This is a genomic window from Streptomyces sp. NPDC048590, from assembly GCF_043199535.1.
Taxonomy (GTDB): Bacteria; Actinomycetota; Actinomycetes; order Streptomycetales; family Streptomycetaceae; genus Streptomyces.
On sequence record NZ_JBICWC010000001.1, the window covers coordinates 799172 to 910764 of the forward strand.

A 111593-nucleotide genomic window follows, 5' to 3' on the forward strand; every position below is an offset into this window, starting at 1 on the left:
CCTCGCCGTGGTGCTGCTCGTCGGCTTCGTCGCGGCCGAACGCCGGGCCGCGGAACCGGTGCTGCCGCTGAAGCTGTTCCGGATGCGGACGTTCGCCCTCGTCGCGGTCATCAGCTTCGTCATCGGCTTCGCCATGTTCGGCGCCATGACCTACCTGCCGACCTTCCTGCAGGTGGTGCACGGCATCACCCCGACGATGTCCGGTGTGCACATGCTGCCGATGGTCTTCGGCCTGCTGATCACCTCGACGGTCTCCGGGCAGATCGTCAGCAGGACCGGCCGCTGGAAGGTGTTCCCGATCGCGGGCACCGCCGTCACCGTGATCGGCCTGCTGCTGCTCCACACGCTCTCCGAGAACAGCTCCACCTGGACGATGAGCCTCTGCTTCTTCGTGTTCGGCGCGGGCCTCGGCCTGGTGATGCAGGTGCTCGTACTGATCGTGCAGAACTCCGTCGGCTACGAGGACCTGGGCGTCGCCACCTCCGGCGCCACCTTCTTCCGGTCCATCGGGGCGTCGTTCGGCGTGGCCGTCTTCGGCACGATCTTCACCAACCGGCTGACCGGGAAGCTCGAGGAGGCGCTCAGCGGCCGGGCGCTCCCGCCCGGTGTGGACGCCGCCGCGCTGGCCGCCGACCCGCGGGCCATCAGCCGCCTCCCGGCGGACCTGCGCCCCTCGGTGCTGAGCGCGTACTCCACCTCGATCACCGACGTCTTCCTCTACGCCGCACCCGTCGTGGTCCTCGCCTTCGTCCTGGCCTGGTTCCTGAAGGAGGAGCCGCTGCGCGGCTCGGTGACCGCGCCCGACACCAGCGAGACCCTCGCCTCCAACCCGGTCCAGCGCTCCTCGTACGACGAATGCGCCCGCGCCCTGTCCGTGCTCGCCACCCGCGAGGGGCGCCGGGAGATCTACGAGAAGATCACCGCGAAGGCCGGGTACGACCTGCAACCCGCTGCCAGCTGGCTGCTGCTGCGCATCAAGCGGCACGGCACCGTCGAGCCCGGCAGACTGGCCGAGATCGCCCCCGTGCCGCTGAGGGTGATCACCTCGGCCGCCCGGCAGGTGGAGGAGCGCGGTCTCGCACGGCGGGAGGGCATGCAACTGGTGCTCACCGAACCCGGCGCGGAGGCGGTCGTACGGCTCTCCGCGGCCCGCGAGGAATCCCTCGCCGAACTCCTCGGCGACTGGTGGGGGCCGGACAGGCCCACCGACCTGGTCAGGCTGGTCACCGAGCTGTCCGCCGAGGTCAGCGGGTCGAGCAAGGAGCGGCCGCACATGCCCGAACCCCGCCGGGACCACTCTGCGGGCTGACCCCGCGGGCCCCGGCCCGTGCCACGTGTGCCGCGCTCACAGCTCCTTGGCGAACCAGTGCTCCGCGTACGGCCCCCGGTTGAACGCCGGGACCTCCCGGTAGCCGTGCTTCGCGTACAGCCCGCGCGCCTCCACGAGATCGGCGCGGGTGTCGAGCCGGATCCGCCGCACCCCGTAGGCGCGCGCCGCGTTCTCGACGCCGGCGAGCAGCAGCCCCCCGCCGCCCGAGGAGCGGAACTCGGGGCGGACGTAGACCCGGGTCAGCTCCGCCGTCGCCCCGTCCACCAGCCGCAGGCCCGCGCAGCTCGCCGGCCGGCCCCCGTAACGGCCCACGAGGAACTCACCCGTCGGCGAGGCCAGCCTTTCCGCGCCGTCGTCCCGGAGGCCCTCGTCGATCTCGGCTGCGGTCGCCGGCCGGCCCCAGTAGCGGCTCGCCACCTCGTCGTAGTAGTCACGCCGCAGCAGCGCGGCGACGCGCCCTTCGACGGGTTCGGGGGCCACGGTCCAGGTCATCGGGCCATTCTGGCTGTCGTACGGACGGATGACGAACCGATATGCGAGGGCGTGGGCGATGCGGGACACGGCACGGGCGGAAGCGGTCCGGAGGCTCGGGGAGCGGTGGGTACGGGAGATGGAACGGCCGGGCGCCGGGGGCGGCTTCGTGTGCTCGCCCGCCGGGCTCTGGCTGGCCATGACCGCGGTCGCCGCCGGGGCGCGTGCGGAGACGGCGCGGGAGCTGCGTTCCCTCCTCGGCACGGCCGGGCCGGAGGCCGCCGCCGCGGTGGGGGAGGCGGCGCGGGAGTGGGGGCGCACCGGAGCCCTGACCCTGGCGACCCGGGTGTGGAACACGGTGCCGCTCCTGCCGGAGTACGAGAGTTCACTGCCGGACGTCCCCTTCGGAACGCCCCGCGCGGCCGAGATCGACGCCTGGGTCCGCGAACTGACCCAGGGCCTTATCGCGCGGCTTCCGCTCCCCCTCGACGACGGCACCCCGCTGGCCCTGGTGCACGTGCTGGCCTTGAAGGCCCTCTGGGAGCGGGCGTTCGACCCGGCCCTCACCCGCGACCTCCCCTTCACCGACGCGGCGGGCACGGTACGGCCGGTGGCGACCATGCACGCGCCCGTCCCCCCGCGTGACGTCTGGACGGTGCCCGGGGCACACGTCGTCGAACTGCGCTGCCGCTCCGAGCCCGACGGCGCCCCGCCGGCACGGATCAGATTCGTCCTGGGGGAGCCGGGCCGGGCAGTGGGAGAGGTGCTGCCCCTGGCCTGGGCGCCGGAGGAGTCACGGTCCCCGCTCGGGTCCGGCCCGGTGACCTTGGCGCTGCCGCGCTTCACCCTGCGGACGCACGTACGGGTCGAGGAGCAGCTGCCGTCGCTCGGAGTGCGGCGGGTCACCGACCCTCGGGAGGCGGACCTCTCCGGCCTCTCGCCGGTGCGCCTCCACCTCTCCGCCGTGGTCCAGGAGGCGGTGGTGAGGATCGCCGAGGAGGGCGTGGAGGCTGCGGCCGTCACGGTCGTGGCGACACGCTCCGGTGCCGCGAGACCACGGGACGCCCGGCACATCGCCTTCGACCGGCCCTTCGGGGTCGTCGTCCTGGACGGGGCGTCGGACGTCCCCCTCGTCGCCGGCTGGCAGGCGGCCACGCCCCGGTACGAGGTCTGACGCAGGAGCAGACGGAGGCCCCTCGGTGGTGTTCGGGCATTCTTTCGGCAAATCGGTGGCGACAGTCAGGCTAAGAGGGGGTTGATGGTGTCTGTCTCATGGGGCAATGCGAGGCTTCATCCGCACAAACCCGGGCCGAGGGGACAGTGCGACGGAAACAGGAGGGTCGGCGCAGCGTGACAGATGTGGAGCGCAGTGTGCGGGGCGAAGCGGCGGCGGACCCGGGGGCGAGGGCCGCTGCGGCCAGAGCCGTCCTCTGGCTGCTCGTCGCCGTCCTGGCCGTACGGCAGGTGGCGGTGGTGCTGCGCACCCCGCCCGGTGAACGCCTCACCGACCTGGAGACCTGGACCGGGGCGACCGGGGTCCTGCACATCGCGGGATCGCTCTACGAACCGGGCCGCTTCACCGGCACGCCGTTCGCCGGGCTGGTGCTGAGACCGCTGACGGTCTCCGCGGAACAGGCCCTGGGCGTCGTGTGGACCTTCGGATCGCTGCTCCTCGTCGTCGCACTCGGGTTCGTCGCCGTCCGTGCCCTGCCCGCGCCCGTCGGCCGGCGCACCGCGTTCCTCGCCGCCCCCGTCGCGGTCACCCTGCTCATGGTGTCGCTGCCCGTCCGCAACACCCTGTTCCTGGGGCAGACCAGCATCCTCCCGGTGCTGCTGGTCCTGGTCGCCTGCTTCGCCGTACGGGGCGAGCGGCTGCCGGGGGTCCTCATCGGCGTCGCGGCGGCGCTCCAGCCCGCGGTGCTGCTCTTCGCCGTCCTCCTCGGGCTCACCGGCAGGCGCCGGGCCGCGGTGAGCGGGGGAGTCACCTTCGTCGCCTGCACCGGCCTGGCCTGGGCGGCGATGCCCGCCGACTCCTGGGCGTACTGGGTGCACCACCTGGCGGGCGCCGGGCTGGGGGAGAGCCCGGACAGCGCGGCCAACCAGTCGCTGCACGGGGCACTGCTTCGCTTCGGTCTCCAAGGGCCGTCGGAGATCGCGCTGTTCGTGGCCCTGGCCGCCGCCGTGATCTTCCTCGGGCTGCGCCGCGCGGTCCGCTACGCGAGGGACGGGCAGCTGCTCCTGGCCGTCGCGGTCACCGGGTGCGTCGCCGTCGCCGTCTCGCCCACCGCCTGGCAGCACCAGTTGCTCTGGGTGCTGCTCGCCGTCGTCGGGCGCGTCGGGACACGTGCCGCGGACCGGCTGGTGTGGCCGGCGGTCGTGGTGCTGGTGCTCACCCTGCCGGGGAAGTGGCTGCTGCCCAACGTCGGTGTGGTCCTGCCAGTGCGGGACAACGCCCTGCTCGTCACGGCGCTCGCCGCGGCCTGCGCGGTGCCGTTCCTGTCGCGTACCTCGCCCCACTGGGCGCGGCCCGTTCCCACGGAGTACGCGCGGCCGGTCCCGGCGCGTTTCGCCCGGGTGCCGCTGCTGCCGTTCTGGCGCCGGGTGCTCAGCCGCCCCAACCTGCTGCTGGAACTCCTGCTCATCCGGGTCGTCTACTCCGCCTACGCGCAGGTCCGGCTGGCGGCGACCGCGGGACGGGGGACCGCCGAGGCGCACGGCCGGCAGATCCACGCCGCCGAGCAGTGGCTGCACATCGACATCGAGCACTGGGCCAACCACGCGGTCGTGAAGATCCCCTGGCTGCGGGACTACTTCGACTACTACTACTCCACGTTCCACTTCATCGTGCCGCTCGCCATCCTCGGCGTGCTGTACGTGCGGCGGCCCTCCGACTACCGCTGGGCCCGCAGCACCATCGGCTTCGCCACCGTCCTCGCGCTGCTCGGCTTCTGGCTCTACCCGCTGGCGCCGCCCCGCCTGATGCCGGGGCTCGGCTTCATCGACACCGTCCACGGGGCGCAGGACCTCGACAGCCCCGACTTCGGGGCGCTGACGGCGGTCACCAACCAGTACGCGGCGATGCCCTCGCTGCACTTCGGCTGGTCGCTGTGGTGCGGCGTGGTGATCCTGCTGCTCGCGCCGAAGGCGTGGATGAAGGTCCTGGGGCTGCTGCACCCCCTGTTCACCGTCTCGGCGATCGTCGCCACCGGTAACCACTGGGTGCTGGACGCGGTCGGCGGCGCGACCGTCGTGGCCGCGGGCTTCGGGCTGACGTACGTTCTCGCGGGGCCCCGCCGGCTTCGGCCGCCCGCGCCCGCCGTGGATGCCGGACAGCCGCGGCGGGAGGTTGGGGACGAGTCCGTACCTGAACGGGCGGGGGAGCAAGACCTGATCAGCAAGGCCTGACCGGGGGCCGTCACGGGACGGTCCCCGGCGGACGCTTCGATGGTGCGGGGCGGCTCCCGGGAGCCGCCCCGCACCATCGCCTTCAGGCCTTGACCGACACGGCTGCATCCGCCGCCGGAGCGGTGTCGCGCTCACCGAGCCGCTCCGTGGGGACGTGCGCGGTCTCGCGGGCGGACAGCGCCGCGACGACCGGCGGCAGGCAGAGCGCGGCGGCGAAGACCGCGACGCCGGCCCAGTTGTCGCCGTCAGGTCCGGCGATCTGCGAGGCGAAGGCCACGGCGAACCCGGCGATGGCGAAGCCGGTCTGGGTGCCGATCGCCATGCCCGAGAGCCGGACCCGGGTGGGGAACATCTCGGCGTAGAAGGAGGGCCAGATGCCGTTGGCCGCGCTGTAGACGACCCCGAAGACCAGCACGCCCAGGATCAGCACCAGGGGGTAGCTGCCGGTGGAGATCGACCACAGGTACAGGGGCATCACCACCGCGCTGCCGGCGGCCCCGACGAGGAAGACCGGCCGCCGTCCGATCCGGTCGGAGAGCCTGGCCCAGAGCGGGATGGTGAACAGGGCGACGACGTTCGCCAGCGCGCCGACCCACAGCATCCCCGTACGGCTCAGGCCGACCGCGTCGCTGGTGGCGTAGGAGAGGGCCCAGACCGTGAAGACGGTGCTGACCGTAGCGATCACGGCGGCTGCGACGACACGCAGGACGTCGGCCCAGTGGTCGCGCAGCAGCACGGCCAGCGGCATCTTCGCGACGCCCTCGGTCGCCGCCTGCTTGGTGAAGACCGGGGTCTCCTCCAGGGTCCGGCGGATGACGTAGCCGGTGACCGCGACGGCCACGCTCAGCCAGAACGGGATGCGCCAGCCCCAGGACAGCAACTGCTCCTCGGGCAGGGCGGCGACGGGGATGAAGGCCAGGGTCGCGATGAGCTGGCCGGCCTGGGTCCCGTTGATGGTGAAGCTGGTGAAGTAGCCGCGCCGGTGCTGTGGCGCGTGTTCCAGGCTCATGGAGTTGGCGCTGGCCTGCTCACCGGCCGCCGAGATGCCCTGCAGGATCCGCAGGAGGACCAGAAGGACGGGGGCTGCGGAGCCGATCTGCTCGCGGGTGGGCAGACAGCCGATGAGGAACGTCGACAGGCCCATCAGCATCAGCGTGAAGACCATGATTTTCTTGCGCCCGAGGCGGTCGCCCACATGCCCGAGGACGAGCGCGCCGACCGGGCGGGCCGCGTAGGCGACACCGAAGGTGGCCAGCGACAGCAGAGTGGCGTTGGCCGGATCGGACTCGTCGAAGAAGACCTCGGGGAAGATCAGCGCGGCGGCGCTGCCGTAGATGAAGAAGTCGTAGTACTCCAGGGCGCTGCCGATCCAGGCGGCGAGCGCCGCCTTGCGGGGCTGCGCCTCGGGTGGGGACGGGGGACCGGCGGCGGGGTCGTGAGCGGTCACGTCGGGCTCCTTCGGGGACGATCCGTGCGGGAAGAGGCGAGCGGACCCGGCTAACTAACGCACTAGGTAGTTAATTGCGGATGGCTACGGATGTTGCGAGGAGTTGATGCCGGTGTCAAGAGTTCGCGCGAAATCCGGCTCGCCGCGTTCCGCGGGGTACGCCCCGTACTGTCAGGGGCACCTTGCGCGGCGGAAGGGGGCTACAGCGCCCGGTCGGCCGTCAGGTACGCGATGATCATGTCGCCCAGCATCGTCCGGTAGTGCTCGCGGCGGTCCGCGTCCACCAGGTCCCGCTCGAACAGCGCCCCGAAGGTGTGCCTGTTGGCGATCCGGAAGAAGCAGAACGAACTGATCATCGCGTGCAGATCCACCGCGTCGACGTCCGCGGTGAACAGCCCGGAAGCGCGCCCGGTCTCCAGGATGCGCCGCAGCACCTCGATCGCGGGGGAGCCGATACGGCTCAACTCCGGTGAGGAAGCGATGTGTTCGGCCTCGTGGATGTTCTCGATGCTGACCAGGCGGATGAAGTCGGGGTGCGCCTCGTGGTGGTCGAACGTCACCTCCGCCAGTCGGCGGACCGCCGCCACCGGGTCGAGGTGCTCGACGTCCAGGAGCTGTTCGGCCTCCCGGATCCGGCTGTACGCCCGCTCCAGGACCGTGGTGAAGAGCTGCTCCTTGCCGCCGAAGTAGTAGTAGATCATCCGCTTCGTGGTGCGGGTGCGGGCGGCGATCTCGTCGACCCGGGCGCCCGTGTAGCCCAGCCGTGCGAACTCCTGGGTCGCCACCGTGAGGATCTCGTCCCGGGTGCGCGCCGCGTCACGGGTCCGCGGGGCCGGCCGGGCGGTTCCTTCGGTGCTGGTCATCCCGATCCTTCGCGCGCAGACGGTGGGTGCTCGCGATTCTAGATCGCCCCTTCCCTCCGGCCGATCCGGGCCGGGGGGCTTCCCAGGGCGGCGGAGTTCGGATATGACTAACTAACCAGTCCGTACATTAATCGCCTCCACGGGAAGTGAACGATGCCGAACCCCCAGGTCCCGCCCACCGGCGTCCCCGTGCCCGGCCCCGTCCTCGTGCTGAACGGGCCCAATCTCAACCTGCTGGGACTGCGTGAGCCGGAGGTGTACGGCACGGACACCCTCGCCGGCATCGAACTCCTCTGCAGGAGAACCGCAGCGGCGCACGGGCTGTACGCCGACTGTCGGCAGAGCAATCACGAGGGCGTACTCATCGACGCGGTGCACGAGGCGCGCACCGGACACCGGGGCATCGTGATCAACCCGGCCGGATACAGCCACACCTCGGTGGCCCTGCGTGACGCGCTCGCCGCGGTGGAGCTGCCCGTCGTGGAGGTCCACCTCTCGAACATCCACCGGCGGGAGGAGTTCCGCCACCACAGCTTCGTGTCCGCGGTCGCCGACACCGTCATCTGCGGGGCGGGCACCCATGGATACGCCCTGGCGCTCACCCACCTCGCCCGGATCCTGGAGGAGAACCGTTGAGTTCCCACTCGTACCTCGTCGGACTCGTCGGCTCCGGCATCGGCCCCTCGCTCAGCCCCGCGCTCCACGAACGGGAGGCGGACCGCCAGGGGCTGCGCTACCTCTACCGCCTCATCGACATCGCCGCGCTCGGCACCCCTCCGGAGCGGGCCGGTGAACTCGTCCGCCACGCACGGGACATGGGCTACGACGGGCTCAACGTCACGCACCCCTGTAAGCAGCAGGTCCTCGCCCACCTCGACGCGCTCTCGCCCCAGGCCGAGGCGCTCGGCGCGGTCAACACCGTGGTGTTCGAGGGCAACCGGGCGGTCGGCCACAACACCGACGCGACCGGCTTCGCCGCCTCCTTCGCCCGCGGCCTGCCCGACGCGCCGCTCGAACGCGTGGTGCAGCTCGGCGCGGGCGGCGCGGGGGCCGCCGTCGCCCACGCCCTCCTCGCCCTCGGCGCGGAACGGCTCACCGTGCTGGACGCCCTGCCGGAACGGGCGGCCGCCCTCGCCGCCTCCCTGAACCACCACTTCGGCCCCGGCCGGGCCGAGGCGGCGGACCTCCTGCAGATCGCCTCCCTGACGGACGGAGCCGACGGACTCGTCAACGCCACACCCATCGGCATGGCCGCCCACCCCGGGCTGCCGCTCCCCGTCGAGCTGCTGCACCCGGGACTCTGGGTCGCCGAGGTCGTCTACCGGCCGCTGGAGACCGCCCTCGTCCGGGCCGCCAGGGACCTCGGATGCCCCACCCTCGACGGCGGGGGCATGGCCGTCTACCAGGCGGCGGACTCCTTCCGCCTCTTCACCGGCCGGGAACCCGACACCGCCCGGATGCTCGCCGACATCGCCGAACTCACGTCCGCGCACTGAAGCCCGCAGGAGGACCGACATGCGCACGTCCATCGCCACCGTCTCGCTCAGCGGCACCCTCACGGAGAAGCTCACCGCGGCGGCACGCGCCGGTTTCGACGGGGTCGAGATCTTCGAGAACGACCTCATCGGCAGCCCCCTCGGCCCGGAGGAGATCCGGGACCTGGCCGCCGACCTCGGTCTCACCATCGACCTCTACCAGCCGATGCGCGACATCGAGGCCGTCCCCGAGGACGAGTTCGCCCGGAACCTGCGGCGCGCCGAGCACAAGTTCCGCCTGATGCGCCGGCTCGGGACGGAAACCCTCCTGGTCTGCTCCAGCGTGTCGCCGTACGCCGCCGACGACGACGCCCTCGCCGCACGGCAGTTGCGCCGACTCGCTGAGCTCGCGCAGGAGCACGGCATCCGCGTCGCCTACGAGGCGCTCGCCTGGGGGCGGCACGTCAGCACCTACGAACACGCCTGGCGCATCGTCGAGAGCGCGGACCACCCGGCGCTCGGAATCTGCCTGGACAGCTTCCACATCCTCGCCCGGGGGTCCGAGGTCACCGGCATCGAGGCGATCCCCGGCGAGAAGATCTTCTTCGTGCAGCTCGCCGACGCGCCCCTGATGTCCCTGGACGTCCTCCAGTGGAGCCGCCACCACCGCTGTTTCCCCGGCCAGGGCGACCTCGACGTCACCGGGCTGGTGCGCGCCGCGGCACGCGCCGGATACGGAGGTCCCCTCTCGCTGGAGGTGTTCAACGACGTCTTCCGGCAGGCGGACGCGGGGCGCACCGCCGTCGACGCCCTCCGCTCGCTCACCCTGCTCCAGGAGGCGGCCGGACTGACCGCGCCCCCGGCGCCGGTGGTCCCCACCGGGTTCGCCTTCGTCGAGATCGCCACGGCCGACACCACACGCCTCGCCCCCCTGCTGACCGCGCTCGGCTTCGCCCGTACCGCCAGGCACACCGGGAAGCCGGTGGACCTCTGGGAGCAGGGAGAGGCCCGAATCCTGCTCAACACCGACACCGCCCGTCACCGCGCCGACCCCGCGCTGACGGCGGTCGGCCTGGAGAGCCCGGACCCGGCGGGGGCCTCCGGGCGGGCCGAGTCGCTGCTCGCCCCCGTCCTGCCCCGGCGCCGCGCGCCGCGGGACGCCGCGCTGGACGCGGTGGCCGCGCCGGACGGCACCGAGTTCTTCTTCTGTGCCACCGACCCGGCCGGATCCACCGGCTGGACCGGCGACTTCGCGCCGGCCCCGCACACCCCGCACCCCATCGGGATCACCCGCGTCGACCATGTCGCGCTGACCCAGCCCTGGCACCACTTCGACGAGGCGGCCCTCTTCCACCACGGCGTGCTCGGGCTGCGCCCGCACGCCGGTGTCGACCTCGCCGACCCGTACGGACTGCTCCGCAGTCGCGCGGTGAGCAACGAGGACGGCACCGTGCGGATCGCGCTCGGTATCGGTGCCTCGCCCACCCAGGACCGGGGCAGGGAGGGGCGGCCCCAGCACGTCGCCCTGCTCACCGACGACCTCGTGGCCACCGTCCGCCGGGCCCTCGCCGCCGGCGCGAGGCTGCTGCCGGTCCCCGCCAACTACTACGACGACCTGGCGGCACACCACGAATTCGCCCCGGGCGAGCTGGAGACCTACCGGGAGCTGGGCATCCTCCACGACCGCGACGAGAAGGGGGAGTTCCGGCACTGCTACACGATGACCACCGGCCGTGTCTTCTTCGAACTCGTCGAGCGCACGGGCGGATACGACGGATACGGGGCACGCAACGCCCCGGTCAGGCTCGCCGCGCAGCACGCCACGGCGGACCGGCCGCCGGGCGCTCAGTCCTGACGGACCTCGAAGCCGGCCCGCGCGTCGAAGGCGGCGCGACGGGTCGCCCGGCGCAGGGCCCGCAGCAGAGTCGGCCCGACGGCCAGGGTCAGCACCACGGTGAGGACGGCGCGGCCGAGGTCCCAGCCGAGCGAGGTGGCGGTGCAGTACGCGAGGAAGCGGACCAGGTTCTCGTGGAGCGGGGCGCCCGCCACGAAGGAGATGCCCGAGCCGAGCCCCGGCACGATCGTCCATCCGTACAGGTTCATCACCGTGCCGTACGCGAAGGCCGCCACGAAGCCGTACGCCGCGAGCATCAGCAGCTCGCCCCGGCCGCGCACCCGGTCGGGGCCCGGCAGCAGGCCCGCGCCCATGGTGAACCAGCCCATCGACAGCATCTGGAAGGGCATCCACGGCCCCACCCCACCGGTGAGCAGCGCCGAGGCGAACATCGTCACGGAACCGAGCACGAAGCCGAAGCCGGGACCGAGCACCCGGCCGCTGAGCACCATCAGGAAGAACATCGGCTCCAGGCCGGCCGTCCCCGCGCCCAGCGGGCGCAGCGCGGCGCCCACCGCGGCGAGCACCCCCAGCATCGCGACCGCCTTCGCGTCCAGGCCGGAGTCGGCGATCGTCGCCACGACCACCCCGACGAGCAGCACGAGCAGCAGGGCGAAGAGCCACGGAGCGTCCTGCGCGTGAGCGAGACCGGAGCCCGCGCCGGCCAGCAGAGGCCAGCCGAACGCGACCACCCCCACGGCGCTGACCAGGACGAGCGCGGCCACGGCGCGCGGGCCGAGCCGCACCGGACGCGCGGAGCCGGTGCTCATGCGCCTGCCTCCAGGGCGGTGGCCACCTGGGACACGGTCAGCCAGTCCAGGGGCGCGAGGACCTTCGAGGTCTGCGGGGCGAACGCGGGGGACGAGACGACGACCTGCCGGGTCGGCCCGTCCGCGACGACCTCGCCGTCGGCGAGGATCACCACCCGGTCCGCCAGCTCGGCCGCCAGCTCCACGTCGTGGGTGGCGAGCACGATGGCGTGCCCGTCCTGTGCCAGCCGGCGCAGGACACCGACCAGCCGGCCCTTCGCCGCGTAGTCGAGTCCACGGGTCGGCTCGTCCAGGAGGAGGAGCGGGGGCCGGGCCGTGAGCACCAGGGCCAGGGCCAGGGCGAGCCGCTGACCCTCGGAGAGATCACGGGGGTGCGCCTCGTCCGCCACGCCGGGCAGCAGCTGGGAGACCAGCGCCCGGCAACTGCCCGCGGGCGCTCCCGCGTCGGCGTCTGCCGCCGCGCACTCCGCCGCGACGGTGTCCGCGTACAGCAGGTCGCGCGGCTCCTGGGGGACCAGCCCGACCCGGCGCACCATGTCGCGCGGGGCGGTCCTGGACGGCTCCAGACCGCCGACGGACACGGAACCCGTGGCCGGCACGGTCATCCCGACCAGGGTGTTCAGCAGGGTCGACTTGCCCGCGCCGTTACGGCCCATCAGCGCGACGGTCTCGCCCGGCTCGACGGCGAAGGACACCCCGCGCAGCGCCTCGACCCGTCCGTGCCGCACCCCGAGCCCTTCGGTCCGTACGGGCACGCCCGCCTCGACCGGCGCCTCGGGCACGGGCTTCCGGCCCAGCAGCCTGCCGAGGAGACCGGGACGCGGAGCGGCGTGGACGGGCAGCGGGACGACCTCGCCGCCCGCCGGTATCCCGCGCGGCGGTGGTTCCACACCGGTCAGCCGCTCCCGGAGGTCCACCGCCCGGCGCCGGGCGTCACGGACCGACAGCGGCAGCGGGTCCCAGCCCACCAGGCTGCCCAGGGCCACCACCGGCGGACGTACGGGGGAGAGCGCCATGACCTCGGCGGGCGGGCCCATCACGGGAGCCTCGCCCGCTCCGGGCAGCAGGAGCACCTGATCGGCGTACTGCACGACGCGTTCCAGCCGGTGCTCGGCCATCAGCACCGTCGTCCCCAGATCGTGCACCAGCCGCTGGAGCACCGCGAGGACGTCCTCGGCCGCCGCGGGGTCCAGGGCGGACGTCGGCTCGTCAAGGACCAGCACCCGCGGGTGCGGGGTGAGGACGGAACCGATCGCGACCCGCTGCCGCTGCCCCCCGGAGAGCGTGGTGATCGGCCGGTCCCGCAGATCGGCCAGCCCCAGCAGGTCCAGGGTCTCCTCGACCCGGCGGCGCATGACGTCGGGCGCGAGGCCCAGCGACTCCATGCCGTACGCCAGCTCGTCCTCGACGGTGTCCGTCACGAAGTGGGCCAGCGGGTCCTGGCCCACCGTGCCGACCAGGTCGGCCAGCTCACGGGGCTTGTGGGTGCGGGTGTCCCGGCCGCCGACGGTGACCCGGCCGGTCAGCACGCCCCCGGTGAAGTGCGGCACCAGACCGGACACGGTTCCCAGCAGGGTCGACTTGCCGACACCGGACGGTCCGACGACCAGCACGAGTTCACCCTCGGGAACCGTCAGGTCGACCCCTGACAGGGTGGGGCGCGAGGCGCCGTCGTACCGCACCGAGACCTGCTCGAACCGGATCATGAGCGCTCCTTGAAGTCCGAGGGGGAAGGGGGCAGCGGTGCCACCACGGCGGGCAGCAGCCCGATCAGGACGGCGACGGCGGGCCACAGCGGGAGGACCGGTGCGGTGAGCGGTACGACTCCCGGGTGCAGGGCGTCCGGGGCGACGGCGCCCGCCCGGATCATCGCCAGCGCGACCGCGGCGCCCGAGGCCGCGACGAGCCAGGCACGTACGCCCCAGCGGTCGGGCCGGTAGCGGGTGCGGACGGAACGGCGGCCGCCGAGGCGCAGCCCGGCCAGCGCCGCCACCACCCCGGCCAGCAGCAACGGCAGGCCGTGGACCGCGCCTTCGGCGGCCAGCAGGCCGTACGTCCCCGCGCACACGCCCAGCAGACCGCCGAGCGTCAGGACATGGGTGGTACGGCGGACCGCCGTCGGCACCCGCGCGGTGCGGCCGTACCCCCGCGCGTCCATCGACGCGGCCACCGCCACCGAACGCTCCAGAGCGCCCTCGAGCACGGGCAGCCCGATCCGCAGGACCGCCCCGACGCCGCCGGTCGACCGGCCCCGCAGCCGGCGCGCCGTCCGCAGCCGGGCCACATCGGCGACCATGTTCGGCGCGAACGTCATCGCGACGACCACGGCGACCCCCACCTCGTACAGCGCGCCCGGCAGTGACTTCAGCAGCCGCGCCGGGCTGGCCAGCGAGTTCGCCGCTCCGACACAGATCAGCAGCGCCGCCAGCTTCGCGCCCTCGTACAGCGCGAAGACCAGCTGCTCCGCGGTGACCCGGCCACCGATCCTGACGCCCTGCGCCCACCCCGGCAGCGGCACCTCGGGCAGTGTGAACAGGACGTCCGAGCCGGGCACGGAGGAGCCGAGTACGGCGGAGAACACCAGGCGCACGGCGACGACGAACAGCCCGAGCTTGATGAACGCGCCGTACGAGCGCGCCCAGGGGGCGTCCGTGCGGCGCGCGGCCACCACATAACCGGCGACCCCCACCAGCAGCCCCAGCAGCAGCGGGTTGGTCGTACGGGACGCGGCGGTCGCCAGCCCGAGCGCCCACAGCCACCAGGCACCCGCCGGGATCGCGTTCGCCCGGGTGGCCCCGGGCGCGTGCAGGGCAGGGCGGAGCCGGGCCGTGCCGGTGGAGCCGGTCATCGCCGGCGGCGTGCCCGCAGCACGGCGGCGGCACCCAGTACGAGCACCGCTCCGACACCGGTGAGCACACCGGCGGACGGACCGCCGCCGGAGCCGCCCTCGTCGGCGCGGGCCGCGTCGCCGGAGGCCCCGGTGGAGGGCTTCGCCGATTCCGCCCCCTCCGGGGAGCCGGCGTCGGTCCGCTCGCCGCAGCCGGACCGCGGGTAGCCCGAGATCGCACAGAGCATGGCGGCGCTGTCGTACCGCAGCGGCTTCGCCACCGAGGCGAGCGCCTCGGCAGTCGACGCGTCGGGTGCCACCCGGGCGCAGGCGCTGCGCGGTGCGGGCGGCCGCTCGCCGTCCGGGGCGTCAGCCGCCGTACCCGGGTCGATGACGAGCGCGATCCGCTTGCTGCCGTCCTCGGCCGGGGTACCCGCGCAGACCGCGTCGAAGTCCGGCGCGCGGCGCGGCCGCGCCGCGTCCTGGGAGTCCTCGCTCACCGAGAAGCGGAACCCCTGGACCGTGCCGTCGCCGGGCCGGACCACGGCCGGACCCTGGGTGGCGTACGTCCAGCCCTTGCCGCCGTCGCCCTCCCAGAACGACCAGTAGCGGTAGCCGGTCGCCTGCGCCGCGCCCGTGCCGGCGAAGACGAGGACGGCGCCGGCCAGGAACAGCAGCACCGCCGAGGACAGCGGGCGCCTCACGGCTGCTGGTTCTTCCGGCGTCCGCTGAGCAGGAAACCGATGCCCGCGCCGAAGGCGAGACCGACACCGACGATCCACCAGACGCCGAGGCTCTCGTCGTCCTCCTCGCCGTCCTCCTCCGGCTCCGCGGGAGCCGTCGCGGTCGGCGAGGGAACCGCGGTGGCCGCCGGGGCCGGTCCCGTCGCGTTGAGCTGGCGGACCAGGTCGACACCGCCGAAGTCACGGGCGTCGGCGCCGGTGGCGTGGGCCGCGAGCACCAGCTGGGCGGTGGCGGCGGGGCCGCCCTCCTTCGCCCAGCCCTGCGCGTGCTTCTCCAGGTAGGCGACCGCGCCGGCGGCCTTGTCCTTGTGCCCGGAGGCCGCCAGCGCCACGACGGCGTCCGCCGTGTTCCCGAAGTCGGGCTGCGGCTCGGAGTCCTCGGCGCCCGGCATCGGCGGGAGGTCCAGGTGCCCGGAGCCGGACAGTCTCTTCGCGAGGTAGGAGGCGCCGTTCTGCGCGGTCTGCTCGAAGGTCAGGCCGGTGCCCTTGTGGCAGACCGGGTCCTTCACCGCGTTGGAGGTGCCCGCGGCCATGCCCTTGCCCATCGAGCCGAGCGTCGCGGCGGCCGTGGCGTCGTCGTTCGCGGTGAGCTTGCCGTCCTTGTCGGGCTGGTAGGCGAACGCCCCGCCGTCCTCGCCGCCGCAGGGCAGGGCGAAGGACCGCAGCGCGGTGTACGGGGTCTTCCCGCCGGCCTTGGTGATGGCGGCGACCGGCACGTTCGCCCTGGCGAGCGCCCCGGTCACGACGGCGGTGGAGTTGGCGTCGCTCGGGCTGCCCGGGTTGTAGCCCCAGCCGCCGTCGTCGTTCTGCACGGACTTGAGCCAGCTGACCCCGTTGTCCACGACCTCGCGGTGCACACCGAGCTCGGCCAGGGCCTGCACCGCGGCGGCCGTGGCGTTGGTGTCCGCGACCGTCTTGTCGTCGCACGGCACGGAAGCGTCGCGGTAGGCGGCGAAGGCCCCGCTGTCGCACTGCTGGCCGACGAGCCAGTCCACCGACTTGGTGGCGGGAGTGACCAGTTCGATCTTCTGCGCGAGGAAGGCCAGCGACTGGCGCCAGACCCCGTCGTACGTCGGGTCCTTCGTGCCGTACAGCCCGTCCGGCAGGTCCGGGGTGGAAGGGGAAGGACTCGGCGCGGCGACCGCCACCGGGGCGGCCGCTCCACAGAGCACGGCGGTGATCGCGAGCGCGGCCGCGCGGCGGCGTACGGACATGAAGGGCTGGGCCTCTCGAATGGGGTTTCCCCTGCTCGATCCGGGCCGAGCGCTCGGGGAAGGGTCGGCGCCGGGTTCGCACCGGCTTCCCCCTGTACGGGCATGATGACGACCGCCTACTCTACCGGGGCGCTCGCGGCCCCCTCGGGGCGGACGCCCGCGGCTGCCGGTCGAGAGGCCTTCCCAGCAGGTCAGGGCCCGTGCGAGACTCCGGCGGGGTACACGGGCGCGGTCCATGGGGAAGAACGACCTGGGTGGGAATCAGCAGTGCGCAGACGTAGGACGGCGGCCGTCGCCGTGATGGCGGCCGGATTCATGACCCTGACGGCGGGCTGCGGCCTGTTGGCCGAGGAGGAGATCCTTCCGAAGCCCACCCGCGAGCCCCTCCCCCCGCTCACGGCGAGCGCCGTCTCCGACGAGATAACCGGCCTCGCCCGCGCCGGGGGCCTCCCGGACGGCGACACCTCCACGGCCGGACTGCCCGAGGGCGCCTGGCGGGCCTGCATGGCGCCGTGGACGGGCCGGGCGCCGGCGGCGGACGCCGCGGGCGCCTTCGAGGCGACGGTGATGAGGCTCCGGCAGCACGACTGGGAGATCGTCTCCAGCCACTCCGGGCACGACGTCACCTACCGCACCCTCGCCAAACGGGGCTGGAAGCTCTACGCCCGCAGCTACGCGGCCGCGGCCGCCCCCGGCCCCGGGGCGAAGGTCTCGCTCACCGCGGTCGAGGACGACTGCGAACCGCCGGCGAAGGTCCGGGCCGGTTACGAGGACCCGGCCTGACACCCCGAGTCGGCGATCACGAAGTGGCCCGTCGGTGACTCCCTGAGAGTGTGGGTGACGAACACGTTGTACAGCCCCATGTCCTGGTTCGAGCCGTTCGCGTAGGCGTGACCGCCCGAGGTGTGCGCCCGGCCGGCCGTCACGTGCGCGTAGTTCGTCGCCGTGAAGCACCGCGCCGGAGCCGTACCGCCCGAGGTGGTCGCCGTCACCGCCGCCGAGACGGCACCGGCCGTGCCGTCCGGGCCGGCGGCGGCCACCGTCCAGCGGTAGGAGGTGCCGGCGGTGAGGCCGCTGTCCGTGAAGGAGGTGGCGGTAGTCGTCGCCACCTTCACTCCGTCCCGGTACACCGTGTAGGAGGCTGCGCCGCCGACCGCGTTCCACGCCAGCGAGGCACCGGTGTCCGTGACGCCGGTGACCTTCAGCCCGGCGGGAGCGGGCAGCCCGTCCCCGCCGCCGGGGGTGTCCCCGTCGAGGCCCCAGAACAACCCCGTGTGGTACGTCGAGCAGATGGTGTCGAGGAAGTACGCGGCGGTCGCCCCGCACTGACCGGCGCCCGATCCCGGGTCCACCGGCAGGCCGTGTCCCATGCCGGCCACCGAGTACGTCTCCACGGCGGGCTGCCCCGACGCGTCCTCGTAGACGCTCCTCGTGGTGCTGCCCGGCAGCGTCTCGGTGCGGGAGGGCGTCTGCCCGATGCCCCACACATCGGTCCACTGGTCGCGCAGCGCCGTCGCGTTGGCCGGGTAGACCGTGTAGTCCGAGGTGCCCTGCCAGATCGCGACCCGCGGCCAGGGACCGGTCCAGCCCGGGTAGGAGGCGCGGACCTTGTCGCCCCACTGGGACGGGCTGAGCTTCTGCGGGCCCGTCTGGCAGCCGGAGGCCGCCGCCTGGCTGGTGGCGCACTGCGCGGGCAGCCCGGAGGCCACCGAACCGCCCGCGAAGACGTCCGGGTACGCGGCCAGCAGGTCCGCGGTCATCCCGCCGCCCGCCGAGAGCCCGGTGACGTACACCCGGCGGGCGTCGGAGCCGTACGTCTGCTTCGCGTACTCGACCATCTGCACCACGGAGGCCGCCTCGCCCCTGCCCCTGGTGCTGTCGGCCGGGTCGAACCAGCCGAAGCAGGACAGGGCGTTGTTGGCCGAGGTGGTCTGCGGGAAGACCACGTCGAAGCCCCACAGGTCGGCGTAACGCGCCCAGCCCGAGTTCGCGTAGTAGGCGTTCGCCGACTGGGTACACCCGTGCAGGGCGACGACCAGCGGGGCGCCCGCCGGCACGCCGTCCGGGGTGTAGGCGAACATCTGCAGATTGCCGGGGTTGGAGCCGAAGCCGGTGACCTGCTGGAGCCCGGCCGCCGCGGGAGCGGCGGAGACCGGGTGCGCGCCGAGCAGCGGCAGCAGGGCGATTGCGGTGAGCGAGGCGACGCCGCGGAGCAGACGTCGCAGGTTCGGTGGGCGCACGGTGGGGCCTCCTCGTCGGACGTGCGGGTGGTGCTGCCGGAACCTACGAGGCGGGGGCGCGGCCGCCCATGTGGCAGGCGGACACCCGCCGTCCCACGCTGTGTGCGGCGCTCCCGTTGCGCCTGCTCCCGGCCCGTACGGACCGCCCTGCGGCCCTCGGCGCGCACCATGTGGGCCGCAACCATGCCTCCGCACCCGGGTGTGTGCACCGGCGCCGTGTGACACGGGCCGCGACGTCCTTACGGTGACGCCCATGCAGACTTCCCGGACCTCCCCGTACGCCCCCCTCGCTCCCTCGGCCCTGGCCGGCCGCACCGCCCTGGTCACCGGGGCGGCCGGCGGCATCGGACTGGCCTGCGCCGAGGCGCTCGCCGCCGCGGGGGCCCATGTCCACGTCGTCGACAAGGAGGGTGCCGCCTCCAGGAGCCTGGCCGACCGGATCGGGGGGACGGCCTGGGTGGCCGACCTCTCCGTCGCCGAGGCCGTCGACGGGCTGCCGGCCGACGCGGACATCGTCGTCAACAACGCGGGGCTCCAGCACGTGGCCCCCGTCCACGAGTTCCCGCCGGACCGCTTCACCCTGATCCACCGGGTCATGGTGGAAGCTCCGTTCCGCATCTTGCGCCGCACACTCCCCGGCATGTACGAACGCGGCTGGGGCCGCGTCGTGAACATCTCGTCCGTGCACGGGCTGCGCGCCAGCCCCTACAAGTCGGCCTACGTCTCGGCCAAGCACGCACTGGAGGGGCTCAGCAAGGTGGTGGCGATCGAAGCGGCACCGCACGGGGTGACGAGCAACTGCGTCAGCCCCGGCTATGTGCGCACCCCCCTGGTCGAGCACCAGATCGCCGACCAGGCCCGCAGCCACGGCATCTCCGAGCAGGATGTGGTCGGCCGGGTGCTGCTGGAACGCAGCGCCGTCAAGTCGCTGATCGAACCCTCGGACGTGGCGGGCGCCGTGCTCTGGCTCTGCGGCCCCGGCACGGCCCACGTGACCGGGAGCTCCCTCACGATGGACGGCGGCTGGACCGCCAACTGACGCGCGTACGCACCACGTCCGAAGACCCGAGGACGACATCCGGAAGCCGGGAGAACGAGAGCAGATGCCTGAACCGTCCGTCGCCGCAGGCCTCATGGGGCGCCTCCTCGACCTGCTGGCCGAGGGCGCCCCGGCGGAGGACCTGGGCGCCGTCATCTCGGAGGCGAGGACCACCGGTGTGACTCCGGCCGAACTGGCCGAGGTGGAGCGGGCGGCCGCCACCGCCCTGCGGATCAGGGGCGCCCTGCGCCAGCACCGGCGCAGGGAGCTCCAGCTCACCGCCCTCTTCGACACTGCGGGCGACCTGGCGGCCTCCCACGACCTGGACGACGTGCTGAAGGCGATCGTGCGGCGCGCGAGGATGCTGCTCGGCACCGACACCGCCTACCTCACCCTCCCCGACGAGGAGGCGGGGGACACCTACATGAGGGTGACCGACGGTTCGGTGTCTGTCCTGTTCCAGGGGCTCAGGCTCGAACTCGGCGAAGGGCTCGGCGGCCTGGTCGCCCAGACGGCGAGCCCCTACGCCACCCCCGACTACCGGACCGACGACCGGTTCCGCCATACCCGCAACATCAACGCGGGTGTGCTGGACGAAGGGCTCGTCGCGATCCTGGGGGTCCCCCTGCTCCTCGGCTCCAGCCGCGGCGGCACCGGCAAGGTCATCGGAGTCCTCTTCGCCGCCGACCGGGCCGCCCGGGTCTTCAGCCCCGACGAGGTGGCCCTGCTCTGCTCCCTCGCCGCGCACGCGGCGATCGCCATCGACACCGCGCGCGCCCTCGACGACACTCGGACCGCCCTCGCGGGGCTCGCCGCGGCCAACGCGGAACTGGCCGAGGCCAACGCGGCCGTACGCGCCCACTCGGAGGCCATGCGGCGTGCCGAGGAGGCCCACGACCGGCTCACCGACCTGGTGCTGCGCGGCGGCGACGTCAAGGACGTCGCCGTCTCCGTCGCCGGGCTCCTCGACAGCCCTCTGACCATCCACGACCCGGGCGGGCGTCCGCTGGCGGCCGTACGGCCCGACGGCGCCGCCCTGGCCGCCGACAGCATGGACGCCGGATGGCTCGCCGCGACCGCCGAGGAGTCGCGCCACGGGGCGCGCGCCGTGCACCGCGACGGCCGGTGGATCTGCGCCGTACTGGCCGGGCGGGAGCTCCTCGCCGGCCTGGTGCTGCACCGCCGTGACCGGCTGGACGACTCCGACCGCCGGCTCTTCGAACGCGCCGCCGTCGTCACCGGACTTCTCCTGCTGCTGCGCCGTACCGTCGCCGAGACCGAGAACCGCATACGCGGCGAGCTGATCAGCGACCTGCTCGGTGATCCCGGGCGGGACCCGGCCGGGCTGGCCGAGCGCGGACGGCGCCTGGGCATCGACCTGGACCGTCCGCACCTGCTGCTGGTGGCCGAGGCGGAGGCCCGGGAGAGACTCGGCGGCGCGGCGATGCGCTACCTCTTCGGCGGCGACATCCACGGGGTGAGCGCCGAACACGCGGGCACCGTGGTGCTGCTGGTGGCCTGCGACGGCGAGGCGGTGTCCGCCGGAGCCGCCGCACGGGCCGCGGCCGCGCAGCTCGGCCATCTCGTCCAGGCGCCCGTCACCGTGGCCGGTACGGGACCGGCGGCCGGTCCCCGGGAGCTCGCGGCCGCGCACGCGGAGGCCGCGAGGTGCCTGCGGGCGATGCGGGTGCTGGGGCGCACCGGGGAGGGGGCCGGGATCGACGAACTCGGCTTCCTGGGCGTCGTGCTCGGCAACGCCAAGGACGTGGACGGCTTCGTCGAGGCGGTGCTGGGACCCCTGCTGCGCTACGACGAGCGGCGCGGCACCCATCTCGTACGGACCCTGCGGGCCTACTTCGGCGCCGGCGGCAGCCTGATCCGCGCCAAGGACGAACTCCACGTGCACGTCAACACGGTGGTGCAGCGCCTCGACCGCATCTCGGCGCTGCTGGGCCGCGACTGGAACGAGCCCGATCGCGCCCTGGAGCTGCAACTCGCCCTGAGACTGCACCTCCTGTCGGACGGCCGGGGCGTCTGAGCCCCGGTCCGTCCGGTGGTCTCAGCGCACCGCCTCCAGGATCGCCCGGGCCACCCGGTCGGCACCCTTGTCGCCCGTCAGCACCGTGTAGTGGTTGACGCCCTCGACGCGTACCGCCCGCACAGCCGTGTCCGGCTGCCCGGCGGCAGCGAGCCGTGACTCGTCGTACAGCCCCTGCTCCTCGTCCATCAGCCCGCGCTCCGCCCACAACAGCGTCGCACCGGAGGGGAGTTCACCGGCGGCGGCGAGCACCTCGGCCCGGAACAGGTCCACCCCGTCGGTGCGGATCGCCTCCAGCCGGCAGCCGGAGCGCAGCGCCGGCTCCTCGCCCGTCAGGTCCCGCTGGATGTACGCGTCGACCTCCGGTGTCCAGGCGTCGCCCGCGAACGCGGGATGGGCCCGCCAGAAGGACCGGTACGCCTCCCGGTCGGGGAAGGTCATCGAGAGCCGCTCCATGGCCGGCCCGATCACGGCCGTCAGCAGCTCGTCCGCCGAGAGGCCGGTGGGCGCGGGGAAGCCGAAACCGCCGTCGACGAGCACCGGTCCGCCGAAGAGGCCAGGGTTCCGCACCGAGGTGAGCGCCGCCACGAAGGCCCCCATCGAATGGCCCGCCAGCACCACCCGGTCTCCGCCGAGCGCCTCGGCGAGGGCGGCGACGTCGTCGGCGTGCGCGCCGATGCCGTACGGGCCGGGCAGCCCCGCGCTCGCCGCCCGGCCGCGCAGGTCGGGGGCGACGAGCGTCACCCGGCCGTCGAGCGCGCGGGCCACCGGGCCCCAGGACAGCGCGTTGGCGGTGATGCCGTGCAGCGCCACGGCCACCGGCGCGTCGGACCGGCCCGACGGCCAGCGCAGCGCGGCCAGTTCGCCGCCGGTGACCGGGACGCTCATCTCCTCGTACGGGATCATCGCTTCTCCTTCACGGTCCCGCGCAGGCGGGACGGCAGCCGGGCCAGTCCTCCGGGCAGCAGGTGTACCACGGCGACGAACAGCACCCCGAGCAGGAACAGCGGCTGGGACAGCGGCACCCGCAGCACGGCCGGCAGGTCCGCGACAGCGCCCGACCCGGCCAGGTCACCGAGGCGGTGGTCCGCCCAGGTGTAGAGGATTCCGCCGACCATCGGGCCCCAGCGGGTGCCCGACCCGCCGAGGACCACCATCACCAGCAGCGAGAGGGTGAAGTCCGAGGTGGTCGTCTGCGGTGTGGAGCCCCCGGTCAGCAGCAGATGGACGAGCCCGCCGAGCGCCGCGAGGGCGCCCGCCAGTACGAAGGCCGTCAGTTTGAAGCCGTACGGCTTCAGGCCCAGCACCTCCACCCGGCGTTCGTTCTCCTTGATGCCCTCCCAGACCCGGCCGGTGGGTGAGCCCACCGCCCGGTGGACGACCGCGAGGGTGAGCACGAGGTAGGCGAGGGCGAGCCAGTACAGGTTCGCGGTGTGGTCGATGCCGACCAGCCACGACGGCAGCACGTCCGCCGGGGCCGCCCGTCCCTCCTCGCCGCCGGTGACGCCACCGGGGTTGCGGGAGACCAGGATCGAGCCGGCCTGGGCGAAGGCGAGCGTGACCATCGAGAAGCCGATCCCGGTGACCCGCAGGCTCACCGAGCCCAGCACCAGGGCGAGCAGGGTGCCCGAGCACACCCCGAGGAGTGCGGACACGGCGAACGGCAGGCCCGCCTCCAGCAGGAACAGGTTGGTGGCGTAGCTGCCCGCCGCGAAGTACAGCGCGTGCCCGAAGGAGAGCAGGCCCGTGCGGCCCAGCAGCAGGTCGTAACCGGTCGCGAGGGCGCCGAACAGCAGGCAGGTGGCGATGAGTTGCAGACTCCCGGGGCTGCCGACCGGGCCGTCGAGCAGCCCTGGCAGGGGCAGTGCGCTCCAGGGCGCGACGACCAGGAGCGCCAGGACGGCGGCCGGCCACCAGCGCAGCGGACGCGTCGCGCGGCGACGTTTCCCGGCCGTGACGGCGGTGGGTGCGGGTGTGGTGGCGGTGCTCACGCGAGCCTCCCGGTCAGTCCGCGCGGCCGGACGAGCAGCAGCGCGGCGAGCAGTACGACGACGGCCAGGTCGCCGAGGCCCGCTGCGGTGTAGTAGTTGGCGAACTGCTGGACCAGGCCGATCACCACGGCCGCCACCGCGGCGCCGGTCACCGACCCCATGCCGCCGGTGACCACGACGACGAAGGCGAAGATCAGCAGCGAGGTGCCCTGCCGGGGGTCGACCGAGCCGAAGTACAGCCCGCCGAGCGCCCCGCCCAGCGCCGCCGCGCAGCCGCCGATCGCGAAGACCAGGGTGAACGCCCTGCGGACGTCGATGCCCAGGGCCGTGACCATGGCCCGGTCCTCGACCCCGGCGCGTACGACCAGGCCGTGCCTGGTCCGGCCGAGGAAGACCCGCAGCGCGACGAGCACGCCGGCCGCCGCGGCGACGAGCACCAGCCGGTTGACCGGGACGTCCGCGCCCAGCAGCGAGAAGGTGCCGGACAGCGCCTCGGGGCCCGGGAACGTCCGGGCGTCCGAACCCCAGACGCCCGACAGCAGGGCGGGCACGGCGAGACCCACCCCGACGGTGGCCAGGACCTGTTCGCGCGGCCGGGTGTACAGCGGCCGTACGACGACGAGTTCGAGCACCACGGCGGCGAGCGTGCCCGCCGCCGTCCCGAACAGCACGGCCAGGACGAAGCCCCAGCCGCCGGGGCCGGCGCCGGGCAGATGGCCGGAGGCCGCCCACCAGGTGCCGTAGGCGCCGACGGAGAGCAGCGCCCCGTGCGCGAAGTTGAGCACGTCCATCAGGCCGAAGATCAGTGAGAGGCCCGACGCGACGAGGAAGTAGAGGGCTCCCAGACCGAGTCCGGTCATGGTGAGCAGCACGACGGTGGACATCAGGAATCCGCCTCCGCGGGGTGAGGGGCGAGCGGGCCGTGGCCCACGCCGAGCAGCCTGCGGGTGGCCTCCGGGTCGCCGAGCAGCCCGGCGGCCTCGCCCTGGTGGGCCGTGCGGCCGTCGGCGAGTACGACGCAGTGCTCGGCGAGACGGCGGACGACGGCGAGGTTCTGCTCGACGAGCAGTACGGGCACCGCCTCGGCGGCGCGTTCCAGCACCTCGGCCACCTCGGTGACGACCTTGGGGGCCAGCCCCTTGGTGGGCTCGTCGGCGATGATCAGCCGGTTGCCGTTCAGCAGGGTCCGGCCGATGGCCACCATCTGCTGCTGGCCACCGGACAGGGTCCCCGCCAACTGCTGCTCCCGGCGCTTCAGTTCGGGGAAGAGTTCGTGGACCAGGGCGTAGGCGGGCCCGTCCGGGGAGCGGCGTTCGGCCAGGCGCAGGTTCTCCGCCACGGTCAGACCGACGAAGATCCCCCGGTCCTCGGGGGCGTAGCCGATGCCCCGGCGCACCAGGGTGTGCGTGGGCAGGCCGACGGTCTCCTCCCCGTCCAGGAGCACGCTTCCCGAGCGGGGGACGAGGCCGAGGACGCCGCGTACGGTCGTCGTCTTGCCCGCCCCGTTACGGCCGAGCAGCGCGGTCACGCCGTGGCGTGCCACCTCCAGGTCCACGCCGTGGAGGATGTGCCGTCCGCCGATCAGGACCCGCAGGTCCCGTACGACGAGCAGCGCGGGCGCCGTCACAGCCCCTCCCCGAGGTAGGCCCGCTGGACGACCGGGTCGGCCGTCACGGCTTCGGGGGTGTCCAGGGCCAGGAGACGGCCGTGGTGCATCACGGCCAGCCGGTCGGCGAGACCGAGCAGGACGTCCATGTGGTGCTCGACCATGAGTACGGTGCGGCCCTCCTCGCGGTGCAGGGTGCGGATCAGCTCGGTGAGCGCCGGGACCTCCTCGGCGCTGACCCCCGCCATCGGCTCGTCGAGCAGCATCAGCCGGGGCTCGCCCACCAGCAGCACCGCCAGTTCCAGCTTGCGTTTCTCGCCGTGCGAGAGCTCGCCCGCCGTGGCGCCCGCGCGGTGGCCGAGACCGGTGCGCTCCAGTACTCCGCCGACCTCACGGGCGTACGTGCCGGCGCGGCGCCACAGCCGGTGCGAGCCGCCGTGCACGGCCTGCGCGGCCAGCCGGACATGCTCGGCCACGCTCATCCCCGGCCAGAGGCTGGAGGTCTGGAACGTCCTGCCGATCCCGCGCCGGGCACGGGTGTGCACGGGGAGGTCCGTCAGATCCGCACCGTCCAGCGCGAGCGTGCCCGCGGTCGGGCGGACGATGCCGCTGATCAGGTTGAAGAGGGAGGTCTTGCCCGCGCCGTTGGGCCCGATGAAGGCGAGGAACTCGCCCTCACCGACGGTCAGCCCGACGTCCTCGACGATGGTGGCCCCGCCGACCCGCCAGCCCAGCCCGTCCAGGGCGAGCACCGGCGTCCCGGGCCGCGCGGTGGCGGTGTCCCGCGTCGTCACCGGTCAGCCCGCCGAGGGCTTCGCGGGCGGAGCCACCGCGTCACCCGGCTGCGTGCTCACCAGCTCGGGCTTCGCCGCGGCTCCCGTGCCGTTCAGCTTCGCGGTGAACATGGGCTGCACCAGGGCGTGGTCCCCGGCGCGGATCTGCTGCCTGCCCTTGACCCCGTCGAAGCTCCAGCCTTCCAGGGCCTCGACCATCGCCGCGGTGTCGGTGGCACTTCCCTCCTCGACCGCCCGCACGATCATCTGCGCCGCGGTGAACCCGTCGGTGCTGAACAGGTCGGGGGTGCCGCCCTCCTTCTCCACCCCGGCGAGCATCGCCTTCTCCACGGCGTTGCCGCCGCCCGCACCCGGGAAGTAGTGCGCGAGGAAGGACACCTTCGACCCGGCCGCTCCGAACACCGGGTACGAGGCCGTACCGGCGAGCCCGGTCACCACCTTCCCGGCGCTCAGCACACCCTGCTGGTCCAGCGCCGTCCACAGGGCGGGGGCGGTCGCCCCGGCCCACGCGACGAAGACCAGATCGGGGGAGCCCGCCTTGACCTGCCTGGCGAACGGAGTCAGGTCGGTGGCGCTCGGCGGCGCCAGGACGGACCCGACCTCGGCCCCCTTCGCGCCGAGCACCGCCTTGACGGCGGCGACGTTGGCCTGGCCGAAGGTGGAGTCCTGCGCGAGGACGGTGACCTTCTTGCCCTTCGGGTCGCCGAGCATGGTGCCGGCGGTGAGGATGTCCTGGTAGGACTGGCGCCCGGACCGGAAGGTGTACTCGTTGACCCCGGTCACCGCGTCCGTGGCGGCCGGGCCGTTCACGTAGAGCACCTTGTTCTGCGCGGCCAGCGGCGCCATCTGGAGAGCGACCCCGGAGTCGGTGGTGCCGGCCAGCACCTTGTACCCCTTGCCGATCAGGTTCTTCGCGGCGGAGACCGCCTTGCCGGGGTCGCCCGCGTCGTCCTGCTCGGTGACCTCGATCCGGTGGCCGCCCGCCTTGCCGGTGCCCTTCGTGGCGTGGTCCAGCCCCGCCATGAACCCGTCGCGGTACTGCTTGCCGTAGGCGGCGAGCAGACCGGTACGGGAGTAGACCAGCCCCACCTTCACCGTCTCGTCCCCGCCGGATCCCTCCGAGTCGCCGCCCGCCTGCCCGGCGGCGGTGCATCCGGCCAGCAGGAGGCCGGCCGCGCCGAGCGTGAGGGCGGTCAGGGATGTTCTGCGGACGGTGCCTACGGATCTGCGACGCATGGTGACCGGCTCCTCGGCGAGGTTCGGGTGATGTGGGCCGAACCGTACGAAGAGCGTGGCGCGCTCGACATGGTGCAGGACCCCTCACCTGGCCGGGTGCCCGTGTGGGCACGGCACATGGGCAGAGGTGTCAGCGCGGCGCGGCCGGAAGGGTGATCAGCCCGCACACCGTCTCGATGTCCCGCTCGACCTGGGCGATCGACTCGCGCCCGGAGAGCCAGGTGATGAGCGCCGAGTGCCAGGTGTGCTCGATGACCCGGACCACGGACAGCTGCTCCTGGGTGGGCTCCTCGACCCCCATCGCGTCCAGCACGATCGCCGTGGTCAGCCGGGAGACGGCGTCCACCTCGGGGCTCACCCCGCGGTCGGCGAAGGTCAGCGCCCGCACCATGGCGTCGGCCAGCAACGGTTCGCGCTGGAGGACGCCGAACGCGCACATCAGCGTCCCGGCGACCCGCTGGGCGGCGTCGTCCCCGGCGGGCGGCCGCCTGCGGAGGGCACCGCGCAGACGCTGGAGCTGGTCCTCCATGACAGCGACCAGCAGATGCACCTTGGAGGGGAAGTAGCGGTAGAGCGTGCCCAGGGCGACCCCGGCGGCGTCCGCCACCTCGCGCATCTGCACGGCCTCGAAGCCGCCCCGCCCGGCGAGCTGCGCGCCGGCCCGCAGGATGCCCCGGCGCCGGGCCTCCTGGCGTTCCGTCAGGGGCGATGCCGCCGGCCTGGCTTCCGCTGTCATCTGTCCCCGTCCACGAAGGGAGAACCGGTTCCCGGTACGGCAGGGCACCCGCGGCCGGGCACGCACCGCATGCCAGGGTGTCAGCCGTGGCGCGAATCACCTGATCCGGCCGTCACACCGACGCTACCTGCCGGTAGATTCGGTGCCTGTTGAACCGATGAGTCTGAAACTTGTTCTAGATTAGCGCGACCGGTTACGCTCCGGCACAACCGCAGTGAGAAGGGGGCCGAGTGTGACCGCTGAGGCCATAGAGACGGGCCCCTTCGCGGGCGGCGGCGCGGCGGGCACCGAGGGTGACCGCCCCTTGCGCATCGCACTCCTGACGTACAAGGGCAACCCCTTCTGCGGCGGCCAGGGCGTCTACGTCCGCCACCTGGGGCGGGAGCTCGCCCGGCTGGGGCACAGCGTCGAGGTGATCGGCGCGCAGCCCTACCCGGTGCTCGACGAGGGCGTACCGCTCACCGAGCTGCCGAGCCTCGACCTGTACCGCCAGCCCGACCCGTTCCGCACCCCGGGACGCGGCGAGTACCGGGACTGGATCGACCTGGCCGAGGTCGCCACCATGTGGACGGGCGGCTTCCCCGAGCCCCTCACCTTCAGCCTGCGGGCGCGGCGTCATCTCCTCGCCAGGCGTGGCGACTTCGACGTCGTGCACGACAACCAGACGCTCGGCTACGGCCTGCTGGGGGACCTCGGCGCCCCGTTGGTCACCACGATCCACCACCCCATCACCGTCGACCGCCGGCTCGACCTGGACGCCGCCGACTCCAGGCGGAGGCGCCTGGCCGTGCGCCGGTGGTACGGCTTCACCCGCATGCAGAAGCGGGTCGCCCGCCGCCTGCCGTCGGTCCTCACCGTCTCCGGCTCCTCGCAGCAGGAGATCGTCGAGCACCTCGGGGTCCGCCGCGACCGCGTCCAGGTCGTGCACATCGGGGCCGACACCGACCTCTGGTCGCCCGACCCCTCCGTCGCCGAGGTCCCCGGCCGGATCGTCACCACGTCCAGCGCCGACGTCCCCCTCAAGGGCCTGGTCCATCTCGTCGAGGCGCTCGCCAAGCTCCGCACCGAGAACCCGGCCGCGCACCTCGTGGTCGTGGGGAAGCGGGCCGAGGACGGGCCCGTCGCGCAGGCCATCGAGCGCTACGGCCTCCAGGACGCCGTCGAGTTCGTGAAGGGCATCAGCGACGCCGAACTCGTCGACCTGGTGCGCGGTGCCCAGGTCTCCTGCGTGCCCTCGCTGTACGAGGGCTTCTCGCTGCCCGCCGCCGAGGCCATGGCCACCGGGACCCCGCTGGTGGCCACCACCGGCGGTGCGATCCCCGAGGTCGCGGGCCCCGACGGGGAGACCTGCCTGGCCGTGCCGCCCGGCGACGCGGGGGCGCTGGCGGCCGCGCTCGCGCGGCTGCTCGGCGACCCTGAACTCCGGTCGCGTCTGGGCGATGCCGGACGCGCCCGGGTGCTGGCCAACTTCACCTGGGCCAGGGCGGCCCTCGGCACCGTCGAGCTGTACCGTCAGTCGATCGCCGCCCGGGGAGCCCGCAGGTGAGCGCCCCCACGGCTCCCGGAACCCGTACCTCCGACCTCGAAGGCAGGCCCTCGTGCTGACCGTCGACTTCACCCGCTTCCCGCTCGCCGCAGGCGACCGAGTGCTCGATCTGGGCTGCGGCGCCGGCCGGCACGCCTTCGAGTGCTACCGGCGCGGTGCCCAGGTGGTGGCCCTCGACCAGAACGGCGAGGAGATCCGCGAGGTCGCGAAGTGGTTCGCCGCGATGAAGGAGGCCGGCGAGGCCCCCGCGGGGGCGACCGCCACCGCGATGGAGGGCGACGCGCTCAACCTGCCCTTCCCCGACGCCTCCTTCGACGTCGTCATCATCTCCGAGGTGATGGAGCACATCCCCGACGACAAGGGCGTGCTCGCCGAGATGGTCCGGGTGCTGAAGCCCGGCGGCAGGATCGCGATCACCGTCCCCCGCTACGGCCCCGAGAAGGTGTGCTGGGCGCTCTCCGACGCGTACCACGAGGTCGAGGGCGGCCACATCCGCATCTACAAGGCGGACGAACTCCTCGGCAGGATCCGGGAGGCGGGACTCAAGCCCTACGGCACCCACCACGCGCACGCGCTCCACAGCCCGTACTGGTGGCTCAAGTGCGCCTTCGGGGTGGACAACGACAAGGCGCTCCCGGTGCGCGCCTACCACAAGCTGCTGGTCTGGGACATCATGAAGAAGCCGATGGCCACCCGCGTCGCCGAGCAGCTCCTCAACCCCGTGGTGGGCAAGAGCTTCGTGGCCTACGCGACCAAGCCGCACCTGCCGAAGGCCGAGGCGTGAGCACGCCCGAGCAGACCGAACACCTGGTCCTGCCGGGTGTCCTGACGGCGGATCAGGCGACGGAGACGGTGCGCGCGCTGCTCGCCGTCCAGCGCGAGGACGGTGCGCTGCCCTGGTTCCGGGGCCATCACCTCGATCCGTGGGACCACACCGAGGCCGCCATGGCACTGGACGCGGCCGGTGAACACGACGCGGCCGCCCGCGCCTACGAGTGGCTGGCCCGCAACCAGAACGACGACGGCTCCTGGTACGCCGCCTACCACGACGGCGACCCGGAGCGGCCGACCGACCGGGGGCTGGAGACCAACTTCTGCGCCTACGTGGCCGTCGGCGTCTGGCACCACTACCTCGCCACCGGGGACGACGCCTTCGCCGACCGGATGTGGCCCACGGTCCACGCCGCTGTCGAGTTCGTCCTGCGGTTGCAGCAGCCCGGCGGCGAGATCGGCTGGAAGCGCGAGCCCGACGGGACCCCCGTCACCGACGCGCTGCTCACCGGCTCCTCCTCCGTCCACCAGGCGCTGCGCTGCGCCCTGGCACTCGCCGAGCAGCGCGAGGAGCCGCAGCCGGACTGGGAGCTGGCGGCGGGCGCGCTCAGGCACGCGATCCGCTGCCACCCCGAACGCTTCCTGGACAAGAACCGCTACTCGATGGACTGGTACTACCCGGTCCTCGGCGGGGCCGTCACCGGAACCGACGCTGCCCGGCGCATCGAGGAGCGGTGGGACGACTTCGTCGTGCCCGGCCTCGGCGTGCGCTGCGTGCTGCCCAACCCCTGGGTCACCGGCGGCGAGAGCTGCGAACTCGCCCTGGCGCTCTGGGCGACGGGGGAGTCGGACCGGGCCCTGGAGATCCTCCAGTCCGTCCAGCACCTGCGTGCCGAGGGCGGCCTGTACTGGACGGGGTACGTCTTCGAGGGCGAGCGGGCCATATGGCCGGAGGAACTCACCACCTGGACCGCCGGCTCACTGCTGCTCGCGGTGGCCGCGCTCGGAGGGGACGAGGCGACCACCGCGGTCTTCGGCGGCGAGCGGCTGCCGTCGGGGCTGGAACCGGACTGCTGCGCGAGGTGACCGTGTCCCCCGCCCGGTGACGGGCGGGCGGGCGAGGCCGGCCTCAGCTGCGGACACGACCCGCGATCGCGTGCCCGACGAACAGGTAGACGGCCGCGGCGAGACCGTAGCCGGCGACGACGCGCGCCCATGCCTCGTCGAAGGTGAACAGGTCGTAGGACCAGCCCGCCAGCCAGTTGGCCGAGTCGTGGACGAAGTCGACCAGCTCGTTGCCGCGGTTGGCGTCGAGCAGGTACATCAGTATCCACAGGATGAGGATGAAGGCCATGATGTCCGCGATCACGGCGATCGCGCGAGCGGCCGTACTGCTTCCTGAGCCTCGTCTGTATGCCATGCACTCCGGATTGCCGCTGCGCCCTGGCTGAAACCCGTACGGCGGGCGCCCGGTGGCGGCCCGTGTCCACGCGGGTGAGCCTGACGGGGAGTGCCGGTTCCCGGCGTTCCCCGTACAGCCCCTGGACAGGGAGGCCGGCCGTGCCCCGTTCCGTACCGTCGCGCAGGCTCGTCGTGGCGCTCCTGCTGTGCTGCGCCCTCCTGGCGGGGACCACCGCCTGCGGCGGGGACGACGGCGGGACCACCGTCACCGGCAGCTCGGCGAGCCCCAGCCCCACGACGTCCGCACAGAAGCAGAAGTGGGCCAAGACCCGTTTCGTGGCCAACGCGGGCCTGGCCGCGGGCGCGGCGTACCAGTGGATCGTGAAGCCCTACCGGGCGGGCAGATTCAAGAAGGGGGCGGACGGGCGGACGCTCGCGGTGATCAAGGCGTCGGCCGCGGGGGCCTTCACCTACAACCGGCTCAAGGCCGCCGCCGAGAACGCCAAGGGCGACCCGCTCCTCGCCAAGGCCGTCGCACCGCTGACCGCCGGGATCGAGTCCCTCAAGGGCGTGGCCGCCAAGCTCGGCAAGGGCGAGGCCGGCGCCGGGGACGTGGGGGTCTTCGAGAACGTCATCGACAGCGTCAAGGACGCGGGGAAGAGCGCGGGCGCCGAGGTGAAGAACAAGGTCCCGTCCGCCTCCCAACTGGGCGGATAATCCGCTGAAGAGATCGTCGTACGCCGCATAGGCTGCCGGAATGACGCTTCTTGCGCACGAGCGCTACTGCGACGAGATCCTTGCCCAGACCGCTCTGCTGGGAGCCCTTCTCGACGGCGCGGACCTCACCCGCCGCGTCCCCACCTGCCCCGACTGGACCCTGCGCGACCTCGTCGTCCACGTCGGCGGCGCGCACCGCTGGGTCGGTGAGATCGTCCGCCGGCGTGCCGCCGAGGACATCCCCGAGGAGCGGGTGCCGGGCAGCGGGGGCCCGGAGGGGGAGGGCGCGGAAGCCCTGCGCGCATGGCTGTCCGACGGCGCCTTCGCGACCGTGGAAGCCCTGCGTGAAGCCGGCCCGGACACCGAGGTGTGGACCTGGGCCTGGGAACGCCGGACGGCCTTCTGGGCCCGGCGGATGGCCCACGAGACCGCAGTCCACCGCGCGGACGCCGCCCTCGCCACGGACACGCCCTTCGAGGTGGCGCCCGACCTCGCCGCCGACACGATCGATGAATGGCTCCAGATCGTCGCCTTCGCCCAGGCCGGCGGTGACCCCGAGGCCGCCGAACTCCGTGGAGGAGGGCGGTCCCTGCACCTGCACGCCACGGATGTGCCCGGGGCGGAGTGGCTGATCGAGTTCGGCGAGGAGGCGTTCACCTGGCGCGCGGCCCACGCGAAGGCGACCGTCGCGCTGCGCGGACCGCTGACGGAGCTGATGCTGGCGTTCAACCGGCGGCAGAAGCCGGACGAGGGAGGACTGGAGGTCCTGGGCGACCGGGCGCTGCTGGACTTCTGGCTGGACCGGTCCTCCTTCGGCTGAGCGCGGCACCCCGCCTCCCCTGACGAACGACAGCGGCCCCCGCCCGTCCGGGCGGGGGCCGCTCGTCGTGCGGGGAACTCAGCCGCGCTGGATGCCCGTGGTGTCCTGGAGGACGCCGCGACGGCCGTCCTGCGTCTGGGCGATGAGGCCCGTACCGCGCTGCTCGACCGCGAGGTACCAGGTACCGGGCGCGAGTTCGGCGATCGGGTTCGGGGCGCCGTCCTCGCCGTAGAGCGGGCGTGCGACCGGCACCGCGAACCAGAACGGGGTGAAGTCACCGGCCGGGGCGCCGCCGCCCTGCGGTGCCTGCGGCGCCGCCTGCTGGTGGTCCGGCTGGCCGGGCTGGGCGCCGTAGGGCTGGGGCTGGCCGTACTGCTGCTGGCCGCCGGGGTAGCCGTAACCCTGGCCGGGCTGCTGGCCGAAGGCCGGCTGCGGGGTCTGCGCCGGACGCGGGGCGCCCATCAGCGGAGCCTTGAGCGCGGGGACCATCGGGGTCGCCACGGCGCCACCGGCGAGTACGAGGGTGGCGAGCAGACCGAGGATCAGGCCGGCGCCCGCGTCACCCGCGTCGATGATCGTCCAGAACATCGACCACAGGGCGTACACCGTCAACGCGGCGCCGAACTGGCCGAGTTCGAAGCCCACGACCTTCCGGCCCGGCATCGCGCGGCTGACGATCAGCAGTGCGGCGCCGATGATCCCGGCCAGGTAGATCCCCATCAGGGTGGAGAGCGAGTCCCAGGCATTCGCGCTGTCGTAGCCCGAGCAGTCCACGCCCGAGGGGCAGTCGTAGCCGGAGAGGTCGAGGAAAGAGGCGATGAACAGCACGACCGCTGCTCCGATCACCACGCCGTCGCCTCGAGTGAGGGAGCGGATATTCACGTGAAGGTCCTTAGTCGGTCGTCTCGTCGGGGCGGTCGTCGATGCCGCCCAAGGGCTGTCCCGCGGTGTCGCGGGTACGGCGCGAAGCTCGGGGCGGCTCCCCATCGTACGGATGAATCTATCGTCTGCCGGGGCGGGTTGTGATGCTGCCCGCACACCGGACCGGCTATCCCCCCAAGGTCGACACTTTCACCGCAGAACTACCTCTTCAGATAGCTGGTGATGCCCTCGGCGATGCCGAGAGCCGCCTTCTGGCGCCAGCCCTCGCGGGTGAGCAGGGCGGCGTCCTCCGGATCACGCATATTGCCGCATTCGATGAACACTTTGGGCACGGTCGACAGATTCAGGCCGCCGAGATCGTTCCGGGTGTCGAGCCCGGAACCGCCTCCGATGTAATTGGAGGGGGTGCTTCCGGTAATGCGTGCGAAATTCCCCGCAATCCGTTCTCCCAGTTCACGCGAAGGGGCCACGATCTTCTCGGTGCCCGCCTCGCCGCCCTTCACCACTGCGGGAAGAATCACGTGGAATCCACGGTTCCCGGTAGCGGAACCGTCCGCGTGGACCGAGACGACCGCGTCGGCCTTCGCCTTGTTGCCGATCCGCGCCCGCTCGTCGACGCACGGCCCGAAGGGGCGGTCGCCGTCCTGGGTGAGGACCACCTTCGCGCCCTCGGCCTCCAGCAGGGCGCGCAGACGGCGGGAGACGTCGAGTGTGAACCGGGCCTCCGCGTAACCCGAGTTCGTGGCCGTACCGGTGGTGTCGCACTCCTTGTGCCCGGTGCCGATGTCCACCTGGGCGCCGATCTCACGCGGGTGGTCGCGGTTGCCGGGGTTGTGCCCGGGGTCGATCACCACGGTCCGCCCGCCCAGCGGGGCCGTGGGCGCCGGCCTCGCGGCCGTGGACCCTGCGGGCGGGCGGCTCGTGGGGGACGCCGGGGACGAGGCCGGCGCCTGGCCGCCGCCCCCGCATCCGGCCGCGGTCAGGCAGAGGCCGGTCAGTGCCGCCGAGGCGAGGACGGGCCGGCGGCGGGAGCGGGGCGTGGGGGGAGTGAAGTCGTGGGGAGGCACGTCGTGATGCTATCCGTGGCCCTCAGATCCCCGTCCCCGTACGCTGCAGCACACGCAGCGAGTCCGTGGCCGAGATCTCGGTGAACGCCCCTGAGGCCAGGGCCCGTTGGTGGACGCGGTACGGCGCCTGCCCTCCGTCGGCCGGGTCCGGGAAGACGTCGTGGATGACGAGCAGGCCGCCGTCGGCGACCTTGGGCGCCCACCCCTCGTAGTCACCGTTCGCATGCTCGTCGGTGTGGCCGCCGTCGATGAACACGAGGCCGAGCCGCCCGCTCCACACTGCCGCGACCTGGGGGGATCGCCCGACGAGTGCCACCACGTGGTCCTCCAGGCCCGCCCGGTGCAGGGTGCGCCGGAACGTCGGGAGCGTGTCCATCAGACCGATCTCCGGGTCCACGACCGAGGGGTCGTGGTACTCCCAGCCCGGCTGCTGCTCCTCGCTGCCACGGTGGTGGTCGACGGTGAGGGCTGTCACCCCCGCGTCGCGGGCGGCGGCGGCCAGCAGGATCGTGGACCGCCCGCAGTAGGTGCCGACCTCCAGGAGGGGCAGGCCCAGCGCTGCGGCCTCGGTCGCGGCGGCGTGGAGCGCGAGCCCCTCGTGGAGCGGCATGAAGCCCTTGGCCGCCTGGAACGCGGCAAGAATCTCCGGCTTGGGCTCGGCGGCCACGGGTTCCTCCTGGTGGGACGTGGGATCGGACGGCGTCCCATCGTGCCGTACGCCCCCGCCGCGCGGAGCGGCGGGGGCGTACGGGTGGGGTGGGCCCGGGTCGGGGCGAGGCCCCTGACAGGGCTGCCGGGGTCAGGTCAGCAGCTCTGCCAGAGTCGGGTCATGACCCGGACGCCGAACCGCAGGCCCTCCAGCGGGACGCGTTCGTCCACGCCGTGGAAGAGCCGGCCGTAGTCCAGGTCGTGCGGGAGCTTCAGCCCCTTGAAGCCGAAGCAGCGGATGCCGAGGTGGGTGAAGGCCTTGGCGTCGGTGCCGCCCGGGTTGCAGTACGGGACGGGGTGGCCGTCCGGGTCCTCGGCGCGGACCGCGTCGCACATCGCGTCGACCAGCGGGCCGTCGAACGACGTCTCCATCGCGATGTCGTGGTTGACCCACTCGCGGCTGACGGACGGCAGCAGCAGCCGGTCGATCGTGTCGATCAGCTCCTGCTCGTGGCCCGGGAGGAACCGGCCGTCCACCCGCGCCGTGGCCTTCCCCGGGATCACGTTGGTCTGGTAGCCCGCGGAGAACATCGTGGGGTTGGCCGAGTTGCGCAGCACCACCTGCATGAAGTCGGCGACCGGGCCCAGCCGGGACAGGGTGCCCTCGATGTCGTCCTCGTCGAACTCGACGCCGTACAGGCGGGCGGCCTCCTGGAGGAGGGCACGTACCGGTTCGATCAGCCGGACGGGGAAGGTCTCGCGGCCGATGCGGGTGAGGGACTCGGCGAGGTCGGTGACCGCGTTCTCGTCGTTGGGCGAGGAGCCGTGCCCCGCCCGGCCGGTCGCCGTGAGCTCCATCCACGCCATGCCGCGCTGGGCGTTCTCGATCGGGTAGAGCCGGCGGGTGTCGTCGATCGCGAAGGAGAAGCCCCCGCCCTCGCCGATCGCCTCGGTGACCCCGGAGAACAGCTCCGGGCGGTGCTCCACCAGCCAGTGGGCGCCGAACTTCCCGCCCGCCTCCTCGTCGGCGAGGAAGGCGAGGACCAGGTCGCGGGAGGGCCGTGTGCCGGTGCGGGCGAAGTGCCGGGCGGTGGCCAGCATGACCGCCACAGTGTCCTTCATGTCGATCGCGCCGCGCCCCCAGAGGTAGCCGTCGCGGATCTCGCCGGAGAAGGGCGGAACCTGCCACTCCGAGGCGTCGGCCGGCACCACGTCGAGGTGTCCGTGGACCAGCAGGGCACCCCTGGAGGGGTCCGTGCCCTCCATCCGCGCGATGACGCTGGCGCGGCCGGGGGCCGACTCGACCAGCTCGGAGGCGATGCCGACCTCGGCGAGGCGGGCCACCACCCAGTCGGCGGCCGCGCGCTCGTCACTGGTGGGGTTGGAGGTGTCGAAGCGGATCAGGTCGGCGCAGAGGCTCACGACCTCTTCCTGCGCCTGCTCGGAGGCGGGGACGAAGTTCATGCTGCTGCCTTCACGGTGACGGGGGCGGTCGGGGGGGTCTCCTCGTCGGCCAGGGCGGAGGTGCCGTACGGCCGGACCCAGCCCAGCTTGCCGATCACGCAGTAGAGGACGAAGGCGGTGAGGAGCGAGTTCAGGGCCGGGATGCCGCCGTCGACGAACTTGCCGACGCAGAAGGCCGCCGCCCAGATCAGCAGGGACATCGGCACCCAGGTGGGGGAGGACGCCGGGAGCGTCTGCGCCTCACGGGTCTCGTCCAGGGGCTTGCGCATCCGCTTCACGACCCAGTACTCGGCGACGACGATGCCGCCGATCGGCGGGATCATCACGCCGAGGAAGGAGAGGAACTCCGTGAAGTGGGTCATGATGCCGACCGCGGAGAGCAGGGTGCCCGCGACACCGAGGGCGACGGTGACGACGCCGCGGTGCAGCCGCTTGCCGAAGACGACCTGGAAGAAGTTGACGACGCCGAGCGAGGAGCCGTAGAGGTTCCAGTCGTTGATCTTGGCGGTGGACATCAGGACCACGATCACGCCGAAGGCGCCCGAGGTGGAGAGCACGATGTGCGAGACCTCGCTGGACTTCACCAGGTGGCCCAGCAGCACGCCGGTCAGGCCCACGATGTACTCGGAGAGGATCATCGAGGAGGCGCTCTGCAGGAAGACGTGCGAGCCCTTCCTGTTGTAGCGGGTCATCTCCGGGGAGACGATGGCGCCCGTCATGTAGCCGCCCGCGATGGCGGTGGCGGCGACGGCCAGCGGGATGGTCTCACCGGGCGGCGGCGAGCTGATCAGGTCGCTGACGGAGTGGTCGTTCAGCGTGGTGACCACGGACCAGGCCACCATGGCGAAGAACAGCGGGGCGACGATCTTCGCGAAGAACGCCATGTACTTGAAGCCGAAGATCACCAGGGTGGTGATGGCGGCACCCGCGAGGACGCACCAAAGCCAGGACGGGCCGCCGACGAGGGCGGACACGCTGTCACCGAAGATGGAGTTCTGGACACCGAACCAGCCGACGAGGCTGACGGCGATGACGAAGCTGACCAGCGCGGAACCGTTGCGGCCGAAGCCCGCCCAGCGGGTCAGCATCGGGGTGGCGAGTCCTTCGCGCATCCCGGCCAGGCCGATCGCGAAGATCACGATCTCCAGGATCACCGCGCCGAGCGTGAAGGCGAGGAAGGCGTCCCCGAAGGTCATGCCGACGCCGATGGTGGCGCCCAGGGTGAACTGGGATATCGACCCGGACTGGGCCAGCCACTGCAGGAGCATCGACCAGAAGCCGAAGCGCTTGTCACGGGGCACCCGCGACAGCGCGTAGTCGTCGCTGCCGATGCTCTTGGCCTCGGGGGCGGCCGTGACGGCGGCCCGGTTGTCGGAAGCCATCAGGACTCCAAGGGGGTGCGGCCGAAGGTCTGCAGGTGAGCCAGCGACCCGTAGCGGTTGACGAGGTTGTCGAACTCCACCGCGTCGTGGAAGTCCAGGGTTCCGGCGCCGAAGGCCTTGGCGACCTCGACGGCGTACCGGGCGGCGGACGCGATGTCGCTCTCGTGACTCGCGCCCGTCTGGCAGCCCGGCACCGCGGCGGCCGAGGTGACCGCGAGACCGACGACCGGGGCGGCGGTCGCGGTGGAGGGCTGAAGGATCGAATTGATGTGGTGTGCCCCATTACCGTACGGGGTGATGTCCTGTGTGGTCACGGGGTACGTGACCAACGGCTCACCGGTCACGACGGCCAGGAGCTCGCCGAGCTGCTCGGAGACCCGGAGCACCCAGCCCTCCTTGACGGTGGGCGACAGGGCCAGGCCCTTGTGGTTGATGATCCGGTTGCCCTTGGTGGTGTCGATGGAGAGCACGGCCTCCATCTCGCCGGTGACCTCGTGCCGGTTCATCGTGGCGATGTCCACCGGGGACCCCATGAACGGGACCGGGTCGTGCGGCTCGGTCGGCGCGCTCGGGCAGATGTGCGTGGCGATGATCACGTCGCCCGGCAGCGCGTCCCCACGGCGGCGCATGTCCAGCAGCTTGGCGGCGGTGGCGATCGCGGCGGCCGCGCCGTCCGCGTCGGAGACCAGGCCCGTCACCTCGGGCCGGGCGCCGACACCGCCGAGGCGGCCGACCACTCCGAGCGTCCTCGCGCTTCCGCCCGAGGTGCGCCCCCGGGATCCGGGGATGCGGACGAGTACGAAGTCAGTGGACCCCTGCTCGCCGGTGACGGTCGTGACCTCGGCGGACGAGCCCTCGGCCCCGGCCACGGAGTCGAGGTATCCGGCCACGGCCTTGCCGGAGACCTGCGGGTCGTCGAGGAGCTCGACGACGTCCAGTACGAACTTGAGCATGGAGGGGGCCTTTCTCGGAGCGGGACACCCGCCCGGCGCTTCTTCGGAGAAGCGCGGGGCGGGGTGCTGGAGCAAGATTCGGGATCGGCTACCGTGGAGCGCAATAGTTTCCCGTTATCTGCAATTCAGGTCTGAATGGTGAGATGCCGATGACCGATCTCGTCCCGGACCGGCGCACCCCCGCCGGTGCCCTGCAAACCGTCGACCGGGCGCTCCTGGTCCTGCTCGCCTTCGAGCGCACCCGCCCCGACTGGGGCGTCACCGAGGTCGCCGCGGAGTTCGGCTGGGACACCTCGGTCGCCCAGCGACTGCTGGCCACCCTCGCGGGGCGCGGTTTCCTCGTCTCCGACCCCGTCACCCGCCGCTACCGCATCGGCCCGGCCGTGCTGCGCCTGGGCAGGCTCTGGGAGCGCTCCGGGTCGCTCGAGCTGCTCGCCGCGCCGGTGCTCGAGGAGCTGCGGCGTGCCACTGGCGACACCGTCCTCTTCTCCCTGCCCGACAGCTTCCACATGAGGTGCGTGGCCGCCGAGGAGGGCGAGACGGGGCCGCTGCGCTACTACCCGCTGGTCGGTGAGCTCTATCCCGCGCACGCCGGGGCGACCAGCAAGTCCTTCTACGCGTACCTGCCGGACGACCAGCGGCACCGGCTCTTCAGGGGCCGGCCCATGGCGCGCTTCACCGACCGCACCGTCACAGACCCGGACCTGCTGGAGCAGGAGTTCCTCAAGATCCGCGCCCAGGGCTACGCCATGACCGTCGGCGAGTACGACGCCGGGGTCGCCACCGTCGCCGTACCGGTGTTCCTGGGGCGCGAGCCCTACGGAAGCCTCAGCCTCGGCGGCGGCGAGGAGCGCTTCGCGGGCGCGCCCGAGGACCGGCTCGACGCACTTCGCCACGCCGCGCACCTGCTGGAGCAGCGGCTCACCCACCCGCCGCAGCGGCCGAAGAGCCGCGCGGGACGCCCGCGCTCCACCTGAGAAGCTGTTGTCCTACCCCGGCCGGGGGCCGAGAGGGCTGATGCCTCCGCCTCCGGCGTTGACGTCAGTGCCGACGCTCCGCGTCGACGCCCTCCTCCGCCTTGGATCCGAAGGCACCAGCCCTCTCGGCCTGATCCCTACCGGAGTAAGACAACAGCTTCTGAGACCCCCGCCCGTACCGGCGAGCGCACGCGAGGCCGGTCCCACCCGCACGAGGATCCCAAGATGAATCTGCTGCTTCTCTCCAACTCCACCCAGTACGGCCGCGGTTACCTGGAACACGCCCTGGAGACCGTGACCGCGTTCCTCCCGCCCCGGGCCCGGCTCGCCTTCGTGCCGTACGCGCTCGCCGACCACGACACGTACACCGCCCGGGTGCGTACCGCCCTGGAACCGTCCGGGATCACCGTGCGCGGCGTCCACGAGGACACCGACCCCCGCGCCGGACTCGCCTCCGCCGACGCCGTGTTCATCGGCGGGGGCAACTCCTTCCGGCTGCTGGACGCCCTGTACCGCACCGGACTGCGCGAGGCGGTACGGGACGCGGCGCGCGGCGGACTGCCGTACATGGGCGCCAGCGCCGGCACCAACATGGCGGCGCCGACGCTGCGCACCTCCAACGACATGCCCATCGTCCAGCCGCCGTCCTTCGACGCCCTGGGCCTGGTCCCCTTCCAGATCAACCCGCACTACCTGGACCCGGACCCGGCCAGCACCCACAAGGGCGAGACCCGCGAGGAGCGGCTCACCGAGTTCCTCGAGGAGAACGACGTCCCCGTGCTCGGGCTGCGCGAAGGCACCTGGCTCCGCGTGCAGGGCGACGCCGCCACCGTCGAAGGCGCCCACCCCGCCCGCCTGTTCACCCGGGGTGCCCCGCCGCAGGAACTCGCGGCGGGCTCCGACGTCTCCCGGCTGCTCGCTACGGAGCCGAGGTTCGACGCTCCGGCACGCTGACCGAGGCGCCCGCTTCCGCCTCCGCCGCGTCCCGCGCGTCACCGGCGCTGCTCGCCAGCAGCACCGGTCGCGCGGGCCGCTGGGCCGGGAGGAACGCGGCCAGCACCAGGCCGATCAGCACCGCCCCGGTGGCGATCATGAAGGAGGTGCGGAACCCCTCCATGCTGGGCACGTCCACCGCGCCCATGGGCACCGAGGTGTTCGCCAGCACCATGCCGATCACCGCGCTCGACAGCGAGGTGCCGATCGACCGCATCAGCGTGTTCAGCCCGTTGGCCGCTCCCGTCTCCGAGGCGTCGACCGCACCGATGATCAGCGCGGGCAGCGAGGAGTACGCCAGCCCGATCCCGGCACCCAGCACCACGGCGATCACCACGGTCTGCCAGGGGGCGCTCATCAGCCCGAGGCCGGCCCCGTAGCCGACGGCGATGACCAGCATGCCCAGCATGAGGGAGACCTTGGGGCCGCGGCGGGCCGAGATCCGGGCGTACAGCGGGGCCACGAACATCATGGTCAGTCCCAGCGGAGCCACACAGAGCCCGGCGACCACCATCGACTGCCCGAGACCGTAGCCCGTCGCGGCGGGGAGCTGGAGCAGCTGGGGCAGGACGAGGGAGACGGCGTAGAACGCGACGCCCACCATGATGGAGACGAGGTTGGTGAGCAGCACCTCACGCCGGGCGCTGGTCCGCAGGTCGACCAGGGGCGCGGGGGAGCGCAGCTCGAACAGCCCCCACAGGACCAGGATCACCAGGGACGCGGCGATCAGACCGAGGGTCAGCGGGGAACCCCATCCCCAGTCCGAGCCCTTGGTGACCGGAAGCAGCAGGCAGACCAGGCCGAGGGAGAGCCCGAGCGCCCCCGCGAGGTCGAAGCGTCCCGGAGCCCGCAGCGCGGGCTCGGGCACCACGAGGACCGTCAGGGCCATGGCCAGCACCCCCAGGCCGGCCGAGGCGAGGAAGAGCGCGTGCCAGTCGGCGTGCTGGGCGACGAGCGCGGCGGCGGGCAGCGCGAGCCCGCCGCCCACGCCTATGGAGGAGCTCATCAGGGCCATCGCCGAGCCGAGCTTCTCCGGCGGCAGCACATCGCGCATGATGCCGATCCCCAGCGGGATGGCACCCATGGCGAAGCCCTGCAGCGCCCGGCCGACGATCATGACGACCAGGGTGTCGGTGGAGGCGCAGATCAGTGAACCGGCCACCATCACGGCGAGGCTGGCCAGCAGCATCCGCCGCTTCCCGTAGAGGTCGCCGAGCCGCCCCATGATCGGGGTGGCGACGGCACCGGCCAGCAGGGTCGCCGTCATGACCCAGGTGGCGTTCGCCGGATCGGTGCCCAGCAGCGACGGCAGGTCCTTGATGACGGGGACGAGAAGGGTCTGCATCACCGCGACGGTGATCCCGGCGAACGCGAGCACCGGGACGACACCGCCGCCCCTGCCCCGGGGCGGACCGGGGATCTCGTCCGCTCGCTGTCGGTTCGTCGTCCGTCGCATACGTGTGGCCTCCGGGCAGGGGAAGTTCGGGAGAGGTACGGGGGTGGAACGTGCGGCAGCGCCGCCCGAGGGCAGCGCCGACCACCAAGTGTGTGCATGCTGAACGCTTCCGTACGCCCGAGATATTCCGGTGAACGCGGCGTAACAACGGGAAAGTCGGTACGGGTCCTACGGTCCGGGTCCTACGTCGAGAGGCCGAGACAGGACGCGACCTGAGGGGGAGGGGAAACGGATGTACGGGGCACGCGTGGCCTGCGAGCATGACCCCCATGGCTGACGACTCCCTCCCCGCACGCCCGCCCGCCCGGCCGAGGACCCGCACCTGGGCCGTGGTCGCCGCGGCGTGCGCGGGACAGTTCCTGGTCGTCCTCGACGTGTCCGTCGTCAACGTCGCCCTGCCGTCGATGCGGACCGACCTCGGCCTGAGCGCCTCCGGGCTCCAGTGGGTCGTCAACGCCTACGCGATCGCCTTCGCCGGCTTCATGCTCCTCGGCGGGCGGGCCGCGGACATCTACGGGCGCAAGCTGATGTTCCTGACCGGGATCGGGCTCTTCACCGCGGCCTCGCTGGCCGGAGGGTTCGCCCAGGAGGGATGGCAGCTCCTCGCCGCCCGCGCCGGACAGGGGCTCGGTGCCGCCGTGCTCTCCCCGGCGACGCTCACCATCCTCACCGCGGCCGTACCCGAGGGCCCCGCGCGGACCAGGGCCATCGGCACCTGGATGGCGGTCGGCGCGGGCGGTGGAGCGGCCGGAGGCCTGATCGGCGGGGTGCTCACCGACGTCCTCTCCTGGCGGTCGGTGCTGCTCATCAACGTGCCCGTCGGAGTGCTCGTCATCGCCGGTGCGGCGGCATGGCTGGCCGGGGGCCGGGCCGGCGACCGGCGCCGGGTGGACCTGCTGGGGGCGGTGCTCGTCACGGCGGGCCTGGCGACGACCGCGTACGGCATCGTCCAGACCGAGGCCGCGGGCTGGGGCGCCGCCGGCACGCTGGTGCCCCTGCTGGGCGGCCCCGCACTGCTCGGCGTCTTCGTCCTCGTCGAGACGCGGGTGGCCGCCCCGCTCATGCCGCCGCGGGTGCTCGCGGCACGCGCCGTCCTGGCCGCGAACGTGGCCATGCTGCTGCTGGGCTCCGCGACGTTCGGCATGTGGTACTTCATGACCGTCTACGCCCAGAACGTACTGGGGTACTCGCCGCTGGAGGCGGGCTTCGCACTCGTACCGACCTCGGCCGCCGTGTTCGCCGGCGCGAAGGCTGCGCCCGCGATCATGGCCCGCACCGGGGCCAAGCCGCTGGCCGTGGCGGGCGCCCTCGTCGCGGCCGCCGGTTTCGGATGGCAGTCCACGATGGGCGTGGACGGCTCCTACCTCACCTCGGTCTGCCTCCCCGGCATCCTGATGATGGCGGGCTCCGGACTGGCCTCGACCCCGCTGGCCACGCTCGCCACCTCGGGGGCGGCCCCCGGTGACGCCGGACTCGTCTCCGGGCTCGTCAACACCTCCCGCACGATGGGCGGTGCGATGGGCCTCGCCGTGCTGTCCACGGTCGCGGCGGCCCGCACCGCCGGCTCGTCGGAGGCGGTGGAGATCACCGCCGGGTACGCCCTGGCCTTCCGGACCTCCGCCCTCGTCCTGGTGGCGGGGGCGCTGATGATGCTCCTGTGGCTGCCGGGCCGGACCGACGGGACGTCACGGCTCCTGGGCGCGAGGGCCGGCGGCGTGCCGGGGCGGCCGGGGCGCGAGTCCCCGTCCGCGGTCCCGCGCTCCCCGAAGGCCTGAGGGCCCTGGCCGACGGTCCGTCAGAGCCAGCCCTGTGAACGGGCCGCCCGCATCGCTTCCATGCGGTTGCGGGTGCCCGTCTTGCCGATGGCCGACGACAGGTAGTTGCGCACCGTCGACTCCGACAGGCTCAGCTTCACGGCGATGTCGGCGACCGTCGCCCCGTCCGCCGACGCGTTGAGCGCGTCGCGTTCCCTGGGGGTCAGCGGGCACGGGCCCGCGCCCAGAGCGGCGGCGGCCAGCGCCGGGTCGATCACCGTCTCACCGCCCAGCGCCCGCCTGATCGCCTTGGCGAGTTCCCCGACCGGACCGTCCTTCACCAGGAAGCCCGCCGCCCCGGCCTCCATCGCGCGCCTGAGATAGCCCGGCCTGCCGAACGTCGTCAGGATCAGCACCCGGCACTCCGGCGCCTCCGTACGCAGGTCGGCTGCGGCGTCCAGCCCGCTGCGCCCCGGGAGCTCGATGTCCAGCAGCGCCACGTCCGGGCGGCAGTGGAGCGCCGCGTCCACGATGGCGTCACCGGTCTCCACCTGGGCGACCACGTCGAAGTCCGGCTCCATCCCCAGCAGCAGCGCGAGCGCGCTGCGCATCATGCCCTGGTCCTCGGCGAGGAGGATCCGCACCGATCCGGTGGGCCGGTGGTCCCGCGGCATCTCGTTCACGGCCACAGCGTAGGCTGCGCGGCGCCCGGGAGAGCCCTGCGGCGCCGGGGTGTTCCCCACGGGCGCGGCCGGTTCCCTGGCGGATCGTCAGCGGCGTTCCCGCTCCGGGGGATCGAGTGGATCGGCTGCCGACGGCTCCGCGGCGGGGCACTCCGTGGTGCCGTCGGGAGCGGTCACCGGGAGCTCGGCCGTCACCACGAAGCCGCCGTCCGGCCCCGCGCCCGACTCCAGCGAGCCGCCCGCGGCGGCCAGCCGCTCGCTCAGCCCTCTCAGCCCCGTACCGCCGCCCGCCCCGTCCGCGGGACCGGTGCCGTCGTCCGCCACGGTCAGCCGGACCCGGCCCCGCGCACGGTCCAGGGTGAACACACAGCGGGTCGCGCCGCTGTGGCGTACGGCGTTGGTGACCGCTTCCCGGGCCACCCAGCCCAGCAGCGCGTCGGCCCGCGGGTCGGGCGGCGGGCCCGAGCGGTGGACGACCTTCTCGATCCCCGCAGCGGCCAGCACCGTTCCGGCACGGTCCAGTTCGGTGGCCAGACCGCCCTCCCGGTAGCCGGTAACCGCTTCCCTGACCTCCCTGAGCGCCTGCCGGCCCACCGACTCGATGTCGTGGATCTGGGCGATCGCGGCGTCGACGTCGTGCGGGGCGAGCCTGCGCGCCGCCTCCGACTTGACGACGACGACCGACAGGGTGTGGCCCAGCAGATCGTGCAGATCGCGCGAGAACCGCAGCCGTTCCTGCTCGACCGCGGCGCGGGCGAGCTCCCGCCGGGTCTCCCGCAGCTCCATCACCGTCTCGGAGAGGGTGAGGATCGCCGCGGTCACCGCCCCGGAGATGACGGTCCCGTAGCCGATCGTCCACGGCTGCGAGACGTGGTCACCCTGCCACAGGGCCACCGCGCAGGCCCCCGCTCCGAGTGTCAGGAGGCTGACGCCGAGCAGCCGGCCCCGCAGGATCGTGCCGACGGCCAGCGAGTACAGGGGGAAGAAGAGCAGCCAGTTTCCCCCGTAGCCGACCGCCAGCCCGACGGTGACGGCTCCCATCAGGGCGAGCAGCACGTACGACGTGGTGCTCTCCCGCCGTCTCCGGTCGAAGCCCCGGAAAACCACCGAGATGTAGAGGGAGTTGAAGGCCAGCAGCCCCAGCCCGCCCACCCAGGGGTTGGAGGTCTCGCCCTGCCAGAGGTTGGAGAACGAGCCGAGCCCCATCAGCAGCGTGGGCAGCAGCACGTACGGACCGGGCGGGCCGGGCCTCCTGTCGGCCCCTTCCCTCGCACGCCGCAGCATCTTCCTCATACGCCGCTCCTCACACGGACCGCCCGCATCCTCACTCCTCACTCAGACGCTCCTGGCCGAACGACGGTAGGAGATCACGGAGTACCCGCCGAACAGCACCAGCCAGACACCCAGGACGGCGATGTATCCGGCGGCCGGGAAGTGACCGGCGACCACCGACCGGCCGAGCCCGGAGAACCCGTACGCGGGAGACAGCTCACCGGCGGCGCGCAGCCATCCCGGGAACAGTTCGATCGGGAACCAGAGACCCCCGATCACCGCGAAGCCGGTCAGGCAGGCCACGTTGACCACTCCCGTGCCCTGCGGGGTCAGCCGGTAGCCGTTGCCGATGCCCAGCAGGGTGAAGGGCAGCGAGCCCGCCCACAGCAGCAGCACCAGCGCCGCCCACTGCCAGACGTCCAGCCGCACCCCGTTGACCAGCGCCCCGGCCAGCAGTACCGCCGCGACCGCCGGCAGGACCGTCACGGAACCGCTCACCGCACGGCCCGCCACCGCCCGCCCGGGGGACAGCGGTGTGATCCTCAACTGCCGCAGCCAGCCGAGGGACTTGTCCGAGGCGATGCCCGTCCCGATCGCCATGGAGGAGCCCAGCGCACCGTAGGCCGCCATGCCGACCATCGAGGCCGCCGCCCAGTCGTGCTCGTCGCCCCCGCCCAGATTGGTGAAGAGCAGATACATCATCACCGGCATGCCCGCCCCGAAGATCAGGTACGAGGGGTCACGCAGGGTACGGCGGATCTCCAGAAGGATGTAGGGGAACATCACACGGTCTCCTGTCCGGTGCGGGTCACGGTGGGCGCGGCGGCGTCCGGCGTGGTGTCCGGAGGCGCGGTCAGCGAGAGAAACGCGTCCTCAAGGGTGGCCCTGCCGACCCCCAGGTTCCGGACGGCCCCCAGGGCGGCCAGCGCGACGACCGTCGCGTCCGGGTCGTCGGAGCGCAGGTGCGCGCGCCCGCCCCGCATCTCCACACGGACGACACCGGGGAGAGAACCCAGCTCGGCCGCGGACCGCCCCGCGTGGTCCAGGGACACCAGGCCACCGCTCACCGACCGTCCGATGGCCTCGGAGCTGCCGTCGGCGACGATCCGGCCCCGGTCGAGGACGACGATCCGGTCGGCGTACCGGTCCGCCTCCTCCAGCTGGTGGGTGGAGAACAGAACGGTGCCGCCGCGCTCCGCGAACCTCCCGACGGAGTCCCAGAGCGCCCGCCGCGCCTCCACGTCCAGCGCGGACGTCGGCTCGTCCAGCACGATGAGTTCGGGGTCGCCCGCGAGCGCGACGGCGAAGCGGACGCGCTGCGTCTGACCTCCCGACAGCTTGTCGATGCGCCGGTCCGCGTACGCGGTCACCCCGGCCAGCGCGAGCGTCTCCTGCACGGGCAGCGGGCGCGGGTGAAGGGCCGCCACGAACCGGACCAGCTCACGTGCCGTCACCCGGGGGATGGGCCGCCCGTCCTGGAGCATCGCCCCGGCCAGCCCGGCCCGGACCGCCCGCTCCGGGTCCTGCCCCAGCAGCCGTACCGTGCCGGAGTCCGGGGTGTCGAGCCCCAGCAGCAGGCTGATGGTGGTGGACTTGCCCGCGCCGTTGCGCCCCAGGAGGGCGACCGTCTCACCGCGTTCCACCACGAGGTCGATTCCGTCGACCGCGCGTACGGTCTTCCCTGCTCTTCCGTAGCCCTTGTGCACCCCGGTGAACACCACCGCGGGTCCGATGCCTCTGATCTGTGCGGTCCCCGTCATGAAAACGACGCTACGGAACCTGAGTTGCCGGGGGCAGGGGCGTGTGTACGGAGTCGGCCGGGACAAATGTCACGGGTGCGCGGGGCGGGAACGCCGAGGGCCGCCGCAGCCGGACGGCTGCGACGGCCCTCTTCCCGTGCGGTGCGGCCTCAGGCCGCCGCGCCGCCACCCCCTTCGGAGGGGCGGCGGTGACGGCCGTGCGGCTGCACGGTCTCGCCCTCCGCGGAAGCGCCCCCGCGGTGCTTTCCGTAGCCTCCGGCTTCGGCCCCTTCCGCGTCCGCCTCCGGCGGCAACGGCTGGGTCGTGTCGGTTCGGGCTTCAGACATGTGGGAAGTCTCCCCGTTGCAATCGCTTACGTGTGTGTCGCGGCCCCGCCGCCCTCCGGCACGGTCACCGTCGGCGCCCGGACGGTACGGCTGCGTAGCCCGGGGCAGAGTTTATCCAGGTGCGGTCCGGCCGGTGAGAGGCGCCTGCCCCAGCGGAACAGGCGTACACGCGGCAGTCGCCGGAGCCTCCCCGGAGGGAGTCGTTCCATTCGCGACGGCCTGGTGCGGCTGATCGGTGGGAGCCTCCAGCAACGCCACGGCGCAGGGGGCGTCCTCCTGCGCGTAGGGCAGATGCAGCAGGCCGTCCCGGGTCCAGAAGCCGGAGCCGGTCAGCCATCCGGCGGGCGCGGCGAACTGGTGCAGCCGCCGGCCGGCCGGACGCCAGAGCCCCACCCAGCTGCCCTCCCGCCCGTCGATCCGCAGCGCCACCGCGCAGCTCTCCGGCATCAGCATCTGGCCCGGCTGCACGGCGAACGGTGTCATCGTCACCTCGGGTACGCGCAGGCACTCCGGGAAACGCACCGGCAGACAGCTGCCGAGGACACCCCAGCCGAGCCGGTCCTGGCCCGGCGCGTCGGAGCTGACCACCAGCAGGCCGCTGTCGGCGTCCGCCAGCAGGACCCGGTCGTTGCTCTCCGGGGCGATCTGCAGCAGCGGGGTCACCTCGCCGCCGCGCCCCAGATCCACCACGATCGTCTTCACCGGCCCGCCGCCCGGCATCTGCCGGTCCAGGGCGAGCAGCCGGCCCTCGCGGTCGAGCCAGGCGCCGCCCGAGCACCGCCCCGGGACGTCCGCGATGTGCTCGGGGCCGTACGCCCCGCCCGCGACCAGCCAGACGCCGGTGGAGCGGGTGCCGGGAAGCAGGGCGTAGACGTTCATGCCGTCGGGGGCCGGGGGGAGGAGCGTGAGCTCCGTGCCGATCACGGCGCCGAGGGGAAGCTCACCCGTGTCCGGCCCGGTCGGATAGAGGAGGGAGAACGTGTGCCGGTCCGCCGCGGCCCGCCTGCGGATCAGGACCCGCCCGTCCGAGAGGGGCAGCACCTCGGCGTCCGCCGCCTCCGGCCGGTCGAGGGGGAGGGGCACGGCGTACGGCTCCGGCCCGTCGAGCGTCCAGCGCTCCGGGCACCAGCCCGCCCCTCCTTCCGGCTCCCCGGCGGGGGTGAGCCGTGCCGCGTACGAGTGGTCGGCGGCGATGGTGAGCGGCCGCGGCCCCGGTACCCGGGAGCTCACCGGCACGGAGACCGGCACCGGCGCCTCGGTACGGAGCTCCGCGTCCGCCACGGGTTCCGGCGCTCCGGCGGATCCCCCGGCCGCGTCCCCCGCCACGGCGTCCGGCGTCCGCGTCCCGGCCGGTGAGGGCGCGGGCGCCACGGCGGGGGCGGGCGGGGCGGCCGGCATGGGCGGCACGACGGGCATGGGCGGTACGGACGGGACCCTCACCCGTACGGAGACTCCCGGAGCGACCGTGCCCGAGGCTCCTCCGCGCGAGGCGGTGCCGGTTCCGTACGCACCCGGGAGGCCTCCGCGCGGAGCGGTGCCCGTCCCGTACGCGCCCTGGCCGACGGCCGGCGGGAGGCCGGAGGAAGCCGCGGCAGGCGGGGGGCCGGACGCGTCCGTGGCACCCGGGGCCGTCCCGATGTCCGCCCGGGGCGCCTCGGGCTCGCCGGGAGACGGAGGGGCGACGGCGTCCGTGACGCCGGGAGCCCCCGCTCTGAGCGGATCCCCGCCCTCGTCGGACGTCGCCATGGTGTGGGCCTCTCCGGGCCGGAGGGGCCCGTCCGGTTCAGGGGGGCGGGGCGCGGATCCGGCCGTCGCAACGGCCTCCGCGACTCCGGTGGTCTTGTCCTCTATGGCACAGGCAGTCATGGTCCGGTCACCTCCGGCAACCGAAGCTAGATTTCGCGGTTCCCGCCGGACAACACGAGCTTCGGCACTTCACACATAAGGGTGCCGATGTCCTGATTCGCCTGCGAAGGCCGGGCGGACTGTGCTGTCGGACCCTGTGTCCGAGGCGGGTGATCCGTCCGGGAAGCCCTCGCGCCTCATCCGTACGCAGCGGCGCACGCCCCCGCATGCCTGGGGAGCCGCCCGGCCGTCCGGCTCCGCTTCCGCCGGTGCGCGGTCCCGGTGATCCCGGCCCCGGGCCGCCTCACGCACCACCGCGCCGGGTGACGAGCCGTACCGGCCGCCGGACCTCCTGTGCGGGGACCGGCGGGCAGGGGCGACGGGGCGCGGTGGGCAGGTAGCCTTTCTCCCGTGCCCCGTCTGTCTGAAGTCATCGCCGAGCTCGACGCCCTGTGGCCCCCCGAGCGGGCCGAAGGATGGGACGCCGTCGGCACGGTCTGCGGCGACCCCGGTGCGGAGATCCACCGGGTCCTGTTCGCCGTCGATCCCGTGGGGCCGGTCGTGGACGAGGCCCGCGCCCTCGGCGCGCACCTGATCGTCACCCACCACCCGCTCTATCTGCGCGGTACGACGACGGTCGCGGCCTCCACCTTCAAGGGCCGGGTCGTGCACGACCTCATCAAGCACGACATCGCCCTGCACGTCGCGCACACCAACGCGGACACCGCCGACCCGGGCGTCTCCGACGCCCTCGCCGCCGCGCTCGACCTGCGGGTCACCGGCCCGCTGGTGCCCGACCCGACCGACGCCGCGGGCCGCCGCGGGCTCGGCCGGATCTGCGAGCTCGACCACCCCGAGTCCCTCCGCGACTTCGCCGCCCGCGCCGCCGCCCGGCTGCCCGCCACCGCGCAGGGCATCCGGCTGGCAGGCGACCCCGACGCGGTCGTGCGCCGCGTCGCGGTGAGCGGCGGCTCCGGCGACAGCCTCTTCGACGCCGTGCGCGCGGCCGGTGTGGACGCCTTCCTCACCGCGGACCTGCGCCACCACCCGGCCTCCGAGGCCGTCCAGCACTCCCCGCTCGGCCTCGTCGATGCCGCACACTGGGCTACCGAATGGCCCTGGTGCGAGCAGGCCGCAGCGCAGCTCGACGCACTCTCCGACCGCCACGGATGGGACCTGAGGGTCCATGTCTCGAAGCGGGTCACCGACCCCTGGACCGCCCACCACTCTTCTGGAGCCCCCAACTGAACGCCGCGCCCGCCGACCAGATCCGACTCCTCGAAGTCCAGGAACTCGACGTACGTCTGTCGCAGCTCTCCCACAAGCGCACCTCGCTGCCCGAGCACGCGGAGCTCGAATCGCTGGGGAGCGACCTCGCCCAGCTGCGCGACCTGCTCGTCGCCTCGCAGACCGAGGAGAGCGACACCACCCGCGAGCAGACCAAGGCGGAGCAGGACGTCGACCAGGTGCGCCAGCGCGCCGTCCGCGACCAGCAGCGGCTCGACTCGGGCGCCGTCTCCTCGTCCAAGGACCTGGAGAGCCTGCAGCGCGAGATCACCTCGCTCGCCAAGCGCCAGGGCGACCTCGAGGACATCGTCCTCGAGATCATGGAGCGCCGTGAGTCGGCCCAGGAGCGTGTCGCCGAGCTGACCGAGCGCGTGAGCGCCGTGCAGGCCAAGGTCGACGACGCCACCGCACGCAGGGACACCGCCACCAAGGAGCTCGAGGCCGAGGCCGCGGGCGTCGCCAAGGACCGCGAGGTCGTCGCCGGTGCCGTCCCCGCCGACCTGCTCAAGCTCTACGACAAGCTCCGCGCCCAGCAGGGCGGCGTGGGCGCGGCCCGGCTCTACCAGCGCCGCTGCGAGGGCTGCCGGCTGGAGCTGAACATCACCGAGGTCAACGACGTGAAGGCCGCCTCCCCCGACACGGTGCTCCGCTGCGAGAACTGCCGTCGCATCCTGGTCCGCACCTCGGAGTCGGGGCTGTAATGCCCGGTCCCCGCCGGGTGGTCGTCGAAGCCGACGGAGGGTCCCGCGGTAACCCGGGGCCCGCCGGTTACGGCGCGGTCGTCATCGACCCGGACACCGGCGGGGTGCTCGCCGAGGCGGCCGAGTTCATCGGCGTCGCGACGAACAACGTGGCCGAGTACAAGGGCCTGATCGCCGGTCTCACGGCGGTCAGGAACCTCTTCCCGGACTCCGCGGTACAGGTGCGCGTCCGGATGGACTCCAAGCTGGTGGTCGAGCAGATGTCGGGCCGCTGGCAGGTCAAGCATCCCGCCATGAAGCCGCTGGCCCAGGAGGCCGCGGGCATCCTGCCCGCCGCCTCGGTCACGTACGAGTGGATCCCCCGCGCGCAGAACAAGCACGCCGACCGGCTCGCCAACGAGGCGATGGACGCGGGCGGGCGGGGCGAGCAGTGGGACCCCGGAGCCTCCAGGGCCGACCGGGGCACACCCCGCACCCCGGCGGGGGCACCGCCCGTCGACGGCCCGCCCGGCGACGCGGTGGCCGGGGCCGCGAAGGTACGGGCCGCCCTCGCGGACGCCCGCCCCGCCGCTGCCCCCACGAGCACCCCGCAGGCGGACGCCACTCCGCAGGTCGGCTGGGGCAGCGCACCCGATCTGGGCGCGCCCACGGCCTTCGTCCTGCTCCGCCACGGCGAGACGGCCCTCACCCCCGAGAAGCGGTTCTCGGGGAGCGGGGGCAGCGATCCGCAGCTGTCGGCGACCGGCCGTCACCAGGCCGCCCGCGCGGCCGAGGCGTTCGCCGGGCGCGGCACGGTCCAGGACATCGTCAGCTCCCCGCTGCGCCGATGCCGGGAGACGGCCGAGGCCGTGGCCTCCCGGCTGGGCCTGGAGGTCCGGATCGACGAAGGGCTGCGCGAGACCGACTTCGGCGCCTGGGAGGGGCTCACCTTCGCCGAGGTGCGGGAGCGGTACGCCGCGGACCTGACCACCTGGCTGACCTCGCCCGACGCGGCACCCACGGGTGGTGGCGAGAGCTTCGCCGAGGTGGCCGAACGGGTCTCGGCGGCCCGCGACCGGCTGATCGCCCGCCACGCGGGCCGTACGGCGCTCCTGGTCACCCATGTCACGCCGATCAAGACGCTGGTCCGGCTCGCGCTCGGAGCGCCGCCGGAGTCGCTCTTCCGTATGGAGCTCTCGCCCGCGTCCGTCTCGACGGTGGCGTACTACGCGGACGGCAACGCGTCGCTGAGGGTCCTCAACGACACCTCGCACCTGCGATAGGCACGGCCGCGGGGCCCGGCCCTCGCGTACGGCACGAGCCGCACGCGAGGACGGGGCCCCGCAGGACCTTGTCGGCCGGACCGGCCCCCGGATCAGCCCTTGGCCAGCGCGGACGCCTCGGCGGCGAGCCGCTCCACGCGCGCCCAGTCCTTGGCGGCGACGGCGTCACCGGGAACCATCCAGCTGCCGCCCACGCAGCCGACGTTGGGCAGGGCCAGGTACGACGGCGCCGAGGCGAGCGAGATGCCGCCGGTCGGGCAGAACCGTGCCTGGGGGAGGGGCGAGGAGAGCGCCTTCAGGTAGGCGGTCCCGCCCGCGGCCTCGGCCGGGAAGAACTTCATCTCCGTGACCCCGCGCTCCAGCAGCGCGACGACCTCGGAGGTCGTCGAGACGCCGGGCAGGAAGGGCACGCCCGACGCCTTCATCGCGTCCAGGAGCGCGTCCGTCCAGCCGGGGCTGACCAGGAAGCGCGCACCCGCGGCGACCGTGTCCTCCACGTGGGCCGGGGAGATCACCGTGCCGGCGCCGACCACGGCGTCCGGGACCTCGGCGGCGATGGCACGGATCGAGTCCAGTGCCGCCGCCGTCCGCAGGGTGACCTCGATGGCGGGCAGCCCGCCGGCGACGAGCGCGCGGGCCAGCGGCACCGCGTCGGCCGCGTCCTCCAGGACGACGACGGGCACGACGGGGGCGAGGTCGAGGACGGAGGCGGACACGGCGGAGGGCGCGGAGGAGGTCATGGCCTCATCCTGCCGCGAGAACCGCACAATACGCAACGCGCGTTGCGCATGCTGCAACGCACCGGAGAAGTGTGGATCGGCGAACCTGGACGGGGTTCGCCGGCAGTGGCCCCGGCTGCCGGCGAACCCCGTCCAGGTGACACCCGGTCCGGCCCGGTGGCGGCCCCGTCGTGCGCGTTCGGTGGGTCAGTGGATCTCGGTGACCACGACGTCGAGCGACCAGGGCCGTCCGGCCCGTCCCGGCGCCTGCGCCTCCACCACGTGGCCGAGGTCACGCAGGACGTCCACCAGCTGCGCGGGCCCCTTCGGCCGGGCGCCCGCCACGAGCAGATCACGGACCAGCCGGCCCTTCGTCGCCTTGTTGAAGTGGCTGACCACGGACCGCTTCTCCACCCCGTCGACCATCCGCGACTGGAGCACCCGCACGCTCGCCGTACGCTCCGCGACCTCGCCCTTCGGCTTCCAGGCCCCGGTGTACGCGGACGACCGCAGGTCCAGGACGAGGCCCTCGCTCGCCGTCTCGGGCATGACCGACGCCATCGGTGCCCGCCAGAACGCGTTCAGCGCCCCGAGGCCGGGCAGCTTGACCCCCATCGACAGCCGGTACGAGGGAATCCGGTCGCCCACCCGCACCGCACCCCACAGCCCGGAGAAGACCAGCAGCGACGTGGCCGCCCGGCGCCTGGCCGCCGCGTCCAGCGTGGCCAGGCCGAGGGCGTCGTACAGCACACCGGTGTAGATCTCCCCGGCCGGCCGCGTCCCGGCGGTACGCAGCTCCGCGTTCTTCGCGATCTCGCCGCGCAGCCCCTCGCTCAGACCCAGCACCTCGCGGGCCTTCTCCTCGTCCGCCAGGCAGAGCTCGACCAGTTCGTCGAGGACGGCGGCCCGCGCGTCGGCGAGACCCGGCAGGGACAGGGACTCCGGCTTCAGAGGTGCCCCGCGCCCCGAGGCGGCCTTACCTTCGGAGGGCGGCAACAGCACGAGCACGAGGGTCTCCTTCACGCGGCACGGGGCCCCGGGCGGGTGGGAGCCCTCCGGCAAGGGTACGGGCCGCCCCCTCGGGTCCCGTACCTAGCGGCCCTGCTCCGTCTCCACGGGCGACGGCGCCCGGCGCGGGAGCAGCAGCGGTGTCGCCAGCAGGAGCAGCCCGGCCAGCCCGACGGCCGTACGTGGACCCGCGAGGCTGCCCAGCACACCCCAGAGCGCCGTCAGGAGCGCGGTGGCCGCCCTGGTCGTCACGGCCCAGGCGGAGAGCGTGCGGGCGACCCGGTCCGCGGCGGTGCGCTCCAGGCGGCAGGTGGCGGAGACCGGGTTGAAGACCCCGCAGCAGAGGATCAGCCCGAACTCGACCCCGATGACCAGCAGCAACCCTCCCGTACCGGGCCCCACGAAGGCCAGGCCGGCCGGCCAGAGCGCCCGCAGCGCCCCGGACCAGGCCAGGGCCCGTCGCTGCCCGAAGCGGACGACGAGTGGCCCGGCCAGCCGGGATCCCAGCAGACCGGCGACCGAGGGAGCGGCGAAGGCGAGTCCGTACTGCCAGGGGGCGAAGCCGAGTTCGCCCAGCATCAGGACGGCCAGCAGCGGGGAGGAGGCCATCACCAGGCCGTTGAAGACGGCGGTGTTCAGGAACAGCGGGCGCAGCGTCGCGTCGGCCAGGATGTACCGCCAGCCGGCCAGCAGGTCCCCGGCCCGCAGTCGCGGCCCGTCCGGGCGTACGGGCGACGGCTCCTCACCGCCCATCGCGCGCAGGCCCAGGGCCGAGAGCAGATAGCTGACCGCGTCCGCCGCGACCGTCACCACCGGTCCGAGGAGTCCGGTCAGCGCGCCGCCCAGCGGGGGTCCGACGACCGTCGTCGTCCACGCCGTGGACTCGAACCGGGCGTTGGCCACGAGGAGTTCGTCAGCGGCCAGCAGGGTCTTCAGATAGGCGCCGGAGGCGGCGCGGAAGGTGATGTCGGCCGCCGCGACGACGACCGAGACCAGCACCAGCTGAAGGAAGGTGAGCACCCCGAGCGCGTACGCGGCGGGAACCGTCAGCAGCGCCGCGCACCGCACCAGGTCCATCGCGACGAGCACCGGCCGCTTGCGGCGGAACTCCACCCACGGGCCGAGCGGCACCGCCACGGCCGCGCCCACCGCCGCCCCCACCGAGGAGAGCACGGCCACCTCGGCCGGCCCGGCGTCCAGCACCTGGATGGCGATCAGCGGGAACGCGCCGAAGGCGAGCCAGGTGCCGAGCGCACTGGTTCCGTAGGCTCCCCAGAGCCATCCGAACCGCCGCCCCAGCCGGTGCCCGCTCCTCATGCCCCGGTGCCCCTCGCCTCACGCCCGTACAACCCGTCCGCGTACGGGTCCATCAAAGCGAGCGCGACGAGCAGGGATCAAACAACCTGTGGGGCGCTTCGCACAACCATCGGTTGTACCGGACGGCGTGATGCCTAGGCTGTCCCCATGGACCTCGAAGCCGTCCGTACCTTCGTCGCCGCCGCCGACTCGGGACAGTTCCGGGAGGCGGCAGCCGAGCTGGCCGTCACCCAGCAGGCCGTCTCCAAGCGCATCGCCGCGCTGGAGCGCACCCTCGGGGTGCGGCTCTTCACCCGTACCGCCCGGGGGGCCGAGCTCACCATCGACGGGCAGGCCTTCCTGCCCCACGCACGGGAGCTGCTCCGCGTCGCCGAACGCGCCGAGACCTCCGTGCGCACCGGCCGCCGCCCTCTGCGGGTCGACATCATCGCCTCACGCGGCGCGGCGTCAGGCCTGATGCGCGGTTTCCACCGTGCGCACCCCGAGATCGAGCTCGACGTGGTGATGCTGTTCTCCATCGAGACGGCCGTCGACGCCATCCGCTCCGGAGAGATCGACGCGTCCTTCCGCGCCGTCACCGCCCCCGGCAGACCACTGCCCGAGGACATCGCGGCCGCGCGGGTGCTCGACGAGGAGCTCGAACTCCTCACGGGCCCGCACCACGCGCTCGCGGGCACCCGCTCGGTGACCCTCGCCGAGCTCGTGGGACACCGGATCTGGATGCCCGGCATCGTCCCCGGGACCGAGTGGGCGGCCTACTACGACGAGCTCGTCGCCGAGTTCGGCCTCACCATCGAGGCGACCGGACCCAACTTCGGCTCGGACGCCCTGCTCGACACCGTCGCCGACACCCCGGCCCTGGCCACCTTCATGGGCGGGCGGACCCGTCTCGTCTGGCCGGCGGGGCACGGCCTGCGCCGCATCCCGGTCACCGGCCCGACCCCCGTCTACCCGCACTCCCTCCTCTGGCACCGCGACAACCCCCACCCCGCCCTGGACACCCTGCGCTCGTACCTCGCCACCGCCACGGCCGGGCAGGACACGGCGGGGACCTGGACCCCGAGCTGGACGAACGCGCGCTGAGGCGGCCGCCCGGCCCGTGTCCGGGCAGGTTCCGCCCGAGTGCGGAACCTTCGGTTCCGGACACGCCGCGGCGCGGCGGGCCGCTCGACGACCGGCTCGTCCCCCTCTCGTACGATCACGTACTCGGTTACGGACCGCGTACCGACTCCGTACCAGGGAAGGCCTTATGTGTGAGTGACCTCGCGACCGCCCCGACCGCCGGCCGGCCCCGGCAGATCGTCTCGGCAGCCCGCACCCTGCTGGAGACGGAGGGCCCTGACGCGCTCACCATGCGAAGACTGGCGGACCGGGTCGGCGTGAAGGCACCGTCCCTCTACAAGCACTTCCCGGACAAGTCGTCCGTGGTGACGGCGCTGGCCACCGAGATGCTCCGGGAGACCGCCGGGGTCCTGACGGCGGCCGAGGCGGCGGCTCCCGGGTCCTTCTCAGCCCTCGCCACCGCCTACCGCGCCTACGCCCTCGCCCACCCGCACCTCTACCTCCTGACCATGGGCCGCACCATCCCCGACGGGGCGGCCGCCGACGCCGCGGCCGCGCCCCTGGTCCGGGCGGCGGGCGGCGACGAGGACCGGGCCCGCGCCGCCTGGGCCTTCGCCCACGGGATGCTCGTCCTCGAACTCAACGGCCGGTTCCCCCCGGGCGCGGACCTCTCCGCCGCCTGGGAGGCGGGCATCGCCGCCTTCACGGCCTGACCCGTCGGGCGCACGGAGGTGCCCGCCCCGCCGGGTAGCATGGTCACCACGGCAGACGAGCCGGGCGGGCGGCCGCGTGAGGATCTCCGGATCCTCCCGAGGAACGTCCGGGCTCCACAGGGCAGGGTGATGGCTAACGGCCACCCGGGGTGACCCGCGGGACAGTGCCACAGAAAACAGACCGCCCGGGACTCCGGTCCCGGGTAAGGGTGAAACGGTGGTGTAAGAGACCACCAGCGCCTGAGGCGACTCAGGCGGCTAGGTAAACCCCACCCGGAGCAAGGTCAAGAGGGAGCACCCCGGTGCTCCTGCGCGAACGTCCGAGGGCTGCCCGCCCGAGTTCGCGGGTAGACCGCACGAGACCGGCAGCAATGCCGGTCCTAGATGGATGGCCGTCTCCCCGGCCGCCGCGAGGCGACCGGGCGACAGAACCCGGCGTACAGCCCGACTCGTCTGCCGCCCCACCTGCGGCTTTGCCTCGGAAAGGGCCTCTGACCTGCGTCGGAGGCCCTTTCCGGTCTTTCGGGGCTTGCCCGTCAGGCGGCGCAGGTTTCGGTGTGGGGCTCTTTGATCCTCGTGCGAGGTCGGAAGCGGGAATTACCGAGTACGTCCGGGCCCCGCGGGACGCGTCACCACCGATGGTCACCTGGATCGCACGGGGGGCAGTGGCTGTGCCGGGCACCCTCCGTACCGCCGCGAGCCGTTCCGGATACAGGACTCCGACATTGTCACGGAAGTGCCACCGCCTGGCACGGCAAGACGAAATCAGCCTCCCAGTGGATAGCTTGAGCCCGCCATCTGCCGCACACCTGAAGGGATTTACATGAGGTTCAAGCGTTTCGGCCGGCTGGGTGCCACGGGCGGACTGGTCGCGGCGGCCCTCGCCACGTCGATCGTCGCCACCCCCTCCTCGGCCTCCGCGGCCGACGACGGGTGGCTGTGCTACGGCAATGAGGTCAAGCGGTGCGCGATGGTCTACTGGAACGGCACGAACAAGACCTTCCAGGCCAAAGCGAAGATCACTGACGTGGCGGGTGGCGGCGACTACTCGGTCAAGGTCACCAACGTGAAGCTGGAGCGCTACCCGGCGGGCAAGCGGGTCACGATGCGCACGGCGAACGACTACGACGACTGGCACGCCACCGGTGACTCGGCTGCCACCAGCGGCGTCAGCGCCTGTGCGTACCCGCAGGACAGCTGGCGCGTCGTAGCGACGTTCAGCTGGCGCAAGGGCACGGCCTCGGAGGACAAGGCCTGGCGCCCCGACATGTCGTGGGTCGGCTGCTGAACCACCGAAGGCGGCGTCCGTCGCGCACCGGCCGGTGCGCGACGGACGCATGCCCGCCGGGCGGACGACGCTACTTTCGCAGTGAGCAGGAATGGGGCCAAGACCCAATCCTGCCCACTGATGAGAACGGTAGATTCGCTACGTCCGATGCACGCGTCCGCTTCAAGGTGCAAAGCAACGCAAGGGACCGGGGCGGGAGACCAAGAGGAGACGACTCGTATGGAGCGCACCACCCACGTCAGCAGTGACGGTCGCCGCCGCGTCGATACTCTCGGCCCGTCCGTCGTCCCGGGGTGGGATCTGGTCTACGACCACCCCGAGGACCACGCTCAGGTCATCCGGCGAGAAGAGAGCACCTACGCGCTGGCTTGCACGCGGCATCGGCATGCGAAGGCGCTGTCCACGCAGAACGAGGAACGCTCGTGGCGCGAATCCGGCGGCTGGTGCCCCGGGTGCGTGGCCGAACTCCCCTTGGCCGCCGACGAGACGGCGTGACCGGGAGCGGTGGTTGTCTGCCGACGCAGGCGATGCGCCCGACGGGGCGGCCTTGGCGTACAGGCGCTGGGACTCGGCAAGGCTGGGTGCGCCCTGACACCTCCAGCTCAGCACCAGGTCGAACGGCGACCCCGGCCGCCCGGGACTGCCGTGGGATCGCGCACCGACCGCGGACGGAGCGCCGGTCGGCGGTGTCCTGAGCGACAGCCCACCGGCCGGCGTCGGTGCGGGTGTGTCCTCAGATCCCGGCCGCCCGCGCCCCCTCGTACACCTCGGTGGCTACGTCGACGAGTTCCGAGGCGTCACGGAGTGTCGCCTGGAGGTCCAGCAGGATCGCGGGAACCCCGGTGGCGGCATGGGCGACGAGATCCTCGACGATCTGCGAGGCATCACCATGGAACGGCTTCCGGTCGGCGCCCGGCAACGGCTCGGCGGTGTAACGGGCGTTGGCGCGGGCCCAGACGCCCAGCGGGCGCTCGCGCCCGCGTTCGGCGGCGGCCTCCTGTACCCGCTGCCACTGCTGCGAGAGCTGCGCGGGGCCCATCGCCACCGGCATCCAGCCTTCCGCCCGGTCGACCAGGCGGCGGGTCGCCCGGGGGCTGCTCGCGGGGAGGTAGACGGGGATGGGGCGGGCCGGCTTGGGGCCGACCTCGGAGGGTGCGATCGTGGTCAGCCGGCCCTTGTACGAGACGGGGTCCGGCCCCCAGACGGCCGCGCAGACGTCCAGCAGCTCGTCCAGGACGGCGCCGCGCTGCTCGAACGGGGCGACGGAGGCGGCCGCGTACTCGTCCAGGGACCAGCCCGTGCCCAGCCCCGCGATCACCCTGCCACCGCTGGCCGCGTCCAGAGAGGCGAGGGAGCGGGCGAGCTGGAAGGGCACGTGCAAGGGGGCGACGAGGACGCTCGTGCCGAGCTGGACGCGTTCGGTGGCGGCGGCGGCCAGTGTCAGGGTGATCAGGGGATCGGCCACCCCGCGGTAGTTGTCCGGCCAGGGGAGCCCCGGCACCCCGTACAGGCCCTGGGTGGCCGGTTGCGGGAAGAGGATCCGCTCGTACACCCACAGGCTGTCGTACCCGGCCGCTTCGGCGGCCCGCGCCACCAAGGGGACGTCGCGGCCGATGTCGTACTGGTTCGCCTGCGGCAGACCGAGACCGAGTGCAATGGGCATGCTGTCACTCCCGCTTCAGTTGACCTAGGCAACCATCCTACGAACCGCTCGGATCCCGGCGGCAGGGCGTCGCGATCACCGGGCCGGGCCGCCCGCCGAGCCGCCCCGGAGCGACGCCCACGCCGGTCAGAGGCCGCCCGTGTCCTGAACCTCGGCGGTGGTGAAGGGCAGCAGTTGAGGGCGTTTCGCCGTGCGGCCGTCTCCGGATGACCGGCCGCGCAGCCGGCGTCCGAGCCACGGACCCAGGAACCCGGCAGCCCAGCGCACCTCGGCCACGGCGGCCCGCCCGCCGGTGAGGGCGGTCAGCGGTGGCAGGGGCCGGGCCCAGGTGTCGTCGCTGCCGGGGAGCCCGAGGGAGTGGGCGACGGCGGCCGCGATCCGCTCGTGGCCCAGCGGGCTCGCGTGCAGGCGGTCGGCGCTCCACAGCCGAGGGTCCGTGGCGACCGGATACCGGTCGCACTCCGCGACCGTGACGCCGTGCCGTTCGGCCGCGGCGCGGATACGGGCGTTGAGCTCCAGCACCCGTGACCTGACCGGCCGGGCGGCCGGGGCGATCTTCCCGACGTCGGGGAAGGTCAGGGTGGCCACATGGGCCCCGCCCGCGGTGAGCGCCGCGAACATCTCCTCCAGGTGCCCGGCGACCTCCGCCGCGTCGAACCGGGGCCGGAGCACGTCGTTGACCCCGGCGACCACCGTGGCCAGGTCCGGACGCAGGGCGAGGGCCGGGCCCAGCTGCTCCGCGTGGACCTGGTGGGCGAGCCGCCCCCGCACGGCCAGGTTGGCGTACTCGAGTGCGGGGGCGGCTGCCGCCAGGTGCCCGGCGAGCCGGTCGGCCCAGCCTCGCAGCCCGGTGACGTCGTCGCCGTCGCCCACACCCTCGGTCTGGCTGTCGCCCAGGGCGACGTAGCGCAGGTACTCACCGCCGGCCACGGACATCACTCCTCTCGCGCAGGAGAGCCGCGACCCGCAGGCACCAGTCCCGGGTGTCCCGCTCGAAGGCCAGGCCCCGCATGCAGGTCAGATACGGGCCGATCCGCTCGCCCCGGAGCAGGAACTCCTCCTCGTCCGCGTCGCCGCGCATCTGCCGCAGCAGCCCCCCGAAGAGCTCGATCCTCGCCTCGGCCGCGGACGCCCGTTCCTCGAGCTGCGCGATGAGCGGAGCGCTGTCGACGCGATCGGCGGCCTGGACCTTGACGAGCAGGTCGTCGCGGATGAACGAAGGCTTCGACACGGCCGCGGCGAAGCTCTCCAGCTCCGCGAGACCGGCGTCCGTGACCCGGTACACCCGCTTGGTGGGCCGGGTCTCCTGGACCACCTGCCGCCCCGCGACCAGTCCGTCCTGCTCCAGCTTGGCCAGCTCCGTGTAGAGCTGCTGGGGAACGGCGTGCCAGAAGTTGGCCACCCCGATGTCGAAGGCCTTGGCCAGTTGGTATCCGCTGTACTCGCCGTCCAGCAGCGCGGCCAGCACGGCATGTCGCAAGGCCATCGTCGGGACCCCTTCCCTTTTCGCGTCCGCCTCCCCATCATACTCAAGAAAGTTAATAGTCATTTTGTTGAGTATGTAGAGGTGCCCGGCAGCCGGCCGACCGGAGCGCCGGAGCGCCGGACCGAGCAGCAGGAGGAGTCATGGAGCAGACCGCCGATCGTTTCCGCGCCGCGGTGGAGAAGGGTGATCTCGCGGCACTGGAGGAGCTGTTCACCGAGGACATCCGCCTCTGGAGCCCGGTGAAGTTCACCCCATTCGAGGGCAGGCCCATGGTGCTGGGGCTCTTCGGCGTCCTGCTGCGGACCTTCGAGGACTTCCGCTACACCGGGCGGTTCGAGGGCACGGCCGAGGCGGGGAACGGCGGGCCGGACGCACCCTCCGCGATCCTCGTGTTCCGGGCGACGGTGAACGGCAAGCAGATCCACGGGATCGACATGCTCCAGTTCGACGAGGACGGCCGCGTCAAGGAGTTCACGGTGATGGTCCGCCCGCAGTCCGCGGTGCACGCCCTGGGGGAGGCGGTGCTCGCCGGCCTGGCGGCCGAAGGGCTCGTCCCGCCGCCCGACGGCCGCTGAAGGGTACGGACACGGCGGCGGGCACCCCGGCATCGCGCGGGGGCCCGCCGCTTCGGCGTGTTCCGGCCAGGTGCGCCGGCCGTCCACCGGGCCGCCCGGCCCGGGTTGCCGGGCTGTAAGGGGCCCCGTTCCGGGAGGCGTAAAGGGTTCCGGCCACCCCGTGATCGAATACCTCCCGATATGCGGAGGACGGTTGATCAGTTAGCCGCTGAACCCGATAGGCTCCCCTGCGGCGCGGCGAGTTGACGTGATGTCACTTTGCCGCCGCGATGCTGCGCGCTCCCCACGGGCGCTGCCCGCACCGCCCCCGTTCGAAAGTGGTGCACTCGAAGGATGCAGATGGAACTTGCCACTCCACAACCGGTGGCGCGGACCCCTGTCGCCTGGCTCGGCTGGTGGCTGATGCCGCTGGCGCTGGGAGCCGGAACCGTCGTCACCGCGGTGGCCGGACCGGACGAGGTCCAGATACCCGCGACCTTCGCGGGAGCGGCGGTCACCGTCGCCGGCTCGGTCTGTGTGCGGCTCCTGATCCGTTCCCGTGCGCAACTGCGGCGCGCGGGCGATGAGTTCCGGTCGTCGCAGGCGGAGCACTCCCGGCAGCGCTACGCCGATGTCGCGGACCGGGAACAGAGATTCGCGGCCGAACGCTCCGCCCTGGAAGCCCAACTGGCGGAACAGAGGGACCGGTTCGAGTCCCATCTCGCCGAGAGCGGCCAGGCGAACGAGGAGGGCCTCGCGGCCCGGACCCGCGACTGGGAGCAGCGGCTCGAACTCCAGCGGGAACTCGTCGTCCGGCTCGGCGACGCCCATCTCCCGGAAGCCGTGAAGCGGCTCCGCGAGGGCGAGGCCATCGACGACATCCTGGCGGAGGTCGGCCAGGAGACGGACGCGGACGCCCGGACACGTGCCGCACTGCGCAAGGTCCTGCGCACCGCGCTCCTCGGTCTCGAGGAGGAGCTGAATCGTTCAACCTCCGCCGAACAGGCCGTGGTGGGCATCGGCAGCCGGATCCATGTGCTGACCGGCCGGCTGCGCGGCCGGCTCCACGAGATGCAGGGCGAACACGGGCGGCTGCCCGCCGTGGCCCAGGGCCTCATGGAGCTGGACCAGGAGATCGGCCCCGCCGACTGCCTCGCCGCCAGCATCGGCGTACTCGGCGGTTCCGACCGGCCCGGGCGCCAGTGGCAGGACCCCCAGCGGCTGCTCAGCGTCGTACGCGGCGGGATCGGCCGGATCAAGGACTTCAACCGCGTCCAGGTGCGTCAGCTGCCCGAACTCGGTGTCGACGGCTCCCTGGTGGACCACCTCACCCTGATCTTCGCCCACCTCCTGGACAACGCGGCGCGCTACTCCCCGCCGACCGAGCCCGTGGTGGTCTCCGGCAAGGAGGTGCCCAACGGCGTCGGCATCGAGATCCAGGACTCGGGCAAGGGCCTGAGCGACGAGCGCAAGCGCGAGGCGGAGCAGGCCATCGCGGGCACCTCGAAGGGACCCGGCCTCGGCGGCATCTCCGAGGACGCCAACCTCGGCCTGCGCGTGGTGGGCGCCCTGGCGCGCCGCTACGGCATCCGTGTCACCTTCGCGGACTCGCCCTGGCTCGGCACGTCCGTCGTCGTGGTCGTCCCGCACAAGTACTTCAGCCATCTGCCCGCGTCGGTCGTCGAACCGTCCGTGCCCGCCGCCGCGGCGGGGAACGAGCCGGCTCCCGGGCCGGTCGCCGCGGCAGCGGCCCTCGCGGACATCACCGGGACGACGACGGAAGCGCCGCCGGCCATGGACACCACCCCGGGCGGACTGCCCCGGCGCAGGAGCAGGAGGGCGGACGCACCGTCGGCCCCGGCCGGCGCGGCCGGGGGGACCGAGGAGTCCGTGACCGGGCGGACCACCGGCGTCCTGCCCGCGAGGACCCCGGAGTCGGTGGCCGCCGTGCCGCCGGACGCCTCGTTCGCCGGCCTCGCCGCCTTCGCCACGGCGGGACGCGAGAGCGGTCCGGCGGGTACGACGGCCCCGGCCGACGCCGACCCGGACGCACGCGAGACGAATGCCGGCCGTGAGTACGTACGTACGGAAGAGAGCGACTAGTCCCCATGACGCAACAGGGAACCGACGTGAGCTGGGCGCTCCGTGATCTGACGGAGAGCATCCGGGAGATCCGCTTCGCCCTCGTGGCCTCCAGCGACGGCAAGGCCATCACCTCCTACGGCGCCGACGACCCGGACGACGTGGACCGCTTCGCCGCCGTGGTCGCGGGTTTGCAGGCGCTCGCCCAGCCCGTCGCCGAGCAATTCCCCAAGTACGCCGGCCAACTCCGCCTGGCGATGATCGAGGTCGACGGCGGCCACCTCTTCGTGGTGCGGGCAGGGGTGGAGACCTACCTCGGGGTCCTCGCCCGAGAAGGGCTCGACCAGGGCCTGCTCGGCCACCAGATGAGAGACCTGGCGCGCAGGATGGGAGAGCTCCTCGGCACCAGTCCGCGCCTGGAGGAGCACTCTGGATGAGTGGTCCCCGCCGGCCCACGGACCCGCCCGGTCTCGAGCGCTACTACGTCCTCACCGGAGGGCGCAGCGGACCGGGGGGTTCGGCGTCGACCCTGGACGTGGCGACTCTGATCAGCTCCCGCTCCGCGACCGGGCAGGGCCTGCAGCACGAGCACGAGGAGATCATCCGGCGCTGCCGTGAGCCGTTGTCGGTGGCCGAGCTCGGCGCCCATCTCGGACTGCCCTTCAACATCCTCGCGGTGCTGCTGGCCGATCTGCTGGACGCAGGCCGCGTCGAAGCCCGTGACCCCATCCCGGCGTCAGCCGTCGGCCGCGCGCCCGACCTCGCGCTCCTTGAGGAGGTACTCAGTGGACTTCAAAGGCTTTGACCGCCCAGGCCGTCACGCGGCCGACGGCGGAACCCGCTCGGTGAAGGTGATGATCGCCGGCGGGTTCGGCACCGGGAAGACCACCCTGGTGCGCTCGGTCAGCGACATCAAGCCGCTCACCACCGAGGAGACGCTGACGCAGGCCAGTGTGGACGTCGACGACCTGATCGGGGTGGCGGACAAGCAGGAGACCACCGTCAGCCTCGACTTCGGGAAGATCGGCCTCAACGAGGAGCTGGTGCTCTACCTCTTCGGGACACCGGGGCAGGAGCGGTTCTGGTTCCTGTGGAACGGCCTGTTCAAGGGCGCCCTGGGCGCGGTGGTCCTGGTGGACACCCGCCGCCTGGCGTCCAGCTTCCGGGCCATCGAGGAGATGGAGCGGCAGAACGTCCCCTTCGTCATCGCCCTGAACGTGTTCCCCGACTCCAAGGACCACCCGATCGAAGAGATCCGCGACGCCCTGGACATACCCGACCACACCCCGGTCGTGACCTGCGACGCCCGTGACCGTGCCTCCAGCCGTGATGTGCTGATCGCGCTGATCCACCACCTGAAGGCGCGTTCCGCAGCTGCTCTGGAGCCCCGATGACCGACGACCACGAGGTGAGAGGCGGACACCCGGAGGCCGCGGGGGAGGAGGCCCCCCGGGGCTGCCCCGTCGCGCACGGCGGTGCCGACGGGCTCACCCGGCTGTACGGGCCGGACGCCGCGGTCGACCCGCAGGGCATCTACGGCCGGCTGCGCAAGGAGTACGGGGCGGTGGCGCCGGTGCTGCTCGAAGGGGACGTCCGCGCCTGGCTGGTGCTCGGCTACCGGGAGAGCAGGCGGGTGCTCGACAACCCGCTGCAGTTCAGCCGGGACTCACGGATCTGGCAGGACTGGAAGGACGGCCGTGTCGAGGAGACCTCACCGCTGATCCAGATGCTGGGCTGGCGCCCCGACTGCGTCTCCCAGGACGGCGAACCGCACCGCAGGCTGCGCAGGGCCGTCACCGACAACCTGGACACCGTCGCGGGGCGCGGGATCCGGCGCCATGTCACGCACTTCGCGAACAAGCAGATCGACGCGTTCGCCGAGGCGGGCACCGCCGACCTGGTCGGGGACTACGCCGAATACCTGCCGATGCTCGTGCTGACCAGGCTCTTCGGGCTCCCGGCGGCCGAGGGGCGCAGCCTCGCGGTCTCCTGCGCCCAGGTCATCAAGGGCGGGCCGGACGCACTCGAACACAACGACCGCATCATGGGGATCCTGGCGGAGCTCGCGGAACGCAAGCGGATCGAGCCCGGACCCGACTTCACCACCGGACTGCTCGGCCACGACGCGGACCTGGACGAGGGCGAGATCCTCAGCCATCTGCGGCTCGTCCTCATCACCGCGCACACCACCACCAGCAATCTGCTGGCCCGGGTGCTGGAACTGATCCTCACCGACTCCTCCCGGCTCGCCGGACTCGTCGGCGGCCGGCGGGCCGTCTCCGAGGTCGTCGAGGAAGTCATGTGGAACACCCCGCCCCTGGCGGTCCTCCCCGGCCGGTTCGCCACCTCGGACCTCGAACTGGGCGGTACGCGGATCCGGGAGGGCGACCTGCTGGTGCTCGGACTCGCCGCCGGGAACCTCGACCCGGACATCCGGCCGGACGAGGGCGTCTCCGTGCTCGGGAACCAGTCGCACCTCGCGTTCAGCGGCGGCCCTCACGAGTGCCCCGGCCAGAACATCGGCCAGGCCATCATCGAGACCGCCGTCGACACCCTGCTGCACCGCCTGCCCGGACTGCGGCTGTCCGTACCCGCCGACGAGCTCACCTCGACGGCCTCCACCTGGGAGGCCCGGCTGGACTCCCTCCCCGTCGAGTTCACCCCGCACGCCGGCTGAGGCCGAGCTCACCGGGGAGCGGCCGGCCCGCGTCCCGCCCGGCCGGGCGGGACGCGGGGGCCGGACGGGTCAGACGGCGAGCAGGTCGTCCAGCGACCCGCGTCCCGCGAGCTCCGCGGTCGCGGCCGGGCCCTCCTTCGCGGCGGCGTACCTGCCCGAGGTCAGGGCCCACTCGTAGTTCCCGCTGATCCAGTGCTGGATGGCCTCCACGCCCATCCGCACCTGATCGCGCTCGTCACCGCCGAGGCCCAGCTCGTCACACATCCCCGGTACGCGCGCCTCGAGTTCCAGGTACTCGTCGAGGCACTCCGTGGTCATCCGGTATGCCTCGTCGGCGGCCTCCTCCCAGGAGCCGCCGCGCTCCCGGTGCAGTACGGCGATGAGGTTGTGTCCGTCCCCCCGCCGCTTCTCGCGCTCGAAGGAGTGGATGTCGTTCATGAAGCCGATGGTGTCCGCGGCCAGGTCACGCATCCTGACCATCAGGCCGTGGGCCTGGACCTGCGCCGGTACCTCGAAGCCGCGGCTGCGCTCACCGGCGTCGATGCTGTGGTGGATGCCCACGGTGCGACGGCGGAACTCCGCGTACTCCTCGATGCCGAGCGATCCCGCCCGGCCCCTGGCGGCCAGGTCGACCTCCTCGGTGTGCGCCACGAGGAAGCGCCCCCAGGACGCCGCGAAGCGGGTGCGCCAAGTCAGGGACATGCCATCCGAGAGCTGCGCCCAGACCTCGGCCCAGGCGTTGGTGATGGGGCAGACCACACGCGGGGGCGTCCCGGCGGGGCGCAGCGGTGTGGCGATGAGCTCCCGTGCGACCTCGGCTATCCGGTCCGCGCGGTCGGGGCTCCCGGAGTCGAACTGGTCGTCGAAGAGGAAGGCCAGGGAGAACCAGTTCATCAGTACGACCATGTCCTCGGCCGAGGCGTAGGGGTACGTCCGCGCCGCCGCCTGGGGCAGGTCCCAGGACTGGTACTCCTCGAATCCCGCCTGACTCCGCACCAGGCCCATCTCCCACACCCAGCGCAGATGGCGCTCGCGGGCCTGGTCGAGGTGTTCGCTGACCGGGGCCTCGAAGGGGAGGTCGAACGTGACGTCCTGCGGCATGGGTGTCCTCTCTTGACACGGTTCGCAGGCCCCCGCCCCTGCGACAGGGCGATCGGTATTGACGCCCATTGACTCGAAGTGCACGTTTTGAGGCGCAATTTGATGGCCCATCATGTGCGCCCTGATGCTGCCCAGAGCCTAAACGATCTATGCCGCAAGATCAGTACGAAGATGTGATGACCGGAATCAGTGGTTCAGTGCGGCCGGAACACGGCACCGCCCGCTCCCCCCGGCGGTGTGGGGGAGCGGGCGGAGACCGGGCCGACGACGGGTCAGAACGCCCCGAGGTCGGTGCTCAGCCAGTGCTCGGGGCGCATGTGGATCACGACCTGTTCGCCGTGGGACTTCCATGCGAAGTCGACGTATGCCTCGACCTTGTCGGCCGGCAGGTAGCGCGAGGAGATCTCGGTCAGCAGCTCGCGGGTGGCAGGGGAGGTGTCGGTGACCGGCCCCTCGACGGAGACGTAGCGGACGGTCGGGGAGACGCGGTCCACCATGAGGCTGAACCGGCCCGCGGCGGCGATGGCGGTGCCCTTGCGGGAGTCACGGCCCGTCATGATCCAGAGATCGCCGCCGGCTTCGTACTGGTACCAGATCGGCACGGTGAGCGGCGCCCTGCCCTCCTCCTGCGCGTCCACGGCCAGTGCGGCGACATGTGGTTCGGCCAGGAACTGCTCACGCTCTTCACGGGTCAAAGCCACGGCTGGACTCCTCGGGTGGGCGGTCGGCGTTGCCTGAGGCCGCATTATGCAACGCATCCCACCCTGTACCCGGGGAGCCGCACCCCGTCCCGGCGTTTCGGCCATGACGGGCGATTCCCCTGCTATACCTGTGCGTTCGGTTCACCGGACGAAAGGGGAGCGACGTGACGGACCGGGGGACGGCCGTGCTGCTGCGGGAGGCGGCCCCGGGGGACGCCGGGGAGATCACCGCGATCTTCCTCGCCTCCCGGGCCGCGGCACTGCCCGGGCTGCGGCGGGTGCACAGCGACGCGGACACCCTCGCCTGGATCACCCATGTCGTCCTGCCGGGCAGCCGGGTGTGGGTGGCGGAAGGGTCGACGGGGGAACTGCTGGGCTTCGCCGCGCTGGACGGGGACGAGCTCGACCATCTCTACCTACGGCCCGGCGCGCTGCGACAGGGCATCGGAACCCTCCTGCTGGAGCGGGTGAAGAGCGCCTCGCGGGGCGAGCTGGGTCTCCATACCTTCCGGCGCAACACCGGGGCACGCGCCTTCTACGAGCGGCACGGATTCACCGCCGTGGCGTACGACGACGGCTCCCGCAACGAGGAGGGCGAACCGGACGTGCGCTATCGGTGGAGCGCGGCGGCCGGGCGGGCCTGAGGGATTCCAGGCAGGGGTGTCCCGTGACGGCCTCGCCGGCCGCGCCAGCCGGACCGGGCAGGCCTGAGGGATCACGCAGCCCCGCCGTTCCGCGTCCCGGCGTCAGATCACCGGCGGGCGTCCCAGCCGGGTCATCCGCCACACTGTGCGCCAGCGCATCGGCCTGCGCGCACCGCACTCGGTGCGCATCCCCTCGGCGAAGCCCGCCGCCCACGCCTTCAGGCCGGTGACCGAGCGGGTGCGTGCGACGGTGAGCAGCACCCAGGTGCCGAGGTAGAGGGGTACGAGCAGGGCCGGCAGGTGCCGGCGGGCCAGCCAGACGCGGTTGCGGGCCGTCATGCGGTAGTAGACCGCGTGCCGGGCCGGGGACGTCTTCGGGTGCTGGAGCAGCAGCCCGGGCTCGTAGAGGATCTTCCAGCCGGCGTCGAGCGCACGCCAGGACAGATCGGTCTCCTCGTGCGTGAAGAAGAACTCGGCCGGCCAGAGGCCGGTCCCGGCGAGCATCTCCATGGACAGCGCGTGGCCCCCGCCGAGGAACGCGGTGACCTCGCCCCGGCGCATCGGGTCCTTGGCCCGCAGCCGGGGGACGTGGCGGCGCTGGGTCTCCCCGTGCTCGTCCGCGATACGGAAGCCGACGATGCCGAGTCCGGAGTCGGCGGAGTACAGCTCCTGGACCCTGCTGAGCACGTCCTTGTCGACGAGGAGCCCGTCGTCGTCCAGTTCGACGACCACGTCGACGTCGCCGAAGCCGGCCAGAGCCTCCAGGGCCTCGTTACGGCCGCCGGGGCAGCCGAGGTTCTCGTCGAGTTCCAGCACCGTCACCCCGCCGGACAGGTCCTGGAGGCCGGGGAAGGACGCGTAGTCGGGGAGCGGTGACCCGTTGCCCACGACGACCACCCGGGCGGGGCGCGCGTCCTGCATGGCGACCGAGGCCAGCAGCGCCTCGACCTGCCGCGGACGGTCTCCCATGGTCACGACGGACACGCCGACACGTGGTACGGACAAGGCTCGGCTCTCCCGGGGAATCGGTTCTTCTGCTCCTGCGGTGCCGCGGGCCCGCGGCGGTGCCCGCGATCGTAACCCCTCGTGTTCAGCTTCCCGTCGCTGCCTGGTCACCCGGAGACGGGTCGCCGTTCAGCCGCGAGTACATCAGCATGTCCCGGCGCTTCCCTCCGATCTCCTGCCAGCCGCGCAGCAGCCCCTCGCGCCGGAAGCCGGCGCTCTCGGCGGTCCGTACGGACGCGGTGTTCCACGGCTCGACGAGGATCTGCGCCCTCGGGATGCGCAGTTCGTGCAGCGCCCAGGTGGCGACCGTCCGCAGCGCCGCTCCCATCACGCCCCGGCGGCGGAAGGGTGCCGTCATCCAGTAGCCGAGTGAGGCCCTCCCCTCGGCCTCCTCGGTGAGCCAGAGCCCGATGGCGCCGACCGGCTGCCGGTCCCGGGTCCGCGCGATGGCGAACGGATACCCGGTCCCGGCGGCCGCCCGGTCCCACTGGCGCCTGACATAGGCCTGCGCCGCGTCGTCGGAGTAGGGGGAGGGGATCGTGGTGATCTTCGGGATGTAGTCGTCGTCCGCCGCCTGGCGGATGAGGGGCAGATCGCTCATCTCCCAGGGGCGCAGGACGAAATCGGCTCCGGCGGTCATGCTGGGGACGGTCAGCGGTTGTGCCATGACCGCCATCCTGCCGCGCGTACGCCCTCCGGGCCGGACTCGACTCACCCGGTGGACCAGGCGGACTTTCGGTTGCGGGACCGGCCGAGGAACACCCTGGCCGGCACGGGCGCCCGCCGGGACGAGCGCCGAGTTGAGCAGCACCGCGGCCGAGATGCCGGACAGGGCGGCAGTGGCGGCGCGGGCGGGCGTTTACGTGGTCCGGCCGTGAGGTCCCCGAAACCGGTCCGGCGCCCGCCGGGGAACCGGGCTTGACCTCGCGTGCGCTTCAACTCGTAGCGTCCACGGCCATGGAGACGGAAACGAACTGGCAGAAGAGGACTCTCGGTCGCACCGGGATCGAGACCGGCGCGCTCGGCTTCGGGTGCTGGGCGATCGGCGGTGAGTTCACGACGCCCGACGGCAGCCCGCTCGGGTGGGGCCGGGTCGACGACGAGGAGTCGGTGGCCGCGATCCACCGGGCCCTCGACCTGGGCGTGCGGTTCTTCGACACCGCGGACGCGTACGGGGCCGGCCACAGCGAACGTGTGCTCGGCAGGGCGCTGGCGGGCAGGCGGGACGAGGCCGTCATCGCCACCAAGTGGGGTTATCGCTACGACGAGCGCACCCGCGTCATGCACGAGGCCGACAGCTCACCGGCGTACGCCCGCCGGGCGCTCGTCGCCTCGCTGCGCAGGCTGGGGACCGACCACATCGACCTCTATCAGCTGCACCTGGGTGAAGCGCCGCTCGACGAGGCGGCCGAGCTGCGTGACGCCTGCGAGGAGTTCGTGGCGGAAGGGCTGATCCGGGCCTACGCGTGGAGCACCGACGACCCGGAGCGCGCGGCCCTCTTCGCCGAGGGCGAGCACTGCGCCGCCGTCCAGCACGCCTGCAACGTGCTGGAGGACGCGCCCGAGATGCTGAGGACGGGGGAGGAACGGCGCCTGCTCAGCATCATCCGGAGCCCGCTGGCCATGGGCCTGCTCACCGGCGCTCGCGACCCGGGCCGGAGGGCCGCGGCCGGCGACATCCGGTCCACCCCGCCGGCCTGGCTGGGCTGGTTCGAGGAGGGCGGGGTCCCGGCGGAGCGCTGGGCGAAAGGGGTCGAGGCCGTCCGCGACATCCTCACCGCCGACGGCCGTACGCTCGCCCAGGGTGCGCTCGGCTGGCTCTGGGCGCGGAGCCCGCTGACCGTGCCGATCCCCGGCTTCCGGACCGTGGCCCAGGCCGAGGAGAACGCGGGCGCCCTCGCCCTCGGGCCTCTTCGGCCCAGGCAGCTCGAGGAGATCGCCGACCTGCTCGGCTGAGGCCCCGGACCGGCCGACGCGGGCAGGTTCAGGGGGCGGGCGGACGCACGTCGGTCCGGTCCGCCCGGCGGGCCCCGGGGTCTCGTATCAACCGATACGGGTCCCCGTCCCGCTCACGGCCACCCGCGCGTCGCCCGCGGTGAGCGAGACGGTGAGGGTGCCCGGGCGGCCCATGTCGGCACCCTGGTGCAGGGTGAGAGTCGCCTCCTCAGGCACCAGGCCCGTCTCGCGCGCGTACGCGCCGAACGCGGCCGCCGCCGCACCCGTCGCCGGGTCCTCGACGACTCCGCCGACCGGGAACGGGTCCCGGACGTGGAAGACCGTTCCCGACTCCCGCCACACCAGCTGAAGGGTGGTCAGATCGAGCCGGTGCATCAGGGCTTCCAGGCGGGCGAAATCGTACGACAGGTCCGCCAGCCGCTCCCGGGTCGCCGCCGCGAGTACCAGGTGCCGGGCCCCGGCGAAGGCGATCCGGGGCGGGAACCCCGGGTCCAGTTCGGTCTCCCGCCAGTCCAGGGCGGCCAGCGCCTCGGCCAGGTCGCCGGGGGTGATCTCCGCGATGTGCGGTTCGACGCTGGTGAGGGTGGCGCGCAGCTCGCCGGCCTCCCGGGTGACCGTGACCGGGACCTGGCCGGCGAGGGTGGAGAAGACCAGGTCGCCAGGGCCGTCCCGCTCGGCGAGCGCGAGGGCGGTGGCCACCGTCGCGTGGCCGCAGAAGGGGACCTCGGCCTTCGGGCTGAAGTAGCGCACGGTGTGACCGCCGTGCCCGTCCGCGGCGGTCAGAAACGCCGACTCGCTGTAGCCCAGCTCGGCGGCGATCGCCTGCATCGCCGCGTCGTCGAGCCCTGAGGCGTCCAGGACGACCCCTGCGGGGTTGCCGCCGTCGGGGTCGGCGGAGAAGGCGGTGTAACGGAGGACGTCGGCCCCTGGGTGTGTGCTCATGCCGCTGCTCAACCGGGCATCGCCGGTGGGTATTCCGGAATCCCCGGCGGGAACCTCCCCCAGGGTGGTCCGGGGTCCTGACTCCCCGGACCACCCCTGGCCGCACCCGCGGACCCCCCGGCCGCGGCGGCCCGTCCACTGTGGTCGGTGGCAGGCGTGCACGCCGGTGCCCCTCAGGGGCCGGCATGCGTGCGCATGCGATGTGTTCCTTGTGTGTGCGAGCCGTGAAGGTCACAGCATACGGGCAGTGCGCGCCTTTCGGGGCACGAATACGGAAGCGGGTAAGTCACTTCTCTGCGGAGCGAGTTCCGCGACACGCTCCTCCGGGCGCGAGCGAGGCCGGACGGGTCAGCCCCGGCCCACGTACGGCATGTTCGTCGCCAGCACCGTCGCGAACTGCACATTGGCCTCCAGCGGCAGTTCCGCCATGTGGAGGACCGTGCGGGCCACGTCGTCCGCCGCCATCACCGGCTCGGACACGACCTCACCGTTGGCCTGGAGGATCCCCGCACTCATCCGTTCGGTCATCTCGGTCGCCGCGTTGCCGATGTCGATCTGCCCGCAGGCGATCCGGTAGGGCCGCCCGTCCAGCGACAGGGACTTCGTCAGACCGGTCACGGCGTGCTTGGTCGCCGTGTAGGCGATGGAGTGCGGCCGGGGTGCGTGGGCCGAGATGGACCCGTTGTTGATGATCCTGCCGCCCTGCGGGTCCTGCTCCTTCATCAGGCGGTACGCCGCCTGGGCGCACAGGAACGTCCCGGTCAGATTGACGTCCACGACCGTCCGCCAGTCCTTGTACTCGATGTCCTCGACCGGCGCCGCGCGCGGTCCGAAGGTCCCCGCGTTGTTGAAGAGCAGATCCAGCCGCCCGAAGCGGTCGCCCACGGCGCCGAAGAGTGCCGAGACTCCGGCCGGGTCGCTCACGTCGGTGGGCAGGCACACGGTCGCGCCGGGCCGGGCCGCGGCGGCCGTCTCCTCGAGGGCCGGGGCCCGCCGTCCCGCCAGGGCCACCGTCCATCCCGCACCCGCCAGGGTCAGGGCGACCGCCCGGCCGATCCCCGACCCGGCACCTGTGACGACCGCGATCTTCCGCTCAGTGTTCATGGCCCGGCAGCGTACGGGAGGTTTTCGGGGCACAGGCACCCGGTGCTCATCACGCGGCCATTCGGATGTTGTGTACCCGCCAACGGTAGGTCGTCGCCCCGCACTCCAATGCCTCTGACAACATCCGGCAGGGGAGGGGCATATGACACCCGCACAGTTGAGCACCACGCCCGGTCAGCAGGGCCATTCCGCCGAACTGCGCCGTGCCGCGCAGCGGATCGGATCAGGTGTGGACCGCCGCCGGTTCCTCACGGTCACCGGCGCGGCGGCCGCGCTGGCCTTCGCGGTCAACCTGCCCGGCGCGGGCACGGCCGCCGCCGCCGAGCTCGACGCGCGGAAGATCACCGAGGACCCCTTCACCCTCGGGGTGGCGTCCGGCGACCCGCAGCCGGATTCCGTACTCCTGTGGACGAGACTCGCGCCCCGCCCCTACGAGGCAGACGGCGGGCTGCCCGCCGAGCGCGTCGAGGTCCGCTGGGAGATCGCCCGCGACTCCCGGTTCCGGTGGATCGTCCGGCGCGGCACCTCCACGGCCCACCCGGAGTTCGGCCACGCGGTCCACGTCGACGCCCGCGGACTCGACTCCGACCGGACCTTCTACTACCGCTTCCGTGCCGGCAGCTGGATCAGCCCCACCGGACGCACCCGCACGGCCCCCTCGGCCTGGGCCCGCAACAGCTCCCTGACGCTGGCCGCCGTCTCCTGCCAGGCGTACCACGACGGTTACTACACCGCCTACCGGCACCTCGCGGACGAGGACGTCGACGTGGTCTTCCACCTCGGCGACTACCTCTACGAGTACGCCGTCACCGCCGTGGGCGGCGTCCGCAACTACACCGACCGGGTCCTCCCGGACCACTTCAACCGGGAGACGCTGACGCTGGAGGACTACCGCATGCGGTACGGCCTCTACAAGTCCGACCCCGACCTGCGCGCCGCCCACGCCGCGCACCCCTTCGTCGTCACCTGGGACGACCACGAGACCGAGAACAACTACGCGGGCGACACCCCGGAGAACAGCGTCCCGCCCGAGGAGTTCCTGCTGCGCCGGGCCGCCGCCTACCGCGCCTACTGGGAGAACCAGCCGCTGCGCGCGCCGCAGCTCCCCACCGGTCCCGACATGCGGCTCTACCGCCGGCTGAAGTTCGGGCGGCTCGCCCAGTTCGACATCCTCGACACCCGGCAGTACCGCAGCAACCAGGCGTACGGCGACGGCTGGAAGGTCCCCGGCCCCGAGTCCGAGGACCCGTCGCGCACCATGACGGGCGCCGCGCAGGAACGCTGGCTGATCGACGGCTGGAAGGCCTCGGACGCCCTGTGGAACGTCGTCCCGCAGCAGGTCACCTTCTCGCAGCGGCGCGACGTACCGACCGACGCCTACAAGCTGTCCATGGACTCCTGGGACGGCTACTCCGCGTCCCGGCAGCGGATCATGGACGGTGCCGAGGCCGCCGGGGTGGACAACCTCATGGTCCTCACCGGTGACGTACACGTCGGCTACGCCTTCGACATCAAGAAGGACTTCGACGACCCGGCGTCCCGGACGCTCGGCACGGAGATCGTCGCCACCTCGATCACCAGCGGCAAGGACGGTGCCGACAAGCCGGCGAGCTGGGACAACCAGACCACGGCCAACCCGCACATGAAGTTCTACAACGGCCGCCGCGGCTACGTGAAGGTCAGCCTCGGACGGAACGAGGCCCGCGCCGACTTCCGTACGGTGTCCGCCGTCACCACGCCCGGCGCGCCCGTCAGCACGGCCGGCTCCTTCGTGACGGAGGCCGGGAACCCGGGACTCAACCCCGCGTGACCCGGCCCCCCGGACGGCGTCAGACGGCGCCGTCCGCCGGATAGCGGACGCCGATCCGGTCACGCACCGCGTCGAGCGTCCGCATCACGGCGAGCGAGCCCTCCAGCGGTACGAGCGGGGACTCCGTCTCGCCCGCCAGCAGGGCGCGCGTCACCTCGGCGGCCTCGTACTGCATGCCGGAGAGGCCTTGCGGGCCCGGGCCCGAGACGACCTTCTCGGGCTCGTGGCCCGGACGGTGCAGGATGAAGTGGTCCGGGTGGAAGAAGCCGTGCGGGAACTCGATCCGCCCGGCCGTGCCGGTGACGGACGCGGCGGTCGGCAGATCGCCCGTGATCGAGCAGGCCAGCAGAGCCGTGGCACCCGAGTCCCAGCCCAGCAGCATCCCGGTGTTCAGGTCGACGCCCTCGGGAGACAGCAGCGCGTCCGCCTGCACCCGGTCGGGCTCGCCCAGAAGCAGCTGGGCGAAGGACACCGGATAGACCCCCAGGTCCAGCAGCGCGCCCCCGCCGAGCGCGGGGTCGCGCAGACGGTGATCGGCCCCGAAGGTGCCCGCGAAGCCGAAGTCGGCCCGTACCGTGCGGATCTCGCCGATCGCGCCGTCCCGCACCAGTTCGGTCATCCGCCGGATGACCGGGTTGCAGTACGTCCACATGGCCTCCATCAGGAACAGCCCGCGCTCCCGGGCCAGATCCACCAGCTCCCGGGCCTCGCGCTCGTTGAGGGTGAACGCCTTCTCGCACAGCACGTGCTTGCCGGCCTCCAGGGCGAGCCCGGCAGCCTCGCGGTGGGCGGAGTGCGGGGTCGCGACGTAGACGACGTCGACGGTCTCGTCGGCGACGAGCTCCGCCCAGCTGCCGTACGCCCGCGCTATCCCGAACCGCTCGGCGAAGGCCCGCGCCGAGGCCTCGGTGCGCGAGGCGACCGCCACGACCTCCGCCCCCGGGTCCTTCATCGCCAGCAGATCCCCCGTGAAGGTCGCGGCGATGCCACCCGTCGCCAGCACACCCCAACGCACAGTCCCACTCATGCCCGTCCGCCCCACGCAATTAGGTATCGACCACTACGGCTGACCTGAGAGCATAGATGCGGATTCAACGAAGCGGAGACGAGGATGCCGGACAGCGGCGCGAGCCGGGCCCAGCGAGAAGACGAGCACATACCGACGAGCAGCGAGGGCGCCGCACTCAGCGCCCAGGCCACCGCCACCCCCACCGCAGCGGGTGTCCCGGCCGCCACCACGATCACCGCACCGGGCCTCCCCGGCGCCCCCACCACCACCACCACCGCACGGCGGGCCGGACTCCTGGTCACGCTGGTGCTGGGCGGACTCACCGCACTGCCGCCCCTCTCGATGGACATGTACCTCCCGGCACTCCCGGAGGTCACCGGATCACTGAACTCCCCGGCCGCGACGGTCCAGCTCACCCTGACCGCCTGCCTCACCGGCATGGCGCTCGGCCAGCTCGTCGTCGGTCCCATGAGCGACCGCTGGGGCAGGCGCAAGCCGCTGCTCCTCGGCATGATCGTCTACGTGCTGGCCACGGCGATCTGCGCGGTGGCCCCCACCGCCGAACTCCTCATCGGCTTCCGCCTGCTCCAGGGCCTGGCCGGTGCGGCGGGCATCGTGATCTCCAGGGCCGTCGTACGCGACCTCTACGACGGCGACGAGATGGCCAGGTTCTTCTCCACGCTGATGCTGATCTCCGGGGTGGCGCCCGTGGTCGCACCGGTGATCGGCGGGCAGGTCCTGCAGTTCACCGACTGGCGCGGCATCTTCGTCGTCCTCACCGGCGTCGGCGTGCTCCTGACCCTCGTCGTCTGGAAGTGGCTCCACGAGACGCTCCCCGAGTCACGACGGCACACCGGCGGGGTCGGCGACGCGCTGCGCACCATGCGGGGCCTGCTGGCCGACCGGGTGTTCACCGGCTACATGATCGCGGGCAGCCTCGCCTTCGCCGCGCTCTTCGCCTACGTGAGCGCGTCCCCCTTCGTCGTCCAGGAGATCTACGGCGCCTCACCGCAGACCTTCAGCCTGCTCTTCGGGATCAACTCCATCGGGCTGATCGCCGTCGGCCAGATCAACGGCAAGCTGCTCGTGGGCCGGGTCAGCCTCGACAAGGCGCTCGGATTCGGCCTCACCGTCATCTCCGTCGCGGCCCTCGCCCTGCTGCTGATGACCTCCGGGGTCTTCGGCGACGTCGGCCTGCTGCCGGTGGCCGCAGGACTCTTCGTGCTGATGTCGGCCATGGGCCTGGCCATGCCCAACACCAACACCCAGGCCCTCATGCGCACCAAGCACGCGGCGGGATCGGCCTCCGCGCTGCTGGGCACGTCCCAGTTCCTGATCGGCGCGATCGCCTCGCCGCTGGTCGGGATCGCGGGGGAGGCGACCGCCGTGCCCATGGCCGTGGTGCAGGTGGTCTGCGCCCTGTCCGCCATGGCGTGCTTCCTGCTGCTGTGCCGCCCCTGGCGGAACTCCGGCGACTCGCGCGCCGCGCTCACCGGGTGAGCCGGAGCCGGCCGGGGACGGCGCCCCGGCCGGCTCACCCCACGCGCGGATAGCCCAGAAGGTGCGGGCGGTCCTCGCGGTCCGTCCAGCGGAAGATCCCGGTGCCGGAGATCTCCGCCTCGGGCAGCCGTGTGTTCGGCGCCAGGGCCTCGACCTCCCCGGTCGTGAAGCTCATACCGACCGGCCCGCCGCCCTCGCCCCGCAGTGCCTCGTCCGCGTCACGCGCCCGGGTCGAGCCGTACGCGCTGCCGCCGTCCGTCACCGACGCGAGCGTAAGCCGCGCCGACCCGTCCTCCTCCTCGAAGCAGAACCCCTTCCGCTCCTCCAGGTCGAACGCGAGGTTCCCCGCGACCAGGTAGCGGCCGGAGGGCGAGAGGACCGCCTGCGGATAGGCACCCGGCTCTATGGCGGGCGTGTGGCACTCCACGGAGACGGTGCTCCTGCCCGTGGCCGCGTCATGGACCGCCCACATCTGGTGGGTGCCCGACCGCTTCGCCCCCTTCGCGAGCCGCCACTTCGCCAGAATCAGCCCCGGAGCCACCGAGGTGGGCACCCCGGTCGTGGGATCCGCGCCCTTCGGCGCGCCGTTCCTGCTGAACCAGCCGCCCCGTACCCAGAACTCGCGGACACCGCTCAGCAGCAGTCCCTTCGGGGTCTGCCCGCGCACCTCGGTGAGCTGCCGGCAGGACGCGCAGCCCTTCGGGTAGGTCACGGCGGACGCGGGGATCCTCGTCACCCCGCCCTCGACCGGGTCGACGAGCGCGCTGTCGGCCCCGCTGTCGCTGATCAGGATGTCCGGGCCGGTCACCGTCACCGCGGGCACCCCGGACCACGGCACCTCGACGCGCCGGCGTTCGCCGCCCGTCACCTCGTACACGTCGAGGGAGACGAAGGTGCCCGAGGGGGCGAGACCGTCGCCGGCCTTCCCGAAGGACCAGGTCACGAAGAACTCCTGGTCGTCCTTGGCGACCGTGAGCAGCCCCGGGACGCGCCCGGGGTCCTGCGGCCGCCACGCCTCGCCGCTCCAGCCGGCCCGGCCCGTCTCCGTGTCGAGGGTCCGCAGCCTGTAGCGGTCCCCGGGCGCCTTCACCAGATACGCCAGCCGGCCCGTCGGGTGCGACAGGGCGTAACCGGGCCCGGCGGCGACGACCTCCCAGCCCCGTCCCGTCGTGTACTCCGGCGGGACGTCCAGCCGGGTCGTGGGGCCGCTCGCGCTCTTCCCGGCCGGCCGGGACGGTGAGTCGTCGGCCTTCCTCCCGTCGCCGCCCCCACCCCCGCAGGTCGCGAGCAGGAGCAGCATGGCGAGGACGATCACCCCGCCCACCAGGGCCAGGCGCACGATCCGCTGTCTCATGGTCCCCCCGGTGAAGCGGTACTCCGAGCCGCCCCCACGCGGCGCCGCTCAGCCTAACAACGGGCCCGGAGGGAGAGGCAGTTCGGCCCTGTGCCAGTTCCGTACCCGTTCCGTCCCGGTGATGTTCCCGGGCAGCCGGTCCATGGGGCGGGAACGCCCTGCGCGTACGATTCGGCGGTGAACGACACACTCCCCACGGCACAGGCACTGCGTGCGGCGCTGGCCGCCCTGCTCGACGGACTGCCCCCGACCCAGGCCGCCCAGGCCGTCGACCGCCTGATCGCCAGCTACCGGGGGACCACCCCGACCGACGCCCCGATCCTGCGGGACCGGTCCGACGTCGCCGCGTACGCCGCCTACCGGATGCCCGCGACGTTCGAGGCCGTACGCTCCTGCCTCGCCGCACTCCGCGAGGCCGCGCCCGGCTGGGCGCCGGCCACCCACACGGACATCGGCGGCGGAACCGGCGCGGCGAGCTGGGCGGTCGCCGGTGCGTGGGAAGGCGCCCGCTCGACGGTTCTGGACTGGTCCGAGCCCGCCCTCGCGCTCGGCCGTGAACTGGCCGGGCGCTCCGGTCTCCCGGGGCTGCGGGCCGCGACCTGGGAGCGGGCGCGTATCGGCGTCTCCCCGGCGCCGGAGCCCACCGACCTGGTGACCGTGTCCTACGTCCTGAAGGAGCTGACCCCCAAGGACCGTGCCGCCGTCGTGGACGCCGCGGCGGCGGCCGGGCAGGCCGTGGTGATCGTGGAACCCGGCACCCCCGACGGCTACGACCGTGTGATCGAGGCCCGCGCACGGCTGATCGCCGCCGGGATGAGCATCGCGGCCCCCTGCCCCCACGACGAGGCCTGCCCGATCGAGCCGGGCACGGACTGGTGCCACTTCTCGGCGCGGGTCAGCCGCTCGTCCCTGCACCGTCAGGTCAAGGGCGGCTCGCTCAGCCACGAGGACGAGAAGTTCAGCTACGTCGTGGCGACCCGCTTCGCCACCGCCCCGGCCACCGCGCGGGTCACCCGCAAGCCGCAGATCCGCAAGGGACTGGTGCTCCTGGAGCTCTGCACCCGCGACGAGGGCCTGCGGAGGGAGACCGTCACCAAGCGGCACGGCGCGCTCTACCGCGCCGCCCGGGACACCGACTGGGGCGACGCCTGGCCGCCGGAGGACGCGGGGGAGTGACCGGGGCGCCGGGACCGCCATCGGCCCGGAGCCGCGGCGCGGGCCACTCCCTCAGTTCCTCTCCACGGAGATCTTTCCCTGATCGTCCTCGATCGTGACCGAGGCCTGCCGCGGCCCCTCGTCGTCGTGGACGGTGCACGTGAACTCCGTGCCCTTCTCGACGACGACCGAGAGAGGGCAGAGCACCAGGGCGTTCGGGTTGCTCTTCCACTGGCTGACGGCGCCGGCGACCTGCTTCTCCAGAGCGGTCTGGTCCAGGACGCGCGGGGGCGCGGGGGTCTCGACCTGGACGGGGGACATCACCTTGACGGCCACCAGCACGGCGCAGACCGCGACGACGAACGAGCAGAAGGCCACGACAGAGCCTGAGAAGTTCCGTTGATCAGTCACCCGAGGATTTCTACCGAGCGCCCGGCGATGCTCACAAGGGCCCGGGCGCGCAGGTTCTGTGAGGGCGGGGCGGCGCGGGTCGAACAGCCCCGCCCTCGTCGGCGGGCGGCTGCTACCCCCGCAACTCCTGGGTGCAGCACTTCACGCTGCCGCCGCCCTTGAGCAGTTCGCCCAGGTCCATCGGGACCGGCTCGAAGCCCCGGTCCCGCAGGGGGTCCAGAAGGCCCACCGCGGCCTGCGGCAGCAGCACATGGCGTCCGTCGCTGACTGCGTTGAGGCCGAGCCGCGCGGCGTCCGCCTCCTCGGCGAGCAGCGCGTCGGGGAAGAGCCGGGCCAGCACCGAGCGGCTGCCGGGGGAGAAGGCGCCGGGGTAGTACATGATCTCGTCGGCCGCGTCGTCGAGCACGCACAGAGCCGTGTCCAGGTGGTAGTAGCGCGGGTCCACCAGGTCGAGGCCGATCACCGGGCGGCCGAAGAACTCCTGGGCCTCACCGTGGGAGAGCGGGCTGGACCGGAAGCCGCGCCCCGCCAGCAGGTACGAGGCGGTCACCGCGAAGTCGCCCTCGCCCTCGTTGACATGGGCCGGTTCGTGGACGTCGGTGAAGCCGTTGGCCAGGAACCACTCCCGGTGCGCCCGGGCCTCGGCGAAGCGCTCCCGGTAGGCGAAGAGGGCGCCGAGCACACGGCCGTCGATCACGGTGGCCCCGTTCGCCGCGAAGACCATGTCCGGCAGGTCGGGGCGCGGGGTGAGGAGCTCCACGGTGTGGCCGAGCGCCCGGTAGCGGTCGCGCAGGTCCTCCCACTGCGTGGTGGCAAGGCGCAGGTCCACGGGCTTCGACGGGTCCATCCACGGGTTGATGGAGTAGGTGACCTCGAAGTGGGCCGGGGCGCACATCAGGTAGCGACGAGGGGTGGCGTCACGGTTCAATGCAGGCTCCTCGCGAACGGCGGACGCTGCCGCGGAACGGTGGGATACGCACGGGGTGTGTGCGTGAGTTCATGGTGCGCCGCGCCGGGCCGCCGCGCTGTGATCCGTTCGGGTGGTTCATACGCGTCAGCGGCCAGGGCGCAAGACGATACGTATCGGCCCGTGACGCTCTAGGCTGGCCGGATGTCATCCCAGAAGGCGCCTGACGCCAGCCGCCGCAGTGACCGTTCCCGCCGCGCGATCCACGACGCCGCACTCGCCCTCGTCGGCGAGGTGGGCTACGCCAGGACGACGATCGAGGGCATCGCCGCCCGGGCCGGCGTGGGCAAGCAGACGATCTACCGGTGGTGGCCGTCGAAGGCCGCCGTCCTCATGGACGCCTTCCTCGATCTCGGGGCCCGGCAGGCGGCGGAGTCGGCTCCCGAAGGTGAGGGCAGTTACGTGTTCCCCGACACCGGCGACCTCGCCGCCGATCTCAAGCTGGTGCTGCGGGCCACGGTCGACGAGCTGAACGATCCCGTGACCGAGGCGCCGACCCGCGCGCTCACCGCCGAGGGGATCATCGACCCCGCGCTCGGCGCGCAATTCGTCGAAAAACTGCTCGAACCGCAGATTCAGTTGTATGTCACACGACTGCGTGCCGCCCAGAAGGCGGGTGAGGTGCGCGAGGACCTCGACCCGCGTGTCGCGGTGGAGCTCCTGATCGCCCCGCTGACCCACCGCTGGCTGCTCAGAACCCTTCCGCTGACCCACGCCTACGCGGACGCCGTCGTCGACCACACCCTCCGGGGACTCTCGGCCAAGGCGTGAAACCGCCCGCGCCACGGGCGGCGTTTCAGCCGTCTCCGGCGGCTCCTCCACGGCCGCTCGGGCACCCCGCTTGGGGACTCTGGCCACCCGGGGAGCAGGATGGTGCGACGATGGAGGGGTAACCGCTGAGGTGAGGGGATAGATGGGCGCCGATTCCGGCCGCAGTCGCGGCACAGAGGGCAGGTTCACCCAGTGGCTGCGCAGGCGGCCGAAACAGCAGCCGGAGGCCGACGACGCGGCACGGCTGGGGCTGCTCCTGGCTGTCGCCGAGGCAGGAATGCCGATCGCACCCGCCGCCTATCCGGCCGGTTACCGATGTTCGTGCGAACGCATCGGCTGTCCCACGCCCGCGCGGCACCCGGTGTCCTTCGCCTGGCAGACCCAGTCGACGACGGACCGCGCACAGATCGAGCGGTGGGCGGCCGACCGGCCGCCGGCCAACTTCATCACCGCGACCGGCATGATCCACGACGTGCTCGACGTGCCCCTCACCGCGGGCCGGGCCGCCCTGGACCGGCTCCTCGCGGCCGGAGTCGACGTGGGGCCCGTCGCCCAGTCCGGCACCGACCGGATGCTGTTCTTCACGGCGACCAGGGGCACACCGGACGAAGAGGACGAGTGGTGGCCCTGCGAGCTGGACTGCCACCCCGAGACCATGGACGAGCATCCGGGTCTGCGGTGGCACTGCCGCGGCAGCTACGTGCTGTTGCCGCCGGCACGGCTCCCCGGTGAGCTGGACGTGCACTGGATCCGGGGACCGGAGAACCCTCTGCCCGATCCGCTGACCCTCCTGGAGTCGCTCACCGACGCCTGCGCGCAGTACGCGGACGCCGCCGGTGAGAGTGACCTCGACCACGACTCCGTCGCCTGGCCCACGAGACGCTGACCGCCGCGGGGCGAGGCCCGGCGGCCGCGGTCAGGATCCCTCGGCCGCGATCAGTCCGGGCAGCCGGTTCAGCACGCGCACCTTGCCGTCGGTGGCGCCCGCGCCCTTCGGAGGCACGTAGACCAGCTGGCTGGAGACCCGCTCCTTGGTGAGGGTGGTCTTCACCTCGCCGGTCAGCAGCGCCCGCACGTCCGCCGTGACCGTCGGCCGCAGTCCCTGCGCCGCCGTCTGCCGTTCGAAGTGCTTGCTGCTGAAGAAGACGAGTGCTCCGCCGTCCTCGGTCGTCAGACCCAGCGGCGCGAACGTCCCGGAGTCCAGCGTCTGGTCGTCGTACTGGTAGGAGAAGCCGGCCCGGCGGGTCGTCCGGCGCGCCTCACGCCAGCCCGAGGTCATCGAGCCCGGGGCGAAGACGTCCGGCGTGCCCTCCTTGAGGTAGCCGGTGTAGGTGCTGCTGAGGTCGGCGGGAGGGGTGGCGAGCGTGGCGTCCGTGTCCGCCGAGGGCAACGGCCGGGCGAATCCGTCGGAGTCCAGGCTGAACTTGGGGATCTCGGACGGGGAGGCCACCGCCAGGTAGGAGACCTTCCAGGGGGCGTCGGGCCCGGTGCGTACGAACGTCAGCAGCCAGCGGGTGTCCAGCTTCCCGTCGTCCTGGTCGCGGTTGGAGTCGGTGTCGGCGAGGAACCAGCGCGGCCAGCCCGCCTTCTTCGGAACGACGAACGAGGCGTCCGTCAGCTCCAGCGGCGTGTGTTCGGCGTTGCCCTGCGGGTTGTTCCTGCGCCGCGCGGTCAGACCGGCCTGGTTGATCGCGCCGAGCGAACCGGTCACCCGGTCCTCGTCGAGCGCGGGATCGTACGCCTTGTCCGCCGCGTTGTAGGCGACGGTGAAGTCCTCCAGGGCCTTCGCGGCCTCCGACTTCGTCGCCGCGGGCACGACCTCGAGTTCCCCGTGCACCGTCACGCAGCCGCTCGCCGTCACGACCAGTACCGTCGCCGTCCCGAGCCCCGCCGCCAGTCGACCCAGCCTTCTCATCCGTTGCCTTCTGCGCCTTCTGATCCGTCGTCCGCACTGACCGCCTGAACCCTACCGGGGCGGCGGACCGCCCGAGCGCGGGGCCGGGATGCGGCATCCAACCGTGACATGGGCCGGGCGGCGATCAGAGAGCGCGCCGGGGGACGACGAGGGGCACCCCCGTACGCGGGTGCGGGAAGACCTCGACCGGCTGGCGGTACACCTTGCCGAGCAGCTCGTCGGTGAACACCTCGGAGGGCGGTCCGGCTGCCGCCACCCGGCCGCTGCGCAGCACCACCGCCCGGTCCGCGTACGCGGCGGCGAGGCCCAGGTCGTGCAGGACGACGACCACCGCGTCCCCCGCGGCGGCCCGCTCCCGGCATATCCGCAGCACCAGTTCCTGGTGGCGCAGGTCCAGGGCGGCGGTCGGTTCGTCCAGGAGTAGCAGCGGGGCGCGCTGTGCCAGTACCCGGGCCAGGGCGACACGGGCGCGCTCGCCGCCGGACAGCGCGGAGAACGGGCGTGAGGCGAACGCCGTCACCTCGGTGGCCGTCATCGCCCCGGCCACCGCTGCGTCGTCCTCCGCCTCGCGGTGCGTCCCGGCCCAGGGCGCACGCCCCATCCGTACGACCTCCTCGACGGGGAAGGGGAAGGCGAGCGCGGCGGACTGCGGCAGTACCGCGCGGCGCAGAGCGAGTTCGGCGGCGGACCAGGCGGCGACGGGCCGGCCGTCCACACGCACCTCGCCGCTCTGTACGGGCAGGTCGGCGGCGAGCGCCGCCAGCAGGGTCGACTTCCCGGCGCCGTTCGGTCCGACGAGGGCGAGCACCTCGCCCGTCCTGACGGTGAGTTCCACGCCGTCCAGGACCGGCCTGCCGCCGAGACCCACGCCGACCCCGTCCAGCTGGGCCGCCGTCGACCCCAGGGGCAGGGGGGAGGGGAGCTCCCTCGTACGGGAGGAGAGGAGTGCCGTGAACGGGTTCATGCCCAACCACCTTGTCTGCGACGGGTCCTGCGCAGGAGCCAGAAGAAGAACGGGCTGCCGAGGAGCGCGGTGAGCACCCCGAGCGGGAGCTCCGCCGGGGCGGCGACCGTACGTGCCGCGAGATCGCCCGCCACCAGCACCAGCGCCCCTCCCAGGGCGCTGCCCGGGACGAGGAAGCGGTGCCCGGGACCGTTCGCCATCCGCAGCAGATGCGGGACGAGCAGTCCCACGAAGGAGATGATCCCCGCGACGGCCACCGCCGCCGCGGTCAGCAGCGCCACGACGAGGACGAGTGCGAGCCGCAGCCGTTCCACGTCGACCCCGAGGTGGCGGGCGGGCCGCTCGCCCAGCGCGAGCAGGTCGAGCTTCCTCGACCAGAACGGGGCGAGAAGCAGACCCACCGCCGCGCACGGCAGCACGGCCAGCACCTTCGGCCAGGTCGCCTGGGCCAGCGAGCCGAGCTGCCAGAAGGTGATCTGGCTGATCTGCGCGTTGTCCGCGAAGAAGATGAACAGGCCGATCAGCGCACCGGCGAAGGCGTTGACGGCGATCCCGGTGAGGATCAGCGTCACCACCTCGGTGCGGCCCCCGGACCGTGAGAGCACGTACACGAGCAGCACCGTGGCGAGACCGGAGACGAAGGCGCAGGCGGTGATCGTCCAGTTGCCGAGGAAGGTGAGTCCGAGAGCGATCGAGCCCACGGCCCCGACCGCGGCGCCCGAGGAGATGCCGATGACACCCGGCTCGGCGAGCGGATTGCCGAACACCCCCTGCATCAGGGCGCCGGCGCACCCCAGGGACGAGCCGACGAGCAGGGCCAGCACGACCCTCGGCAGGCGTACGTTCCACAGGACGCTCTCGCCGACCCGGTCCAGGGAGTGCCCGCCGAGGCCGGCGCGGTGCAGGACGGAGGCGAGGACGTCGCCGAGCGGGATGCCGTACGCGCCGACACCGGCGGAGAGCAGGGCGCCGACGAGCAGCGCGGCCGACAGGGCGAGGGTGAGGACGAAGGACCGCCCGCGCCGGGCGGTGAGCTTCAGGGGCAGCGCGTCGGAGGCGGTGGCGGTCACTTCTCGCCCCCGCCGTCCGGGTAGAGCTGGTCCACGAGTTCGGCCAGGACCCGGTCGGTGCGCGGCCCGTAGTTCAGCAGGACACCGTCGTCGATCGAGACGATGCGCCGGTCCATCCCGGCGGGTGTCTCCGCGACCCCGGGGATCTTCAGCAGACCGTCGGGACCACCCACCGACTCCAGTCCCTTGCTCATGACGAGGATCGCGTCGGGCGCGGCCTCGGCCAGCGCCTCGCTGGTGATCGCGGTGAAGTCCTTGGTCAGCCCGGACGCCTTCCCGGCGTCGACGGCGCCCGCTGCTTCGAGCAGCGAACTCGCGCCGGACTCCCGGCCGCCCAGCAGATAGACGGAGGCGGAACCGCGCAGATAGAGGAAGGCCACGCGCGGGGCACCGCCCTCGGGCCGCGCGGGCACCGTCTCGCGTACGGCGGCGATACGGGACTCCGTACGCCGCTTGAGCGAGTCACCGGCGGATGGCACCCCCAGCGCCGTCGCCACGGTCTCGATCCGGCGGCTCACGTCGGCGAGTTCCCCGGCCGGTTCGACGACGACGAGCGGGATGCCCGCGTCGCGTATCTGCGCGACCGCCTCGGCGGGGCCCGTGGTGGTGTCGGCCAGCACGAGGGTGGGCCGCAGCGAGAGCACGCTCTCGGCCGAGACGTCATGGGCGCGGGTCACCACGGGGAGTTTCCCGGCCTGTTCGAAGGTGGCGGTGATGTCACGGGCGACCACCTTGCCGCCGAGCCCCAGGGTGAAGACGATCTCGCTGAGCGACCCGGTGAGCGGGACGATCCGGTCCACGGAGCTGACGGTGACGTCCTTGCCGTCGGCGGAGCTGACGGTGACGGGGAGTCGGGGCGCCGGGGTGTCGGCCAGTGGCTCGACGACGTCCGCCGCCTCGGTGGCGGAACCCGCTCCGGCGGGGCCGGCCGCGGGTGTCGCCGAGCCGCCGCAACCGGTGAGGACCGAGGCCAGTGCCACGGCGGCGACCAAGGCATGTCCGGCGGATCGTCGTCGGCCCGCGAAGATCCGCCGGACAGGCTCCGGAGTCCTGCCGCCACCGGTGTGCCGCCGCACGGTTCTTCGGGCCGCGGCGGCGGAGTACTGGGGCAAACGCACGGGTGCACCGTCCTGGGGGTCTTGCGAGGAGATGCGGCGGAGGGGGTTCCGGCGCATGGTGAATGAGCTTAGGTTAGCCTTACCTCACTTACCAGCCCTTGGGGGGTCTCCCATGCCGTCGTCCCTGTCCGTCCGCACGCCCGCCGCCGCCGTCCTCGTGGTGCTGCTCGGAGCCCTGCTCCCGGCCACCGCCGCGCACGCGGCGAGCCGCACGGTGCAGGGCGGCCGGCTCGACTGGGGGATCAAGTCCTCCTTCCAGAGCTATGTCACGGGGCCCATCGCCGGCGGCAGTTGGAGCCTCACCGGAGGGGCCGCGACCGTCGGGGGAAGCCAGTTCCGCTTCCACTCCGCCACCGGCTCCTACGACCCGGGCAGCGGCGCCCTCCGCGCCGGGTTCTCCGGCGGGGTCCACTTCGTGGGGCACAAGCAGGCCGACGGCGGCAACGAACTCGACCTCACCATCAGCCGTCCCACCGTCCGGATCTCCGGGGGAGCCGGGACCCTCTACGCCGACATGGTCAGCAAGGCGCGGGGGAGCGGCCGGGTCACCACCTCGTCCCAGGTCCCCCTGGCCACCCTCGGCCTCGGCGGGATCGACATGCGAGGCGGCTCCACCCCGGTCCGCCTCGAAGGGATCCCCGCGACGCTCACCGCCCAGGGGGCGAGCGCCTTCGCCGGGTACTACGCGGCGGGCACGCCGCTCGACCCGGTCAGCCTCTCCGTCGACACCCTTGCCCCCGCCGCCGCGAAGCCGTCCGGATCCGCGAAGTCCCCCGCGCCCGCCAAGTCCTCGCCCTCCGCGGGGAAGAAGGAGCGGAGCGCCGGCCGCATCGAGGACGCCGCCGTGGACTGGGGCGTGCGCCGCACCTTCCGCGAGTACGTCACCGGATCCATCGGCCGGGGCGAATGGACCCTGACCGACGGAGCCCAGGACGGCGGGGCGGTCTTCCGCTTCCCGCAGGGCGAAGGCAGCTACGACGCCGGAGAGGGCACGCTGGACGCGGACTTCGCGGGCAGCGTCCGCTTCACCGGCGCGGACGGTCTCGATCTGCGGCTCGCAGGGTTCAGTGCCCGGGTCGCCTCGGGCAAGGGGACGCTCCTGGCCGACGTCACCAGGGACGGCGCCACCGACAAGGCCGTTCCCCTGGTCACCTTCGCCGCCGCCGGCCTGGCGCCGAAGGACGGCCTGGCCGTCCTCACCGAGGCGCCGGCCACCCTGACCGCCGAAGGGGCCGAGGCGTTCGGCTCCCTCTACAAGGCCGGCACGGCCATGGACCCGGTCTCCCTCGCGGTCGCGCTCGACGCGAAGGCCGAGCTGCCCGCGCTGCCCGACCTGGGCAGTACCGCCGCACCGTCCGGGACTCCCGCACCTTCGGCGGCCAAGGCCGTCGCCACCGAGCCGGCCGCCTCCGGGGCGTCCGGACCACGAACCTCTCTCGTCGTCGGGGGCGGCGCCGCGCTGATCGCGGCCTCGGCCGCCGTGCTGTACGCGGTCAGGCGCCGCCGTGCCGCACGGAACACCTGACGAACTCCCCTTCCCTCCCTCAACCACGTACATCAGGAGCACCGCCATGTCGGCAAACCGCCGTTCACTCACCCTCGCCGCAGCAGTGGCCACCGCCGCCGCCCTCGGCGCGACCTTCGCCCTCCCCGCGCTGGCGGCGGACAGGGCCACGCCCGCCGGGGCGCCCGCGGCCACCATGGAGCTGACGGACGGCGCTCTCGACTGGGGCTTCAAGGAGAGCTTCCGCAGATACATAGGCGGTGCGGGCACGATCACGGTGAAGGACGGGGCGACCCAGGCCGCCGGGAACGGTGCCTTCACCTTCGGCAACGGCAAGGGCACCTACGACACCACGACCCACGGCACCAGTACCGCCTTCGACGGCAGCGTCAACTTCAACGCCCACGGCGGTGTCCTCGACATCACCCTCTCCGACGTGAAGGTCACCACGAGCGGCACCACCGGTGCCATCACCGTCGACCTGAAGACCCCGCAGGGCACGCAGGACGACGTCGCGTTCGCCGAGCTCGACCTGTCGTCCGTCCGGCCCGGCCAGGGCGAGGGCGGCGCGATGGTCTTCAAGGACATCCCCTCGAAGCTGACGAAGGCCGGTTCGTCCGCCTTCAACGGGATGTACGCCGAGGGCGAGGTCCTCGACCCGGCGACCCTGTCGGTGAAGGCGGTCACGCCCCCGACCGAGGAGCCGACGAAGGAGCCCACCCAGGAGCCGACCAAGGAGCCCACGAAGGAGCCGACGGCCGCGCCCACCGAGAAGCCCACCGAGAAGCCCACCGCGAAGCCGTCCGCCACGGCGACGGCCGTAGCGCCCGTCGAGGGCGAACTCGTCGACGGCACCCTGGACTGGGGGGTCAAGGAGTCCTTCCGTTCGTACGTCACGGGTCCCGTCGCCGGCGGCAAGGTCGAGACGGCCGGCGGCGCCACCGCCTCGGCATCGGGCTACCGCTTCCCCGACGCCGAAGGCGGCTTCGACGCCGACGAGCAGACCCTGAACGCCGAGTTCGGCGGCAAGGTCCGATTCCTGGGCCACAAGGAGGGATCCGCCTACACGCTCGACCTCTCGCTCAGCGGCCTCGAGGTCAAGGTGAAGGACGGCGCGGGCACCCTCGTCGCCGACGTCTCCAGCAAGGACCGCGAGACGAAGAAGGTCACCACCTACAGCGACCTGGCCGTCGCCGACCTGAAGCTCCCCGCCGGTGAACTCGCGGCGAAGGACGGTGTGGTGACCCTCGACGCGGTGCCGGCCACCCTCACCGCCGACGGCACCAAGGCCTTCGGCGGCATGTACGCCGAGGGCACCCAGCTCGACGCCGTGACCGTCAGCGTCGCCCTGGACGAGGACGCCGAACTCCCGGGCTCCACCGGAGGCGGCTCCACGACCACCGGCGGCGGCTCCTCGACCGGTGGTTCCACCACCGGCGGGACCGTCGGCGGCGGTGGCACGGTCGGCGGAAGCGGCGCCCTCGCCTCCACCGGTGCGGGCCTCCCGGCGGGCGCGCTGATCGCGGCCTCGGGCCTGGTCGTCGCGGCGGGCGCCGGCGCGGTCGTCGTGGCGCGCCGCCGCCGTACCGTCTGATCCCCGTCCCCGCGGGAAGGGCCGCACCGGCGCGCAGGACGCCGGTGCGGCCCTCGGGCCTGTCCGGCGCACCGCACCGCTCCACGGTGTTTCAATGAAATGGTGAACGACTACGACGTACCCGCCGGCACCGACGTCCTGCGCGTGTTCTGCGGCCCGGACGGCCGTCACGGCAACGCCCTCGGGGTCGTACGCGACGGGCGCCACTACCCCGACGACCTGTCCCGCCAGGCGCTCGCGCGCAAGCTCGGATTCAGCGAGACGGTGTTCGTCGACGACCCCGAGCGGGGCGTCGTCGACATCCGCACCCCCGAACTGCGGCTGCCCTTCGCCGGTCATCCGCTGGTCGGCACCGCGTGGCTGCTCGACCTGGAGGTGCTGGAGCTCCCCGTCGGGGACGTGACCGCCCGCTGCGACGGTGAGTTCACCTGGATCACCGCCCGCCCGGAGTGGGCGCCGCCGAGGGCGCTGGAGCGCTACGCGTCGGTCGCGGAGGTCGAGGCGCTGACGGGACCGCCGCCCGGCGAGGGCTGGCTCTACGTCTGGGCCTGGGAGGACGAGGCGGCCGGGCGGGTCCGCGCGCGGGCCTTCCCGAGGCGCGGGGACGGTATCGACGAGGACGAGGCGACCGGCGCGGCGGCCATGCTGCTCAGCGCCGAGCTCGGCCGGGCCCTGAACATCACACAAGGACGCGGCTCCCAGATCCTCACCGCGCCCGCGCCTGACGGCACGATGGAGGTCGGGGGCCGCGTCCTTCTGGAGTACGCGTCCTGAGCGGAGGCCCTCAGGCGCCGAGCGGGAAGACCTCGCCCAGCTCGCGGAAGACCGCGGTGTTCAGCGCGAAGGCACGCCTGCACTCGTCGACGATGCGCTGCTTCTCCAGGTCGTCGGCGTCCACCGCGTCCAGCAGCTCCCGGTACTCCCGCTTGAAGGCGGCGGGGTTGGGGATCTGCTCGAAGACGTAGAAGCGCACGCCGTCGCCCTTGCGGTCGAACCCCCAGGTCTTCTCCGCGGTCCCGCGGATGATCTGGCCGCCGGACAGGTCCCCCAGGTAGCGGGTGTAGTGGTGCGCCACATAACCGGCGGGCCAGTCACGGGCGCACTCGGCGACGCGCGCGGCGTACGCGGCGGTGGCGGGCAGCGGCTCCAGACCCTCGCGCCATCCCTCACCCCGCAGATGCGCGAGGTCCCTCTCCAGCTCGGCCGTCCGCATCAGCTCCGGCCGGATGAAGGGGCCGGCGACCGGGGCGTCGCGCAGCGCGTCCGCGCCGTCCTCCAGGGCCCGGTAGACGAACCACAGCTGCTCGGTGTAGCGGGTGTACGCCTCCACCCCGAGCCGCCCGCCGAGCATGTCGCCCATGAAGGCCGAGGACTCGGCCTCCGTGTGCTGTTCGTGCGAGGCGGTGCGGATCAGGGTCGAGAACGGCGTGGTGGTGGCGGTCGAGTCCAAGGCGGGCCTCCGGGGACACGGGGGACAGGAAGTCCGGACGAATGGGTGCATACCGGCAGCAGCTGTGCAGGCCGCCGTACACCGATGTGCCGATCTTCCTACTTAGGCTTACCTAAGTCAACAGTTTCCCGACTCCCTGTCGGTATGTTCCGGGCCTCAGGGAAGCGTCAGGATCTCGGCGCCGGTCTCGGTCACCACCAGTGTGTGCTCGAACTGTGCGGTCCGCTTCCGGTCCTTGGTCACCACGGTCCAGCCGTCGTCCCACATGTCGTAGTCGTGGGTCCCGAGCGTCAGCATCGGCTCGATGGTGAAGGTCATCCCGGGCTGCATCACGGTGGTGGCGTGCGGGCTGTCGTAGTGCGGGATGATCAGCCCGGAGTGGAACGACGAGTTGATCCCGTGCCCGGTGAAGTCCCGCACCACGCCGTAGCCGAAGCGCTTCGCGTACGACTCGATCACGCGCCCGATCACATTGATCTGCCGTCCGGGCCGCACCGCCTTGATGGCGCGGTTCAGGGACTCCCGGGTGCGCTCCACGAGGAGGCGCGACTCCTCGTCGACGTCCCCGCAGAGGTAGGTGGCGTTGTTGTCGCCGTGCACGCCGTCGATGTAGGCGGTCACGTCGAGGTTCACGATGTCGCCGTCCCGCAGCACCGTGGAGTCCGGGATGCCGTGGCAGATCACCTCGTTCACCGAGGTGCAGAGCGACTTCGGGAAGCCGCGGTAGCCGAGCGTCGAGGGGTACGCGCCGTGGTCGACCATGTAGTCGTGGGCGACCCGGTCGAGCTCGTCCGTGGTGACGCCGGGGGCGATGTGCTTGGCCGCCTCCTCCATGGCCCGGGCCGCGATGCGGCCCGCGATCCGCATCCGCTCCACGGTGTCGGAGTCCTGGACCTCCGGCCCGGTGTACGGGGTGGGGGCGGGCTTCCCCACGTACTCGGGGCGCCGGATCTTTCCGGGGACGGAGCGGACGGGAGTGATCTCCCCTGGTGCGAGAAGCGACTGGCCAGACATGTCAGCGAGTCTAACCAGCGTGCCCGGGGCACCATGGCAAAGAGGAAAGGATCCTGCGATGGCCCTGTTCAAGAAGCGCACGGTGGGCAAACCGGGCGAATGGTACTACTGCCTGGAGCACAAGAAGGTGGAGGAGGGCCCCGAGTGCCCAGGCAAGGACCGGTTCGGCCCGTACGCCACTCCGGGGGAGGCGCAGCGCGCGATGGACACGGCGCGTGAGCGGAACCTCGAGTGGGAGACCGACCCGAAGTGGCACGACCGCCCGGAGGACGAGCCGACGGGCTGAGGAGCCGCGGGGCTCCGCCCGCCGAAGGCCGGCCGCGCGGCGCGGGTCACCAGCGGTCCGGAGGCGGAGCGGTCAGCTGGTCGGCGAGCCGGGAGAGGCGGTCGCGGAAGGTGCGGCGGCCCCGGGGGGCGGGAGCGCCGTTCTCCCCGGCCGCCGCGCTGACCAGGTGCTGCACCGTGTCCAGATCGACCTCCGAGTCGTCGGACACCGTGAGGGCCTCGTGCGCGAGACCCTGCACCTCCGGATCGCCGCCGTCCAGGGCGAGCACCGTCGCCCCCGCGCGCCGCGCGTCGTGCACCCGCTCCAGCAGACCTCCGTCCGGCCGCCGCGGGGCCACCACGAGCAGTGTCTCCCCGCGCCCCGCCGACTCGATCCGGCCCAGCCCCACGGCCAGGTGCGCCGGATCGTCCGGCTCGACGCGGTGGCGTACGAGGGTGGGTCGCAGCTGAGGCAGGCCGGACCAGGTCGACTCGTCCACCAGGTGCGCGGCCATGTGCCACGGCTCGTACACCTCCGTGCCCACCAGCAGCAGCCCGCCGCCCCGGGGCACGACCGAGGAGCGCAGCGTCCGGGCGAAGCCCCTGGCCGCCGAGGGCCATTCGGTCCCGGCGAGCACCTCACGCAGCAGGGCGACACGTACAGCGTCCATGGCCCGGCATCATGCCGCCCGTCCGTCCCGCCTGTCCGGCGGTCGCCGGTACTCCACCCGGACGGGTCCCGTGCGGCGCCCGGCCACGTGACGCACGTCGCAGGGGGTCGGGGCGGAGGGAACGGCTCCCTACCTGGCAGTAGGGTCGGCGCCATGACTGAACATGACACCGGAAGCACCCCGAAGCCCCCCGCCAAGGACCCCTGGGACCTCCCCGACGTGTCCGGCCTGACCGTGGGCGTGCTGGGCGGGACCGGCCCCCAGGGCCGTGGCCTCGCCTACCGATTCGCCCGCGCCGGGCAGAAGGTCGTCATCGGCTCGCGCGCCGCCGACCGCGCCGAGGCCGCCGCCGCCGAACTCGGCCACGGCGTCGAGGGCGCGGACAACGCGGAGTGCGCGCGCCGCAGCGACATCGTGATCGTCGCCGTGCCGTGGGACGGCCACGCCAAGACGCTGGAGTCCCTGCGCGAGGAACTCGCCGGGAAGCTGGTCGTCGACTGCGTCAACCCGCTCGGCTTCGACAAGAAGGGCGCCTACGCCCTGAAGCCCGAGGAGGGCAGCGCCGCCGAGCAGGCCGCCGCACTGCTGCCGGACTCCCGGGTCACGGCCGCCTTCCACCACCTCTCGGCGGTGCTGCTCCAGGACGAGACGATCGAGGAGATCGACACCGACGTCCTGGTCCTGGGCGAGGCCCGCGCCGACACCGACACCGTGCAGGCCCTCGCGGGCCGCATCCCCGGCATGCGGGGCATCTTCGCCGGCCGGCTGCGCAACGCCCACCAGGTGGAGTCGCTCGTGGCGAACCTGATCTCCGTCAACCGCCGCTACAAGGCACACGCGGGGCTGCGCACCACCGACGTGTGAGCCCGTGACCGGAGCCGAATCGGGCATGAGGGACACTGGAGGGGCCACGCACCATCCCCGGACAGGAGCACCAGCCCCTCATGCCCCGCCTCGCGCTCTACGCCATCGTCCTCTGCGTCCTCGCCCTCGTCGCGGCCGTGGTCTCCTTCGCCCAGGGCGGCATCCTGCTCGGCGTCCTCTGGGTGCTGCTGGTCGGTCTCTCCTCCAACATGGCGTGGTTCTACCTGCGCAGGCACAAGGCGCAGAAGAGCGCGTAGCGCGCGCCGCGCGTCACCGGAGCATCGCGCAGCCCGGGTCCTGGTCGCCGAACCACTCCTGCCAGAAGCGGTAGGTGTCGAGACCGCAGTACGTCTCGACCTCGCTGACGCCCAGGCCCCGCAGCAGCGCGTCCACGGCGTCGAAGAAGAACCCGTTGACCTCCGGGATCCACAGCAGCCCGAAGACCGCGATCAGCCCGAAGGGCGCGAACGGCTCCACCTGGCGGCGGATCCCGTGGGAGAGCCAGGGCTCGATCACTCCGTAGCCGTCGAGCCCCGGGACCGGCAGGAAGTTCAGGATCGCCGCCGTCACCTGGAGCAGCGCCAGGAACGCCAGCGCGAGCCGGAAGGTGACGGGCACGCCGTCCAGCGCGTCCAGCCAGAAGGGCGCCGTGCACACGACGGCGAACAGGACGTTGGTCAGGGGGCCCGCGGCCGAGATCAGGCTGTGCTTCCACCGCCCGCTGATGCGGCCCCGCTCGATGTAGACGGCCCCGCCCGGCAGACCGATACCACCCATGATCACGAACAGCACCGGCAGCACGACGCTGAGCAGCGCATGGGTGTACGTGAGCGGGTTGAGCGTCAGATAGCCCTTCGCCCCGACCGAGATGTCCCCGCTGTGCAGCGCGGTGCGCGCGTGCGCGTACTCGTGCAGGCAGAGGGAGACGATCCAGGCCGCGGTGACGAAGAGGAAGACGGCGAAACCGGTCTGCTCGGCGAAGTCCGTCCACACCGCCCAGCCCGATACGGCCATGACGGCGACGATCCCGAGGAATACCGGGCTCACCCGCCGATCGCTGCGGCGGCGGAAGGCGGTGGTCATCGGGGTGACTCCTGAGGGCTGGACGGCTGCCGGAGCCCCCGACAGTACAAGTGCCACGGCGGGAACGTCTCCTGGTCGGGTGGCAGTTCCCCGGACGGACGTGCCGTCACGGACAATGGGCCCGTGCACTACGGCATCCTCGGTACCACCCGCGCCCTCCGCGCCGACGGCTCACCCGTCGCCCTCGGCGGGGCGCGGCTGCGCGCCCTGCTCACCGTGCTCGCCCTGCGCCCCGGAAGGACGGTGCCGGCCGGTGTGCTCGCCGACGAGGTGTGGGGCGCCGACCCGCCCGCCGACGCGCCGGGAGCGCTCCAGGCGCTGGTCGGACGGCTCAGGCGCGCCCTCGGCCGGGACGCCGTCGCATCGGCCACCGACGGATACCGGCTCGTCGCCGAACCGGACGCCGTGGACCTGCACCGGTTCGACCGGCTCGTGGGGCAGGGCGCCCGGGCCCTGGAGCAGGGCGACGCCGCCGGAGCCACCGCCGTACTCGACGAAGCGCTCGGCCTCTGGCGCGGTCCCGCCCTGGCCGATCTGCCGGACCGGGCCGTGGAGGCGGCCCGCTGGGACGCCAGACGGCTCGACGCCCGCAGGACCCGGATCGAGGCCGTCCTCGCGCAGGGCCGCACCGGTGACGCCCTGCCCGAACTCGCCGGCCTCTGCGCCGACCACCCGCTGGACGAGCCGCTCCAGACGCTCCGCATCACCGTGCTGCGGGACGCGGGGCGCACCGCCCAGGCGCTCGCGGCGTACGAGGAGGTACGCACCCTCCTCGCCGACCGGCTCGGCACCGACCCCGGCCCGGCCCTTCGGGCCCTGCACGTGGAACTGCTGCGCCAGGACGCACCGGCCGCCGAGCCCTCCCGTCCCGCCCCCACCGCCGCCGGACGGCAGGGCAACCTGCGGGCGCGGCTCACCAGCTTCGTCGGCCGTGAGGCCGACATCGCCGCCCTGGGGCAGGACCTCACCCGTTCACGGCTGGTCACGCTCCTCGGCCCCGGCGGCGCCGGGAAGACCAGGCTCTCCCAGGAGGCCGCGGAATCCGTCGACCAGGCCGCCTGGCCGGACGGCGTCTGGCTGGCCGAACTGGCCCCCGTCGACGACCCCGAGGCGGTGCCCGAAGCGGTCCTGACCGCGCTCGGCGGCCGTGAGACGGTGCTGCGCGGAGCGGGTGCGGAGGCACTCCGGGCGGCGGAGCGTGGTCCGGGCGAACGGCTCGCCCGGCTGACCGAACACTGCGCCGGCCGGCGCATGCTGCTCCTGCTGGACAACTGCGAGCACCTGATCGAGGCCGCGGCCCTGCTCGCGGAACACCTGCTGGCCCACTGCCCCGGACTCACCGTCCTCGCCACCAGCCGCGAACCGCTCGGCGTACCGGGGGAGTTCCTCAGACCGGTCGAACCGCTGCCGGACGCGACGGCGCTGCGCCTGTTCTCCGAACGCGGATCCGCCGTACGGCCCGGCTTCCGCACTGACGCCGACGAGCGGTCGCAGGAGGCGTGCGCGGAGATCTGCCGGCGTCTCGACGGACTCCCGCTCGCCATCGAACTGGCCGCCGCTCGCCTGCGGATGCTGACGCCCCGGCAGATCGCGGACCGCCTCGACGACCGCTTCCGTCTGCTGACGGCCGGCAGCCGCACCGTGCTGCCGCGCCAGCAGACGCTGCGCGCGGTCGTCGACTGGTCCTGGGACCTGCTGGACGAGGACGAGCGCACCGTCCTGCGAAGGCTGTCGGTGTTCTCCGGCGGCTGTTCCCTCGACGCGGCCGAGGAGGTCTGCGCCGGTCCGCCCGAGGACGCCCGCGACGTGGCGGCGGTGCTCGGCTCGCTCGTCGACAAGTCCCTGGTCGTGGCCGCCCCCGACGACAGCGGCGAGATGCGCTTCCGCCTCCTGGAGACGGTGGGTGAGTACGCCGCCGAACGGCTGGACGAGGCGGCGGAGCGGGAGTACGTCGAACGCCGGCACCTGGTCTTCCACCGGGAACTCGCCCGTACCCGGGACCCGGAGCTGCGCGGTGCCGGACAGCTCGCGGTCCTCGCCCTGTTCCAGCGGGAGTACGAGAACCTGCGCACCGCGCTGCGCCGTGCCGTGGCGGCCCGGGACGAGCAGGAGTCGCTGTCCCTGGTGCTCTCGCTCGCCTGGTACTGGCAGATGCGCGACCTGCGGGACGACGCACTGCACTGGGCGGAAGCCGTTGGCGCGCTCGGTCCCGACCCGTTCGCCCCACCCGGCGAACGCGCGCCCTCGCTCACCGAACGCTGCACCGACGCACCGCCGCCGATGCGCCCCGAGCTCCTCCAGGAGGCGAGGCGGCAGGTGGCGCTGATGCGCATGGCCACCATGGACCACGGCGACGACGACTGGACGGACGAGGCCGGCCAGGCCCGGCTGCGGGTGATCGCCGACACCTACACGGCCGGCCAGCCGCAGACCTGCCGTTCCCCGGGGTCGCTCTGGTTCTTCGCAGTGATGTTCACCGGAGACACCGGGAACCTGCGTGACCTGCTGGACGAACGGGTCCGTGCCTCAAGGGATTTCGGCTACGACTGGGAACTCGCCGCCGCGCTCCAGGTGCGGGCCAACGTCCTGGCCAACTGGCCCCGCTGGGCGGCCGACGCCCGTAAGGACTCCGACGAGAGCCTGGCGATCTTCCGCCGCCTCGGTGACGACTGGGGCGCCGCGGAGGCCCTGTCGTCGCGTGGTGAGGCCGCCGAGAAGACCGGCGACTACGAAGGGGCCGCAGAGGACTACCTGGCGGCGATCGGCTGTGCCGAGAAGATCGGCGCCCGGTCCCAGGTGCTGGTACTCCGTACCCGGTACGCCGCCACGCTGTCCGAGCTGGGGCGCGTCGAGGAGTGCGAGGCGATCCTCCGGGAGGTCCTCGTCGAGGGGAGGCACGTGGGGCCCGAGGGAACGGCCTTCGCCCGGTACTTCCTCGGCCTGTGTCTGGGAATGGCCGGCCGCACCGAGGAGGCCAGGGAGCAGCTCACCCTGCTGCTCGGCGAATTCGGGGTGGCCGCCATGGGGACGTTCCAGGGTTTCGTGCTCACCGGTCTGGCGTGGCTGGACAACCAGGACGGCCGTTACGCGGACGCCCTGGACCGGAGCCGCCGGGCGCTGGAGGCCTCCAGCAGCCATCTCTGGCTCATGATGGCGCCGGACATGCGCTCGCAGTGCCTGATCATCCATGCCCGGGCGCTCGGTGGACTCGGTGGGGAGCGGAGGGCCGTCCTGGGGGCCCGGCTGCTGGCCGCCGGGCGGAAACTGCTGCCGGAGGGGCACGTACCGGTGCGCACGGAGCGGCAGAACGAGGCCGCGGCCGAGGAGCTGCTGCGCGGAGTGCTCGGGGACGCCGCCTTCGAGTCCGCGTACGCCGAAGGCGGCGGCCTCTCCCGGGAGGAGGCCACCGCCCTCGTGATCGAGTACCGCGACTGAGCCGTCGGCCCGCTCGCGCCCCTCGCCCCGGCCCGCGCCGGGGATCCGTCAGGACTTCTTGCGGAACTTCGACACCGCGAGCGGCGCCATCACGGCGGTGATGACGACCGTCCAGCCGAGTGTCAGCCAGACCGAGTGGCCCAGCGGGCCGCCCATCATCAGTCCACGGGCCGAGTCGGCCAGGTTGGACAGCGGGTTGTAGTCGGTGAATGCCTGGAGCCAGCCCGGCATCGTCTGGGGCGGAGCGAAGATGGACGAGCCGAACTGGAGCGGCATCATCACGATCATCCCCATTCCCTGGACGGCCTGGGCCGTCTTCATGGTCAGCCCGAGCAGGATGAAGATCCACATGATGGCGGCGCCGAACGCGGCCGACAGCGCGATCGCCCCGACCAGTCCGAGCACCGAACCGTGGAGCTCCATGCCGAGCGCGAAGCCCATGCCCAGCAGGATCAGCGTGGCGACCGTCATCCGGCCGAGCTCGACCACGATCTTCGCGATGAGCACCGAGGACCGGGCGATCGGCATGGTGCGGAACCGGTCCATGACGCCCTTGCGGAAGTCGTCGTTCACACCGGACCCGACGGCCATGGCGATGTTCATGCCCATCATCGCCATCAGGCCGGGGATCAGGTAGTTGAGGTAGTCCTGCCGGTCACCGCCCAGGCTGCTGCCGACCGATCCGCCGAAGACGTACACGAAGAGCAGCACGAAGATCACGGGCATCAGGAGCGCGTCGAACATCGACTCCGGATCCTTCTTGATCTGGAGCAGGTTGCGCCGTACCAGCGCCCCGATGTGGCGGAGGTTGTTCCGCAGCCCGATCCGGCCCTCGTCGTGGGGCCGGGACACAGGGGTGGGGCTGCCCGCGCCGGTGGGGGTGGGCGTCAGTGTCGTCGTGCTCATGCCGCGACCTCCTGGGGGTTCGTGTCGGTGACGGTGGCCTTGTCGCCCGTGATGGCGAGGAAGACCTCGTCGAGGCTGGGCAGCGCGGTGGCGACGTGGGCGAGTGAGAAGCCCCGGCTGCCCAGCAGCCCGATGACCGCGGTGAGCTGCTCGTCGCTGAGGATGGGGACGTAGAGCAGTCCTTCGTCCGGGACCGCCTGGGCGCCCGCGACGCCGTCGAGACCGGCCTCCCGCAACGCCTGCGCCATGGCGGCCAGTTCGGCCGGGTCGGAGGGGCGCAGCTGCAGGGTGCGGCCGCCGACCTTGGCCTTGAGCTCGTCGACACCGCCCCGGGCGATGATCTTGCCCTTGTCGATGACCGTGAGCTCGTTCGCGAGCTGCTCGGCCTCCTCCATGTACTGGGTGGTGAGCAGCACGGTCGCGCCTTCCGCGACCATCCGCTGCACCTCGTCCCAGACCTCGTTGCGGGTGCGGGGGTCGAGCCCCGTCGTCGGCTCGTCCAGGTACAGGACGGCCGGGCTGCCGATCATGGAAGCGGCCAGGTCCAGCCGGCGCCGCATGCCCCCGGAGTAGTCCATCGCGGCCTTCTTCGCCGCGTCGGTGAGCGAGAAGCGCTCCAGCAGCTCGTCGGCGCGGGACCGGGCCTTCTTACGGGAGAGATCGAGCAGCCGCCCGATCATGTAGAGGTTCTCCCAGCCGGACAGCTTCTCGTCGACCGAGGCGTACTGGCCGGTCAGGCCTATCGTCCGGCGGAGCTGGCGCGGCTGCCTGACCACGTCGTAACCCGCCACGACGGCGTGTCCGGCGTCCGGGACGATCAGGGTGGAGAGGCAGCGTACGAGGGTGGTCTTCCCGGCACCGTTGGGACCGAGTACGCCGAGGACGGTGCCCTCGCGCACATCGAGGTCCACGCCGTCCAGCGCCTTGGTCGTGCCGTAGTGCTTGACCAGCCCCCGTACCTCGACGGCGTTCGAGCCGCGGTTGAGGTTCTTGTCGTGTCGCTTCATGGACACCATCAGACCAGGCGCCACCGACAAGTCACCGACATGTCGCCGACAGCGGACCGACTGCGCGCGACAGCCCGCCGATGGGGGAAGTCGGCGGGCTGTCGGTGGTGCGGCAGTGGTCTTCGGGCGTCAGTGGAAGGTGTGCTCCGCCGCCGGGAACGTGCCGCCGACGACCTCGTCGGCGTACGCCCTGGCCGCGTCCGCCATCACCTGGCGCAGGTTCGCGTACTGCTTGGTGAAGCGCGGAACCTTGCCGCCGGTCAGGCCGACCATGTCGGTGTAGACCAGCACCTGGGCGTCCGTGTCGGGCCCGGCGCCGATGCCGACCGTCGGGATGTGCAGGGTGCGGGTCACCTCGGCGGCCAGCTCGGCCGGCACGAGCTCCAGCACGACGGCGAACGCGCCCGCGTCCTGCACAGCCTTGGCGTCACGCAGCAGCTGCTGGGCGGCTTCCTCGCCGCGGCCCTGCACCCGGTAGCCCATCGCGTTGACGGACTGCGGGGTCAGGCCGATGTGGCCCATGACGGGGATCCCGGCCTCGACGAGCAGCTTGATCTGCTCGTGGGAACGCTCGCCGCCCTCCAGCTTGACCGCGCCGACGCCGGCGTCCTTGATCAGCCGGGTGGCGTTGCGCAGGGCCTGGACCGGTCCCTCCTGGTACGCCCCGAAGGGCAGGTCGGCGACGATGAGCGCCCGCCGGGTGCCCCGTACGACGGCGGACGAGAGGATGGTCATCTCGTCCATCGTGACGGGCACGGTGGTCTCGTAGCCGAGGTGGCAGTTGCCCATCGAGTCGCCGACGAGCATGACCGGGATGCCGGCCTCGTCGAAGACGGACGCGGTCATCGCGTCGTAGGCGGTGAGCATGGGCCACTTCTCGCCGCGCTCACTGGCGGCGGTGATGTCGTGGACGGTGATACGGCGGGTGCTCACGCCTCCGTACAGAGCCTTGCTCTGACCGGGAGTGGGCCCCGCGGGGGATGTGTCGGACTGATTCTGCGCAGCCTTGAGCGACATTGCCAACGGCTCCTTCGTCATCTCGAGGCGCCCTGACGGCGTCCCCGGATCCCTTCCATGGTGGCATCCTCCGGCCGTTCCCGTGAAGTGGGCCCGCCGTCCGCGGTGAACGGGCGCGGACGAGCGGGTAAAGGGTTTCCAATACGAGACGGTCTCGTATTGGAAATCGAATAGAGTCGTCGGCATGTCCATACCGTCCGGCGCCCCCGCCGTCGCGCCCCGAGTCCCGGAGGCGGTCCACCGCCGCCGCTGGGCCATCCTCGGCGTCCTCATGTTCAGCCTGCTCATCGTCGTTCTCGACAACTCGATCCTGAACGTCGCGGTCAAGACGATCGCCAGCCCCGCGCCGACCGGCATCGGCGCCACCCAGAGCGAGCTCGAGTGGGCCATCAACTCCTACACGCTCGTCTTCGCCGGGATGCTCTTCACCGCCGGACTCCTCGGCGACCGCGTCGGCCGCAAGAAGGTCCTGCTGGCAGGAATCCTCGTCTTCGGCCTGGGCTCGGCCCTGGCCGCCTTCTCCTCGTCGCCCGGGCAGCTCATCACCTGGCGCGCGCTGATGGGCCTCGGTGCGGCGTTCGTGATGCCCGCGACGCTCGCCGTCCTGATGAACGTCTTCGAGCGCGACGAGCAGCCCAAGGCCATCGGCATCTGGGCCGGCAGCGTCGGTCTGGGCATCGCGATCGGCCCGATCACCGGCGGACTGCTCCTGGAGCACTTCTGGTGGGGTTCGATCTTCCTGGTCAACGTGCCCGTGGTCGTCGTCGCGCTGATCGCCATGGTCGTCCTCGTGCCCGACTCCAAGGACCCGGCGCCCGGCCGCGTCGACCCGCTCGGGGTCGTCCTGTCCATCATCGGGCTGGTCCTGCTGGTCTACGGCATCATCCGCGGTGGGGAGCTCGCCTCCTTCACCGACGTGACCGTCCTGGCGCCGCTGATCGGCGGACTGCTGGTCCTGACGGCGTTCGTGTGGCACGAGAAGCGCAGCAGCCACCCGTCCATCGACATCTCCTACTTCCGCAAGCCCGCCTTCGCGGCGGCCGTCGCCGCCATCGCACTGGTCTTCTTCGCGCTGATGGGCGTCACCTTCTTCTCCGCCTTCTACCTCCAGAGCGTGCGCGGCTACACCGCGCTCCAGTCCGGTCTGCTGATCCTTCCGCTCGCGGCCGCGCAGATGATCTTCGCGCCGCGCGCCCGGCTGGTCGTCGACCGCTTCGGCGCCAAGGCTGTGTGCACCGTGGGCATGCTGCTCGTCGCCGGGGGCCTCTCGGCCTTCGCGCTGTTCGGTGCGGACACCCCGCTGTGGGTGCTCTGCCTGGTCTTCTTCGTCCAGGGCACCGGGATGGCGCACATCATGCCTCCGGTCACCGTCGCCGTGATGCAGGCGCTGCCGCGCGAGCGGGCCGGCTCGGGATCCGCCATCAACAACACCTTCCGGCAGGTGGGCGGCGCCCTCGGTATCGCCGTCCTCGGATCGGTGCTCTCCACGGTCTACCGGGGCGACATCGAGGGGCACCTCGGCGCCGTACCGGCCGAGGCCAGGGACGTCGCGGGCGAGTCCATCGAGGCGACCCTGGGCGTCGCGGAACGTATGGGACCGGCCGGCAGGCCGCTCGTGGCCGCCGCGAACGACGCGTTCATCAGCGCCATGCACGTCACCGCGCTCGGATCGGCGGCGGTCGCGCTGATCGGCGCCGTGGTGGTGGCCGTCTTCCTGCCCGGCAGGCACCAGGCCGGCCCGGCCGGCCGCGACCAGGCCGGATCGCCGGCGAAGGAGCCCGCCGCCCGGTCCTGATCCCCGCCTCCGGCCGGGGGACTCGCTCCGCCCCCGGCCGGTCGGCGAGAATCGGACGTACGGTGACCAGCGAACGGCGTACGGCGCAGCGAGAGGCGGCCCAGGTGCGGCAGTCGGCACAGAACCCGGCCGGGGGTACGGCCTCCCCGGCCTGTGAGGGGTCCGGACCACGCCGGGGACGGCCCAGGAGCGCGGCGGTCGAGCGGGCGATCCTCGACGCCGTCGTCCAACTGCTGGAGACGGGGGAGACCCTGGAGGGTCTGTCGATCGAGCGCATCGCCCGTACCGCGGGTGTCGGCAAGGCCACCATCTACCGCCGCTGGAGCGGCAAGGAGGAGCTCTTCGTCGACGTCCTGCGCGACATGGAGCCGGCCGACCCCGTGGTCTCCGGCACCGCGGGCCTGGACGATCTGCGCGCCATGCTCGACTACGTACGCAGGCGCGGCGTCGCCCAGCGCTCGTCCACGCTCCTGCACAACGTCTTCGTGCAGATGAAGAAGCACCCCCGGCTGTGGAGCGAGTACCAGTCCACCGTCCTGGCGCCACGGCGCGCCGCCATGCGGGCCGCCGTGCAGCGGGCCGTGGATTCGGGCGAGCTCCGCGGCGACCTCGACGTGGAGCTGATGAACGACCTGTTCCTGGGGCCCGTGCTCCACCGGACGATGCACCGTCCCGACTCCCCCCTGCCCGAGGACCTCGCGGACCAGGTCATCCGTACGCTCCTCCAGGGACTCGCGCCGGGCGCGGCGGCGTCCCCGGCCGTGCCCGGGGGGTCGGCGCCCGCCCCTGTGTGATCGTTCTGTCACAAGCCCCGGAACCGCCGGGGTGGCCGGAACCCGTCGGGACATATCAGTCGTCCTGATGGCAGTACGGCCGCCGTCGGCGGCCGGAACGGCGTCCCCCATCGCCTAGGGTCGGGGGCGCGGCGATGTGTACGGCAAGGCAGTGAGGACGAGCGCGATGGTGCAGGCGTACAGGGCGGACACCGAGAACCCCGGCGGAGCTCCGCGTCCGGGTTCCCGTCTTCGGGCCCTGCGCCACAGACTCGCCTCGGACCGGGGTCTCTGGCGGCGCGGGATCCTCCTGGCGCTCTGCTCGGTCCTGCTGACCGTCGTGATGGTCCTCCACGCCGACATCCCGAACACCATCGGCAACCTGGGCAGCCTCACCGAGACGTTCCTGCCGTGGTTCGGCCTGCTCGTTCCCGTGCTGCTGGTTCTCGGCCTCCTGCGGCGCTCGGCCACCGCCGTCGTCGCCCTGATCCTGCCGGTCGCGGTCTGGCTGAATCTGTTCGGCGGTCTGCTGTTCGCCGACAAGTCGGGCACCGGCGGTGACCTGACCGTCGCCACGCACAACGTCAACGCGGGAAACCCCGACCCCGCGGGCACCGCCCAGCAGGTCGCCGGATCCGGCGCGGACGTCGTGGCCCTGCAGGAACTGCCGAGCGGCAAGGTCGCGGCGTACGAGGACGCGCTCGCCGACGCCTACCCGCACCACTCCGTGCAGGGCACCGTCGGCCTGTGGAGCAAGTACCCGGTCTCGGACGCCGGCCCCGTCGACATCAAGCTGGGCTGGACCCGCGCGATGAGCGCCACCGTCACGACCCCCGAGGGCCAGGTCAAGGTGTACGTCGCCCACCTCCCCTCGGTGCGGGTCAAGGTCGACGCCGGCTTCACCGCCAACCAGCGGGACGCCAGCGCCGACGCGCTGGGCGAGGCCATCGCGGACGAACCGCTCAAGCGCGTGGTCCTGCTCGGCGACCTGAACGGCACGATGAACGACCGCGCTCTGAACGCCGTCACCGCCCAGATGCGCTCCACCCAGGGCGCCGCGGGCGACGGATTCGGCTTCAGCTGGCCGGCGTCGTTCCCGATGGCGCGGATCGACCAGATCATGGTGCGGGGCGTCGAACCGCTCGCCTCGTGGTCGCTCCCCGCCACGGACAGCGACCACCTCCCGATCGCCGCCCGCGTGCAGCTCTGAGGACGCCCGGCGCGGCCGCGCGCTCCGTCCGTCAGACGCTCACGGCCTCCCGCTTCCTCTCGCTCTTCCAGAAGCCGGAGAACGTGACGCGGTCCTTCGGGAGACCCGCCCGCACGACGTGGCGGCGGCCTTCCGCGGCGAGCGTCGACTCGCCGACGATGAAGGCGTAGCCGGATGGGTCGACACGGCCGTGGCGGCGCAGTTCCTCCAGGGCGGCTGTGCCGGGCACCGCGGTCGCGTCGTCGCGGACCACCCAGGTCACGTCGACGCCGGCGGGTGCTTCCAGCGGGCGGCGGTCGCCGGTGAGGGGAATCTCCTGGATGACCCTCCCCACGGTGTCCCGCGGGAGGGACCGGAGGATGCCGGCGGTCGAGGGCAGGCCGCTCTCGTCGGCGACCACGAGCACCTCGGTGGCGTCGTCCGGCCTGGCGAAGATGAGCCCCTGGTCCAGCACGGCGACCGGGTCGCCGGGGCGGGCCGCGCACGCCCAGATCGCCGCGGCCCCCTCGGGCTGCCCGTCAGGGCCGCAGTGCACGACGAAGTCGATGTCCATCTCCGCCTTCTCCGGGCGGAAATCGGCCACCGTGTAGTTGGCGCAGTGCGGACGGACGTCCTCCGGGATGGCGAGGTAGGGCTCCCACCACCGTGAGCCGGAGAGCTCGGGAAGTACGAACTCCGTCTGGTGCGGCAGGCGGAGGAAGAGGCGGAACCAGTGGTCGTAACCCAACCACGGGAAGTCGCCGAGATCGGCACCGGTGATGGTCACGCGCTGGATCGACGGGGAGAAGCGCTCGCTCCCGAGTACGTCGCCACGGAAGAGACCCGGGTTCTTCGGCTGGAGCCTGGAAGTTTTCGCCACGCAAGGAAGGTTAGCCTAGGCTAATTTGAACCTCCATCCCCTTCGCCGCCCGCGGTCCGGGCCGCCGGGTGATGCCCAGATCACACTCCGCCGCAACGGCATGTTCACGCCTGGGCATAAAACGTCTGAGAGACTTTGTTCCGACGGGATACATAACCCGTCCCGGCAACGACGCCGACGCTCCCGCACACACTTCCAGCCACATCCGCCGCCCGGACCGGACGGTCCCGGCGGCCCTCGCCCGAAAGGTCACCCACCATGCCCCTGGCCCTGCTCGCCCTCGCTGTGAGCGCCTTCGGCATCGGCACCACCGAGTTCGTGATGATGGGCCTGCTGCCCAACGTCGCGGACGATCTGGGAACGTCCGTACCCACCGCCGGATATCTCGTCTCGGCGTACGCGATCGGCGTCGTCCTCGGTGCCCCGCTGCTCACCGGCCTCGGCTCCAGGATTCCGCGCAAGCGGATGCTCCTGCTGCTGATGGCCGTCTTCACCGTCGGCAACCTCGCCTCCGCCTTCGCGCCCGGCTTCGGCTGGCTGGTGGCCGGCCGGGTGCTGGCCGGACTGCCGCACGGCGCCTTCTTCGGCGTCGGCGCGGTCGTCGCCGCCCGCCTCGTGCCGGACGGCCGCCAGGCGCGTGCCGTCGCCACGATGTTCCTCGGCCTCACCGTCGCCAACATCGTCGGGGTCCCGGCGGCCACCCTGCTGGGACAGCACCTCGGCTGGCGTGCCACCTTCCTGGTGGTCTCGGTGATCGGCCTGGGCGCCATGGCCGCCCTCGCCCGCCTCGTCCCGCAGATCCCCGTCGAGGCCCACCAGAACGTACGCCGTGAACTGAGCGCGCTGGGCAGCCGGCAGGTGGTCCTCGGCCTGCTCACCGCCGTCCTCGGCTTCGCGGGCGTCTTCGCCGTGTACTCCTACCTCTCGTCCATGACGACCGAGGTGATGGGCTTCGGCGAGTCCTCGGTGACGCTCGTCCTCGCGCTCTTCGGTATCGGGATGACCCTCGGAGCCCTGGCGGCGGGACCGCTGACCGACCGGGCGCTGCGCCCCACCCTCTACGGCTCGCTCGGGGCGCTGGCGGTCGTACTGGTCGCCTTCCCCTTCACCGTCCATGTGCAGTGGGCCGCGCTCGTGATGGTGGTGCTGCTCGGCGGCATCGGCTTCATGACGACCACGCCGCTCCAGATGCTCGTGATGAACAAGGCCAAGGACGCCCCCACCCTCGCCTCGGCCTCCAACCACTCCGCCTTCAACCTCGCCAACGCGGGCGGGGCCTGGCTCGGCGGGGTCGCGATCTCGGCCGGCTGGGGCTGGACCTCCCCGGCGCTGGTCGGCGCGGTGCTCGCCGTGGCGGGCCTCGCGGTGGCCGTCACCGCGGGTGTGCTGGACCGGGCCCCGGGCACCTCGCGTGTGGTGGCCTCCGGCGCGGTCGCCGGGGCGCGTGAGCACGCGGAGAGCGCGTCGGCGCGGGGCTGAGGCGGTACGGGGCCGGGTCGGCGGAGGGTGTCACCCCTCCGCCGGCCCGGCCCCTCGCGTTTCCGGCGACCGGGACACAGCCAGGCCGCCGTGGCGAGTCCCAGCAGTGCGGCGGCGGGCGGCAGCAGCCGGACGTCGACCACGGCGACCAGCCCCGCGCCGCCCGCCGGCGCCATCGCGTTGGGCACCGTCATCACCGTGCCGGCCGCTGCCGCGGTGGGGGCCTGCGAGGACCGGCGCCCACATCGCGCACACCGTCAGCGCCGCCAGACTGTCCGACCCGGTGGCCGACTTGACCCAGATCCCGGCGGCCAGCCACATCGCGGACGTGCCGAAAGCGGACACGAGCAGCCCGGTGAGACAGAGCAGAGCCGTTCTGTCCCGCACCACCGCGCGCAATGCCATCCCGTGCCCCCGCCCGTCCGCCCGCGCCCCGGACGGGCGCTCCCGCCGTCATTCTGACAACTGAGGCGGAGGCCCGGCATCGGGCAGATGCCCTGTCCGGGCCGGGGGACG

Annotated in this window: 105 protein-coding genes, 1 other RNA gene and 2 pseudogenes (1 of these 108 cut by a window edge); 49 read left to right on the plus strand and 59 right to left on the minus strand. The window is 72.7% G+C overall.

Annotation, left to right across the window (positions count from 1 at the left end):
* Positions 1 to 1309 carry the 3' portion of an MFS transporter gene (locus tag ACGFNN_RS03445; protein ID WP_393552426.1) on the plus strand. 737 nt of this gene lie to the left of the window's left edge, so 1309 of the gene's 2046 nt are visible here — the last part of the coding sequence; its start codon lies beyond the left edge, outside the window; the stop codon is at positions 1307 to 1309.
* A gap of 36 nt (positions 1310 to 1345) precedes the next feature.
* Here the strand turns inward: ACGFNN_RS03445 and ACGFNN_RS03450 are convergent, their stop codons facing one another.
* A complete protein-coding gene (locus ACGFNN_RS03450; protein ID WP_393552429.1) occupies positions 1346 to 1822 on the minus strand; it encodes a GNAT family N-acetyltransferase in 477 nt (158 codons plus the stop codon).
* Between the two features lie 28 nt (positions 1823 to 1850).
* Between ACGFNN_RS03450 and ACGFNN_RS03455 the strand changes: the two genes are divergently transcribed.
* Both ACGFNN_RS03455 and ACGFNN_RS03460 read left to right on the plus strand, forming a co-directional pair.
* Entirely contained in the window at positions 1851 to 2975 is a 1125-nt protein-coding gene (locus ACGFNN_RS03455) for a serpin family protein (protein WP_393552432.1), read from the plus strand.
* 176 nt (positions 2976 to 3151) lie between these two features.
* Complete coding sequence (locus tag ACGFNN_RS03460) at positions 3152 to 5206, plus strand: bifunctional glycosyltransferase 87/phosphatase PAP2 family protein (RefSeq protein ID WP_393552435.1); 2055 nt, start codon at positions 3152 to 3154, stop codon at positions 5204 to 5206.
* Between the two features lie 82 nt (positions 5207 to 5288).
* Here ACGFNN_RS03460 and ACGFNN_RS03465 read toward each other — a convergent pair whose 3' ends face one another.
* Together ACGFNN_RS03465 and ACGFNN_RS03470 are read right to left on the minus strand one after the other, a co-directional pair.
* The gene (locus ACGFNN_RS03465) at positions 5289 to 6653 is read right to left on the minus strand and encodes an MFS transporter (RefSeq protein WP_393552438.1); all 1365 of its coding nucleotides are present in this window, start codon (positions 6651 to 6653) and stop codon (positions 5289 to 5291) included.
* 200 nt (positions 6654 to 6853) lie between these two features.
* On the minus strand, positions 6854 to 7516 hold the full coding sequence (locus ACGFNN_RS03470; RefSeq protein WP_362674458.1) for a TetR family transcriptional regulator: 663 nt from the start codon (positions 7514 to 7516) through the stop codon (positions 6854 to 6856).
* Between the two features lie 153 nt (positions 7517 to 7669).
* Between ACGFNN_RS03470 and aroQ the strand changes: the two genes are divergently transcribed.
* From aroQ to ACGFNN_RS03485, 3 genes are read left to right on the plus strand one after another with little or no spacing between them, the layout of a single operon-like run.
* Complete coding sequence (aroQ, locus tag ACGFNN_RS03475; protein WP_393552441.1) at positions 7670 to 8152, plus strand: type II 3-dehydroquinate dehydratase; 483 nt, start codon at positions 7670 to 7672, stop codon at positions 8150 to 8152.
* Entirely contained in the window at positions 8149 to 9012 is an 864-nt protein-coding gene (locus ACGFNN_RS03480; RefSeq protein ID WP_393552444.1) for a shikimate dehydrogenase, read from the plus strand. The genes aroQ and ACGFNN_RS03480 overlap by 4 nt, the downstream gene beginning before the upstream one ends.
* Before the next feature lie 19 nt (positions 9013 to 9031).
* Positions 9032 to 10846 carry a bifunctional sugar phosphate isomerase/epimerase/4-hydroxyphenylpyruvate dioxygenase family protein gene (locus ACGFNN_RS03485; protein ID WP_393552447.1) on the plus strand — a complete coding sequence of 605 codons (1815 nt, stop codon included), beginning with the start codon at positions 9032 to 9034 and terminating at the stop codon, positions 10844 to 10846.
* On the opposite strand, the gene ACGFNN_RS03490 is transcribed toward ACGFNN_RS03485, so the two are convergent.
* From ACGFNN_RS03490 to ACGFNN_RS03510, 5 genes are read right to left on the minus strand one after another with little or no spacing between them, the layout of a single operon-like run.
* Positions 10837 to 11655: an ECF transporter S component gene (locus tag ACGFNN_RS03490; RefSeq protein ID WP_393552450.1), complete on the minus strand. Its 819-nt coding sequence runs from the start codon at positions 11653 to 11655 to the stop codon at positions 10837 to 10839. The genes ACGFNN_RS03485 and ACGFNN_RS03490 overlap by 10 nt on opposite strands.
* Entirely contained in the window at positions 11652 to 13361 is a 1710-nt protein-coding gene (locus tag ACGFNN_RS03495) for an ABC transporter ATP-binding protein (RefSeq protein WP_393552453.1), read from the minus strand. Before ACGFNN_RS03495 ends, ACGFNN_RS03490 begins: the two co-directional genes overlap by 4 nt.
* On the minus strand, positions 13358 to 14503 hold the full coding sequence (locus tag ACGFNN_RS03500) for an energy-coupling factor transporter transmembrane protein EcfT (protein WP_393552456.1): 1146 nt from the start codon (positions 14501 to 14503) through the stop codon (positions 13358 to 13360). Before ACGFNN_RS03500 ends, ACGFNN_RS03495 begins: the two co-directional genes overlap by 4 nt.
* On the minus strand, positions 14500 to 15186 hold the full coding sequence (locus ACGFNN_RS03505; RefSeq protein ID WP_393552459.1) for an SCO2322 family protein: 687 nt from the start codon (positions 15184 to 15186) through the stop codon (positions 14500 to 14502). Before ACGFNN_RS03505 ends, ACGFNN_RS03500 begins: the two co-directional genes overlap by 4 nt.
* Positions 15183 to 16439 (minus strand): prenyltransferase/squalene oxidase repeat-containing protein, encoded by a 1257-nt coding sequence (locus ACGFNN_RS03510; RefSeq protein ID WP_393552462.1) that lies wholly within the window; start codon positions 16437 to 16439, stop codon positions 15183 to 15185. Before ACGFNN_RS03510 ends, ACGFNN_RS03505 begins: the two co-directional genes overlap by 4 nt.
* Positions 16440 to 16706: 267 nt before the next feature.
* Here ACGFNN_RS03510 and ACGFNN_RS03515 point away from each other — a divergent pair, with 267 nt between their 5' ends.
* Positions 16707 to 17222, plus strand: a complete 516-nt coding sequence (locus ACGFNN_RS03515; RefSeq protein ID WP_393552465.1) for a hypothetical protein — start codon at positions 16707 to 16709, stop codon at positions 17220 to 17222.
* On the opposite strand, the gene ACGFNN_RS03520 is transcribed toward ACGFNN_RS03515, so the two are convergent.
* Positions 17204 to 18679, minus strand: coding sequence for a PHB depolymerase family esterase (locus ACGFNN_RS03520; RefSeq protein WP_393552467.1), 1476 nt, complete (start codon positions 18677 to 18679; stop codon positions 17204 to 17206). The two genes, ACGFNN_RS03515 and ACGFNN_RS03520, sit on opposite strands and share 19 nt — an antisense overlap.
* A gap of 253 nt (positions 18680 to 18932) precedes the next feature.
* Between ACGFNN_RS03520 and ACGFNN_RS03525 the strand changes: the two genes are divergently transcribed.
* On the plus strand, positions 18933 to 19718 hold the full coding sequence (locus tag ACGFNN_RS03525) for a 3-hydroxybutyrate dehydrogenase (protein ID WP_393552469.1): 786 nt from the start codon (positions 18933 to 18935) through the stop codon (positions 19716 to 19718).
* A gap of 64 nt (positions 19719 to 19782) precedes the next feature.
* Entirely contained in the window at positions 19783 to 21756 is a 1974-nt protein-coding gene (locus tag ACGFNN_RS03530; protein ID WP_393552472.1) for a helix-turn-helix domain-containing protein, read from the plus strand.
* A gap of 21 nt (positions 21757 to 21777) precedes the next feature.
* Here ACGFNN_RS03530 and ACGFNN_RS03535 read toward each other — a convergent pair whose 3' ends face one another.
* From ACGFNN_RS03535 to ACGFNN_RS03565, 7 genes are all read right to left on the minus strand, one after another.
* Positions 21778 to 22662 carry an alpha/beta fold hydrolase gene (locus ACGFNN_RS03535; protein ID WP_393552475.1) on the minus strand — a complete coding sequence of 295 codons (885 nt, stop codon included), beginning with the start codon at positions 22660 to 22662 and terminating at the stop codon, positions 21778 to 21780.
* Positions 22659 to 23747 carry a branched-chain amino acid ABC transporter permease gene (locus ACGFNN_RS03540; protein WP_393552478.1) on the minus strand — a complete coding sequence of 363 codons (1089 nt, stop codon included), beginning with the start codon at positions 23745 to 23747 and terminating at the stop codon, positions 22659 to 22661. Before ACGFNN_RS03540 ends, ACGFNN_RS03535 begins: the two co-directional genes overlap by 4 nt.
* Positions 23744 to 24631, minus strand: a complete 888-nt coding sequence (locus tag ACGFNN_RS03545) for a branched-chain amino acid ABC transporter permease (RefSeq protein ID WP_393552480.1) — start codon at positions 24629 to 24631, stop codon at positions 23744 to 23746. The genes ACGFNN_RS03540 and ACGFNN_RS03545 overlap by 4 nt, the downstream gene beginning before the upstream one ends.
* Positions 24631 to 25374, minus strand: a complete 744-nt coding sequence (locus ACGFNN_RS03550; RefSeq protein WP_393552483.1) for an ABC transporter ATP-binding protein — start codon at positions 25372 to 25374, stop codon at positions 24631 to 24633. The genes ACGFNN_RS03545 and ACGFNN_RS03550 overlap by 1 nt, the downstream gene beginning before the upstream one ends.
* Positions 25371 to 26147, minus strand: coding sequence for an ABC transporter ATP-binding protein (locus ACGFNN_RS03555; protein WP_393552485.1), 777 nt, complete (start codon positions 26145 to 26147; stop codon positions 25371 to 25373). The genes ACGFNN_RS03550 and ACGFNN_RS03555 overlap by 4 nt, the downstream gene beginning before the upstream one ends.
* Positions 26148 to 26150: 3 nt before the next feature.
* On the minus strand, positions 26151 to 27383 hold the full coding sequence (locus ACGFNN_RS03560) for a substrate-binding domain-containing protein (protein ID WP_393552488.1): 1233 nt from the start codon (positions 27381 to 27383) through the stop codon (positions 26151 to 26153).
* A gap of 130 nt (positions 27384 to 27513) precedes the next feature.
* Positions 27514 to 28119 (minus strand): TetR family transcriptional regulator, encoded by a 606-nt coding sequence (locus ACGFNN_RS03565; protein ID WP_362543920.1) that lies wholly within the window; start codon positions 28117 to 28119, stop codon positions 27514 to 27516.
* A gap of 232 nt (positions 28120 to 28351) precedes the next feature.
* Here ACGFNN_RS03565 and ACGFNN_RS03570 point away from each other — a divergent pair, with 232 nt between their 5' ends.
* From ACGFNN_RS03570 to ACGFNN_RS03580, 3 genes are read left to right on the plus strand one after another with little or no spacing between them, the layout of a single operon-like run.
* Positions 28352 to 29665, plus strand: coding sequence for a glycosyltransferase family 4 protein (locus tag ACGFNN_RS03570; protein ID WP_393552491.1), 1314 nt, complete (start codon positions 28352 to 28354; stop codon positions 29663 to 29665).
* Between the two features lie 52 nt (positions 29666 to 29717).
* Positions 29718 to 30449, plus strand: a complete 732-nt coding sequence (locus tag ACGFNN_RS03575; RefSeq protein ID WP_362543912.1) for a class I SAM-dependent methyltransferase — start codon at positions 29718 to 29720, stop codon at positions 30447 to 30449.
* Positions 30446 to 31522, plus strand: a complete 1077-nt coding sequence (locus ACGFNN_RS03580) for a prenyltransferase (protein WP_393552494.1) — start codon at positions 30446 to 30448, stop codon at positions 31520 to 31522. Before ACGFNN_RS03575 ends, ACGFNN_RS03580 begins: the two co-directional genes overlap by 4 nt.
* Before the next feature lie 43 nt (positions 31523 to 31565).
* On the opposite strand, the gene ACGFNN_RS03585 is transcribed toward ACGFNN_RS03580, so the two are convergent.
* Entirely contained in the window at positions 31566 to 31856 is a 291-nt protein-coding gene (locus ACGFNN_RS03585; protein ID WP_362543906.1) for a hypothetical protein, read from the minus strand.
* Positions 31857 to 31996: 140 nt separating this feature from the next.
* On the opposite strand from ACGFNN_RS03585, the gene ACGFNN_RS03590 reads away from it, so the two are divergent.
* A complete protein-coding gene (locus ACGFNN_RS03590; protein WP_393552497.1) occupies positions 31997 to 32554 on the plus strand; it encodes a hypothetical protein in 558 nt (185 codons plus the stop codon).
* A 40-nt stretch (positions 32555 to 32594) separates the two neighbouring features.
* Positions 32595 to 33374, plus strand: coding sequence for a maleylpyruvate isomerase family mycothiol-dependent enzyme (locus ACGFNN_RS03595; RefSeq protein WP_393552500.1), 780 nt, complete (start codon positions 32595 to 32597; stop codon positions 33372 to 33374).
* Positions 33375 to 33452: 78 nt separating this feature from the next.
* Here ACGFNN_RS03595 and ACGFNN_RS03600 read toward each other — a convergent pair whose 3' ends face one another.
* The 6 genes from ACGFNN_RS03600 to ACGFNN_RS03625 all read right to left on the minus strand — a co-directional run bounded on the left by ACGFNN_RS03600 (position 33453) and on the right by ACGFNN_RS03625 (position 39770).
* The gene (locus ACGFNN_RS03600; RefSeq protein ID WP_393552503.1) at positions 33453 to 34256 is read right to left on the minus strand and encodes a DUF5336 domain-containing protein; all 804 of its coding nucleotides are present in this window, start codon (positions 34254 to 34256) and stop codon (positions 33453 to 33455) included.
* 200 nt (positions 34257 to 34456) lie between these two features.
* Positions 34457 to 35323 carry an N-acetylmuramoyl-L-alanine amidase gene (locus tag ACGFNN_RS03605; RefSeq protein ID WP_393552506.1) on the minus strand — a complete coding sequence of 289 codons (867 nt, stop codon included), beginning with the start codon at positions 35321 to 35323 and terminating at the stop codon, positions 34457 to 34459.
* 22 nt (positions 35324 to 35345) lie between these two features.
* A complete protein-coding gene (locus ACGFNN_RS03610) occupies positions 35346 to 35933 on the minus strand; it encodes a class I SAM-dependent methyltransferase (protein WP_393552911.1) in 588 nt (195 codons plus the stop codon).
* 194 nt (positions 35934 to 36127) lie between these two features.
* Entirely contained in the window at positions 36128 to 37435 is a 1308-nt protein-coding gene (locus ACGFNN_RS03615) for a M20/M25/M40 family metallo-hydrolase (protein WP_393552508.1), read from the minus strand.
* Complete coding sequence (locus ACGFNN_RS03620; protein ID WP_393552511.1) at positions 37432 to 38817, minus strand: cytosine permease; 1386 nt, start codon at positions 38815 to 38817, stop codon at positions 37432 to 37434. The genes ACGFNN_RS03615 and ACGFNN_RS03620 overlap by 4 nt, the downstream gene beginning before the upstream one ends.
* Positions 38817 to 39770 carry a DUF1177 domain-containing protein gene (locus ACGFNN_RS03625; RefSeq protein WP_393552513.1) on the minus strand — a complete coding sequence of 318 codons (954 nt, stop codon included), beginning with the start codon at positions 39768 to 39770 and terminating at the stop codon, positions 38817 to 38819. The genes ACGFNN_RS03620 and ACGFNN_RS03625 overlap by 1 nt, the downstream gene beginning before the upstream one ends.
* A 149-nt stretch (positions 39771 to 39919) precedes the next feature.
* Between ACGFNN_RS03625 and ACGFNN_RS03630 the strand changes: the two genes are divergently transcribed.
* A complete protein-coding gene (locus ACGFNN_RS03630) occupies positions 39920 to 40747 on the plus strand; it encodes an IclR family transcriptional regulator (protein WP_393552515.1) in 828 nt (275 codons plus the stop codon).
* 225 nt (positions 40748 to 40972) lie between these two features.
* A complete protein-coding gene (gene pepE, locus ACGFNN_RS03635) occupies positions 40973 to 41701 on the plus strand; it encodes a dipeptidase PepE (protein WP_393552518.1) in 729 nt (242 codons plus the stop codon).
* Here pepE and ACGFNN_RS03640 read toward each other — a convergent pair.
* Positions 41667 to 43196 (minus strand): MFS transporter, encoded by a 1530-nt coding sequence (locus tag ACGFNN_RS03640; protein WP_393552521.1) that lies wholly within the window; start codon positions 43194 to 43196, stop codon positions 41667 to 41669. The genes pepE and ACGFNN_RS03640 overlap by 35 nt on opposite strands.
* Positions 43197 to 43456: 260 nt before the next feature.
* On the opposite strand from ACGFNN_RS03640, the gene ACGFNN_RS03645 reads away from it, so the two are divergent.
* The gene (locus ACGFNN_RS03645) at positions 43457 to 44971 is read left to right on the plus strand and encodes an MFS transporter (RefSeq protein ID WP_393552524.1); all 1515 of its coding nucleotides are present in this window, start codon (positions 43457 to 43459) and stop codon (positions 44969 to 44971) included.
* Between the two features lie 20 nt (positions 44972 to 44991).
* Here the strand turns inward: ACGFNN_RS03645 and ACGFNN_RS03650 are convergent, their stop codons facing one another.
* The 6 genes from ACGFNN_RS03650 to ACGFNN_RS03675 all read right to left on the minus strand — a co-directional run bounded on the left by ACGFNN_RS03650 (position 44992) and on the right by ACGFNN_RS03675 (position 50389).
* Entirely contained in the window at positions 44992 to 45624 is a 633-nt protein-coding gene (locus tag ACGFNN_RS03650; protein WP_362670686.1) for a response regulator transcription factor, read from the minus strand.
* Positions 45625 to 45720: 96 nt separating this feature from the next.
* Positions 45721 to 46926, minus strand: coding sequence for a sensor histidine kinase (locus tag ACGFNN_RS03655; RefSeq protein WP_393552527.1), 1206 nt, complete (start codon positions 46924 to 46926; stop codon positions 45721 to 45723).
* Between the two features lie 42 nt (positions 46927 to 46968).
* Positions 46969 to 47688: an ABC transporter permease gene (locus ACGFNN_RS03660; RefSeq protein WP_393552530.1), complete on the minus strand. Its 720-nt coding sequence runs from the start codon at positions 47686 to 47688 to the stop codon at positions 46969 to 46971.
* Positions 47688 to 48665 carry an ABC transporter ATP-binding protein gene (locus ACGFNN_RS03665; protein ID WP_393552533.1) on the minus strand — a complete coding sequence of 326 codons (978 nt, stop codon included), beginning with the start codon at positions 48663 to 48665 and terminating at the stop codon, positions 47688 to 47690. The genes ACGFNN_RS03660 and ACGFNN_RS03665 overlap by 1 nt, the downstream gene beginning before the upstream one ends.
* Positions 48666 to 48814: 149 nt before the next feature.
* A complete protein-coding gene (locus ACGFNN_RS03670; RefSeq protein WP_362543871.1) occupies positions 48815 to 48991 on the minus strand; it encodes a hypothetical protein in 177 nt (58 codons plus the stop codon).
* A 111-nt stretch (positions 48992 to 49102) separates the two neighbouring features.
* Positions 49103 to 50389, minus strand: a complete 1287-nt coding sequence (locus tag ACGFNN_RS03675) for a hypothetical protein (RefSeq protein ID WP_393552914.1) — start codon at positions 50387 to 50389, stop codon at positions 49103 to 49105.
* A gap of 858 nt (positions 50390 to 51247) precedes the next feature.
* Here ACGFNN_RS03675 and ACGFNN_RS03680 point away from each other — a divergent pair.
* From ACGFNN_RS03680 to ACGFNN_RS03690, 3 genes are read left to right on the plus strand one after another with little or no spacing between them, the layout of a single operon-like run.
* Positions 51248 to 52084: a Nif3-like dinuclear metal center hexameric protein gene (locus tag ACGFNN_RS03680; RefSeq protein WP_362670645.1), complete on the plus strand. Its 837-nt coding sequence runs from the start codon at positions 51248 to 51250 to the stop codon at positions 52082 to 52084.
* Entirely contained in the window at positions 52081 to 52824 is a 744-nt protein-coding gene (locus ACGFNN_RS03685) for a zinc ribbon domain-containing protein (protein ID WP_393552917.1), read from the plus strand. Before ACGFNN_RS03680 ends, ACGFNN_RS03685 begins: the two co-directional genes overlap by 4 nt.
* On the plus strand, positions 52824 to 54086 hold the full coding sequence (locus tag ACGFNN_RS03690) for a bifunctional RNase H/acid phosphatase (RefSeq protein ID WP_393552536.1): 1263 nt from the start codon (positions 52824 to 52826) through the stop codon (positions 54084 to 54086). Before ACGFNN_RS03685 ends, ACGFNN_RS03690 begins: the two co-directional genes overlap by 1 nt.
* A 92-nt stretch (positions 54087 to 54178) precedes the next feature.
* Here ACGFNN_RS03690 and eda read toward each other — a convergent pair whose 3' ends face one another.
* The 3 genes from eda to ACGFNN_RS03705 form a co-directional block, all read right to left on the minus strand.
* A complete protein-coding gene (gene eda / locus ACGFNN_RS03695) occupies positions 54179 to 54826 on the minus strand; it encodes a bifunctional 4-hydroxy-2-oxoglutarate aldolase/2-dehydro-3-deoxy-phosphogluconate aldolase (protein ID WP_362543861.1) in 648 nt (215 codons plus the stop codon).
* A 186-nt stretch (positions 54827 to 55012) separates the two neighbouring features.
* The gene (gene yaaA / locus ACGFNN_RS03700) at positions 55013 to 55813 is read right to left on the minus strand and encodes a peroxide stress protein YaaA (protein WP_393552539.1); all 801 of its coding nucleotides are present in this window, start codon (positions 55811 to 55813) and stop codon (positions 55013 to 55015) included.
* A gap of 84 nt (positions 55814 to 55897) precedes the next feature.
* Positions 55898 to 57130, minus strand: a complete 1233-nt coding sequence (locus ACGFNN_RS03705; protein WP_393552542.1) for an MFS transporter — start codon at positions 57128 to 57130, stop codon at positions 55898 to 55900.
* A gap of 147 nt (positions 57131 to 57277) precedes the next feature.
* Here ACGFNN_RS03705 and ACGFNN_RS03710 point away from each other — a divergent pair, with 147 nt between their 5' ends.
* The 5 genes from ACGFNN_RS03710 (at position 57278) to ACGFNN_RS03730 (ending at position 60688) form a co-directional block, all read left to right on the plus strand.
* Positions 57278 to 58213: a LysR family transcriptional regulator gene (locus ACGFNN_RS03710; RefSeq protein ID WP_393552544.1), complete on the plus strand. Its 936-nt coding sequence runs from the start codon at positions 57278 to 57280 to the stop codon at positions 58211 to 58213.
* 170 nt (positions 58214 to 58383) lie between these two features.
* Positions 58384 to 58905: a TetR/AcrR family transcriptional regulator gene (locus tag ACGFNN_RS03715; RefSeq protein ID WP_362543848.1), complete on the plus strand. Its 522-nt coding sequence runs from the start codon at positions 58384 to 58386 to the stop codon at positions 58903 to 58905.
* Positions 58906 to 58961: 56 nt separating this feature from the next.
* Positions 58962 to 59361, plus strand: an RNA gene (gene rnpB / locus ACGFNN_RS03720) — RNase P RNA component class A.
* Between the two features lie 367 nt (positions 59362 to 59728).
* Positions 59729 to 60193 (plus strand): hypothetical protein, encoded by a 465-nt coding sequence (locus ACGFNN_RS03725; RefSeq protein ID WP_393552547.1) that lies wholly within the window; start codon positions 59729 to 59731, stop codon positions 60191 to 60193.
* 219 nt (positions 60194 to 60412) lie between these two features.
* Positions 60413 to 60688, plus strand: coding sequence for a hypothetical protein (locus ACGFNN_RS03730; RefSeq protein ID WP_393552550.1), 276 nt, complete (start codon positions 60413 to 60415; stop codon positions 60686 to 60688).
* Between the two features lie 238 nt (positions 60689 to 60926).
* Here the strand turns inward: ACGFNN_RS03730 and ACGFNN_RS03735 are convergent, their stop codons facing one another.
* From ACGFNN_RS03735 to ACGFNN_RS03745, 3 genes are all read right to left on the minus strand, one after another.
* On the minus strand, positions 60927 to 61856 hold the full coding sequence (locus ACGFNN_RS03735) for an LLM class F420-dependent oxidoreductase (RefSeq protein WP_393552553.1): 930 nt from the start codon (positions 61854 to 61856) through the stop codon (positions 60927 to 60929).
* A 126-nt stretch (positions 61857 to 61982) separates the two neighbouring features.
* A complete protein-coding gene (locus ACGFNN_RS03740) occupies positions 61983 to 62786 on the minus strand; it encodes an SGNH/GDSL hydrolase family protein (RefSeq protein WP_393552556.1) in 804 nt (267 codons plus the stop codon).
* Positions 62773 to 63342, minus strand: coding sequence for a PadR family transcriptional regulator (locus ACGFNN_RS03745; RefSeq protein WP_393552559.1), 570 nt, complete (start codon positions 63340 to 63342; stop codon positions 62773 to 62775). The genes ACGFNN_RS03740 and ACGFNN_RS03745 overlap by 14 nt, the downstream gene beginning before the upstream one ends.
* 140 nt (positions 63343 to 63482) lie before the next feature.
* Here ACGFNN_RS03745 and ACGFNN_RS03750 point away from each other — a divergent pair, with 140 nt between their 5' ends.
* From ACGFNN_RS03750 to ACGFNN_RS03775, 6 genes are all read left to right on the plus strand, one after another.
* Positions 63483 to 63917 carry a nuclear transport factor 2 family protein gene (locus tag ACGFNN_RS03750; protein WP_393552562.1) on the plus strand — a complete coding sequence of 145 codons (435 nt, stop codon included), beginning with the start codon at positions 63483 to 63485 and terminating at the stop codon, positions 63915 to 63917.
* Between the two features lie 339 nt (positions 63918 to 64256).
* A complete protein-coding gene (locus ACGFNN_RS03755) occupies positions 64257 to 65999 on the plus strand; it encodes an ATP-binding protein (RefSeq protein ID WP_393552564.1) in 1743 nt (580 codons plus the stop codon).
* Positions 66000 to 66004: 5 nt separating this feature from the next.
* On the plus strand, positions 66005 to 66415 hold the full coding sequence (locus ACGFNN_RS03760; RefSeq protein ID WP_073747478.1) for a roadblock/LC7 domain-containing protein: 411 nt from the start codon (positions 66005 to 66007) through the stop codon (positions 66413 to 66415).
* The gene (locus tag ACGFNN_RS03765; protein WP_362543826.1) at positions 66412 to 66783 is read left to right on the plus strand and encodes a DUF742 domain-containing protein; all 372 of its coding nucleotides are present in this window, start codon (positions 66412 to 66414) and stop codon (positions 66781 to 66783) included. Before ACGFNN_RS03760 ends, ACGFNN_RS03765 begins: the two co-directional genes overlap by 4 nt.
* On the plus strand, positions 66764 to 67372 hold the full coding sequence (locus tag ACGFNN_RS03770; protein WP_362543823.1) for an ATP/GTP-binding protein: 609 nt from the start codon (positions 66764 to 66766) through the stop codon (positions 67370 to 67372). Before ACGFNN_RS03765 ends, ACGFNN_RS03770 begins: the two co-directional genes overlap by 20 nt.
* Complete coding sequence (locus ACGFNN_RS03775; protein WP_393552568.1) at positions 67369 to 68655, plus strand: cytochrome P450; 1287 nt, start codon at positions 67369 to 67371, stop codon at positions 68653 to 68655. The genes ACGFNN_RS03770 and ACGFNN_RS03775 overlap by 4 nt, the downstream gene beginning before the upstream one ends.
* A gap of 69 nt (positions 68656 to 68724) precedes the next feature.
* Here the strand turns inward: ACGFNN_RS03775 and ACGFNN_RS03780 are convergent, their stop codons facing one another.
* Both ACGFNN_RS03780 and ACGFNN_RS03785 read right to left on the minus strand, forming a co-directional pair.
* On the minus strand, positions 68725 to 69756 hold the full coding sequence (locus ACGFNN_RS03780) for a 7-epi-alpha-eudesmol synthase (protein ID WP_393552571.1): 1032 nt from the start codon (positions 69754 to 69756) through the stop codon (positions 68725 to 68727).
* Positions 69757 to 70028: 272 nt separating this feature from the next.
* Positions 70029 to 70457: a pyridoxamine 5'-phosphate oxidase family protein gene (locus tag ACGFNN_RS03785; RefSeq protein ID WP_393552574.1), complete on the minus strand. Its 429-nt coding sequence runs from the start codon at positions 70455 to 70457 to the stop codon at positions 70029 to 70031.
* A 164-nt stretch (positions 70458 to 70621) separates the two neighbouring features.
* Between ACGFNN_RS03785 and ACGFNN_RS03790 the strand changes: the two genes are divergently transcribed.
* Positions 70622 to 71101, plus strand: a complete 480-nt coding sequence (locus tag ACGFNN_RS03790; protein ID WP_393552577.1) for a GNAT family N-acetyltransferase — start codon at positions 70622 to 70624, stop codon at positions 71099 to 71101.
* A 102-nt stretch (positions 71102 to 71203) separates the two neighbouring features.
* Here the strand turns inward: ACGFNN_RS03790 and ACGFNN_RS03795 are convergent, their stop codons facing one another.
* Complete coding sequence (locus ACGFNN_RS03795) at positions 71204 to 72106, minus strand: glycosyltransferase family 2 protein (protein ID WP_393552579.1); 903 nt, start codon at positions 72104 to 72106, stop codon at positions 71204 to 71206.
* Between the two features lie 85 nt (positions 72107 to 72191).
* Positions 72192 to 72773 carry a GNAT family N-acetyltransferase gene (locus tag ACGFNN_RS03800; protein ID WP_393552582.1) on the minus strand — a complete coding sequence of 194 codons (582 nt, stop codon included), beginning with the start codon at positions 72771 to 72773 and terminating at the stop codon, positions 72192 to 72194.
* A 290-nt stretch (positions 72774 to 73063) separates the two neighbouring features.
* Between ACGFNN_RS03800 and ACGFNN_RS03805 the strand changes: the two genes are divergently transcribed.
* Entirely contained in the window at positions 73064 to 74062 is a 999-nt protein-coding gene (locus ACGFNN_RS03805; RefSeq protein WP_393552585.1) for an aldo/keto reductase, read from the plus strand.
* A gap of 87 nt (positions 74063 to 74149) precedes the next feature.
* Here the strand turns inward: ACGFNN_RS03805 and ACGFNN_RS03810 are convergent, their stop codons facing one another.
* The gene (locus ACGFNN_RS03810; RefSeq protein WP_393552588.1) at positions 74150 to 75004 is read right to left on the minus strand and encodes a PhzF family phenazine biosynthesis protein; all 855 of its coding nucleotides are present in this window, start codon (positions 75002 to 75004) and stop codon (positions 74150 to 74152) included.
* A gap of 348 nt (positions 75005 to 75352) precedes the next feature.
* Entirely contained in the window at positions 75353 to 76108 is a 756-nt protein-coding gene (locus tag ACGFNN_RS03815; protein WP_393552591.1) for an SDR family oxidoreductase, read from the minus strand.
* A 142-nt stretch (positions 76109 to 76250) separates the two neighbouring features.
* On the opposite strand from ACGFNN_RS03815, the gene ACGFNN_RS03820 reads away from it, so the two are divergent.
* On the plus strand, positions 76251 to 77918 hold the full coding sequence (locus ACGFNN_RS03820; protein ID WP_393552594.1) for an alkaline phosphatase D family protein: 1668 nt from the start codon (positions 76251 to 76253) through the stop codon (positions 77916 to 77918).
* Between the two features lie 19 nt (positions 77919 to 77937).
* Here the strand turns inward: ACGFNN_RS03820 and ACGFNN_RS03825 are convergent, their stop codons facing one another.
* Positions 77938 to 78945, minus strand: a complete 1008-nt coding sequence (locus ACGFNN_RS03825; RefSeq protein ID WP_393552596.1) for a Gfo/Idh/MocA family protein — start codon at positions 78943 to 78945, stop codon at positions 77938 to 77940.
* Between the two features lie 84 nt (positions 78946 to 79029).
* Here ACGFNN_RS03825 and ACGFNN_RS03830 point away from each other — a divergent pair, with 84 nt between their 5' ends.
* Complete coding sequence (locus tag ACGFNN_RS03830) at positions 79030 to 80427, plus strand: Bcr/CflA family multidrug efflux MFS transporter (RefSeq protein WP_393552598.1); 1398 nt, start codon at positions 79030 to 79032, stop codon at positions 80425 to 80427.
* Positions 80428 to 80461: 34 nt separating this feature from the next.
* Here the strand turns inward: ACGFNN_RS03830 and ACGFNN_RS03835 are convergent, their stop codons facing one another.
* Positions 80462 to 81781, minus strand: a complete 1320-nt coding sequence (locus ACGFNN_RS03835; protein ID WP_393552600.1) for a hypothetical protein — start codon at positions 81779 to 81781, stop codon at positions 80462 to 80464.
* Positions 81782 to 81958: 177 nt separating this feature from the next.
* On the opposite strand from ACGFNN_RS03835, the gene ACGFNN_RS03840 reads away from it, so the two are divergent.
* Positions 81959 to 82957 carry a small ribosomal subunit Rsm22 family protein gene (locus tag ACGFNN_RS03840; protein ID WP_393552603.1) on the plus strand — a complete coding sequence of 333 codons (999 nt, stop codon included), beginning with the start codon at positions 81959 to 81961 and terminating at the stop codon, positions 82955 to 82957.
* Positions 82958 to 83008: 51 nt separating this feature from the next.
* Here ACGFNN_RS03840 and ACGFNN_RS03845 read toward each other — a convergent pair whose 3' ends face one another.
* Together ACGFNN_RS03845 and ddaH are read right to left on the minus strand one after the other, a co-directional pair.
* Entirely contained in the window at positions 83009 to 83347 is a 339-nt protein-coding gene (locus tag ACGFNN_RS03845) for a DUF4333 domain-containing protein (protein ID WP_393552606.1), read from the minus strand.
* Positions 83348 to 83459: 112 nt separating this feature from the next.
* Positions 83460 to 84296 (minus strand): annotated as a pseudogene (ddaH, locus tag ACGFNN_RS03850) (dimethylargininase); the annotation flags it as partial.
* A gap of 162 nt (positions 84297 to 84458) precedes the next feature.
* Here ddaH and ACGFNN_RS03855 point away from each other — a divergent pair.
* On the plus strand, positions 84459 to 85085 hold the full coding sequence (locus ACGFNN_RS03855; protein WP_393552609.1) for a TetR/AcrR family transcriptional regulator: 627 nt from the start codon (positions 84459 to 84461) through the stop codon (positions 85083 to 85085).
* Positions 85086 to 85227: 142 nt separating this feature from the next.
* Positions 85228 to 85971, plus strand: a complete 744-nt coding sequence (locus ACGFNN_RS03860) for a bifunctional DNA primase/polymerase (protein WP_393552611.1) — start codon at positions 85228 to 85230, stop codon at positions 85969 to 85971.
* Positions 85972 to 86001: 30 nt separating this feature from the next.
* Here ACGFNN_RS03860 and ACGFNN_RS03865 read toward each other — a convergent pair whose 3' ends face one another.
* The 4 genes from ACGFNN_RS03865 to ACGFNN_RS03880 form a co-directional block, all read right to left on the minus strand.
* Positions 86002 to 87000 carry a hypothetical protein gene (locus ACGFNN_RS03865; protein WP_393552614.1) on the minus strand — a complete coding sequence of 333 codons (999 nt, stop codon included), beginning with the start codon at positions 86998 to 87000 and terminating at the stop codon, positions 86002 to 86004.
* Positions 87001 to 87124: 124 nt separating this feature from the next.
* Positions 87125 to 87964, minus strand: coding sequence for a heme ABC transporter ATP-binding protein (locus ACGFNN_RS03870; RefSeq protein WP_393552616.1), 840 nt, complete (start codon positions 87962 to 87964; stop codon positions 87125 to 87127).
* Entirely contained in the window at positions 87961 to 89034 is a 1074-nt protein-coding gene (locus tag ACGFNN_RS03875; protein ID WP_393552619.1) for a FecCD family ABC transporter permease, read from the minus strand. Before ACGFNN_RS03875 ends, ACGFNN_RS03870 begins: the two co-directional genes overlap by 4 nt.
* Positions 89031 to 90152 (minus strand): hemin ABC transporter substrate-binding protein, encoded by a 1122-nt coding sequence (locus ACGFNN_RS03880; protein WP_393552622.1) that lies wholly within the window; start codon positions 90150 to 90152, stop codon positions 89031 to 89033. Before ACGFNN_RS03880 ends, ACGFNN_RS03875 begins: the two co-directional genes overlap by 4 nt.
* A 112-nt stretch (positions 90153 to 90264) precedes the next feature.
* Here ACGFNN_RS03880 and ACGFNN_RS03885 point away from each other — a divergent pair, with 112 nt between their 5' ends.
* From ACGFNN_RS03885 to ACGFNN_RS03895, 3 genes are all read left to right on the plus strand, one after another.
* Complete coding sequence (locus ACGFNN_RS03885) at positions 90265 to 91677, plus strand: HtaA domain-containing protein (protein WP_393552624.1); 1413 nt, start codon at positions 90265 to 90267, stop codon at positions 91675 to 91677.
* A 46-nt stretch (positions 91678 to 91723) separates the two neighbouring features.
* Positions 91724 to 93250: an HtaA domain-containing protein gene (locus tag ACGFNN_RS03890; protein ID WP_393552627.1), complete on the plus strand. Its 1527-nt coding sequence runs from the start codon at positions 91724 to 91726 to the stop codon at positions 93248 to 93250.
* Between the two features lie 102 nt (positions 93251 to 93352).
* On the plus strand, positions 93353 to 94024 hold the full coding sequence (locus ACGFNN_RS03895; protein WP_393552629.1) for a PhzF family phenazine biosynthesis protein: 672 nt from the start codon (positions 93353 to 93355) through the stop codon (positions 94022 to 94024).
* A 10-nt stretch (positions 94025 to 94034) separates the two neighbouring features.
* Here the strand turns inward: ACGFNN_RS03895 and ACGFNN_RS03900 are convergent, their stop codons facing one another.
* Both ACGFNN_RS03900 and map read right to left on the minus strand, forming a co-directional pair.
* A complete protein-coding gene (locus ACGFNN_RS03900) occupies positions 94035 to 94700 on the minus strand; it encodes a biliverdin-producing heme oxygenase (RefSeq protein WP_365097229.1) in 666 nt (221 codons plus the stop codon).
* 156 nt (positions 94701 to 94856) lie between these two features.
* Positions 94857 to 95714, minus strand: coding sequence for a type I methionyl aminopeptidase (gene map / locus ACGFNN_RS03905; RefSeq protein WP_393552632.1), 858 nt, complete (start codon positions 95712 to 95714; stop codon positions 94857 to 94859).
* Positions 95715 to 95772: 58 nt separating this feature from the next.
* On the opposite strand from map, the gene ACGFNN_RS03910 reads away from it, so the two are divergent.
* A complete protein-coding gene (locus ACGFNN_RS03910) occupies positions 95773 to 96000 on the plus strand; it encodes a hypothetical protein (RefSeq protein WP_393552635.1) in 228 nt (75 codons plus the stop codon).
* 46 nt (positions 96001 to 96046) lie between these two features.
* On the opposite strand, the gene ACGFNN_RS03915 is transcribed toward ACGFNN_RS03910, so the two are convergent.
* A complete protein-coding gene (locus tag ACGFNN_RS03915) occupies positions 96047 to 96649 on the minus strand; it encodes a hypothetical protein (RefSeq protein ID WP_393552637.1) in 603 nt (200 codons plus the stop codon).
* 153 nt (positions 96650 to 96802) lie between these two features.
* Between ACGFNN_RS03915 and npdG the strand changes: the two genes are divergently transcribed.
* Both npdG and ACGFNN_RS03925 read left to right on the plus strand, forming a co-directional pair.
* Positions 96803 to 97513, plus strand: coding sequence for an NADPH-dependent F420 reductase (npdG, locus tag ACGFNN_RS03920; protein ID WP_393552640.1), 711 nt, complete (start codon positions 96803 to 96805; stop codon positions 97511 to 97513).
* Between the two features lie 80 nt (positions 97514 to 97593).
* Complete coding sequence (locus ACGFNN_RS03925; RefSeq protein WP_393552643.1) at positions 97594 to 97770, plus strand: hypothetical protein; 177 nt, start codon at positions 97594 to 97596, stop codon at positions 97768 to 97770.
* A gap of 13 nt (positions 97771 to 97783) precedes the next feature.
* Here ACGFNN_RS03925 and ACGFNN_RS03930 read toward each other — a convergent pair whose 3' ends face one another.
* Positions 97784 to 98596, minus strand: coding sequence for a site-2 protease family protein (locus tag ACGFNN_RS03930; protein WP_362552478.1), 813 nt, complete (start codon positions 98594 to 98596; stop codon positions 97784 to 97786).
* Positions 98597 to 98719: 123 nt separating this feature from the next.
* Here ACGFNN_RS03930 and ACGFNN_RS03935 point away from each other — a divergent pair, with 123 nt between their 5' ends.
* Positions 98720 to 102031, plus strand: a complete 3312-nt coding sequence (locus ACGFNN_RS03935) for a BTAD domain-containing putative transcriptional regulator (RefSeq protein ID WP_393552646.1) — start codon at positions 98720 to 98722, stop codon at positions 102029 to 102031.
* Between the two features lie 48 nt (positions 102032 to 102079).
* Here ACGFNN_RS03935 and ACGFNN_RS03940 read toward each other — a convergent pair whose 3' ends face one another.
* The 3 genes from ACGFNN_RS03940 to panB form a co-directional block, all read right to left on the minus strand.
* Positions 102080 to 102937 carry an ABC transporter permease gene (locus tag ACGFNN_RS03940; protein ID WP_393552648.1) on the minus strand — a complete coding sequence of 286 codons (858 nt, stop codon included), beginning with the start codon at positions 102935 to 102937 and terminating at the stop codon, positions 102080 to 102082.
* A complete protein-coding gene (locus ACGFNN_RS03945; protein WP_393552651.1) occupies positions 102934 to 103953 on the minus strand; it encodes an ATP-binding cassette domain-containing protein in 1020 nt (339 codons plus the stop codon). Before ACGFNN_RS03945 ends, ACGFNN_RS03940 begins: the two co-directional genes overlap by 4 nt.
* 120 nt (positions 103954 to 104073) lie before the next feature.
* Complete coding sequence (gene panB / locus ACGFNN_RS03950; RefSeq protein WP_393552654.1) at positions 104074 to 104961, minus strand: 3-methyl-2-oxobutanoate hydroxymethyltransferase; 888 nt, start codon at positions 104959 to 104961, stop codon at positions 104074 to 104076.
* 184 nt (positions 104962 to 105145) lie between these two features.
* Here panB and ACGFNN_RS03955 point away from each other — a divergent pair, with 184 nt between their 5' ends.
* The 3 genes from ACGFNN_RS03955 to ACGFNN_RS03965 all read left to right on the plus strand — a co-directional run bounded on the left by ACGFNN_RS03955 (position 105146) and on the right by ACGFNN_RS03965 (position 108739).
* Complete coding sequence (locus ACGFNN_RS03955; protein ID WP_393552656.1) at positions 105146 to 106756, plus strand: MFS transporter; 1611 nt, start codon at positions 105146 to 105148, stop codon at positions 106754 to 106756.
* A 104-nt stretch (positions 106757 to 106860) separates the two neighbouring features.
* A complete protein-coding gene (locus tag ACGFNN_RS03960) occupies positions 106861 to 107550 on the plus strand; it encodes a TetR/AcrR family transcriptional regulator (protein WP_393552920.1) in 690 nt (229 codons plus the stop codon).
* A 166-nt stretch (positions 107551 to 107716) separates the two neighbouring features.
* On the plus strand, positions 107717 to 108739 hold the full coding sequence (locus ACGFNN_RS03965) for an endonuclease/exonuclease/phosphatase family protein (RefSeq protein WP_393552659.1): 1023 nt from the start codon (positions 107717 to 107719) through the stop codon (positions 108737 to 108739).
* Positions 108740 to 108770: 31 nt separating this feature from the next.
* Here the strand turns inward: ACGFNN_RS03965 and ACGFNN_RS03970 are convergent, their stop codons facing one another.
* Complete coding sequence (locus ACGFNN_RS03970) at positions 108771 to 109598, minus strand: siderophore-interacting protein (protein ID WP_393552664.1); 828 nt, start codon at positions 109596 to 109598, stop codon at positions 108771 to 108773.
* 258 nt (positions 109599 to 109856) lie between these two features.
* Between ACGFNN_RS03970 and ACGFNN_RS03975 the strand changes: the two genes are divergently transcribed.
* Entirely contained in the window at positions 109857 to 111077 is a 1221-nt protein-coding gene (locus ACGFNN_RS03975) for an MFS transporter (RefSeq protein ID WP_393552666.1), read from the plus strand.
* Between the two features lie 207 nt (positions 111078 to 111284).
* Here ACGFNN_RS03975 and ACGFNN_RS03980 read toward each other — a convergent pair.
* A pseudogene (locus ACGFNN_RS03980) lies at positions 111285 to 111482 on the minus strand (MFS transporter); the annotation flags it as partial.
* Between the last annotated feature and the right edge of the window lie 111 nt (positions 111483 to 111593).

Coding starts and splice junctions, on each gene's coding strand:
- ACGFNN_RS03530 (WP_393552472.1), top strand. CDS start 19,783: ATGCCTGAACCGTCCGTCGCCGCAGGCCTCATGGGGCGCCTCCTCGAC.
- ACGFNN_RS03710 (WP_393552544.1), top strand. CDS start 57,278: ATGGACCTCGAAGCCGTCCGTACCTTCGTCGCCGCCGCCGACTCGGGA.
- ACGFNN_RS03975 (WP_393552666.1), top strand. CDS start 109,857: ATGCCCCTGGCCCTGCTCGCCCTCGCTGTGAGCGCCTTCGGCATCGGC.
- ACGFNN_RS03885 (WP_393552624.1), top strand. CDS start 90,265: ATGCCGTCGTCCCTGTCCGTCCGCACGCCCGCCGCCGCCGTCCTCGTG.
- ACGFNN_RS03510 (WP_393552462.1), bottom strand. CDS start 16,439: ATGTCCGTACGCCGCCGCGCGGCCGCGCTCGCGATCACCGCCGTGCTC.
- ACGFNN_RS03765 (WP_362543826.1), top strand. CDS start 66,412: ATGAGTGGTCCCCGCCGGCCCACGGACCCGCCCGGTCTCGAGCGCTAC.
- ACGFNN_RS03780 (WP_393552571.1), bottom strand. CDS start 69,756: ATGCCGCAGGACGTCACGTTCGACCTCCCCTTCGAGGCCCCGGTCAGC.
- eda (WP_362543861.1), bottom strand. CDS start 54,826: ATGACCTCCTCCGCGCCCTCCGCCGTGTCCGCCTCCGTCCTCGACCTC.
- ACGFNN_RS03750 (WP_393552562.1), top strand. CDS start 63,483: ATGGAGCAGACCGCCGATCGTTTCCGCGCCGCGGTGGAGAAGGGTGAT.
- ACGFNN_RS03860 (WP_393552611.1), top strand. CDS start 85,228: ATGGGCGCCGATTCCGGCCGCAGTCGCGGCACAGAGGGCAGGTTCACC.
- panB (WP_393552654.1), bottom strand. CDS start 104,961: ATGTCGCTCAAGGCTGCGCAGAATCAGTCCGACACATCCCCCGCGGGG.
- ACGFNN_RS03560 (WP_393552488.1), bottom strand. CDS start 27,383: ATGCGTCGCAGATCCGTAGGCACCGTCCGCAGAACATCCCTGACCGCC.
- ACGFNN_RS03930 (WP_362552478.1), bottom strand. CDS start 98,596: ATGACCACCGCCTTCCGCCGCCGCAGCGATCGGCGGGTGAGCCCGGTA.
- ACGFNN_RS03965 (WP_393552659.1), top strand. CDS start 107,717: ATGGTGCAGGCGTACAGGGCGGACACCGAGAACCCCGGCGGAGCTCCG.
- ACGFNN_RS03855 (WP_393552609.1), top strand. CDS start 84,459: ATGTCATCCCAGAAGGCGCCTGACGCCAGCCGCCGCAGTGACCGTTCC.
- ACGFNN_RS03490 (WP_393552450.1), bottom strand. CDS start 11,655: ATGAGCACCGGCTCCGCGCGTCCGGTGCGGCTCGGCCCGCGCGCCGTG.
- ACGFNN_RS03450 (WP_393552429.1), bottom strand. CDS start 1,822: ATGACCTGGACCGTGGCCCCCGAACCCGTCGAAGGGCGCGTCGCCGCG.
- ACGFNN_RS03675 (WP_393552914.1), bottom strand. CDS start 50,389: ATGCCGGCCGCCCCGCCCGCCCCCGCCGTGGCGCCCGCGCCCTCACCG.
- map (WP_393552632.1), bottom strand. CDS start 95,714: ATGTCTGGCCAGTCGCTTCTCGCACCAGGGGAGATCACTCCCGTCCGC.
- ACGFNN_RS03525 (WP_393552469.1), top strand. CDS start 18,933: ATGCAGACTTCCCGGACCTCCCCGTACGCCCCCCTCGCTCCCTCGGCC.
- ACGFNN_RS03705 (WP_393552542.1), bottom strand. CDS start 57,130: ATGAGGAGCGGGCACCGGCTGGGGCGGCGGTTCGGATGGCTCTGGGGA.
- ACGFNN_RS03500 (WP_393552456.1), bottom strand. CDS start 14,503: ATGACCGGCTCCACCGGCACGGCCCGGCTCCGCCCTGCCCTGCACGCG.
- npdG (WP_393552640.1), top strand. CDS start 96,803: ATGACTGAACATGACACCGGAAGCACCCCGAAGCCCCCCGCCAAGGAC.
- ACGFNN_RS03805 (WP_393552585.1), top strand. CDS start 73,064: ATGGAGACGGAAACGAACTGGCAGAAGAGGACTCTCGGTCGCACCGGG.
- ACGFNN_RS03775 (WP_393552568.1), top strand. CDS start 67,369: ATGACCGACGACCACGAGGTGAGAGGCGGACACCCGGAGGCCGCGGGG.
- ACGFNN_RS03760 (WP_073747478.1), top strand. CDS start 66,005: ATGACGCAACAGGGAACCGACGTGAGCTGGGCGCTCCGTGATCTGACG.
- ACGFNN_RS03865 (WP_393552614.1), bottom strand. CDS start 87,000: ATGAGAAGGCTGGGTCGACTGGCGGCGGGGCTCGGGACGGCGACGGTA.
- ACGFNN_RS03735 (WP_393552553.1), bottom strand. CDS start 61,856: ATGCCCATTGCACTCGGTCTCGGTCTGCCGCAGGCGAACCAGTACGAC.
- ACGFNN_RS03655 (WP_393552527.1), bottom strand. CDS start 46,926: ATGAGGAAGATGCTGCGGCGTGCGAGGGAAGGGGCCGACAGGAGGCCC.
- ACGFNN_RS03815 (WP_393552591.1), bottom strand. CDS start 76,108: ATGAACACTGAGCGGAAGATCGCGGTCGTCACAGGTGCCGGGTCGGGG.
- ACGFNN_RS03610 (WP_393552911.1), bottom strand. CDS start 35,933: ATGCCGCTCCACGAGGGGCTCGCGCTCCACGCCGCCGCGACCGAGGCC.
- ACGFNN_RS03495 (WP_393552453.1), bottom strand. CDS start 13,361: ATGATCCGGTTCGAGCAGGTCTCGGTGCGGTACGACGGCGCCTCGCGC.
- ACGFNN_RS03755 (WP_393552564.1), top strand. CDS start 64,257: ATGGAACTTGCCACTCCACAACCGGTGGCGCGGACCCCTGTCGCCTGG.
- ACGFNN_RS03910 (WP_393552635.1), top strand. CDS start 95,773: ATGGCCCTGTTCAAGAAGCGCACGGTGGGCAAACCGGGCGAATGGTAC.
- ACGFNN_RS03745 (WP_393552559.1), bottom strand. CDS start 63,342: ATGGCCTTGCGACATGCCGTGCTGGCCGCGCTGCTGGACGGCGAGTAC.
- ACGFNN_RS03595 (WP_393552500.1), top strand. CDS start 32,595: ATGACGCTTCTTGCGCACGAGCGCTACTGCGACGAGATCCTTGCCCAG.
- ACGFNN_RS03810 (WP_393552588.1), bottom strand. CDS start 75,004: ATGAGCACACACCCAGGGGCCGACGTCCTCCGTTACACCGCCTTCTCC.
- ACGFNN_RS03800 (WP_393552582.1), bottom strand. CDS start 72,773: ATGGCACAACCGCTGACCGTCCCCAGCATGACCGCCGGAGCCGATTTC.
- ACGFNN_RS03835 (WP_393552600.1), bottom strand. CDS start 81,781: ATGAGACAGCGGATCGTGCGCCTGGCCCTGGTGGGCGGGGTGATCGTC.
- ACGFNN_RS03945 (WP_393552651.1), bottom strand. CDS start 103,953: ATGGTGTCCATGAAGCGACACGACAAGAACCTCAACCGCGGCTCGAAC.
- ACGFNN_RS03485 (WP_393552447.1), top strand. CDS start 9,032: ATGCGCACGTCCATCGCCACCGTCTCGCTCAGCGGCACCCTCACGGAG.
- ACGFNN_RS03870 (WP_393552616.1), bottom strand. CDS start 87,964: ATGAACCCGTTCACGGCACTCCTCTCCTCCCGTACGAGGGAGCTCCCC.
- ACGFNN_RS03630 (WP_393552515.1), top strand. CDS start 39,920: ATGACCGATCTCGTCCCGGACCGGCGCACCCCCGCCGGTGCCCTGCAA.
- pepE (WP_393552518.1), top strand. CDS start 40,973: ATGAATCTGCTGCTTCTCTCCAACTCCACCCAGTACGGCCGCGGTTAC.
- ACGFNN_RS03665 (WP_393552533.1), bottom strand. CDS start 48,665: ATGACGGGGACCGCACAGATCAGAGGCATCGGACCCGCGGTGGTGTTC.
- ACGFNN_RS03725 (WP_393552547.1), top strand. CDS start 59,729: ATGAGGTTCAAGCGTTTCGGCCGGCTGGGTGCCACGGGCGGACTGGTC.
- ACGFNN_RS03825 (WP_393552596.1), bottom strand. CDS start 78,945: ATGAGTGGGACTGTGCGTTGGGGTGTGCTGGCGACGGGTGGCATCGCC.
- ACGFNN_RS03565 (WP_362543920.1), bottom strand. CDS start 28,119: ATGACAGCGGAAGCCAGGCCGGCGGCATCGCCCCTGACGGAACGCCAG.
- ACGFNN_RS03830 (WP_393552598.1), top strand. CDS start 79,030: ATGCCGGACAGCGGCGCGAGCCGGGCCCAGCGAGAAGACGAGCACATA.
- ACGFNN_RS03820 (WP_393552594.1), top strand. CDS start 76,251: ATGACACCCGCACAGTTGAGCACCACGCCCGGTCAGCAGGGCCATTCC.
- ACGFNN_RS03915 (WP_393552637.1), bottom strand. CDS start 96,649: ATGGACGCTGTACGTGTCGCCCTGCTGCGTGAGGTGCTCGCCGGGACC.
- ACGFNN_RS03470 (WP_362674458.1), bottom strand. CDS start 7,516: ATGACCAGCACCGAAGGAACCGCCCGGCCGGCCCCGCGGACCCGTGAC.
- ACGFNN_RS03615 (WP_393552508.1), bottom strand. CDS start 37,435: ATGAACTTCGTCCCCGCCTCCGAGCAGGCGCAGGAAGAGGTCGTGAGC.
- ACGFNN_RS03645 (WP_393552524.1), top strand. CDS start 43,457: ATGACCCCCATGGCTGACGACTCCCTCCCCGCACGCCCGCCCGCCCGG.
- aroQ (WP_393552441.1), top strand. CDS start 7,670: ATGCCGAACCCCCAGGTCCCGCCCACCGGCGTCCCCGTGCCCGGCCCC.
- ACGFNN_RS03690 (WP_393552536.1), top strand. CDS start 52,824: ATGCCCGGTCCCCGCCGGGTGGTCGTCGAAGCCGACGGAGGGTCCCGC.
- ACGFNN_RS03730 (WP_393552550.1), top strand. CDS start 60,413: ATGGAGCGCACCACCCACGTCAGCAGTGACGGTCGCCGCCGCGTCGAT.
- ACGFNN_RS03890 (WP_393552627.1), top strand. CDS start 91,724: ATGTCGGCAAACCGCCGTTCACTCACCCTCGCCGCAGCAGTGGCCACC.
- ACGFNN_RS03455 (WP_393552432.1), top strand. CDS start 1,851: ATGACGAACCGATATGCGAGGGCGTGGGCGATGCGGGACACGGCACGG.
- ACGFNN_RS03650 (WP_362670686.1), bottom strand. CDS start 45,624: ATGCCGCGGGACCACCGGCCCACCGGATCGGTGCGGATCCTCCTCGCC.
- ACGFNN_RS03625 (WP_393552513.1), bottom strand. CDS start 39,770: ATGCTCAAGTTCGTACTGGACGTCGTCGAGCTCCTCGACGACCCGCAG.
- ACGFNN_RS03585 (WP_362543906.1), bottom strand. CDS start 31,856: ATGGCATACAGACGAGGCTCAGGAAGCAGTACGGCCGCTCGCGCGATC.
- ACGFNN_RS03955 (WP_393552656.1), top strand. CDS start 105,146: ATGTCCATACCGTCCGGCGCCCCCGCCGTCGCGCCCCGAGTCCCGGAG.
- ACGFNN_RS03670 (WP_362543871.1), bottom strand. CDS start 48,991: ATGTCTGAAGCCCGAACCGACACGACCCAGCCGTTGCCGCCGGAGGCG.
- ACGFNN_RS03660 (WP_393552530.1), bottom strand. CDS start 47,688: ATGTTCCCCTACATCCTTCTGGAGATCCGCCGTACCCTGCGTGACCCC.
- ACGFNN_RS03545 (WP_393552480.1), bottom strand. CDS start 24,631: ATGTCCACCGTCGTGCTGCTCACCATGACCGGACTCGGTCTGGGAGCC.
- ACGFNN_RS03535 (WP_393552475.1), bottom strand. CDS start 22,662: ATGATCCCGTACGAGGAGATGAGCGTCCCGGTCACCGGCGGCGAACTG.
- ACGFNN_RS03925 (WP_393552643.1), top strand. CDS start 97,594: ATGCCCCGCCTCGCGCTCTACGCCATCGTCCTCTGCGTCCTCGCCCTC.
- ACGFNN_RS03620 (WP_393552511.1), bottom strand. CDS start 38,817: ATGGCTTCCGACAACCGGGCCGCCGTCACGGCCGCCCCCGAGGCCAAG.
- ACGFNN_RS03940 (WP_393552648.1), bottom strand. CDS start 102,937: ATGAGCACGACGACACTGACGCCCACCCCCACCGGCGCGGGCAGCCCC.
- ACGFNN_RS03640 (WP_393552521.1), bottom strand. CDS start 43,196: ATGCGACGGACGACGAACCGACAGCGAGCGGACGAGATCCCCGGTCCG.